This is a genomic window from Mycoplana sp. MJR14 (assembly GCF_029210525.1).
Taxonomy (GTDB): domain Bacteria; phylum Pseudomonadota; class Alphaproteobacteria; order Rhizobiales; family Rhizobiaceae; genus Mycoplana.
In genome coordinates, this window is record NZ_JARGEO010000002.1 from 1 (window position 1) to 111,750 (window position 111,750).

The 111,750-nt window shown below is 66.5% G+C and carries 107 protein-coding genes (1 of these 107 only partly in view); 63 read left to right on the forward strand and 44 right to left on the reverse strand.

All coding sequences use genetic code 11. The annotated features are described in order from the left end of the window. Positions 1-129 precede the first annotated feature (129 nt). Positions 130-1,275, reverse strand: coding sequence for a M10 family metallopeptidase C-terminal domain-containing protein (locus P0086_RS04250; protein WP_275782837.1), 1,146 nt, complete (start codon positions 1,273-1,275; stop codon positions 130-132). 306 nt (positions 1,276-1,581) lie between these two features. On the opposite strand from P0086_RS04250, the gene P0086_RS04255 reads away from it, so the two are divergent. From P0086_RS04255 to P0086_RS04270, 4 genes are all read left to right on the forward strand, one after another. Continuing rightward, positions 1,582-2,082 carry a protein-tyrosine phosphatase family protein gene (locus tag P0086_RS04255; protein WP_275782840.1) on the forward strand — a complete coding sequence of 167 codons (501 nt, stop codon included), beginning with the start codon at positions 1,582-1,584 and terminating at the stop codon, positions 2,080-2,082. 168 nt (positions 2,083-2,250) lie between these two features. Continuing rightward, positions 2,251-3,609: an esterase-like activity of phytase family protein gene (locus P0086_RS04260; RefSeq protein WP_275782843.1), complete on the forward strand. Its 1,359-nt coding sequence runs from the start codon at positions 2,251-2,253 to the stop codon at positions 3,607-3,609. Positions 3,610-3,700: 91 nt separating this feature from the next. Then, positions 3,701-3,946: a BrnT family toxin gene (locus P0086_RS04265; RefSeq protein WP_275782846.1), complete on the forward strand. Its 246-nt coding sequence runs from the start codon at positions 3,701-3,703 to the stop codon at positions 3,944-3,946. Continuing rightward, a complete protein-coding gene (locus tag P0086_RS04270) occupies positions 3,946-4,257 on the forward strand; it encodes a BrnA antitoxin family protein (RefSeq protein WP_112612946.1) in 312 nt (103 codons plus the stop codon). The genes P0086_RS04265 and P0086_RS04270 overlap by 1 nt, the downstream gene beginning before the upstream one ends. 157 nt (positions 4,258-4,414) lie before the next feature. Here the strand turns inward: P0086_RS04270 and ppx are convergent, their stop codons facing one another. The 4 genes from ppx to P0086_RS04290 form a co-directional block, all read right to left on the reverse strand. Further along, positions 4,415-5,935 (reverse strand): exopolyphosphatase, encoded by a 1,521-nt coding sequence (gene ppx / locus P0086_RS04275; protein ID WP_112597631.1) that lies wholly within the window; start codon positions 5,933-5,935, stop codon positions 4,415-4,417. Positions 5,936-5,947: 12 nt separating this feature from the next. Continuing rightward, positions 5,948-8,149, reverse strand: coding sequence for an RNA degradosome polyphosphate kinase (locus P0086_RS04280; RefSeq protein ID WP_275782852.1), 2,202 nt, complete (start codon positions 8,147-8,149; stop codon positions 5,948-5,950). 66 nt (positions 8,150-8,215) lie between these two features. After that, the gene (gene hdaA, locus P0086_RS04285; protein WP_275782854.1) at positions 8,216-8,917 is read right to left on the reverse strand and encodes a DnaA regulatory inactivator HdaA; all 702 of its coding nucleotides are present in this window, start codon (positions 8,915-8,917) and stop codon (positions 8,216-8,218) included. Between the two features lie 12 nt (positions 8,918-8,929). Further along, positions 8,930-10,051, reverse strand: a complete 1,122-nt coding sequence (locus tag P0086_RS04290; RefSeq protein ID WP_275784378.1) for an AI-2E family transporter — start codon at positions 10,049-10,051, stop codon at positions 8,930-8,932. Between the two features lie 332 nt (positions 10,052-10,383). Here P0086_RS04290 and purM point away from each other — a divergent pair, with 332 nt between their 5' ends. Both purM and purN read left to right on the forward strand, forming a co-directional pair. Next, complete coding sequence (gene purM, locus P0086_RS04295) at positions 10,384-11,457, forward strand: phosphoribosylformylglycinamidine cyclo-ligase (RefSeq protein WP_275782858.1); 1,074 nt, start codon at positions 10,384-10,386, stop codon at positions 11,455-11,457. Further along, the gene (gene purN, locus P0086_RS04300) at positions 11,454-12,137 is read left to right on the forward strand and encodes a phosphoribosylglycinamide formyltransferase (RefSeq protein ID WP_275782860.1); all 684 of its coding nucleotides are present in this window, start codon (positions 11,454-11,456) and stop codon (positions 12,135-12,137) included. Before purM ends, purN begins: the two co-directional genes overlap by 4 nt. A gap of 207 nt (positions 12,138-12,344) precedes the next feature. Here the strand turns inward: purN and P0086_RS04305 are convergent, their stop codons facing one another. From P0086_RS04305 to P0086_RS04320, 4 genes are all read right to left on the reverse strand, one after another. Continuing rightward, complete coding sequence (locus P0086_RS04305) at positions 12,345-13,274, reverse strand: cobalamin biosynthesis protein CobT (RefSeq protein ID WP_275782862.1); 930 nt, start codon at positions 13,272-13,274, stop codon at positions 12,345-12,347. Between the two features lie 175 nt (positions 13,275-13,449). After that, positions 13,450-14,250, reverse strand: a complete 801-nt coding sequence (locus P0086_RS04310) for an endonuclease/exonuclease/phosphatase family protein (protein WP_275784380.1) — start codon at positions 14,248-14,250, stop codon at positions 13,450-13,452. After that, positions 14,247-14,864, reverse strand: a complete 618-nt coding sequence (locus P0086_RS04315) for an NUDIX domain-containing protein (protein ID WP_275782864.1) — start codon at positions 14,862-14,864, stop codon at positions 14,247-14,249. Before P0086_RS04315 ends, P0086_RS04310 begins: the two co-directional genes overlap by 4 nt. Next, positions 14,861-16,981 (reverse strand): molybdopterin oxidoreductase family protein, encoded by a 2,121-nt coding sequence (locus P0086_RS04320; RefSeq protein WP_275782866.1) that lies wholly within the window; start codon positions 16,979-16,981, stop codon positions 14,861-14,863. Before P0086_RS04320 ends, P0086_RS04315 begins: the two co-directional genes overlap by 4 nt. A gap of 101 nt (positions 16,982-17,082) precedes the next feature. Here P0086_RS04320 and P0086_RS04325 point away from each other — a divergent pair, with 101 nt between their 5' ends. The 4 genes from P0086_RS04325 (at position 17,083) to P0086_RS04340 (ending at position 19,963) form a co-directional block, all read left to right on the forward strand. Then, positions 17,083-17,946 carry a 23S rRNA (adenine(2030)-N(6))-methyltransferase RlmJ gene (locus tag P0086_RS04325; RefSeq protein WP_275782869.1) on the forward strand — a complete coding sequence of 288 codons (864 nt, stop codon included), beginning with the start codon at positions 17,083-17,085 and terminating at the stop codon, positions 17,944-17,946. 125 nt (positions 17,947-18,071) lie between these two features. Beyond that, positions 18,072-18,527 (forward strand): hypothetical protein, encoded by a 456-nt coding sequence (locus P0086_RS04330; protein WP_148149890.1) that lies wholly within the window; start codon positions 18,072-18,074, stop codon positions 18,525-18,527. A 177-nt stretch (positions 18,528-18,704) separates the two neighbouring features. Then, positions 18,705-19,337 carry a ribonuclease gene (locus tag P0086_RS04335; RefSeq protein WP_275784383.1) on the forward strand — a complete coding sequence of 211 codons (633 nt, stop codon included), beginning with the start codon at positions 18,705-18,707 and terminating at the stop codon, positions 19,335-19,337. 35 nt (positions 19,338-19,372) lie between these two features. Then, positions 19,373-19,963 carry a glutathione S-transferase family protein gene (locus P0086_RS04340; RefSeq protein WP_148189724.1) on the forward strand — a complete coding sequence of 197 codons (591 nt, stop codon included), beginning with the start codon at positions 19,373-19,375 and terminating at the stop codon, positions 19,961-19,963. A gap of 133 nt (positions 19,964-20,096) precedes the next feature. On the opposite strand, the gene P0086_RS04345 is transcribed toward P0086_RS04340, so the two are convergent. Then, positions 20,097-20,738: an outer membrane protein gene (locus tag P0086_RS04345; RefSeq protein WP_112597605.1), complete on the reverse strand. Its 642-nt coding sequence runs from the start codon at positions 20,736-20,738 to the stop codon at positions 20,097-20,099. 363 nt (positions 20,739-21,101) lie between these two features. On the opposite strand from P0086_RS04345, the gene P0086_RS04350 reads away from it, so the two are divergent. Beyond that, positions 21,102-21,866 carry an SDR family oxidoreductase gene (locus P0086_RS04350; RefSeq protein WP_275782877.1) on the forward strand — a complete coding sequence of 255 codons (765 nt, stop codon included), beginning with the start codon at positions 21,102-21,104 and terminating at the stop codon, positions 21,864-21,866. Next, positions 21,863-23,908, forward strand: coding sequence for an excinuclease ABC subunit UvrC (gene uvrC / locus P0086_RS04355; RefSeq protein WP_275782879.1), 2,046 nt, complete (start codon positions 21,863-21,865; stop codon positions 23,906-23,908). The genes P0086_RS04350 and uvrC overlap by 4 nt, the downstream gene beginning before the upstream one ends. Positions 23,909-23,975: 67 nt before the next feature. Here uvrC and P0086_RS04360 read toward each other — a convergent pair whose 3' ends face one another. Beyond that, positions 23,976-26,999 carry an Ig-like domain-containing protein gene (locus P0086_RS04360; protein WP_275782882.1) on the reverse strand — a complete coding sequence of 1,008 codons (3,024 nt, stop codon included), beginning with the start codon at positions 26,997-26,999 and terminating at the stop codon, positions 23,976-23,978. A gap of 388 nt (positions 27,000-27,387) precedes the next feature. On the opposite strand from P0086_RS04360, the gene pgsA reads away from it, so the two are divergent. The 3 genes from pgsA to P0086_RS04375 are packed head-to-tail and all read left to right on the forward strand — an operon-like array spanning position 27,388 to position 28,706. Then, positions 27,388-27,972 (forward strand): CDP-diacylglycerol--glycerol-3-phosphate 3-phosphatidyltransferase, encoded by a 585-nt coding sequence (gene pgsA / locus P0086_RS04365; RefSeq protein WP_112597596.1) that lies wholly within the window; start codon positions 27,388-27,390, stop codon positions 27,970-27,972. Beyond that, a complete protein-coding gene (gene moaD / locus P0086_RS04370; protein WP_275782885.1) occupies positions 27,972-28,226 on the forward strand; it encodes a molybdopterin converting factor subunit 1 in 255 nt (84 codons plus the stop codon). Before pgsA ends, moaD begins: the two co-directional genes overlap by 1 nt. 3 nt (positions 28,227-28,229) lie before the next feature. Beyond that, positions 28,230-28,706, forward strand: coding sequence for a molybdenum cofactor biosynthesis protein MoaE (locus P0086_RS04375; protein WP_148179485.1), 477 nt, complete (start codon positions 28,230-28,232; stop codon positions 28,704-28,706). A 37-nt stretch (positions 28,707-28,743) separates the two neighbouring features. On the opposite strand, the gene P0086_RS04380 is transcribed toward P0086_RS04375, so the two are convergent. Continuing rightward, positions 28,744-29,640 carry a branched-chain amino acid ABC transporter permease gene (locus tag P0086_RS04380; RefSeq protein WP_275782889.1) on the reverse strand — a complete coding sequence of 299 codons (897 nt, stop codon included), beginning with the start codon at positions 29,638-29,640 and terminating at the stop codon, positions 28,744-28,746. Positions 29,641-29,707: 67 nt separating this feature from the next. On the opposite strand from P0086_RS04380, the gene P0086_RS04385 reads away from it, so the two are divergent. After that, entirely contained in the window at positions 29,708-30,262 is a 555-nt protein-coding gene (locus tag P0086_RS04385; protein WP_148179486.1) for a CGNR zinc finger domain-containing protein, read from the forward strand. Beyond that, positions 30,259-30,777 carry a hypothetical protein gene (locus tag P0086_RS04390; RefSeq protein WP_275782892.1) on the forward strand — a complete coding sequence of 173 codons (519 nt, stop codon included), beginning with the start codon at positions 30,259-30,261 and terminating at the stop codon, positions 30,775-30,777. The genes P0086_RS04385 and P0086_RS04390 overlap by 4 nt, the downstream gene beginning before the upstream one ends. Positions 30,778-30,870: 93 nt before the next feature. Here P0086_RS04390 and ndk read toward each other — a convergent pair whose 3' ends face one another. After that, a complete protein-coding gene (gene ndk / locus P0086_RS04395) occupies positions 30,871-31,293 on the reverse strand; it encodes a nucleoside-diphosphate kinase (protein WP_011974973.1) in 423 nt (140 codons plus the stop codon). Between the two features lie 104 nt (positions 31,294-31,397). After that, a complete protein-coding gene (locus tag P0086_RS04400) occupies positions 31,398-32,087 on the reverse strand; it encodes a glutathione S-transferase family protein (protein WP_112607882.1) in 690 nt (229 codons plus the stop codon). 146 nt (positions 32,088-32,233) lie between these two features. Here P0086_RS04400 and P0086_RS04405 point away from each other — a divergent pair, with 146 nt between their 5' ends. The 5 genes from P0086_RS04405 to P0086_RS04425 all read left to right on the forward strand — a co-directional run bounded on the left by P0086_RS04405 (position 32,234) and on the right by P0086_RS04425 (position 37,844). After that, a complete protein-coding gene (locus tag P0086_RS04405) occupies positions 32,234-32,749 on the forward strand; it encodes a DinB family protein (protein WP_275782925.1) in 516 nt (171 codons plus the stop codon). A gap of 134 nt (positions 32,750-32,883) precedes the next feature. Further along, on the forward strand, positions 32,884-33,153 hold the full coding sequence (locus P0086_RS04410) for a hypothetical protein (RefSeq protein WP_112597582.1): 270 nt from the start codon (positions 32,884-32,886) through the stop codon (positions 33,151-33,153). Positions 33,154-33,367: 214 nt separating this feature from the next. Next, positions 33,368-34,435: a GGDEF domain-containing protein gene (locus tag P0086_RS04415; protein WP_148189712.1), complete on the forward strand. Its 1,068-nt coding sequence runs from the start codon at positions 33,368-33,370 to the stop codon at positions 34,433-34,435. Positions 34,436-34,502: 67 nt separating this feature from the next. Then, positions 34,503-36,392: an ABC-F family ATP-binding cassette domain-containing protein gene (locus P0086_RS04420; RefSeq protein WP_112612966.1), complete on the forward strand. Its 1,890-nt coding sequence runs from the start codon at positions 34,503-34,505 to the stop codon at positions 36,390-36,392. A gap of 345 nt (positions 36,393-36,737) precedes the next feature. After that, positions 36,738-37,844: a TRAP transporter substrate-binding protein gene (locus P0086_RS04425; protein WP_112597576.1), complete on the forward strand. Its 1,107-nt coding sequence runs from the start codon at positions 36,738-36,740 to the stop codon at positions 37,842-37,844. A gap of 154 nt (positions 37,845-37,998) precedes the next feature. Here the strand turns inward: P0086_RS04425 and P0086_RS04430 are convergent, their stop codons facing one another. From P0086_RS04430 to P0086_RS04440, 3 genes are all read right to left on the reverse strand, one after another. Further along, complete coding sequence (locus P0086_RS04430) at positions 37,999-38,775, reverse strand: adenylate/guanylate cyclase domain-containing protein (protein WP_275782932.1); 777 nt, start codon at positions 38,773-38,775, stop codon at positions 37,999-38,001. Between the two features lie 181 nt (positions 38,776-38,956). Next, positions 38,957-40,768, reverse strand: a complete 1,812-nt coding sequence (locus P0086_RS04435) for a TRAP transporter large permease subunit (protein WP_275782935.1) — start codon at positions 40,766-40,768, stop codon at positions 38,957-38,959. Then, positions 40,765-41,340 (reverse strand): TRAP transporter small permease subunit, encoded by a 576-nt coding sequence (locus P0086_RS04440; protein WP_275782937.1) that lies wholly within the window; start codon positions 41,338-41,340, stop codon positions 40,765-40,767. Before P0086_RS04440 ends, P0086_RS04435 begins: the two co-directional genes overlap by 4 nt. Before the next feature lie 248 nt (positions 41,341-41,588). Here P0086_RS04440 and P0086_RS04445 point away from each other — a divergent pair, with 248 nt between their 5' ends. Further along, positions 41,589-42,515, forward strand: a complete 927-nt coding sequence (locus P0086_RS04445) for a Gfo/Idh/MocA family oxidoreductase (protein ID WP_275782939.1) — start codon at positions 41,589-41,591, stop codon at positions 42,513-42,515. A 7-nt stretch (positions 42,516-42,522) separates the two neighbouring features. Here the strand turns inward: P0086_RS04445 and P0086_RS04450 are convergent, their stop codons facing one another. Next, on the reverse strand, positions 42,523-43,974 hold the full coding sequence (locus P0086_RS04450; protein ID WP_275782941.1) for a PLP-dependent aminotransferase family protein: 1,452 nt from the start codon (positions 43,972-43,974) through the stop codon (positions 42,523-42,525). A 119-nt stretch (positions 43,975-44,093) separates the two neighbouring features. On the opposite strand from P0086_RS04450, the gene P0086_RS04455 reads away from it, so the two are divergent. Further along, positions 44,094-44,957: a DMT family transporter gene (locus P0086_RS04455; protein ID WP_148149874.1), complete on the forward strand. Its 864-nt coding sequence runs from the start codon at positions 44,094-44,096 to the stop codon at positions 44,955-44,957. 10 nt (positions 44,958-44,967) lie between these two features. On the opposite strand, the gene P0086_RS04460 is transcribed toward P0086_RS04455, so the two are convergent. Together P0086_RS04460 and P0086_RS04465 are read right to left on the reverse strand one after the other, a co-directional pair. Then, positions 44,968-45,417, reverse strand: a complete 450-nt coding sequence (locus P0086_RS04460; RefSeq protein ID WP_275782944.1) for a DNA polymerase III subunit chi — start codon at positions 45,415-45,417, stop codon at positions 44,968-44,970. A 4-nt stretch (positions 45,418-45,421) separates the two neighbouring features. Then, entirely contained in the window at positions 45,422-46,912 is a 1,491-nt protein-coding gene (locus P0086_RS04465) for a leucyl aminopeptidase (protein WP_275782947.1), read from the reverse strand. A 314-nt stretch (positions 46,913-47,226) separates the two neighbouring features. Here P0086_RS04465 and lptF point away from each other — a divergent pair, with 314 nt between their 5' ends. The 7 genes from lptF to P0086_RS04500 all read left to right on the forward strand — a co-directional run bounded on the left by lptF (position 47,227) and on the right by P0086_RS04500 (position 55,678). Then, positions 47,227-48,414, forward strand: coding sequence for an LPS export ABC transporter permease LptF (lptF, locus tag P0086_RS04470; RefSeq protein ID WP_275782949.1), 1,188 nt, complete (start codon positions 47,227-47,229; stop codon positions 48,412-48,414). After that, the gene (gene lptG, locus P0086_RS04475) at positions 48,411-49,490 is read left to right on the forward strand and encodes an LPS export ABC transporter permease LptG (RefSeq protein ID WP_112600584.1); all 1,080 of its coding nucleotides are present in this window, start codon (positions 48,411-48,413) and stop codon (positions 49,488-49,490) included. The genes lptF and lptG overlap by 4 nt, the downstream gene beginning before the upstream one ends. Beyond that, positions 49,490-51,832, forward strand: coding sequence for an LPS-assembly protein LptD (locus P0086_RS04480; protein ID WP_112597555.1), 2,343 nt, complete (start codon positions 49,490-49,492; stop codon positions 51,830-51,832). Before lptG ends, P0086_RS04480 begins: the two co-directional genes overlap by 1 nt. A gap of 241 nt (positions 51,833-52,073) precedes the next feature. After that, the gene (locus tag P0086_RS04485) at positions 52,074-52,994 is read left to right on the forward strand and encodes a peptidylprolyl isomerase (RefSeq protein WP_275784387.1); all 921 of its coding nucleotides are present in this window, start codon (positions 52,074-52,076) and stop codon (positions 52,992-52,994) included. Between the two features lie 72 nt (positions 52,995-53,066). Then, positions 53,067-54,107, forward strand: a complete 1,041-nt coding sequence (gene pdxA / locus P0086_RS04490) for a 4-hydroxythreonine-4-phosphate dehydrogenase PdxA (RefSeq protein WP_275782953.1) — start codon at positions 53,067-53,069, stop codon at positions 54,105-54,107. Continuing rightward, a complete protein-coding gene (rsmA, locus tag P0086_RS04495; protein ID WP_275782956.1) occupies positions 54,107-54,937 on the forward strand; it encodes a 16S rRNA (adenine(1518)-N(6)/adenine(1519)-N(6))-dimethyltransferase RsmA in 831 nt (276 codons plus the stop codon). Before pdxA ends, rsmA begins: the two co-directional genes overlap by 1 nt. 126 nt (positions 54,938-55,063) lie before the next feature. Next, positions 55,064-55,678: an isoprenylcysteine carboxylmethyltransferase family protein gene (locus P0086_RS04500; RefSeq protein WP_275782959.1), complete on the forward strand. Its 615-nt coding sequence runs from the start codon at positions 55,064-55,066 to the stop codon at positions 55,676-55,678. A 24-nt stretch (positions 55,679-55,702) separates the two neighbouring features. On the opposite strand, the gene gmk is transcribed toward P0086_RS04500, so the two are convergent. The 7 genes from gmk to fabD all read right to left on the reverse strand — a co-directional run bounded on the left by gmk (position 55,703) and on the right by fabD (position 62,533). Next, positions 55,703-56,368, reverse strand: coding sequence for a guanylate kinase (gene gmk, locus P0086_RS04505; protein WP_148652445.1), 666 nt, complete (start codon positions 56,366-56,368; stop codon positions 55,703-55,705). A 3-nt stretch (positions 56,369-56,371) separates the two neighbouring features. Further along, a complete protein-coding gene (locus P0086_RS04510) occupies positions 56,372-57,259 on the reverse strand; it encodes a YicC/YloC family endoribonuclease (RefSeq protein ID WP_112597543.1) in 888 nt (295 codons plus the stop codon). A gap of 157 nt (positions 57,260-57,416) precedes the next feature. After that, on the reverse strand, positions 57,417-58,601 hold the full coding sequence (gene mltG, locus P0086_RS04515; protein ID WP_275782967.1) for an endolytic transglycosylase MltG: 1,185 nt from the start codon (positions 58,599-58,601) through the stop codon (positions 57,417-57,419). A 316-nt stretch (positions 58,602-58,917) separates the two neighbouring features. Next, positions 58,918-60,177, reverse strand: coding sequence for a beta-ketoacyl-ACP synthase II (fabF, locus tag P0086_RS04520; RefSeq protein ID WP_112597541.1), 1,260 nt, complete (start codon positions 60,175-60,177; stop codon positions 58,918-58,920). A 103-nt stretch (positions 60,178-60,280) separates the two neighbouring features. After that, on the reverse strand, positions 60,281-60,517 hold the full coding sequence (locus tag P0086_RS04525; RefSeq protein ID WP_097139127.1) for an acyl carrier protein: 237 nt from the start codon (positions 60,515-60,517) through the stop codon (positions 60,281-60,283). A gap of 280 nt (positions 60,518-60,797) precedes the next feature. Beyond that, positions 60,798-61,535 (reverse strand): 3-oxoacyl-[acyl-carrier-protein] reductase, encoded by a 738-nt coding sequence (gene fabG / locus P0086_RS04530; RefSeq protein WP_112597539.1) that lies wholly within the window; start codon positions 61,533-61,535, stop codon positions 60,798-60,800. A 53-nt stretch (positions 61,536-61,588) separates the two neighbouring features. Further along, positions 61,589-62,533 carry an ACP S-malonyltransferase gene (gene fabD / locus P0086_RS04535; protein WP_112597538.1) on the reverse strand — a complete coding sequence of 315 codons (945 nt, stop codon included), beginning with the start codon at positions 62,531-62,533 and terminating at the stop codon, positions 61,589-61,591. A 219-nt stretch (positions 62,534-62,752) separates the two neighbouring features. Here fabD and P0086_RS04540 point away from each other — a divergent pair, with 219 nt between their 5' ends. Together P0086_RS04540 and P0086_RS04545 are read left to right on the forward strand one after the other, a co-directional pair. Next, positions 62,753-64,183, forward strand: coding sequence for a tetratricopeptide repeat protein (locus P0086_RS04540; protein ID WP_275782977.1), 1,431 nt, complete (start codon positions 62,753-62,755; stop codon positions 64,181-64,183). A gap of 229 nt (positions 64,184-64,412) precedes the next feature. After that, a complete protein-coding gene (locus tag P0086_RS04545; RefSeq protein ID WP_275782980.1) occupies positions 64,413-65,456 on the forward strand; it encodes an aldo/keto reductase in 1,044 nt (347 codons plus the stop codon). 50 nt (positions 65,457-65,506) lie between these two features. Here P0086_RS04545 and P0086_RS04550 read toward each other — a convergent pair whose 3' ends face one another. Together P0086_RS04550 and P0086_RS04555 are read right to left on the reverse strand one after the other, a co-directional pair. Beyond that, entirely contained in the window at positions 65,507-67,198 is a 1,692-nt protein-coding gene (locus P0086_RS04550) for a peroxidase family protein (RefSeq protein ID WP_275782983.1), read from the reverse strand. 296 nt (positions 67,199-67,494) lie between these two features. Then, positions 67,495-67,815, reverse strand: a complete 321-nt coding sequence (locus P0086_RS04555) for a hypothetical protein (RefSeq protein WP_275782986.1) — start codon at positions 67,813-67,815, stop codon at positions 67,495-67,497. 365 nt (positions 67,816-68,180) lie between these two features. Here P0086_RS04555 and rpsF point away from each other — a divergent pair, with 365 nt between their 5' ends. From rpsF to ccoS, 17 genes are all read left to right on the forward strand, one after another. Continuing rightward, entirely contained in the window at positions 68,181-68,636 is a 456-nt protein-coding gene (rpsF, locus tag P0086_RS04560) for a 30S ribosomal protein S6 (RefSeq protein WP_112597532.1), read from the forward strand. Positions 68,637-68,660: 24 nt separating this feature from the next. Then, positions 68,661-68,909: a 30S ribosomal protein S18 gene (gene rpsR / locus P0086_RS04565; RefSeq protein WP_097139135.1), complete on the forward strand. Its 249-nt coding sequence runs from the start codon at positions 68,661-68,663 to the stop codon at positions 68,907-68,909. A gap of 217 nt (positions 68,910-69,126) precedes the next feature. Continuing rightward, entirely contained in the window at positions 69,127-70,104 is a 978-nt protein-coding gene (locus tag P0086_RS04570) for a DUF2232 domain-containing protein (protein ID WP_112612978.1), read from the forward strand. A 20-nt stretch (positions 70,105-70,124) separates the two neighbouring features. Next, positions 70,125-70,703, forward strand: a complete 579-nt coding sequence (rplI, locus tag P0086_RS04575) for a 50S ribosomal protein L9 (RefSeq protein ID WP_112597528.1) — start codon at positions 70,125-70,127, stop codon at positions 70,701-70,703. 181 nt (positions 70,704-70,884) lie between these two features. After that, positions 70,885-72,171, forward strand: coding sequence for a cyclopropane-fatty-acyl-phospholipid synthase family protein (locus tag P0086_RS04580; protein ID WP_112607852.1), 1,287 nt, complete (start codon positions 70,885-70,887; stop codon positions 72,169-72,171). Positions 72,172-72,547: 376 nt separating this feature from the next. Continuing rightward, positions 72,548-74,050 (forward strand): replicative DNA helicase, encoded by a 1,503-nt coding sequence (locus P0086_RS04585; RefSeq protein ID WP_275782998.1) that lies wholly within the window; start codon positions 72,548-72,550, stop codon positions 74,048-74,050. A 438-nt stretch (positions 74,051-74,488) separates the two neighbouring features. Beyond that, positions 74,489-74,911, forward strand: a complete 423-nt coding sequence (locus P0086_RS04590) for a PAS domain-containing protein (RefSeq protein ID WP_275783001.1) — start codon at positions 74,489-74,491, stop codon at positions 74,909-74,911. Between the two features lie 14 nt (positions 74,912-74,925). Next, positions 74,926-76,476 (forward strand): sulfite reductase flavoprotein subunit alpha, encoded by a 1,551-nt coding sequence (locus P0086_RS04595; RefSeq protein WP_275783003.1) that lies wholly within the window; start codon positions 74,926-74,928, stop codon positions 76,474-76,476. Between the two features lie 227 nt (positions 76,477-76,703). After that, positions 76,704-77,513: a cysteine hydrolase gene (locus tag P0086_RS04600; protein ID WP_275783006.1), complete on the forward strand. Its 810-nt coding sequence runs from the start codon at positions 76,704-76,706 to the stop codon at positions 77,511-77,513. Positions 77,514-77,788: 275 nt separating this feature from the next. Next, positions 77,789-79,450, forward strand: coding sequence for a cytochrome-c oxidase, cbb3-type subunit I (gene ccoN / locus P0086_RS04605; RefSeq protein ID WP_275783009.1), 1,662 nt, complete (start codon positions 77,789-77,791; stop codon positions 79,448-79,450). Between the two features lie 3 nt (positions 79,451-79,453). Next, positions 79,454-80,188 carry a cytochrome-c oxidase, cbb3-type subunit II gene (gene ccoO / locus P0086_RS04610; RefSeq protein ID WP_275783012.1) on the forward strand — a complete coding sequence of 245 codons (735 nt, stop codon included), beginning with the start codon at positions 79,454-79,456 and terminating at the stop codon, positions 80,186-80,188. Further along, positions 80,185-80,361: a cbb3-type cytochrome c oxidase subunit 3 gene (locus tag P0086_RS04615; protein ID WP_345799299.1), complete on the forward strand. Its 177-nt coding sequence runs from the start codon at positions 80,185-80,187 to the stop codon at positions 80,359-80,361. Before ccoO ends, P0086_RS04615 begins: the two co-directional genes overlap by 4 nt. Further along, complete coding sequence (gene ccoP / locus P0086_RS04620) at positions 80,352-81,227, forward strand: cytochrome-c oxidase, cbb3-type subunit III (RefSeq protein WP_275783015.1); 876 nt, start codon at positions 80,352-80,354, stop codon at positions 81,225-81,227. Before P0086_RS04615 ends, ccoP begins: the two co-directional genes overlap by 10 nt. Continuing rightward, entirely contained in the window at positions 81,224-81,454 is a 231-nt protein-coding gene (locus P0086_RS04625; protein ID WP_275783018.1) for a hypothetical protein, read from the forward strand. The genes ccoP and P0086_RS04625 overlap by 4 nt, the downstream gene beginning before the upstream one ends. A 5-nt stretch (positions 81,455-81,459) precedes the next feature. Next, positions 81,460-82,254, forward strand: a complete 795-nt coding sequence (locus tag P0086_RS04630; protein WP_275783019.1) for a DUF2189 domain-containing protein — start codon at positions 81,460-81,462, stop codon at positions 82,252-82,254. A 21-nt stretch (positions 82,255-82,275) separates the two neighbouring features. Then, positions 82,276-84,504, forward strand: a complete 2,229-nt coding sequence (locus P0086_RS04635) for a heavy metal translocating P-type ATPase (RefSeq protein WP_275783022.1) — start codon at positions 82,276-82,278, stop codon at positions 84,502-84,504. Beyond that, complete coding sequence (gene ccoS / locus P0086_RS04640; RefSeq protein WP_112597508.1) at positions 84,497-84,679, forward strand: cbb3-type cytochrome oxidase assembly protein CcoS; 183 nt, start codon at positions 84,497-84,499, stop codon at positions 84,677-84,679. Before P0086_RS04635 ends, ccoS begins: the two co-directional genes overlap by 8 nt. Positions 84,680-84,779: 100 nt before the next feature. Here the strand turns inward: ccoS and P0086_RS04645 are convergent, their stop codons facing one another. Next, on the reverse strand, positions 84,780-85,523 hold the full coding sequence (locus tag P0086_RS04645) for a DUF1971 domain-containing protein (protein ID WP_275783025.1): 744 nt from the start codon (positions 85,521-85,523) through the stop codon (positions 84,780-84,782). 29 nt (positions 85,524-85,552) lie between these two features. Beyond that, entirely contained in the window at positions 85,553-86,215 is a 663-nt protein-coding gene (locus P0086_RS04650; protein WP_275783028.1) for a hypothetical protein, read from the reverse strand. A 182-nt stretch (positions 86,216-86,397) separates the two neighbouring features. Here P0086_RS04650 and P0086_RS04655 point away from each other — a divergent pair, with 182 nt between their 5' ends. Further along, complete coding sequence (locus P0086_RS04655; protein ID WP_112597502.1) at positions 86,398-86,865, forward strand: Rrf2 family transcriptional regulator; 468 nt, start codon at positions 86,398-86,400, stop codon at positions 86,863-86,865. A 19-nt stretch (positions 86,866-86,884) separates the two neighbouring features. On the opposite strand, the gene P0086_RS04660 is transcribed toward P0086_RS04655, so the two are convergent. Beyond that, positions 86,885-87,490, reverse strand: coding sequence for a hypothetical protein (locus tag P0086_RS04660; RefSeq protein WP_112612989.1), 606 nt, complete (start codon positions 87,488-87,490; stop codon positions 86,885-86,887). A gap of 169 nt (positions 87,491-87,659) precedes the next feature. On the opposite strand from P0086_RS04660, the gene alr reads away from it, so the two are divergent. The 8 genes from alr (at position 87,660) to P0086_RS04700 (ending at position 94,771) form a co-directional block, all read left to right on the forward strand. Further along, on the forward strand, positions 87,660-88,838 hold the full coding sequence (alr, locus tag P0086_RS04665) for an alanine racemase (protein ID WP_275783033.1): 1,179 nt from the start codon (positions 87,660-87,662) through the stop codon (positions 88,836-88,838). A 49-nt stretch (positions 88,839-88,887) separates the two neighbouring features. After that, positions 88,888-89,154, forward strand: a complete 267-nt coding sequence (locus P0086_RS04670; protein WP_112597496.1) for a type II toxin-antitoxin system ParD family antitoxin — start codon at positions 88,888-88,890, stop codon at positions 89,152-89,154. 10 nt (positions 89,155-89,164) lie between these two features. After that, positions 89,165-89,461, forward strand: a complete 297-nt coding sequence (locus tag P0086_RS04675) for a type II toxin-antitoxin system RelE/ParE family toxin (protein ID WP_275784391.1) — start codon at positions 89,165-89,167, stop codon at positions 89,459-89,461. After that, positions 89,461-90,864: a DNA repair protein RadA gene (gene radA / locus P0086_RS04680; protein ID WP_112597494.1), complete on the forward strand. Its 1,404-nt coding sequence runs from the start codon at positions 89,461-89,463 to the stop codon at positions 90,862-90,864. The genes P0086_RS04675 and radA overlap by 1 nt, the downstream gene beginning before the upstream one ends. Positions 90,865-91,040: 176 nt before the next feature. Then, complete coding sequence (locus P0086_RS04685; protein ID WP_112597492.1) at positions 91,041-91,667, forward strand: CvpA family protein; 627 nt, start codon at positions 91,041-91,043, stop codon at positions 91,665-91,667. A gap of 254 nt (positions 91,668-91,921) precedes the next feature. Continuing rightward, positions 91,922-93,418 (forward strand): amidophosphoribosyltransferase, encoded by a 1,497-nt coding sequence (gene purF / locus P0086_RS04690; protein ID WP_112597739.1) that lies wholly within the window; start codon positions 91,922-91,924, stop codon positions 93,416-93,418. Between the two features lie 93 nt (positions 93,419-93,511). Further along, positions 93,512-94,252 carry an SDR family NAD(P)-dependent oxidoreductase gene (locus tag P0086_RS04695; RefSeq protein WP_275784393.1) on the forward strand — a complete coding sequence of 247 codons (741 nt, stop codon included), beginning with the start codon at positions 93,512-93,514 and terminating at the stop codon, positions 94,250-94,252. A gap of 228 nt (positions 94,253-94,480) precedes the next feature. After that, positions 94,481-94,771, forward strand: a complete 291-nt coding sequence (locus tag P0086_RS04700) for a GIY-YIG nuclease family protein (RefSeq protein WP_275783039.1) — start codon at positions 94,481-94,483, stop codon at positions 94,769-94,771. A gap of 249 nt (positions 94,772-95,020) precedes the next feature. Here the strand turns inward: P0086_RS04700 and P0086_RS04705 are convergent, their stop codons facing one another. The 7 genes from P0086_RS04705 to P0086_RS04735 all read right to left on the reverse strand — a co-directional run bounded on the left by P0086_RS04705 (position 95,021) and on the right by P0086_RS04735 (position 101,044). After that, entirely contained in the window at positions 95,021-96,100 is a 1,080-nt protein-coding gene (locus P0086_RS04705; protein ID WP_275783042.1) for an HlyD family secretion protein, read from the reverse strand. A 39-nt stretch (positions 96,101-96,139) separates the two neighbouring features. Beyond that, a complete protein-coding gene (locus tag P0086_RS04710) occupies positions 96,140-97,879 on the reverse strand; it encodes an MFS transporter (protein ID WP_275783045.1) in 1,740 nt (579 codons plus the stop codon). Positions 97,880-97,881: 2 nt separating this feature from the next. After that, positions 97,882-98,331 (reverse strand): MarR family transcriptional regulator, encoded by a 450-nt coding sequence (locus tag P0086_RS04715; RefSeq protein WP_112597484.1) that lies wholly within the window; start codon positions 98,329-98,331, stop codon positions 97,882-97,884. Between the two features lie 194 nt (positions 98,332-98,525). Next, positions 98,526-99,404, reverse strand: coding sequence for a CDP-diacylglycerol--serine O-phosphatidyltransferase (gene pssA / locus P0086_RS04720; protein WP_112597482.1), 879 nt, complete (start codon positions 99,402-99,404; stop codon positions 98,526-98,528). Between the two features lie 88 nt (positions 99,405-99,492). Further along, positions 99,493-100,191, reverse strand: coding sequence for a phosphatidylserine decarboxylase (locus tag P0086_RS04725; RefSeq protein WP_112597480.1), 699 nt, complete (start codon positions 100,189-100,191; stop codon positions 99,493-99,495). A gap of 179 nt (positions 100,192-100,370) precedes the next feature. Continuing rightward, a complete protein-coding gene (locus P0086_RS04730) occupies positions 100,371-100,538 on the reverse strand; it encodes a hypothetical protein (RefSeq protein ID WP_275783051.1) in 168 nt (55 codons plus the stop codon). A gap of 44 nt (positions 100,539-100,582) precedes the next feature. Then, a complete protein-coding gene (locus P0086_RS04735; RefSeq protein ID WP_112597478.1) occupies positions 100,583-101,044 on the reverse strand; it encodes an Lrp/AsnC family transcriptional regulator in 462 nt (153 codons plus the stop codon). 369 nt (positions 101,045-101,413) lie between these two features. On the opposite strand from P0086_RS04735, the gene P0086_RS04740 reads away from it, so the two are divergent. The 3 genes from P0086_RS04740 to P0086_RS04750 all read left to right on the forward strand — a co-directional run bounded on the left by P0086_RS04740 (position 101,414) and on the right by P0086_RS04750 (position 103,726). Continuing rightward, positions 101,414-102,160 carry an aspartate/glutamate racemase family protein gene (locus P0086_RS04740; protein ID WP_275783055.1) on the forward strand — a complete coding sequence of 249 codons (747 nt, stop codon included), beginning with the start codon at positions 101,414-101,416 and terminating at the stop codon, positions 102,158-102,160. A 61-nt stretch (positions 102,161-102,221) separates the two neighbouring features. Continuing rightward, positions 102,222-102,380, forward strand: a complete 159-nt coding sequence (locus tag P0086_RS04745) for a hypothetical protein (protein WP_275783058.1) — start codon at positions 102,222-102,224, stop codon at positions 102,378-102,380. Continuing rightward, on the forward strand, positions 102,377-103,726 hold the full coding sequence (locus P0086_RS04750; RefSeq protein ID WP_275783061.1) for an MATE family efflux transporter: 1,350 nt from the start codon (positions 102,377-102,379) through the stop codon (positions 103,724-103,726). Before P0086_RS04745 ends, P0086_RS04750 begins: the two co-directional genes overlap by 4 nt. 12 nt (positions 103,727-103,738) lie before the next feature. Here the strand turns inward: P0086_RS04750 and P0086_RS04755 are convergent, their stop codons facing one another. Beyond that, positions 103,739-105,631 carry an ABC transporter ATP-binding protein/permease gene (locus tag P0086_RS04755; RefSeq protein ID WP_275783064.1) on the reverse strand — a complete coding sequence of 631 codons (1,893 nt, stop codon included), beginning with the start codon at positions 105,629-105,631 and terminating at the stop codon, positions 103,739-103,741. A gap of 137 nt (positions 105,632-105,768) precedes the next feature. Further along, positions 105,769-107,943 (reverse strand): LysM peptidoglycan-binding domain-containing protein, encoded by a 2,175-nt coding sequence (locus P0086_RS04760; RefSeq protein WP_275783067.1) that lies wholly within the window; start codon positions 107,941-107,943, stop codon positions 105,769-105,771. A 156-nt stretch (positions 107,944-108,099) separates the two neighbouring features. On the opposite strand from P0086_RS04760, the gene P0086_RS04765 reads away from it, so the two are divergent. Beyond that, positions 108,100-108,720 carry a TIGR00730 family Rossman fold protein gene (locus P0086_RS04765; RefSeq protein WP_112597733.1) on the forward strand — a complete coding sequence of 207 codons (621 nt, stop codon included), beginning with the start codon at positions 108,100-108,102 and terminating at the stop codon, positions 108,718-108,720. Between the two features lie 49 nt (positions 108,721-108,769). On the opposite strand, the gene rarD is transcribed toward P0086_RS04765, so the two are convergent. From rarD to cimA, 3 genes are all read right to left on the reverse strand, one after another. Then, a complete protein-coding gene (gene rarD / locus P0086_RS04770; protein WP_112612996.1) occupies positions 108,770-109,708 on the reverse strand; it encodes an EamA family transporter RarD in 939 nt (312 codons plus the stop codon). Positions 109,709-109,829: 121 nt separating this feature from the next. Further along, positions 109,830-110,270, reverse strand: a complete 441-nt coding sequence (locus P0086_RS04775; RefSeq protein WP_275783071.1) for a hypothetical protein — start codon at positions 110,268-110,270, stop codon at positions 109,830-109,832. 35 nt (positions 110,271-110,305) lie between these two features. After that, positions 110,306-111,750 carry the 3' portion of a citramalate synthase gene (gene cimA, locus P0086_RS04780; RefSeq protein ID WP_275783073.1) on the reverse strand. The gene runs 172 nt beyond the window's last position, so the window shows 1,445 of its 1,617 coding nt (coding positions 173-1,617); its start codon lies off the right edge, out of view — the gene reads right to left on this strand; its stop codon occupies positions 110,306-110,308.

Genomic DNA, 111,750 nt, shown 5'->3' on the forward strand with positions numbered 1-111,750 from the left:
GCTGGCGCGCAAACGTGTGCGGCGGTCCTGCGCGACATGCTGCAAGACCAGGACTCTAAGCGCGGGACGCGAACCCGAAGGTTCGCGCCGCGCGTCAAGGGAAGGCGGATCGGCCGCCTCCCCCCGTCGTCACAGAAGGAAATCGCCCGACTTGAGGGTGAGGCTCGCATCGATGGTGATTGTGAAATCGGCAACGCCGTCGCCGTTGACGTCGCCCTGGATGCGGGTGTCGCCCGACTTCACCTCGTAGCGCAGCTCGCCCGCCTTGTCGTGGAAGCCCGCCTTGCCGATGAAGGTGAAGGCCTGGCCGCCCGACGACTTCGTGCTGGCGTCGATGACGGAGAGGTCGATCCGGTCCTTCTCCGATCGGCTGAAGTCGAGGATCTTGTCGCCGTTGGCAGCCGTCCGGCTCTTGAACACGAAGGTGTCGGCGCCCTCGTCCCCTGAAAAGATATTGGCGTCGACGCTGGCAATGAGCTTGTCCTTGCCCGAGCCGCCCATGGCGTTTTCGAAATTGTGGATGTGGAAGTCGCCGCTTCCCGTCTTCACGGCGTACTGGCCGTTCAGGTCGATGGTCAGGGCCTTGGTGAAGGCGGCGAAGACGATGCTGTCGGAATCCTTGCCCGTCGATTCGTCGACACCCTCGCCGCCGTTCAGAACCACCTGCTGGGTCTTGTCGGCCAGCTTCGCGACCTTGATCCAGTCGGCGTCCTTGCCGAGGTTGATATAGTCGGCGCCGCCCTTGCCGAGATAGACCTTGTCCATGCCCTGGGCGGCGGTGACGGTGCCGATCCGGCCGCTGGCCGTCTTCAGGATGTCGTTGCCGCGCCCGAGGCTGATGTCGCCGGCCTCGCCCATGCCCACCACCGAGACCTCGTCGTCGCCGCGGTTCAGGTTGAGCTGGCTGACCCAATAGCCGATCGTGACCTTCTCGATGCCGCCGCCGTAGATGATATCCACTTCGGCGTTCTTCAGCGTGATGACGTTCTCGGCCGAATTGGTCGTCGAAATGTACTGGATGAAAACGCGGTCTGCGTCCGTCGTGCCTGTCGTCGTGTCGTTGATGACCGCCCTGGTGCTTCCGGTAAAGCGCAGGATGCCCGCCGTCCACGCCTCGCCGCTGAAGGTGAGCGTCGCCGTGCGGACCGTGCCGCCGGATGCCGTCACGTCCAGGTAGTCCAGCGACCGGTTGAACCACTGGTAGGTTTCCGTGCCGACGGTGAATTCCGTCGAACCGTTGAGCGTGCTGCTGATATTCGAAGTAATGGTGCCCACGTATATTGCCCCCTACGCGACCTGTTTCAAAAAAACGCCGCCGATGCCTCTCCGGCACGGGCGGACTGTCTGGAATTCGAGGTATAGTTGAACAAGCTTAAATAGAAAATCAAGCAGGACAGCCCGATGACGCGTGTCGGAAGGGCGGATGTCCCACAATATTCCACCTCCCGTCCGGCAGACGCCCTCCGCCCGGCAACGGCCGGCCCGAAATGGCGCAGGTTCCGGCCCCCCGCGGCGGTCACCGGCCGATGGGCGTAGGCGAAGGGGGATGAATTTATCCGGCCCCGGGCATAGAATGCCGCCATGGACACGCTGGAACCCTTCAGGATCGCGACGGTCACGCTTGCGGGCGGCGGACGGATCGGCATCAGCCGCATCCCCGGCCGCAACGACGGCTATGACAGCGACCTGCAGGCGATCTCCGACTGGGGCGCGCATACGGTCGTCTCGATGACCGACCGCAGCGAGATGGTGGCCCGCGGCTGCGAGGACCTCGGGCTCAGGCTCGCGGCCCGCCGCATCGGCTGGTTCCATTTTCCCATCCGCGATTTCGGCGGCCCGACCGGCGGCGGGCTGGTGGAATGGCCGGGCCTTTCTGCACAGCTGCACGAGATCCTCGACGAGGGCGGCGCGGTGCTCGTCCACTGCCATGGCGGCCACGGCCGCGCCGGCATGGTGGCGCTCAGGCTGCTGGTCGAGCGCGGCGAGGCGCCGGAGGCGGCGCTGAAGCGCATCCGCGCGGTCCGGCCGGGTGCTGTGCAGACCGACGCGCAATACCGCTGGGCGGCCTCTGCGGCCGAGTGAAGCGCAGCCCGCAGGCCCGCAAGCCCCTGACGTCACCGGATCCCCTTTCGCGCCCGCCGCGCGCCCCTGCCGCTGTGGACGGTCATGAAAGCTTCAACGAAGCGTCAAGCCGCCTTCATCCGCCGCTCCTATCGGGTTGCACGCAATCCAACCCACGGGGGATGTTTCATGACCAGAACCTTGCTGACCACCGCCGCCCTTTCGCTTCTGATGGCGGGCGCCGCCTTCGCCGAAGAGAAGGCATTCCCGGCCACGCTGAAGGCGCACGCGATCCTGCCGGCCAACACGATCATTGCCGCCCCGGCCGACGCTGCCGACTACCTGAAGACGTCCGGCAAGTTCTCCACCGCCGACCGCAAGCGCGCCGAGGCGCCGGGCAGCGTCATGGGCAAGGACGGCGTGCGCGCGACCGGCCTGGCGCTGCCCTTCGACGGCCAGCCGATGCAGGGCTTTTCTGGCATCAAGGCGATGGCGGACGGCACCTTCTGGTCGCTGTCGGACAACGGCTTCGGCAACAAGCTGAACTCCACCGACGCCATGCTGATGATCCACAACATCCGCCTCGACTGGGACAAGGGCACGCTGGAACCGGTGAAGACCGTCTTCCTCTCCGACCCGGACAGGAAGGCGCCCTTCCCGATCGTCATGGAAGGCTCCGAGGCCCGCTACCTCACCGGCGGCGATTTCGACGTGGAATCGATCCAGCCGGTTTCCGACGGCTTCTGGATCGGCGAGGAATTCGGCCCCTACATCCTGAAGTTCGACCTCGACGGCAGGCTCACCGACGTGATCGCCACGGCCGTCGACGGCAAGCCGGTGACGTCGCCGGACAATCCGACGCTCGCCGTCCAGGCCGACCCGTCGAAGAAGATGCCGGCCTTCAACCTCAAGCGCTCCGGCGGCTACGAGGGGCTGGCGATGTCGAAGGACGGCACGAAGCTCTACGGCCTGCTAGAAGGCCCGATCTGGACCGACAACGAGAGCGTCGAGCAGGCAGACGGCCGGCCGGCGCTGCGCATCATCGAGCTCGACACCGCCTCCAAGGCCTGGACCGGCCGCAGCTGGCTCTATCCGCTGGCCGAAGGCGGCGAGGCGATCGGCGACTTCAACATGCTGGACGAGACGACGGCGCTGGTGATCGAGCGCGACAACGGCGCCGGCACCGCCGACAAGGCCTGCGCCGAACCGAAGGATCCGAAGCCCGACTGCTTCGCCGTCGCCTCGAAGGTCAAGCGCATCTACAAGATCGCGATGACCGACGACAATGTCGGCAAGGCCGTGCGCAAGATCGGCTATATCGACCTGCTCAAGATCGCCGACCCCGACAACAGGAAGCGCCAGGGCGGGGGCGAAGGCTTCTACGACATGCCGTTCGTCACCATCGAGAACGTCGACCGGGTCGACGAGACCCATATCGTCGTCGGCAACGACAACAACCTGCCGTTCTCGGCCGGCCGTTCGCTCGACAAGGCCGACGACAACGAGTTCGTGCTTTTGGAAGTGGGCGCGTTCCTGGAGGCCGAGTGACGATGCAGGGGCCCCCGCATCCGCGGGGGCCTCGTTTTCGTACATACAATAATCCTTGCCTCGAAGGTACGAATTATCGTACATACATTTCATGAAGATCGTGTGGGACGAACCGAAGCGGATTGCCAACCTTGAAAAACACGGCCTCGACTTCGCTGCGCTGTCTTTCGAGTTCTTTCTTGCCTCGGTCGTGATCCCGGCGAAGGATGGCCGGTCCAAGGCGATCGGCCGCCTTCAGGACGGCACCGTTGTCGTGATCTTCGTAACCCTCGGCAGTGAGGCGCTCTCCGTCATTTCGATGCGCCCTGCCCGCAAGGACGAAAGGAGGCTGCTCTGATGGCCAGCAAGCACCGAATACAGAATGATTTTCAGCCTGGACGCGGCTACTCGAAAGAGGACTGGGACGCCGTCTCCGACAATCCCCCTCTGACGGAGGCGGAGATGAAACAGGCGCGGCCCTTCAAGGAAGCCTTCCCCGAAATTGCGGAAAAGATGGAAAAGGCTGTCCGCGGTCGCCCCAAGGCGGAGCAGACGAAGACGCCGGTCACGATCCGGCTCGACCCTGATATTGTCGACCACTACAAAGCCACAGGCAAAGGCTGGCAGAGCCGGATGAACGACGACCTGCGCAAGGCGGCCGGGCTCTAGACTAGCACCCCTGCCGCGCCGAGATCCGGCCGACGCCGCCGTCCGCCTGGAAAAGCTGCGGAGCACACACGGCACCGTGCGCGTGTCCTGTCAAACGTCCTGCCTGTTCGGCGGCCCCTTCGCAGGGCTGAAGCGGATCAGGATGCCGACAGCACCGTCATTCGAGCACGAACGCCAGCTTCAGCCCGGTGAGCCTGCCGAGCTGCTGCAGGCGGCCCTCCAGGCGTTCGCCGGTGAAACCGGCATAGGTCGCGGGGACGACGAATTCGAGATCGAGCTCGGGTGCGTTCGACTTGCGGATCGCCAGGTTGCGCACGACGCCGGGCATGGAGGCGGAGAAGAGGTAGAGGATGCGCAGGAGGCCGCCGAGCAGCTTCGACAGCATCAGCATGCGCGGCGTCGCGATCGCCGCCAGCGGGCTCGAGGCGCCGTCGTCGTAGAGGCCCTCGAAGCGGTAGTAGTTGGCGAGCGCGATATAGGCGCGCCCGGAATGGGTGATGCCGGTGAAGGTGCCGTGGGCGATGATGTTCAGCGCCTGCAGGCCGCGGTAGTCGGGATGGGCGCGCCAGCTGATGTCGGCGAGCAGGCAGGCGGCCTGGCGGTAGCGGGCTTCCTGCTCGGTCTCCTCGATGCCGAACTGCGGCATGAACCGGCCGGTCCAGTCGGCGAGTTCGCGGGCATGCTCGGGCGAGCGCGCGCGCAGGATCGCCAGTTCCTCGGCCGCGGCCAGGAGCGGGTCGCGCTGTTTCTCGGCCTCCGGCAAGAGCGAATAGAGATAGCCCTCACGCACGCCTTGCGAGGAGAACGACACCTTCGCCGGGCGCATCAGGGCGATCGCCTCCTGCATGGCGACGGCCCCATAGGGCAGAAGATTGCGCCGGTTCTTGGAAATGGTGGCGTAGGCCGGATCCTTGGCGTCCTTGGTGGTCACGACGTAGGTGAGGAAGTCCATCGCCTGGTCGTAGGAGATCTCGTAGCCCTGCATCATGTGCAGGGGATAGTTGTTGAGCTCCATGTGCAGCTTGGCGAGCGAGCGCCAGGTGCCGCCGACGGCATAGAAGGTGCGCCCCTGCCCGCGCTTCAGCAGCCCGGCCGTCTTCAGGTGCTTGCGGGCGATGACGCGCGCCTGCGCCACCGAGCCGCCGGAGCTTTCCGACAGGCGGATGCCGCCGAGCGGCAGCGTCAGGCCCGTGCCGATCGTGTCGCCGACCACGTCCACCAGTTCCAGCGAGCCGCCGCCGAGGTCGCCGACGATGCCGTCGGGATCGTGAAAGCCGCTGATGATGCCGAGCGCGGAGAAATAGGCCTCCTCGTCGCCGGAGAGGACGCGCACCTTGTGCTCGAGAATTTTCTCGGCCCGCTCGATGAAGGCGGGTCCGTTCTCGGCCTCGCGGGCAGCGGCCGTCGCCAGCGCATACATCCGCGTCGCCCGCGCCTGGTGCGACAGCGCCTTGAAGCGATGCAGGGCGGCGAGCGCCCGCTCGACGCTGGCATCGTCCATGCGGCCGGTCCTGGCCAGCCCCTTGCCGAGGCCGCACATGACCTTTTCGTTGAAGAGAATGGCAGGCGCGCGGCTCATGCCCTCGTAGATGACGAGGCGGATGGAGTTCGACCCGATATCCACGACCGAGACCGGGGCGATGCCAGGCAGACGCCCCTGCGCTTCAGATTCAACCATGCAGATCCAATTTTACCGTTTGCGCTGGCTCTTCCAGCCGGCGATCGCCTTGGGCGCGCTCGACTTGAGAGCTCCGCCCCGGCCCGACAGGCTGGGGTTCGTCATGAAGTACTGCTGTGCGTTGAACGGCTCGGTTCCCTGCGGCACCTGCATGCGCCGCGACGTCCCGTCCGACAGGATCTCGTAGCTCTGCTGGTTGTCGATCAGATTGCCAAGCATGATCTGCGATAGGACCTGTTCATGCACAGTGCGGTTGGTCAACGGAACCAGCGTTTCGACGCGCCGGTCCAGGTTGCGCGGCATCAGGTCCGCCGAGCCTATATAGACGAGCGCCTTGTCGGAGGGAAGCCCATGGCCGTTGCCGAAGCAGAAGATGCGGGAATGCTCCAAGAAGCGGCCGACGATGGACTTGACGCGGATGTTGTCCGACAGGCCGGGAACCTGGGGACGCAGGCAGCAGATGCCGCGCACCACGAGATCGACCTCCACGCCGGCCTGGCTGGCGCGGTAGAGCGCGTCGATGATCTCCGGGTCGACCAGCGAATTCATCTTCATCCAGATCGCCGCGGGCAGCCCGTTGCCGGCATGCGCGACCTCCTCCTCGATGTGCTGGAGGATGCGCGGGCGCAGCGTGTGGGGCGAGACGGCGATCTCCATGTCGGCCTCGGGCTCGCCGTAGCCGGTGATGAAGTTGAAGATGTTCGCCATGTCGTGGGCGATCGAGGGATTGCAGGTGAAGAAGGACAGGTCGGTGTAGATCTTCGCGGTGACCGGATGGTAGTTGCCGGTGCCGAGGTGGCAGTAGCTGCGCAGCCGGCCCTCCTCGCGGCGGACGACCAGCGACATCTTGGAATGGGTCTTCAGCTCGATGAAGCCGAATACGACCTGCACGCCGGCGCGCTCAAGGTCGCGCGCCCAGCGGATGTTGGCCTCCTCGTCGAAGCGGGCCTTGAGCTCGACGAGGGCCGTGACCGACTTGCCGGCCTCGGCCGCGTCGATCAGCGCGCGCACGATCGGGCTGTCGTTGGAAGTGCGGTACAGCGTCTGCTTTATCGCCACGACCTCAGGATCGCGCGCAGCCTGGAGCAGGAACTGGACCACCACGTCGAAGGATTCGTAAGGATGGTGGACCACCATGTCCTTTTCGCGGATGGCGGCGAAGCAGTCGCCGGCGTGCTCGCGGACGCGTTCGGGAAATCGGGCATTGTAGGGCTCGAACCGAAGATCGTTGCGCGGCGCCTTGGTGATTTCCGATAGCGTGTTGAGCGCGAGCAGGCCCGGCAGCACGGCGACGCGGTTTTCCGGCACGCCGAGCTCGTTGACGACGAACTGGCGCAGCGACGCCGGCATCTCCGAATCGGTCTCGATGCGGATCACCGACCCGCGGCGGCGGCGCTTCAGCGCCGTCTCGAAGAAGCGCACGAGATCCTCGGCCTCTTCCTCGACCTCGATATCGCTGTCGCGGATGATGCGGAACGTGCCCGATCCCTGCACCTCGTAACCGGGGAACAGGCGGTCGATGAACAGGCTGACGGCGTCCTCCAGGGTGATGTAGCGGATCGTCGCGCCGTCGTCGGGCAGGCGGATGAAACGATCCAGCGCCGGCGGCAGGCGCAGGAGCGCCGTCATCGGCTCGCGCTCGCTCTTGCTGATGAGCTGCAGCCCCATCGTGAAGCCGAGATTGGGGATGAAGGGGAAGGGATGGGCCGGATCGATCGACAGCGGCGTCAGCACCGGGAAGATCAGCTGGTCGAACTCCTGGGCCAGCCAGCTGCGGTCATCGCCCTTCAGCGCCGACGGCCGGACGATGACGATGTCCTCCTTGGCGAGGTACTGCTGCAGCACGGCCAGCGAGGCCTGCTGCTCCATCTGCAGATTGTCGATTTCCTTGAGGATATCGTCCAGCTGCTCGGCCGACGTCTTGCCGTCGGGGCTGCGGATGGCGATCCCCTGGCGGACCTGGCCCTCGAGGCCGGCGACGCGCACCATGAAGAACTCGTCGAGATTCGCAGCCGAGATCGACAGGAAGCGGACACGCTCCAGGAGCGGGTGGGCCGTGTTCAGCGTTTCCTCCAGGACGCGCCGATTGAACTGGAGCCACGAGAACTCCCGGTTCACGAAGCGCTCCGGGCTCTTCATCAGCTCCCGGACGGCGGCGGAAAGATCGTCCACCTTCTGTTCGACGTCCTGTGCTTCCGAGGTAACTGCATCCATTTCGACCACCGCCCTGTTGTTTTTGTTTCAGGCTGGTAAAGCAGTTTGACGACGCTTCTGTGACAGTCAATCCCCGGCGTCGGGTGCCTCCCCCTCGGTCATCTGGCCGAGCACCTCCTGGGCGAGCGTGCGGGTGATGCGGCTGCCGCGAGCCAGCGCCAGCCGGTCGAGCCGGTCGACCGCCTTCTGGGCGGCGTCGAGCGAGCGCTCCATCCGGGCGACCATATAGGCGACGAGGCGGTCGTCGACGAAGAGCTGGCGGTCGGCGAAGAGCTTGACGATCACCTGCGACAGAAGCTCGTCGTCGGGCTCGCCGATCTCGACGACGGTCGCAGCCTTCAGCCGCGAGCGCAGGTCCGGCAGCGTCACCGGCCAGGACATCGGCCACAGCCTGGAGGTCATCAACAGCGTGTGGCCGTTCTGGCGGACGTTGTTGATGACGTGGAAGAGCGCGCGGTCGTCGAAGCCGCGGCGGTCGGCGTCCTCGAACAGGACGGGGCCCGTTGCCGCCGCCTCCTCGGCGCCGGAGCCGTCGAGCGCATGGATCTCCGAAGCGCCCGACCGCTCCCGCCAGATCGAGGCCAGATGCGTCTTGCCCGAGCCGACGGGGCCGGCGAGGATCACCACCGGCGACGGCCAGTTCGGCCAGGCGTCGACCACCGAGATCGCCGCGCTCAGCGGGTCCGATACGAGGAGATCGTCCCGCCCGGACGAGGGGACGTGCTGGAACTCCAGCGGCAGCTGTTCGGCAGGTTTCGGCGTTTTCATGCGGGTACTCGGCTACGGCTTGCGTCCGGACGCCGTTTCCTTCTTCCGGGCAACCGGCTTGCGGACGACGGGCGGCGGACTGCCCTGACCGTGATAGAGGTCGCTGTCAAGGTAGCGCCGCAGGCCGAAGCGGACAAGCACGCCGATCGCGGCCGAGGCGGGAACGGCCACCAGCAGCCCGACGAAGCCGAACAGGGCGCCGAAGGCGAACAGCGCGAACATCAGCCAGACCGGATGCAGGCCGACCTGCGAGCCGACCAGCTTCGGCTGCAGGATGTTGCCCTCGATGAACTGGCCGGAGAAGAAGATCGCCAGCACCGCGCCGATCCACAGGTAATCGGGCCAGAACTGGACGATGGCGACGCCGACGGACAGGACCAGCCCGACCATCGAGCCGACATAGGGGATGAAGCTGATCAGACCGGCGAAGAGGCCGATCAGCAGGCCGAAGTTGAGGCCAACGCCGGTGAGGCCGATGCCGTAGTAGAGGCCGAGGATGATGCAGATCGAACCCTGGCCGCGGACGAAGCCGGCGATCGCCGTGTTCATCTCGGTCGCCAGTTCGCGCACAGTTTCGACGTGCTCGCGCGGCACCCAACTGTCGACCTTGGAGATCATGCGGTCCCAGTCGAGCAGCAGGTAGAAGGCGACCACCGGTGTGACGATCAGCAGCGAGGCGATGTCCACCAGCGCCAGGCCGGAGTTCCAGATCTGCTTGAACACCGTGCCGAGGAAGCCGGCGCCCTCGGCCAGCACGCTGCCGAAACCCTGCTTGATCGTGCCCATCTGGCTGGAAATCCAGGGCGGCAGGAGATCGGGATTGAAGCTCGTCACCAGCGACTGCAACTGGGCGATGTAGCCCGGCAGCGTGGCCAAGAGATCGGAGGCCTGGGTCGCCAGCAGCGGGATGACGATCATCAGCGACAGGGCGAAGATGATGACGAAGGCGATCAGGATGACGACCGTCGCCATGGTGCGGCTGAGGCCGAGCCGCTCCAGCCGGTCGGCGACGGGGTCGAGGAAGTAGGCGAGCGCCATGCCGGCCACGAAGGGCAGAAGGATGGAGCTGAACACCATCAGGAACACGACGACGGCGGCGAGCGCCAGCAGCCAGAAGATCACCTGACGCTTCAGCCCTGCCCCGCTGACATGGCCGCCGCCCTTTGCGGGAACGCCGGCGGCATGGCCGGCATCGGCGGGAACGGCCTTGCTCTTCTGCCTCGCGCTTTCGTAAGCCTTCACCGTGCCGTCTTCCCTTGCATCAGACCTGTCGTTGCACTGAGATAGGCCGTTGCGGAGAGCATGGTCAAGGTTGCGGCGGCAAGGAGCGGCGATCGCCGAGGTTTGCGGGCGGCGGCCGGTGACGGCCAAAACCATGAAAAAGACCGGGCGGGCCGGGCATTGCGCTTGCACTTGTCGCCTTGACGTGCCAATCGGGCGCCATTGCCAGAAACGGAGAGCGGACGATGAGCCAGTCTGACAGAAACGGCCTGACCTACAGCGATGCGGGCGTCGACATCGATGCGGGCAACCTCTTGGTCGAGAAGATCAAGCCGGCCGTCCGCTCCACCCGCCGTCCCGGCGCCGACGGCGAGATCGGCGGTTTCGGCGGCCTGTTCGACCTCAAGGCCGCAGGCTTCACCGATCCGGTGCTGGTCGCCGCCAACGACGGCGTCGGCACGAAGCTGAAGATCGCGATCGACGCCGACAGGCACGACACCGTCGGGATCGACCTCGTCGCCATGTGCGTCAACGACCTCGTCGTGCAGGGTGCCGAACCGCTGTTCTTCCTCGATTATTTCGCCACCGGCAAGCTCGATCCCGACCAGGGTGCGGCGATCGTCGGCGGCATCGCCGAGGGCTGCCGCCAGGCCGGCTGCGCGCTGATCGGCGGCGAGACCGCCGAAATGCCCGGCATGTATGCCGGCGGCGACTACGATCTGGCAGGTTTTGCGGTCGGTGCCGCCGAGCGCGGCAAGCTGCTGCCGGCCGGTGACATCGCCGAGGGCGACGTGATCCTCGGGCTTTCCTCTTCCGGCGTCCATTCCAACGGCTATTCGCTGGTGCGCAAGATCGTGGCGCTGTCCGGCCTTGCCTGGGACGCCCCTGCCCCGTTCGCGGAAGGCAAGAGCCTGGCGGAAGCGCTGATGACGCCGACCAGGATCTACGTGAAGCCGCTCCTGAAGGCGATCCGCGAGACCGGTGCGATCAAGGCCTTGGCCCACATCACCGGCGGCGGCTTTCCGGAAAACATTCCGCGCGTGCTGCCCAAGCATCTCGCAGCCGAGATCGACCTCGACGCGGTGAAGGCGCCGGCCGTCTTCTCCTGGCTCTCCAGGACCGGTGGCGTGGCCGCCAACGAGATGTTGCGCACCTTCAACTGCGGCGTCGGCATGATCGCCGTCGTCTCAGCGGAAGACGTCGAGCGGGTCAACGCGGTGCTTGAAGCCGAGGGCGAGAGCGTCTTCACGCTCGGCCGCATGGTCGCCCGCGCCGAGGGCGCGGCCGGCACCAGCTACAAGGGCACGCTCGCCCTATGAATGCAGCGCCCGTCAGCGGAAGCGCTTCGCGCAAGCGCGTCGCAGCCTTCATCTCCGGCAGCGGATCCAACATGGTGAAGCTGGCGGAAGCCTGCGCCGCACCGGACTTCCCGGCAGAGATCGTCGCCGTCTTCTCCGACAAGGCCGACGCCGGCGGGCTCGCCAAGGCGCAGGCGCTCGGCATCCCCACCTTCGTCTTTTCGCGCAAGGACTTCGCCTCCAAGGAAGCGCACGAGGAGGCGATCCTTTCCGAACTCGAACGCCAGCGCCCCGACATCATCTGCCTCGCCGGCTACATGCGGCTGCTCTCCGGCCGCTTCATCGCGCGCCACGAGGGCAGGATCCTCAACATCCACCCCTCGCTGCTGCCGCTGTTCCCGGGCCTCGACACCCACCGCCGCGCCATCGAGGCCGGCATGAAGCTCGCCGGCTGCACCGTCCACTTCGTCACCGAAGGCATGGACGAAGGCCCGCAGATCGTCCAGGCGGCGGTGCCGGTGCTCGCCAGCGACACCCCGGCGGATCTGGCCGCGCGGGTGCTGACGGTGGAGCACAGGGCCTATCCGCTGGCGCTGAGGCTCGTTGCGGAAGGCAAGGTGCGGATGGAGGGGGGACGGGCTGTGGCGGCGGGTGCGGCGGCGGTCGAGAACACGGGCTGGCTGATTTCGTCGGGCCTGTGAGAGGCCGTAGTTGTGAAGGCCCCCCAGTTCGCGGGCCCGCGACGAATGCGCCTCATCCGAAGAAAAATCTCAATATCGCCCCTCGAGCCACTGACGCAATTCAGAGAAATTCACGGCGTTGCGCCGTAAAATGCGAACAACGGCGGCATTTGGCGCAAGGCTGCCCCACATCGAGCTAGTTCAGGATCACCGCAATGGGGGAAGCAGTCACTTGCGGAGCGAGTTTTCCAATGCCGCAATCAGGCTTGATCCGAGATCATCTACCGACGAAATTACTAAGGAGCTTTGGTAGTATGCTGAAGTGTCGAAGCCAATTCCGATTCCGACGAGCTTGACATCTTTCGACGTTTCGATCCGCCGAATAACTTTCCGGAGATGGCGATCCAAAAAACCCGCGTCATTGGCTATCAAAGTCGAGTCGTCGGCAGGCACCCCGTCTGAAAGGACAAGTAGCGTTCTACGTTGTTTGGGCATTGCCATCAGACGGCCGACAGCCCACTCGATTGCCTCACCATCGACATTTTCCTTTGGGAGGTCCGGCCGAAGCATCGGCTTGAAGAGGTTTCCGCCGGTTGAAGCACGGCGGTCGTCGGCGGACCGATAAACTATGTGTAGTAGGTCGCTGAGCCTTCCGGGCAGCGGACGCCTGCCCCTTCGCACCCAAAGTTCGCGAGACTTTCCGCCCTTCCATCGCACGGTCGTAAAGCCGAGCACTTCCGTCTTTACGCCAAGGTGGACGAGAAAGTCTTGCGCAATGTCGCAGGCTGCAGCGACGAGTAGCATGCTCTGCCCTCGCATAGAGCCTGACTGATCAACGAGAATTGAAATCGCTGTGTCGGCCAGTTGTTCTGCGTCGACGGCTATTCGGATACGGTCCGCCGCTTCCAATGCAATCAAATGCGCTTTGGTGCGCCAACCTTGCAGAGCACAGGAAAATGTGGCCCATGCCTCTGCATGGGCATCCTCCTGGTCACGGGGTAAGCGCCCCAGAACACTGTCGAGCTTTTCCGCCTCTATGATGACGTCAAACTCTCGCGTGTAGACGTGATACGGAATTGAGTTCGTCGGTACCGGTGCCCGACTGAAGTAGGATTGGATATGTCGTAAAATCTGAAGCATCGCCTGCTTAGCCGCCACTCAATATCTTGCATTATTATGCAAGCACAACTTGCGCAGCAAGTTCTTCGGTCTGCCGAAATATCAATGCGCAGCTAGCGTCCGGTTTGGGTCGTGAAGGCCCTTCGCGGCTTCGACGGCAGGATCAGGGTTGCGGCACCGCCCTCGCCCACCGACAGGCTGACCGGCGGCCAGATCAAATCTCCAGCAGCAACGGGCAGTGGTCCGACACTTCCGGATCGGTGACGACCGTAAAATTGCGGACTTCGACACGGTCGTTGACCAGCATGTAGTCGGCGTATCGACCGGGCTTCTTGTATGAGGCACTCCGGGTGCTTGTAAAGCCGTTGGCCGTCACCAGTTCCTTCAGCCCCAGGTTCCCGAGGATCTGGAACGTTTCGCTCGACGGCTCGACGTTGAAGTCGCCGCAGACGACGAGGGCGTCGCCAGGCTGGGCGATGCCCCTGACCAGGTCCGCGAAACGATGCGCCTGGGCATTCCGTTCGGGCGTGTCCATCTTGCCGCGCAGATCGCGCAGGCCGTGCATGTGGACAATGCAGACGGGTCGGTTTCTCTCGTAGTCGAAGATGCGGACGGCATGGGCGTTGCGCGATCTCGGATGCACACCATAGCCGTGGGGCGAGAAAGCCCCGTGTACGAACGCCTGCGCCTGCTCGGTGACCGGAAAGGCGCCGGACACGAAGGTCGCGAGCCCCCACCGGGAGGGGACGGACCGATCCCCATCCCACAGCTCGCCCTGGGCGGCCGGGCAGAATATAGCGGCATGCGCCGGCAACGCGGCCGCGGCGTCCCGAAAAAAGTTGGCCCGCTGCGGCAGGACGTGATCGCCATCCCTGTAGGTGAGCCATTCCTTGTCCGCCTGCGGACTGTGGACGACCTCCTGCAGGCACAATACATCCGGCGACACGGCCTTCAGGAAGGTGACGAGCGGCTCATGCAGTCGTCCGCCCCAGCCGTTCAGGCACAGGACTTTCACCTCCTGCCCCCGGCCGGCGGATCGTTTGGCGGTCCCCGCTGCGCCAGCGCCCACTGCACCAGCATGATCGTCTTGCCGTCGCAGATCTCGCCGGTTCCGATCATCCGCGCCGCCTCGTCGAGGGTGAGTTCGACGACCTCGATGTCCTCGTCCTCGTGGTCGGCGCCGCCGCCGTTGCCCTCGCGGACGGAGGCGTCGATCTCGGCTGCGAAGAAATGCACGAGCTCGGTGACGGCGCCGGGGCTCATGAAGGCGCGGAAGAGCGACCTGACCTCGCCGATCCGGTAGCCGGTCTCCTCCATCACCTCGCGGCGGATGGCGTCGGCCGGGTGGTCGCCGTCGAGCAGGCCGGCCGGCGTCTCCAGGAGCCAGCCGGAGTGGCCGTTCTGATAGGCGGGCATGCGGAACTGGCGGACGAGGATGATGGTGTCGCGGTTCGGATCGTGCAGGAGGATGGTGGCGCCGTTGCCGCGGTCGTAGACCTCGCGGTCGAGGCGGACGGTGTGGCCGTCGGAGCCGGTATAGTCGAAGGTGACCTTGCGCAGGTGGTACCAGTTGTCGGACAGCGTCTCGTCGGAGACGACGTCGATCCTCGCTTCCCGGAACTTCGTCATGCGGCCTCTTTCCTGAGCCAGACGCGGTTGTCGTGGACGGCCGCGCCGCCATAGGGGGCGACCGGATCGGCGCCGGTGAGCACGTTGATGCCCTCGCCGTCGAGATGGGCGCCGTTCGGCCAGATGCCCTCGCAGATCAGCACGCCCGGCTTGCCCTCGTCCGTCACCCTGGCATGCAGGCGGATCTCGCCGCGCCGGTTGCCGAGCTTGACGACGTCGCCGTCGGCAACGTCCATCGCCCGCGCATCGTCCGGATGGATCATCACCTCCGGCCGGCCCTCGCGCTCGCGCGACCACTTCATCTCGGTGAAGCTGGAGTTGAGATAGGTGCGGGCCGGCGGCGTGGCGAGGCGGAACGGGTGTTCGGCATCCGCCACCTCGATCACCTCGACATAATCCGGGAATTCCGGTAGCGCCGCATGCGGGCCGAGCAGGCCGATCGAGGCGGGCGGGCGGTTCGGCGCGGGTGTCGCGGTCCATTGCGGGCGGAAACGGAACTTGCCGTCCGGATGACCGAAGCCCTTGGCATAGTGGGCGGTGTCGAAATCCGGCTGGCAATCGATCCACCTGGCTTCCGCGAGCCCGTCATAGTCGATCTCGTAGTGCGGCAGCATGCGGGTGATGTGCTCGCGCTCGCTCAGCCCGAAGCCCGGCATGTTCGACACGCCGAGGCGCCGCGCCAGTTCGTCGATGACGAAGAGATTGGTGCGCACGGTCGCAGGCGGCTCGACGAGCTTGGGGCCGAGCAGGATGTGCTGGTGGCCGCCGGCGCGATAGAGATCGTCGTGCTCGACGAACATGGTGGCCGGCAGGACGATGTCGGCGAGCTTGGCCGTATCGGTCATGAACTGCTCGTGCACGGCCGTGAAGAGGTCGCCGCGCAGGAAGCCCTGCTTCACCAGCCGCTGCTCGGGGGCGATGTTGGCCGGGTTGGTGTTCTGGATCAGCATCGCCGTCACCGGCCCGCGGCCGCGCAGCGCCACCGGATCGCCGGTGAGCACTCGGCCGATCTGCGACTGGTCGAGCTCGCGGATGTCGGGATCGACGAGGTCGAGGCCCATCAGTTCGCGCTTGTCGAGCCGGAAGATGCCGCCGTTGTTGTGGAAGGCGCCGCCGCCCTCATGCTGCCAGGAGCCGAGCACGGTCGCCACCGAGCAGGCGGCGTGCATGGAGACGGAACCGTTGCGGCTGCGGGTGAAGCCGTAGCCGAGGCGGAAGAAGGTGCGCTTCGTCTCGCCGACGAGGCGGGCGAAGGCCTCGATCTCCTCGACCGAAAGCCCGGTGATCGCGGCCGCCCATTCCGGGCCGCGCTTCGCCAGATGCGCCTCGAGGCCGGCGGGGTCGTCGGCGAACCTTTCCATGTAGGCGCGGTCGGCATGGCCGTCGCGGAAGGCGATGTGCATGACGGCGCAGGCGAGCGCGGCGTCGGTGCCGGGGCGCAGCTTCAGCGCCATGTCGGCCTGCTTCATCGTCGGATTGTCGTAGATGTCGATGACGACGAGCTTGGCGCCGCGCTCCTTGCGGGCCCGGATCGCATGGGTCATCACGTTCACCTGGGTCGCGACCGCGTTGGTGCCCCAGATGACGACGCAGTCGGCTTTCGCCATCTCGCGCGGGTCGGGCCCGGTCAGGCTGCCGGTGGCCATGACGTAGCCGGTCCAGGCGGTGTTGGTGCAGATACTGTCGAAGAAGCCGGAATAGCGCTTGGCGTGCCGCAGCCGGTCGATCGAATCGCGCTGCACCTGCCCCATCGTGCCGGCATAGTAGTAGGGCCAGACGGCCTCGCTGCCATGCGCCTGCTCGGCCTTGACGAAGGCATCGGCGATCGCGTCGAGCGCGTCCTCCCAGGCGATCTCCTGCCAGTCGCCGCCGCCCTTCTCGCCCTTGCGCCGCAAAGGCTTCAGCAGCCGCTCGGGGTGGTAGAGCCTGTCGGCATAGCGGGCGACCTTGGCGCAGATGACCCCGGCGGTGTAGCTGTTGTCGGCGCTGCCGCGCACCTTGCCGATGCGGCCGTCGGCGCCGATCTCGATGTCGAGCGCGCAGGCGGAGGGACAGTCATGGGGACAGACCGAATGGCCGATCCGGCTTTTGCCGAGATGAGGGGTCGCAACGTTCATGGCATTTGTATATTGCAGGGCGGAAGCGCCAAGAAGGCATAAAATTCTCCCATCGCAACAATTGATGGGCCCATCACGGAAACGCAGGCTTCGGTATCGGGATGAACTACCGCCACATCTATCATGCAGGCAACTTCGCCGACGTGCTCAAGCATGCGGTGCTGGCGCGGCTCGTCACCTACATGCAGGCCAAGGACAAGGCCTTCCGGGTGCTCGACACCCATGCCGGGCTCGGGCTCTACGACCTCTCCAGCGAGGAGGCGCAGAAGACCGGGGAATGGCGCGACGGCATCGGCCGGCTGCTGGACGGCGACCTGCCGGCGGAGATGGCGCACCTGCTCGCCCCCTATCTCGATACGGTGAAGGCGCTCAACCCGGACGGCGGCGTGCGCCTCTATCCCGGCTCGCCGAAGCTCGCACGCATGCTGTTCCGCCCGCAGGACCGGCTGTCGGCGATGGAGCTGCACCCGGACGACTACGAGAGCCTGCACCGGCTGTTCGACGGCGACTTCCAGAGCCGCGTCACCCATCTCGACGGCTGGCTGGCGCTCGGCGCCCACCTGCCGCCGAAGGAGAAGCGCGGCATCGTGCTCGTCGACCCGCCGTTCGAGATCGAAGGCGAATACGAGCGGCTTGCGGAAGGGCTCGCGAAAGCCTGGCGGCGCTTTCCCGGCGGCGTCTACTGCCTCTGGTATCCGCTGAAGAAGGGCGCGCCGATCACGGCGTTCCACAAGGCGCTGAAGGATCTCGGCGTTCCGAAGATGCTCTGCGCCGAGCTTTCCGTGAAGAGCGACCGCGAGACGACAGGGCTGTCGGGCTCGGGGCTGATCGTCGTCAATCCGCCGTTCACGCTGAAGGACGAGCTCGGCCGGCTGCTGCCGTTCTTGAAGGAACGGCTGCGGCAGGACCGCTTCGCCTCCTCGCGCTGCTTCTGGATCGCCGGCGAGGGCCAAGTCGCCTCTTGACCGAAGGCGCCTGCGGGACGCAATCTCAAAATCCGGCCCATCCCCTGCACCACCGGGGATTCGCGGGCCGGAATGGAACGCGCCCCGGACGCCCGCCGCACCGGAAGGCGCCGCCGGAGGGGAACATGACCGTCACCAGTGCCGCACGCATGGCAGCCATCCTCGCCGTCGCCCTGTCGGCCGTGCCGGCGACCGCCGCCGACTACGAGACGGGGGGTGCAGCCGTCCCCGCCTATGCCGAGGGCGCGCCGGTGGGCGCCTGCGCCGATCCCGGCGTGCTCCGCTTCATCACCAGCCGCTTCGAATACAAGGCGGCGAACTACATCCACCGGGACCTGTCGATCTACGAGATCGGCCGGATGCGGCTCAGCCGCTACGAGCCGTTCAACCAGTACATGTCCTCCGTGCAGCGGGAATATTGCCTCGCCTACGCCACGCTCACCGACGGCAGCCGCCGGCCGCTCGTCTACCTGATCGAGACGCCGTTCGGCTTTGCCGGCATCGGCCGCAGCATCGAGTTCTGCATCCCGGGGCTCGACCCCTGGTATGTCTACGGAGCCGCCTGCGCTTCGCTTCGATAGAGAGCCGTGACCGACCAGACCTCCCCTTCCCGGCGCCGCGCCGCCCGCCTTGCCGCGTTCGCCCTCGCCGCCGCCCTGCCGCTTGCCCTTGCCCTTGCCGGCTGCAGCGACGAGCAGCCGCGCTCCGGCGACGGCAAGGCGTCCGGGCAAGGCGGGGGGCCGGGAGCGACGACGCCACTGCCCTCCGCCGGCGGGCAGCGCCCCGCGTCGTCCCCGGTAAGGCCGGCCTCCGTGCCGATCGGCCACGGCTTCGATTTCTACGTGCTGTCGCTCTCCTGGTCGCCGACCTGGTGCATGGACAACGACTCCTCGGGCGAAGGCGAGCAGTGCCGGACCGGCCGCCGCGCCGGCTTCATCGTTCACGGGCTCTGGCCGCAGTTCGAGCGCGGCCATCCGGAGTTCTGCCGCTCGCGCGAGCCGGACCGGGTTCCCGCCGCGCTCGGCCGAGCCTATCTCGACATCATCCCCTCGATGGGCCTGATCGGCCACCAGTGGCGCAAGCACGGCAGCTGCTCCGGGCTGACGCAGCGCGACTACCTCGCCGTCACCCGCGCCGCCTTCGAGCGCGTCGTGCTGCCGGATGCGGTCGAGGATGCCGACGGCGGCCGCACCGGCCCGGCGGAGATCGAGGCGGCGCTGGTCGCCGCCAATCCGGGGCTTTCCGCGCGCGGCCTGGCCGTGACCTGCGACGGCGGCCGGCTCGAGGAGATCCGCATCTGCCTGACGCCGGATCTGAATTTCCGCGACTGCCCGGAGGTGGACCGCGCCGCCTGCCGGGCCAAGACCATCACCCAGCCGCCGGTCCGCTGAGCCGGACCTTTCGGCACCCAACAGGAGAAAACCCCTTGAAGATCTTCTATTCCTCGGCCTCGCCCTACTCCACGAAGGTGCGCATGGCCGCGCACTATGCCGGGCTCGACGCCGAGCATGTCGCCACCGACACCAATACCGACCCGGCCGAACTGATCGCCGCCAATCCGCTCGGCAAGATCCCGACGCTCGTCACCGACGAGGGGCTGGGGATCTACGACAGCCGCGCGATCATGCATTTCATCGACCGGCAGACCGGCCGCAGCCTCTATCCCCGCTCCTCCGCCAAGCGCACCGAGGCGGACGTGCTGGAGGCGACCGCCGACGGCATCTGCGACAGCCTGCTCGCGATCGTCTACGAGCGCCGCTTCCGCCCGGAGGAGAAGGTGCACCAGCCCTGGATCGACCGGCAGTGGGGGAAGGTCGAGCGCGCCCTCGACCAGCTCGAGAAGACGATGCCACGCCTCGGCAAGAAGCCGCACGGCGGCCACTTCGCGCTGGCCGCCATGCTGCGCTACATCGAGCTGCGCTTTGCCGGCAAATGGCAGAAGGGCCGCCCGAAGCTGAAGCGCTACCTCTCGCGCTTCGAGGCGGTGTTTCCTGACTATGCGAAGTTCAAGGATTGAGAAACACGACAGGAATGGCCTTCCTTCACCGCGCGGACGCGCGGTGAATAGTGAACTCACGACCATGCCATGCAATGCAAAAAGCCGGGCGCTTGCGCACCCGGCTTTTTGTTCATCGTGCTGATCGGGAGGATCAGAACTTCACGCCCATACCGACGCGAACGCTCTGTTCGTCCTGGCCGGCGGAGACCTTGCCGCTGTCCAGGTCGAAGTCCTTGCTGCCGTAGTCGGTGTAGCGGTACTCGACGCGGGCGGTGACGTTGTTGGTGACGAAGGTTTCGGCACCGACGCCGGCCGTCCAGCCGAGCATGGTCTTCTTGTCCGAGGACGTGCTGTCTTCCATCTTGGCGCGCGAGGCGGCGACACCGCCGGTGCCGTAGAGCAGGACCGGGTTCAGGTCGACACCGACGCGGGCGCGCAGCGAGCCGTTGACGCCCTGCTTGGCCTCACGGAAGCGGTTCTCCGAATCGATGCCGGAATAGTTGACGTCGGCTTCCCCACCGTAGACCAGCTGGCCGCTCTGCATGTTGTAGCCGCCGTAGACGCCGCCGCCGAAGCCGTTGGCACCGTTGCCGCTCTGCTTTTCGAAGTTGCCATGCTGCCAGGTCACCGTACCACCGGCATAGCCGCCGGCCCAGTTGCCGCTGGCGACCGGCTCGGAATATTCGGCAGCCGGAGCCTGCGGGATCTGGTCGACTGCGTCGGCCGCGCGGGCGGACTGGAGGGCTGCAATCGACATGGCGGAGGCCATCAGGGTGAGGATCAGGGTACGCATGCGAATTCTCCTTTGCATTCCATGCCGCCGGCAAATTACGCGCCAACTCGGCATCATTAAATCATCGTTCGGATAGCCCGGTTGAGTTGAAATTGAATAAAGATTGAGGATTTGAAAGAGCCGAAATGTGAATTGATTGTGTCACCACCGTGACCAGATTTAGATGTTGCTTTTGCACAACAGGGTCTTTGTTAACCATATTCTAAATTACATGAAATATACTTGGATAACCGCGCCAGATTGCGACGGCTCCACGCATCTGTTAATTGTTTGGAAATGTTTTGCGAGACCCGGTTCAAGGCCCGGCGTTAATCTCTATATCTGTGGCAGGTTAAGCAAAGGCGACGCGACGCGGGCATATCATTGAGAATTCTTCATCGGACAGCGCTGGTGACGGGGGCGGCACAGAGGATCGGCCGCGCGATCGCGGAAGACCTGGCCGCGCATGGCTTCGCCGTCGCGATCCATGCCAATGCGTCGATCGAAAGCGCCCGGCGGATCGCCGCCGAGATCACCGGGAAAGGCGGGCGCGCGGCCGCGCTGGAGTGCGACCTTGCCGACGCGGCAGCCGCGGAACAGTTGGTGGGGCGGGCGGTCGAGGCGCTCGGCCCGCTGGGGGTGATCGTGAACAACGCCTCCCTGTTCAAGCCCGACAACTTGCGCCGGTTCGACAGTGCGCTGTGGGACCGGCATTTCGACGTCCATGTCCGCGCGCCGTCGATCCTCGCCCGCGACTTCGACCGGCAGCTGCCGGCCGGGTCGGGCGGGCTGATCGTCAACATCATCGACCAGCGCGTCTGGAACCCGACGCCGCGCTACTATTCCTACACGCTGTCGAAATCGGCGCTGTGGATGGCGACCCGGACGATGGCGCAGGCGCTCGCGCCGCGCATCCGCGTCAACGCCATCGGCCCCGGGCCGACGCTGCCGAACGAGCGCCAGAGCGAAGAGGATTTCCAGGCCCAGACCGCGGCGCTGCTCCTGCAGTCCGGACCGGGGCTCGACGAATTCGGCCGGACGATCCGTTTTCTGGTCGACACGCCTTCGATTACGGGGCAGATGATCGCCCTTGACGGCGGCCAGCATCTCGCCTGGGAAACGGCGGATGTCGCGGAGATCACGGAATGACCACCGGCCGGCCGGTGCAGGATGGCGGCATCCTGTATGACGAAAACGAACGGGACGACGAGGACGAGGTTGTCGAGACTTCGCCCGCCCCCTCGTCCCTGCCCGCGATCGAGTGGACCGAGACGATCGACCGCAGCGAGGGCCTGCGCGGCACCGAGCTGATCCAGGCCTTCGTCAAGCGGCTGCCGAACAGCCCCGGCGTCTACCGCATGTTCAACGAGGCCGGCGACGTGCTCTATGTCGGCAAGGCCCGCAGCCTGAAGAAGCGCGTCAACAACTACGCGCTGGGCCGCGGCCATTCCAACCGCATCGGCCGGATGATCCGCGAGACGGCGAACATGGAGTTCGTCACCACCCGCACCGAGACCGAAGCGCTGCTCTTGGAAGCCAACCTGATCAAGCGGTTGCGCCCGCGCTTCAACGTGCAGCTTCGCGACGACAAGTCGTTTCCCTATATCCTGGTGACGGCCGATACGCGGGCGCCGGCGATCTTCAAGCATCGCGGCGCGCGCAGCCGCAAGGGCGACTATTTCGGCCCCTTCGCCTCGGCAGGTGCCGTGGGGCGGACAATCAATTCGCTGCAGCGCGCCTTCCTGTTGCGCACCTGCACCGACAGCGTGTTCGAAAGCCGGACGCGGCCCTGCCTGCTCTATCAGATCAAGCGCTGTTCGGCGCCCTGCACGCACGAGATCAGCGATGCCGGCTATGCCGAACTGGTGGCCGAGGCGAAGGACTTCCTCTCCGGCAAGAGCCAGAACGTCAAGGGCCAGATCGCGGCTGCGATGAACGAGGCGGCGGAGGAACTCGATTTCGAGCGCGCCGCGGTCTATCGCGACCGGCTGGCCGCCCTCTCCCATGTCCAGAGCCACCAGGGGATCAACCCGGCCGGCGTCGAGGAGGCGGACGTCTTTGCGATCCACCACGAGGGCGGCATCTCCTGCATCCAGGTGTTCTTCTTCCGCACCGGGCAGAACTGGGGCAATCGCGCCTATTTCCCGAAGGCCGACCCGCAGCTTTCGGCGGCCGAGGTGCTGAACGCCTTCCTCGCACAGTTCTACGACGACAAGCCCTGTCCGCGGCAGATCCTCCTGTCCGAGGAGATCGAGGAGCGCGAGCTGCTGTCGGAGGCGCTCAGCGAAAAATCCTCCCACAAGGTCGCGATCCTGGTGCCGCAGCGGGGCGAGAAGAAGGACCTCGTCGACCACGTGCTGCAGAACGCGCGCGAGGCGCATGGGCGCAAGCTCGCCGAGACCGCCTCGCAGTCGCGGCTGCTGGAGGGTTTTGCCGAGACCTTCAAGCTGGCCACCGTGCCGCGGCGCATCGAGATCTACGACAACTCGCACATCATGGGCACCAACGCGGTCGGCGGCATGGTGGTCGCGGGGCCGGAGGGCTTCGTCAAGGGCCAGTACCGGAAGTTCAACATCAAGTCGACGGAGATCACACCGGGCGACGACTTCGGCATGATGCGGGAAGTGATGACGCGCCGCTTCTCGCGGCTGATCAAGGAAGAGGGCCTGCCGGACCGCAGCGCCGGGGCCAATGCGGAGGCAGGCGCCGATGCGGCCGACCTGCCCTTCCCCGCCTGGCCGGACGTCATCCTGATCGACGGCGGCCAGGGGCAGATGACGGCGGTGCGGGCGATCCTGGAGGAGCTCGGCATCACCGACCACGTGGTCGCCATCGGTGTCGCCAAGGGTGCCGACCGCGAGGCCGGCCGCGAGCGCTTCTTTGCCGCCGGCACGCCGGATTTCTCGCTGCCGCCGCGCGACCCCGTGCTCTACTTCATCCAGCGGCTGCGCGACGAGGCGCACCGCTTCGCCATCGGCTCGCACCGGGCGCGGCGCAAAAAGGAGATGGTGAAGAATCCGCTCGACGAGATCGCCGGCATCGGCCCGACCCGCAAGCGCGCGCTGCTGCAGCACTTCGGCACCGCCAAGGCAGTCTCCCGCGCCGGCATCTCCGACCTGATGGCGGTCGAGGGCATTTCGGAAAGCGTGGCGCGGCTGGTCTACAACCACTTCCACGAGGACGCGCGCTAGGGGCGCAAAGGTAAGCACTCCGGTGAGAACCAACCCACCGGACCTGTCACTGCGTCTTGTCTTCCGCTCAGAGCAGGAAGTCGCCCTTCTGCAGACCGACATGGCCGGAGAGCAGGATGGCGAAGTCCGCCTTGCCGTCCCCATCCGTATCGCCCGAGAGCAGCGTATGGGAGCCCAAGCGGGAATGGCGAAGCTCGCCGGCCTCCTTGCTGAAGCCGTGCGTGCCGATGAAGACGAAGGCGTTGTCGGCCTGGCTCGCCTCGCGGGCGTCGATGCCGCGCAGGTCGATCCGATCGCCGGCGGCACGCGAAAAGTCATGTATGATGTCGCGACCGTAGCTTGAGACCGTGCTGTCCGACGCGTCGCGGAAGACGAACACGTCGCGTCCGGAGCCGCCCCAGAGCTTGTCCGCGCCGGCGCCGCCGGACAGGGTGTCATGGCCCTTTTCGCCGTAGAGAGTGTCGTTGCCTCCGTTTCCGCGCAAGGTGTTGTTGCCCGCGTTCCCGGTCAGGCGGTTGGCCGAGGCATTTCCCGTTCCCCACGCGTTCGCCGCGCCGGTCAGGATCAGCCGCTCGACATTGGCGGCCAGCGTGTGGCTTTGGGCGGAATGGACGGTGTCGGTCCCGTCGCCGGCGTATTCGGTCACCTTGTCGGAGCCGCTGCCCATCAGGTAGACGTCGTTGCCGCCACCGCCATAGAGCCGGTTCGAGCCGCTGCCGCCGTCCAGCGTGTCGCTGCCGTCGGCGCCCGAGAGCGTGTCGTTGCCGGCGCCGCCGTACAACCTGTCGCTGCCCTCGAGCCCCTTCAGGTAGTTGGCGCCGGAATTGCCGGTGATCGTGTTGGAAAGCGTGTTGCCGGTGCCGCTGTAGCCGGCCGAACCCAACAGCGTCAGCTTCTCGACGTTTGCCGTCAGCGTGTGGCTGCAGGCCGCCTGGACGATGTCCGTGCCGCCGTTGGCTCCTTCCGTCACCTTGTCGCTGGAGCAATCGACCACGTAGGTGTCGTTGCCGCCCTCGCCCTTCAGCGCGTCGGTGCCCGTCCCGCCGTCGAGCAGGTCGTCGCCGCCGCTTCCGGCGAGCGTATCGTTGCCGGCGCGGCCGTACATGAAGTCGCCGTAGATGCTGCCGGACAGGCGGTCGCTGCCGCCGGTGCCGGAGAACACGTCCGCCGACACGCCCTTGACGGTCAGGGTGATCGTCGCCGTCGTCGTCCCGCCCTTGCCGTCGGAGACCGTGTAGCTGATGATGACCTTGCGGCTCTCGCCGTCTCCGATGTTCTGGTTGGGACCGGCCATCGGGTTGTAGATCAGCATCTTCTTGGCATCGATCGTCACCGAGCCGAAGCCGGAGACGATCCTGGCGTTGATCATCGCCAGCTTGTCGTCGTCGACGTCGATGGCGGCGTCCTTCACCTCGATGCGGTAGACCTCGTTCTCATAGGTCGTCCCCCGGATCGCCTTGGCGTCGGGGTCGTCGTTGACGGCCTCGACGTTCAGCGTGATCTTGCGCGTGATCGGATCGATGTCCTTGCCGCCGAAGTCGGTGCCGCCGTCGTCGATGACGTTGAAGGACAAGGCGCCGACCGCGGTGCCGTTCAGGTTCGTGGCCGCCTTCCAGACGAGCTTGCCGTCGGCGATCTGCCAGGCCTTGATCACCTGGCCGGCCGCGACCGCGGTCCCGTCGAGGGTGAGCGTGCCGTTGGCCGGGACGGCACCGATGCGGACCGCCTGCATCCCGTCGCCGTTGATGTCGGAGAAGCCGAAGTCGGCCACCTCGAAGACGTAGCTGCCGTCCTCCTTGACGTAGCGCGTGGCGTCCCGCCCCGAGGGCGCATCGTTCACCGGATGAAAGACCTTCTCGTAGAGGTGGACGCCGTCCTCCTCCTCCGCCTGCCAGGTCAGCGCCAGCCCGCCATCGGCAAGGACTGCGATCTTCGGCGCCGTCAGCGGCAGGGCGGACAGGCCCGTGACGTATTCCTCCGCCACCATGCGCGGCGTGCCGTCCGCGTTGAAGGTGCGTAGCGCGATCGCATAGCCGGCCGCGCTCTTCGTGGTCCAGGCGATCGCGAAGCCGCCGCCGGAAAGCGCCGCCACGTAGGGATCGCCCTGGATGCCGTCGATGGCGAGGTTGACCGGGATGTCGCCCGGAACGCGGCTCTTGCCGTCCGGATTGTAGACCTGCATCGCCAGGCCGTCCTCGTCGTGCCAGGTGCCGCCGCTCCACAGGACGACGAAGCCGCCGTCCTTCAGCGCCGTGACGATCGGGCTGCGCTGCTCGCCGGTCGTGTGGATGTTCACGGCGAAATCCGTGCCGGCGCGGGCCGTGCCGTCGGCGTCGTAGATCTGCATGCCGACATCGGCCGTGTCGCCCTGCCGCTCGCCGTCCCAGGCGACGACGAAGCCGCCGTCGGCGAGCGCGGTGACCACCGGATGGTGCTGGATGTCGCCACCGCCGAGCGCAGCAAGGGCGTCCGTCTGCAGCGTTCCCTTGGAATCGTAGATGCGCATGCGCACGGGGCCGTCGGCCTGCCCCTCCTCGGAGGCGCCGTTGTGGACCACGACGAAGCCGCCGCCGGCGAGTGCGGTGATCGCGAACGCGCCGGCCGCAACGTCGATGCGGATGTCGGCGGGATCGGAGCGCAGGGACCCGTCCTTTTCGAAGACCCGGAGCGCCAGCGCCGTCTGCGCGCCGTCGCCGACGCGCCAGGCGGCGACGAGGCCGCCATCGGCCAGCGTCGTCAGCAGCGGCTGCGACTGGATGCCGGCCGTGTCGGCATTCGCCGGCAGGTCGAGGGCGCTGCGCGCCGTGCCGTCGGCATCGAACAGCCGGAAGGCGACCCCGTTGTCATCGGAGGCGGTCGCGCCGCTCCAGGCGACCGCAAAGCCGCCATCGGCGAGCGCGGTCACCCTGGGGGCCAGCTGGTCGCCTCTGGTGTCGGCGACCACCGGGAGTTCGACCGTCGAGCGCAGGCTGCCGTCGGCATTGAACACCCGCATCGTCACGTCGGTCGTACCGTCGGCGGCACCGCCGCTCCAGACGAGCACGAAGCCGCCATCGGCCAGCGTGACGATATCCGACTGATACGGCCCCATTGCCGGGTTGTCGTTTAGCGACAACAAATCTCCACCGATGATCCCCATGTGGAGGACCCACCTTTCCCCAACCCAAGATTTGAATTTTGCAATACCCAACTCGGCGGCCTGCAACTGCAGGTCACCCGAACACGGCTGTGCCGTACGCGATTTCTGTTTCAGAACGAACAAAAAAGAAGTTCTATTCGAAAAAACTGAAAATTTTTATTCACTCTGTGTCGGCGCGGCTACAGCCGGGAGTTCGGCAGCGCACAGTGCGCCCGCCGTCGTCTTTTCTCGGCGGGCATCTGAATATTGCCTTGTTCGCGTAGAAAAGCTCTCGCAAACGGTTGACGGACCTGTCACAAAGACCGCAACTACCCGTAAACATAGCAGAGACTGCGAATCCATGGCCCGCCGCGCTTACAGCATCCCGAACCTCCTCACCTACGGCCGCATCCTCGCCGTTCCTGTCATCGTCCTCTGCTTCTTCGTCGAAGGCCGGCTGCAATCGTCGGATTTCGCCCGCTGGACCGCGCTCGGCCTGTTCGTCGTCGCCTCGATCACCGATTTCCTCGACGGCTATCTCGCCCGCATCTGGAAGCAGACGTCGAACATCGGCCGCATGCTCGACCCGATCGCCGACAAGCTGCTGGTCGCCTCGGTGCTGCTTCTGATGGCGGCCGACGGCACCATCGCCGGCTGGACGATCTGGGCGGCGATCATCATCCTGTGCCGCGAGATCCTCGTCTCGGGCCTGCGCGAATACCTCGCCGAACTGAAGGTCAGCGTGCCGGTGACGCGCATCGCCAAGTGGAAGACGACGATCCAGATGTTCGCGATCGCCTTCCTGCTCGCCGGCCCCGCAGGCGACAAGGTCCTGCCCTACACCACCGAGGTCGGCATCGGCCTGTTGTGGATCGCCGCACTGATCACCATGTACACGGGATACGACTACTTCCGGGCCGGCCTGAAGCATATCGTGGACGAATGATGACCAAGCTTGTCTATTTCGCATGGGTGCGCGAGCGGATCGGACGCGGCGAGGAGGAGATCGATCTTCCCGGCCATGTCCGGACCGCCGGCGACCTGTTGCGGCACCTGAAGACGCTGGGCGAGGAATACGAGATGGCGCTCGAGCACGAGAACGTCATCCGCGTCGCCGTCAACCAGGAGCACGTGGAGCACGACGAGCCGATCGCGGGCGCCCGCGAGATCGCCCTGTTCCCGCCGATGACCGGAGGTTGAGCCATGGCCGGCGGGGCTCATTCGCCCGTGGTCGTGCGGATCCAGCGCAACGATTTCGACGTGGCCGCGGAGACCGCGGCGCTGACCGCCGGACGCACCTCGATCGGCGCGATCGTCACCTTCACCGGCCTCTGCCGCGACGAAAACGGCGCGCTCGCGGCGCTGGAACTCGAACACTATCCCGGCATGGCCGAGGCCGAGATCCGGCGGATCTGCGACGCGGCGGTCGAGCGGTTCGCGCTCCAGGGGATTGCCGCCATCCACCGCTTCGGCAGAATGGCGCCCGGCGAGACGATCGTCCTCGTCATTGCCACAGCGCCGCACCGCCAGGCCGCCTTCGACGGCGCATCCTTCGTCATGGACTACCTCAAGACGTCGGCCCCGTTCTGGAAGAAGGAGCACCGGGCCGACGGCAGCGCGGGCGGATGGGTCGAGGCCAAGGACGCCGACGACCGGGCGCGGGAGAAATGGAAGCGGTAGCGCCTTGGCCGCCGGCAACGCTGTACCGCCCCTCTCCTCACGGTATCCCCCGTTCCCGCCGCAGCACCACCAGCAGCAGCACCAGCGCCGAATAGATGACGAGATCCCGCCAGAGGAAATCGCCATAGGCGTTCCACAGCGTCTCGGCAAAGCCCAGCGCCGCGCCGCCGGCGGCGGAAAGCACCGGGCTCGCATAGCCGCCGATCGCGGCGATGAACAGCACCTTGACCCCGAAGTTCAGGCCGGCGCCGAAATCCATGTTGCCGTAGTAGCCGGCGGCGAGGATGCCGGCGAGGCAGGCGACGAGTGCCGCGAGCGCGAAGGCCTGGAGGAAGACGCGGGCGCTGTCGATGCCGCACAGTTCCGCCGCGTTGCGGTCCTCGCACACCGCCCGCCAGCGCCGGCCCCAGGGCGAGCGCGCCAGGAAGACATGGCCGGCGATCACGATCGCAGCCATCAGGGCGGAATTGATGATCTGGAGAACCGTCAGCGTCACCGGGAAGGCCGGGTCGCCCCAGAGTTCGATCGGCCGGTTCAGCAGCGGCGGCAGCCACAGGCTGCGCGTATCCGAGGCAAGCCGCGCGCCCTCCATGAGCACGAGCACGACGCCGAGCGCCGCGACGACGACGGTGTTGTCGGAGGAGAAGGCGAGCGGCCGCATCACCTGGCGGCCGACGACCAGCCCCACCCCCAGGCCGTAGACCAGCGCCATCACCGCGCCGAAGCCGAGGGCGGCCGGCAGCACCAGCCAGAGCCGGTTCCAGCCGACATCGGCGAACAGGATGAACATCTGGCCGGCGAAGGCGAAGACGGCGCCGTAGCTGATGTCGACCCGGCGCGTCACCGAGAACGCGATCGCATAGCCGAAGGCGAGCATGGCATAGAGCGCTGCGACCGGCACGGCATTGGCGATCTGTTGCAGAAAATAGGCCATCGGACATCTCGCTGGTGACAAGCTCACTATAACTGGTAAAATGACTTTTACCAGTTAGGATAGCGTCATGACCTTCACCTGGACGCCCCATCGCTTCGCCGGCGGCGCGCTTGCGCTCGATGTCGCCAACTCCGTCGTCCTGCGGTTCGACCCGGCGCGCCGGATCGACCGCTATGCCGATCCGGCGGCGATGGACGCCTTTGCCGATGCCGCGAGCCTCCATTGCGCCGAGCGTGAGCAGGCGCAGGCGCTCGTCCCCGTTCCGCCCGTGCGCCGCAGCACCTTCATCGGGCTGCGCGAGGCGATCGACAGCCATTTCCGCGCCGAGGCGACGGGGGAAGGAACGGCAGCACTCCTGGCACGGCTTCTCGATGCGATCGCCGGGACGCTGCGGCTGTCCGGCGCCGATCCGCGCGCCCTCGACACGGCGACGGCGCATTCCGCGCTGCGGCTGGCGGTGATGGCGGAACCGGAGCGGCTGAAGATCTGCCCCAATTGCGGCTGGCTCTTCCTCGACCGGAGCCGCAACCGCTCGCGCGCCTGGTGCGACATGGCGGTCTGCGGCAACCGCAGCAAGGCCAGCCGCCACTACTACCGCCGGAAGGAGGGCATGCGCGCATGAAACGATCGCTTCGAGGGCTTGTCATGATCGCCGCGCTGGCCGCCTCGACGGCACTGGCCGGATGCCAGCGCGAGACCGGCGGCGAGCCGCTGCAACTGACGGGCAAGATCTTCGTCTTCAACTACCGCCTCGCCTACGCCACCTACATGATCACGCTGAACCGGACGGAGCCGCTTCCGGAAGGGGCGACGATCACGGCCGAATTCGAAAACCCGGCCGGCGGCGATCCGCTGGTGCTGCAGCGCAAGCTGTTTGCCGCACAGGAGAAGGTGGTGCTGGAGAGCCCGGACGTGCGTTGCGTGAAGAAGGCCAGGCCCTACCGGGTGTCGATCACCGTCGACGGCCCCGACGGCGCCCGGCTCCAGGCGCTGGAGACGACGGTCGTCTCCGACCTCGACCAGAGCGTGCTGCCCGCCCATGCGCTGGTCGTCGGCCCCGCCTACGACAAGAACCCCGAGATGTTCAAGAACGGCCTGACCGGCGGGCAGTTCGACATGAGGAAATGCCCATCATAGCGCAGTGTCCCGGTGGATACGAAAAACGGGGCCGCGCGGGCCCCGTTTTCGTATTTCGTTCAATTCGTTGAGGCCAGCGCCTCAAGATTTGATTCAGCCGACGATCTCGGTGCCGGAGAACCAGTAGGCGATTTCTTCCGCGGCGGTTTCCGGAGCGTCGGAGCCGTGGACGGAGTTTTCGCCGATCGACAGGGCGTGAACCTTGCGGATGGTGCCCTCTGCGGCGTTGGCCGGGTTGGTGGCGCCCATGACTTCGCGGTTCTTGGCGATGGCGTTCTCGCCTTCCAGCACCTGGACGACCGTCGGGCCGGAGGACATGAACTCGACCAGCTCGCCGAAGAACGGACGGTCCTTGTGGACGGCGTAGAAGCCCTCGGCCTCGCGGCGGCTCATCCAGACGCGCTTGGAGGCGACGACGCGCAGGCCGGCATCCTCGAGCATCTTGGTGATAGCGCCGGTCAGGTTGCGCTTCGTCGCATCCGGCTTGATCATCGAAAAGGTGCGTTCAATCGCCATAATCTCATATCCCTTGGTCTACGGTGAGTGGCGGTTCCTTACCCGCCAATGCGGCGCAAAACAAGGGGGCCCCGGCCCGAGACCGCCGGGAATCGGGCAGAGCGTCAGGCGGCGCGGACGCTGCGGCCGAGCCCGTCATGGAGATCGAGGACGCGCCCGAACCAGAGCGCGACCGGATCGTCGTCCGCAAGCACCTTCGCAGTCGAGGTGACCCGCAGCCACTGCAGCGCGCCGAAGACGATGTAGTCGGCAAAGAGCGGTCCCTCGCCACCGATGAAGGGCTGCGACTTCAGCATCGTGCGCAGCGGCTCCAGCTTGCCGGCGAAGGCGGCGATCTCGTCGTCACGGGCGGCCACGACGGCTTCCAGCGGCTGGCCGAGCCGATCCTCGCGGCTGGTGCGGAAATAACTTTGATCCTCCGGCCCCAGCATGTCGTGGATATCGACCAGCGCGATCCGCATCACCGCCGGATGCAGGGTCGTCTGCGACCAGCCCTCGACGAAGCGGGCCATCGCCCTGCCGCCGTCGCCGCCAAAAAGGGTCGGCCGACCGGGATAGGCCTCGTCCAGATAGAGGGCGATGTCGAAGCTGTCGCGCACGAGCCGCTCGCCGTCGCGCAGCAGCGGCACCGTCCTGGAGAAACCGCCTTCCAGCTTCGGGATCTCCGTGAAACCGACCTTCTCGACCTCGCAGGAAAGCCCCTTGTGCGCCAGAGACAGCATCGTCTTCCAGACATGCGGGGAGAACGGACGGCTGCGGTCTTCGCCGCAGAGCGCGTAGAGCTTCAGGGTCATGGCTGCTTCCTTGCGGATCGGGGAGCGCCATTCGAGACGAGGCGGCGCTGAAGATCAAATCAGAAAAATTCATGCGACCGATCACCGCGGCTTCGATATGTCAGTGCCTGGTTTTGTCCTTCCTCGCAACGCATCCGGAAACAGACATGCTCGATCACTACAGGAATCTCGCCGCCTACAATGCCTGGGCGAACCGCGTCGTCTATGCCGAGGCCGCTTCGCTCTCGCCGCAGGCCTTCCGCGAGAACCGCGGCGCCTATTTCGGCTCGCTGCACGGAACGCTCAACCACCTGCTGGTGGCCGACCGCATCTGGATGAGCCGCTTCACCGGCTCGGGCGACGCGCCGACCCGGCTCGACGCGATCCTGCACGACGACATCGACAGCCTGCGCCAGGCCCGGATCGCCGAGGACCGGCGGATCATCGACTGGCTCGGCTCGATCGACGCGGCGCGCCTCCGCGAAGAGATCACCTACAGCCCGATCTCGAATCCGGTCCCGGTGACGCACCCGCTCAGCATGGGGCTTGCGCACTTCTTCAACCACCAGACCCACCATCGCGGCCAGTGCCATACGATCCTGACAAGCATGGGCAGGCCGAGCCTCTCGCTGGACCTCATCTTCTTCATGCGCAACGAAGGCGCGAGCCTGCCGCGGGTGTGACGCCTGCCCGGGGGCAAGCCTGCCCCCTCCGTCCCTGTTACCGAAGTGACAGGCGTGCTGTGAGCGCGGTGCGATAGTGCCCGGGCCGAAACGCCGAGAGGCGCTTCCCCCACCCGGCACGATGAGGACGTGACATGGCAAGAAAGAGCGAAGAGTGGAGCGCGCTGCTGGGCAGCACGCTGTCGAAGATGGCCTTGGTGCGCGGCACGGACAGTCCGGACGCCTATCTGCCGGACGAGTGCTTCATCGTGATCGACAAGCTGCTTGCCGTGGCTCTGGAAGAGGCGCGCGCGCAAGGCTATGCCGAAGCGGTCCGCGACGCCCAGCAAGCGCAGGCCCGCCGCAAGGACAGCACCATCCGCCAGATGATCCGGGCGCTGCCGGCGGTGCGGCTGTTCGCCTGACCGGCCGCCCGACGCCGGCGCGGCGAGCGTCTGCGTTTCTTTCCCGCTCCACTGTGCCGGCCGCCCCTGGCGGCGCCGGCTGGTGAGCGCGCCATGCGACTGCTGCGGGCGTGGCGCAAGCAACAGGTTCTTAAGGCTTATCAGCTACTGGTTTTAAAGGCCGGCCTTGGGGAAGGACCGGCGCGACCGCACACTGCCCAGACACTGGTGAGCCATGACCGCAAAGGCCAATGCAACGGATACGCTTGCCCGATCGGCGGCGGTGCTCGCGAAGATCGCGCAACTGATGACGCGGCTGGAGATCGCCGCGATCCCGCGCAACTATTCGCTGCTGCACGAGGCGCTGACGGGCAGCAACACCGCACTCGGCCGCGAGATCACCGCGCTCGGCAAGGCGCCGGCGCAGGAGGCGCTGGACGCCATCGGCGTGCGCAACGGCCTGCCGGACCACAATTCGCTCGTGCTCGGCCACAGCGCCACCGACCTGATGCGCACCATCGCCGCGCTGGCGGCGGAGGCGGAGAGCGAGCGCCAGAAGCGCACCAATGCGGTGACGCAGATCAACCATCTGCTCGGGCGACTGAAGGCCGATCCGGTGATGGCCATGACCGATTTCGCCAGCCAGGCCGGCCTGCTCGTCGCCGCCGTCGAGGCGCTGATCGGCAGCGAGAGCGCCCATTGCCAGCGGCTGGACGCGCTGGTGGCGCGGCTGGAGAATGTCGCAGCCGGGGCTGCCGCCAGCGAGACGGCGCTGCTGCACGACCCGATCACCGGGCTTGCCAACCGCACGGCGCTGATGAACCGGCTGGTGGCCACCTACGACGCCGAGGACAGCTCCGGCAGCGCCCTGCTCTTGATGCGGGTCGAGCGGCTGAAGAGCCTGTCCGACAGCCACGCAGCGGGTGCAAGCGAGGAGGCGCTGAAGCAGATCGCCACCATCTTCCGCAAGTCGATCAAGAAGCTCGACTACGTGGCCCGCGTCGGCGGCGACGGCTTCGCCTTCCTGTTCGACAAGGTCGACCACGACAGCGCGGTGCTGATCGCCGAGCGCATCCGCAACCGCATCGAGACGGAGGTCTTCCGCATCTCCGGCCGGGACTATCTGCCCGGCACGCTGTCGCTCACGGTCGGCGCCGCCTTCACCGACGACGCCCAGAACGGCAACGAGCTCTACCGGCAGGCGATGCTGGCGCTCGAGGCCGCCAACGAGAGCGGCACCTGCGTCTATTCGGTGGAACTGACCGAGCTCGCCGGGCGCAACTATCGCCGCGAAATCGCCTGAGGCCTTCGCCGCACGTCCGCCCACGCCTCTTGCGCTGGGGCGGTCGCCCACCCTATAGACGCCGGTCATGATCACGATTTCCGGCCTTTCCGCCCGCATCGCCGGGCGCCTGCTCATCGACAACGCCTCGATCTCGCTGCCCTCCGGCACGAAGGCGGGCCTCGTCGGGCGCAACGGCGCCGGCAAGTCGACGCTGTTCCGCATCATCACCGGCGATCTCGCCGCCGAGGCCGGCGCCGTCTCACTGCCGAAGAACGCCCGCATCGGCCAGGTGGCGCAGGAGGCGCCCGGCACCGACGAGCCGCTGATCGAGATCGTGCTCGCCGCCGACAAGGAGCGCGCCGCCCTGATGGCGGAGGCGGAGACGGCCACCGACCCGCACCGCATCGCCGAGATCCAGACGCGGCTCGCCGACATCGGCGCCCATTCGGCCGAAGCGCGCGCGGCCAGCATCCTCGCCGGGCTCGGCTTCGACCACGAGGCACAGAAGCGTCCGGCGAAGAGCTTCTCCGGCGGCTGGCGGATGCGCGTGGCGCTCGCCGCCGTGCTCTTCTCCGAGCCGGACCTGCTGCTCCTCGACGAGCCGACCAACTATCTCGACCTCGAAGGCACGCTGTGGCTCGAGGATTACGTGCGGCGCTATCCGCACACGGTGCTCATCATCAGCCACGACCGCGACCTGCTGAATACCGCCGTCAACGCGATCGTCCATCTCGACCAGAAGAAGCTGACCTTCTACCGCGGCGGCTACGATCAGTTCGAGCGGCAGAAGGCGGAAGCCGACGAGCTGCAGATGAAGGCGAAGGCCAAGAACGAGGCCGCGCGAAAACACCTGCAGAGCTTCATCGACCGCTTCAAGGCCAAGGCGACCAAGGCGCGCCAGGCACAGAGCCGGGTCAAGGCGCTGGAGCGGATGGGCACCGTCGCCGCGGTGATCGAGGAGCACGTGCAGGGCTTCACCTTCCCCGAGCCGGAAAAGCAGCCCGCCTCGCCGATCGTCTCGATCTCCGGCGGCGCGGTCGGCTACGCGCCGGGCCAGCCGATCCTGAAGCGGATGAACCTTCGGATCGACAACGACGACCGCATCGCGCTGCTCGGCTCGAACGGCAACGGCAAGTCGACCTTCGCCAAGTTCATCTCCGGCAAGCTCGCCGCCGAGAGCGGCGAGGTGAAGACAGCGCCGGGGCTGAAGATCGGCTTCTTCGCCCAGCACCAGCTGGACGACCTGGTGCCGACCCAGAGTGCGGTGGAGCACGTGCGCCGGCTGATGACGGATGCGCCGGAAGCCAAGGTGCGCGCGCGCGTCGCCCAGATGGGCCTGGCGACGGAGAAGATGGACACGCCGGCGAAGGACCTCTCCGGCGGCGAGAAGGCGCGGCTCCTGATGGGCCTTGCCGCCTTCGACGCGCCGAACCTCCTGATCCTCGACGAGCCGACCAACCACCTCGACATCGACAGCCGCCGCGCGCTGATCGAGGCGCTGAACGACTATCAGGGCGCCGTGATCCTGATCTCGCACGACCGTCACCTGATCGAGGCGACCGTCGACCGGCTGTGGCTGGTCAAGGACGGCACGGTCGCGAGCTTCGACGGCGACCTCGAGGAATACCGCACGCTGATCGTCGGCGGGCCGAAGCCGAAGGAGGAGAAGGCGCGCCCCGTCCTCACCGACGACGGCCTGTCGAAGGCGGACCAGCGCAAGGCGAATGCCGACCGCCGCGCCTCGCTGGCGCCCTTGCGGAAAAGGATCAACGAAATCGAGACCCTGACGGCGAAGCTCGAGAAACAGATTCAGGCGCTGGATGCGGAACTCGCCGATCCCCTGCTCTACGAGAAGAGCCCGGCCAAGGCGGCGCAGAAAGCCAAGGAACGCGCGGACGCCGCCGGCAGGCTTGCCGAGGCGGAAGAGCAATGGCTGGAACTGTCGTCGGAATACGAAGACGCGATGGCGGGATAGGTTCCGCCTCGCCCGATCGCTCCTGCCCCGATCTGCCCGAAGGTCGCCCGCATGGCATCGCACCTGCGCACCCGCTCTCCACGTCGAATCGCGCCGGCGCGCGGCACGCCGACGCCATACACGCTGGGCGTGCGCCAGCCCGCAATCGATGTCGGAACGGCGTGGGCACAAGCCGGAAACGCCTAAAAAACATGCAGATAGGCACGCCTTCCGTGATTAGACGAAAGTCGTATCCGCTTGCGGCCGGCTATTTGGCCACCGTGCTTGAATAGGCCCCCCCGACATGGTTAGGTCTCCCTCGGTAACCAAGGGGCTCTGGGAGGCCCCGCCATTGGGAGGATAATCATGGACCGTCGTTCATTCATCAGGAAGGCCGGGATCACCGGCGTCGGCGCTGCTGCCGCAACCGCGCTGGCCGCGCCCGCGATCGCGCAGACCACCCCCAAGATCAATTGGCGCCTCGCCTCGTCGTTCCCCAAGTCGCTGGACACGATCTACGGCGGCGCCGAGGTGATCTCCAAGTACGTCTCCGAAGCGACCGACGGCAACTTCCAGATCCAGGTCTTCGCAGCCGGTGAAATCGTGCCCGGCCTGCAGGCGGCGGACGCCGCGGCCGCCGGCACGGTCGAGGCCTGCCACACGGTCTCCTACTACTACTGGGGCAAGGATCCGGTCTGGGCGCTCGGCGCCGCCGTTCCGTTCGCGCTCAACGCCCGCGGCATGAATGCCTGGCAGTACCACGGCGGCGGCATCGACATGTTCAACGAGTTCCTGGCGACCCAGGGTCTCGTCGGCTTCCCCGGCGGCAATACCGGCGTGCAGATGGGCGGCTGGTTCCGCAAGGAGATCAAGACCGTCGCCGACATGCAGGGCCTGAAGATGCGCATCGGCGGCTTCGCGGGCAAGGTCGTCGAGAAGCTCGGCGTCGTGCCGCAGCAGATCGCCGGCGGCGACATCTACCCCTCGCTGGAAAAGGGCACCATCGACGCTGCGGAGTGGGTCGGCCCCTATGACGACGAGAAGCTCGGCTTCTACAAGGTCGCGCCCTACTACTACTATCCCGGCTGGTGGGAAGGCGGCCCGACGGTCCACGCCATGTTCAACAAGGCGGCCTTCGACGGCCTGCCGAAGAGCTACCAGTCGCTGCTTCGCACCGCCTGCCAGGCGGCCGACGCCAACATGCTGCAGAAGTACGACTGGCTGAACCCGGCGGCGATCAAGCGGCTCGTCGGCAACGGCGCCAAGCTCAGCCCGTTCAGCGCCGAGATCCTCACCGCCTGCTTCGAGAAGGCGAACGAGGTCTATGCCGAGATCGAGGACACCAACCCGACCTTCAAGAAGATCTGGGAGTCGATCAAGGCCTTCCGCGGCGAGTACTATCTCAACGCCCAGATCGCCGAATACAACTACGACACCTTCATGATGATCCAGCAGCGGAACGGCAAGCTCTGAGGCTGATCGACATTGCGGCACGAGGGGAACCCCGGGGCGATGCTCCGGGGTTTTTTGTTGCTTGCGGGCCGCGCCGGCGCAGCGCGCGACGCTCACCTCTCCAGCGAATCAGGGCGGCACGCGCTGCCCAAAGCCGCAGAGACGAAGGGATCCGTCAGGCCCGCCTGGCGAGCACCCGCGCCCGGACGGGCTGATCGAAGCCCTTGAGGGCAAGGAGGCGCTCCCCTGCCCCGGCCGTCCACGCCGGCGAGCGGGCCGCCGTCTCGGCTGAGACGAGGATCTCGCCCGCCGCCGCCTGGGACTCGAGCCGCGCCGCCAGGTTGACCGCGCCGCCGATCGCGGTGAAGTCGCTGCGGAAGCTGGAGAACTCGCCGATCTCGACATCGCCCGTATGGATGCCGACGCCGACGCCCAGCATGTGTGCCGGCAACCCATCCAAACTCGAGCGCAGATCCTCGAACGCGGCCGCACACAGCCGCTGGAGGTCGAGCGCCGCGTTGATCGCGGCGCCAGCATGGTCGGCGGCGGTGATGGGGAAATTGAAGATCGCCATCAGGCCGTCGCCCATCTGCTTGTTGACGATGCCGTCATGCGTCCAGATCGCCTGCGCGCAGCGGTCCTGGAACAGGCTGACGATCGCGCTCAGCCGGATGGCGTCGATCCGCTCGGACAGGGCCGTGAACCCCCTGATGTCGGCGAACAGGATGGTTGCGGGCACGGTGACATGCCGCTGTTTCTTGACATAGCGGAACGAGCGTTCGCAGATCGTGCAGATGTTCGGGTTCATCTTGCTGCGGGTGATGCCGAAGGCGCGGAACGGCAGCGACAGCGGGCCGCGGATCGGGATCGGCACGTGCATCTGGTCCCAGCAGCCCCGGCAGATGCCGGCATGGCCGTGTCTGGCAGACCCCATGGGGCTCGCTGTCGTCATGTCCCGCAACGTCCCGGCTGACGGCCCCGGCGGCCGTCGATCGCCGCAAGCTTCGGCTATTCGGGAGCGTTTGGCAACGCGGGGTCGGCGCCCGTTTTCCGGATGGGCGGCGGCTGCGCCGCGCTCCAAACGCGACGGGCCGGCTTTCGCCGGCCCGCTGCAGGTTTTCCGTGACACCCCGTCAGTTGAACGACGGCGGCTGGCTGAGGTCGTTGGCCGGCGGCGCGGGCTGCGGCTGGGCGCCGGTTCCACCGTTCTGCTGGCCCCCTTCCGGGGCCGCGGGCGGCTGCTCGAGCGGATTGCCGCCCGGAAGCTGCAGGCCGCCGGGCAGGCCGAGGCCGCCGCCGTTGTCCGGCAGGCCGAGACCGCCGCCCTGGCCGCCGAAGCCCGGCACCTCGATCTTGATCGTCGAGGGATCGACCGCCCCGGCATCGCCCTTGTAGTGCATGACCATCTGCGGGAACATGATCGTCAGCGCCACCATGATGATCTGGATGCCGACGAAGGGCACCGCACCCCAGTAGATCTGGCCCGTGGTCACCGGCGCCGTCATCTTGCCCGTCACCTTGTCGAGATAGGGCACGCGGGCGGCCACCGAACGCAGATAGAACAGCGCAAAGCCGAAGGGCGGATGCATGAAGCTCGTCTGCATGTTGATGCCGAGCAGCACGCCGAACCAGATCAGGTCGATGCCGAGCTTGTCGGCGGCCGGCGCCAGCAGCGGCACGATGATGAAGGCGAGCTCGAAGAAATCGAGGAAGAACGCCAGGAAGAAGACCAGCACGTTCACCGTGATCAGGAAGCCCGTCTCGCCGCCCGGCATGGAGACCAGCAGATGCTCCACCCACAGATGGCCGTTCACGCCGTAGAAGGTCAGCGAGAACACGCGGGCGCCGATCAGGATGAACAGGACGAAGGCCGACAGCCTGGTGGTCGAGGCCAGCGCCGAACGGATCACCTCGAGATTGAGGCGCCCCTTCGCCGCCGCCATGATCAGCGCGCCGACGGCGCCCATCGCCCCGCCTTCCGTCGGCGTGGCGATGCCGAGGAAGATGGTGCCGAGCACGAGGAAGATCAGCGCCAGTGGCGGGATCAGCACGATGATCACCTGCTGGGCCAGCCTGGACATGGCGTTGATCTTCAGGTTCCGGTCGAGCAGGGCCACGACATAGATGAAGGCGACGCCGACGGTGGCGCCGAGAATGTCGGCGTTCTCGCCCTGGGTCGGGGAGAGATAGACATGGGCCGCATAGGCGATGCCGGCCGCGACCAGGAGCGCGATCAGGAGTGAGGTCACCCCGGAACCGAGCGAGCGGGCCTCCGGCGGCAGCGCCGGCATGGAATCCCGCTTCAGGAAGGTCATGAGCAGGATATAGCCCATGTACATGCCGGTCAGCACCAGGCCGGGCACCAGCGCGCCGGCATACATGTCGCCGACCGAGCGGCCGAGCTGGTCGGCAAGGACGATCAGGACGAGCGAGGGCGGGATGATCTGAGCGAGCGTGCCGGAGGCGGCGATGACGCCCGAGGCGATGGAGCGGTCATAGCCGTAGCGCAGCATGATCGGCAGCGAGATCAGCCCCATGGCGATGACGGATGCCGCCACCACGCCGGTCGTCGCCGCGAGCAGCGCGCCGACGAAGATGACCGCATAGGCGAGACCGCCGCGGACCGGTCCGAACAGCTGGCCGATCGTGTCGAGCAGATCCTCGGCCATGCCGGACCGCTCGAGCACGATCCCCATGAAGGTGAAGAAGGGGATGGCCAGGAGCGTGTCGTTCGACATCACCCCCCACAGCCGCTCCGGCATGGCGTTCAGAAGCGGCCATGACAGGTTGATGGTCTCCGAGAACGGCGCGAGCTCGACGCCGATGACGAAGAAGAGCAGGCCGTTCGCCGCCAGCGCGAATGCCACCGGATAGCCGAGCAGCAGGAACACGATCAGCGAGGCGAACATGATCGGCGCGAGGTTGTCTGCAATGAGTTCGATCATGCGCCCTTCTCCTCGGCGATGGCGGTGTCGAGCGGCGCATGCGTCGGAACGTAGGGTGTCGGATCCTCCATGTCCCCGCGCATGATGGCGATCTTCTTGATGATTTCCGATACGCCCTGGGCTGCGAGCAGCACGAAGCCGGCCAGCAGGATGCCCTTTGCGGGCCAGAGGATGAGCCCGCCGGCGCTCGACGACATCTCGCCCGAGCGGTAGGACATCGTCACGTAGGGAACGAGGTAGTAGATCATCAAAAGCACGAAGGGCATCAGGAAGAAGCAATGCCCGAACAGATCGATCCAGTGCTGCGTCCTGCGCGAGAACTTGCCGTAGATCACGTCGATGCGGATGTGCTCGTTCTGGCTCAGCGTATAGGCGGCGGCGAGCATGAAGGCGCCGCCGAACAGGTACCACTGCGCCTCGAGCCAGGCGTTCGACGAGACGTTGAACGCCTTTCGCACCACGGCATTGCCGGCGCTGACGAGGACGGCGACGAGGATCAGCCAGGACACCGCCTTGCCGATCCTTTCGGTAATAGTATCAATCATTCGGCTGAGGCCGAGCAGCGCTCCCATCGTGTTCCTCCCCGCTTGGCGTGCTTGTGTGCTATTGTGCCATGCACAGCCAGAGTGCGCATTTCAAGCCCGGTTTCAAGGGCAAAGGCCGGTTTTCCCGGCTGGAGCCGCCGCATTAGACGAAAGGCGAACACGGCGGCGACGGCGCTGCACAACGGTTAGGCAGCGATCGGGAAAAGACGCTCTTGCCGCGGCCGGTCATTCTGATAAAACACGCCGCAATCATCATACAAATCGAGCGAAACACCATGTCCCCGATCCATCTCGCCATCGTCGGCGTCGGCAAGATCGCCCGCGACCAGCACCTGCCTTCGATCGCCAGGAACCCCGACTTCCAGCTCGTCGCCGCGGCCAGCCGCCACGGCACCGTCGACGGCATCGACAATTTCAAGTCGATCGACGAGATGCTGGCAAAGGTCCCCGGGATCGAGGCGGTGTCGCTCTGCATGCCGCCGCAGAACCGCTACGAGGCCGCCCACGCGGCGCTGGTCGCCGGCAAGCACGTCTTCATGGAAAAGCCGCCGGGGGCGACGCTGAGCGAGGTTGCCGACCTGCAGGCACTCGCCGACGCCAAGGGGCTGTCGCTGTTCGCCAGCTGGCATTCGCGCTACGCGCCGGCGGTGGAGGCGGCCAAGGCGTTCCTCGATTCCACCGTCATCCGCTCGATGAAGGTGATCTGGAAGGAAGACGTCCGCCACTGGCATCCGAATCAGGAGTGGATCTGGCAGGCGGGCGGCCTCGGCGTCTTCGATCCCGGCATCAACGCGCTGTCGATCGTCACCCACATCCTGCCGCGGCCGGTGTTCATCACCAAGGCGACGCTGGAATTTCCGGAAAACCGCGACGCGCCGATCGCCGCCGGCATCACCTTCACCGATGCACACGGCCTCGACCTCACCGCCGAATTCGACTGGCGCCAGACCGGCAAGCAGAGCTGGGACATCGTGGCGGCCACGGACGACGGCGAGATGGTTCTCTCCGAAGGCGGCGCGAAGCTCTCGATCGACGGCGTGCTGAAGCAGGAGGAGCCGGAGCAGGAATACCCGATGCTCTACAAGCGCTTCGCCGAGATCATCAAGGCCGGACGGTCGGATGTCGACCTCGCGCCGCTCCGCCACGTCGCCGACGCCTTCATGCTCGGCAAGCGAAAGTTCGTGGACGCGTTCTACGACTGAGACCGCGTCAACTCGTGGCCCGGCCCGGCTCGGCGGATGGAGGACGGCTCGCCTCCATTCGCGGGGTGTTTCTCAGAACGTCCGCCAGCACCTGGTAAATGCGCGGATCGAGCGTGTGGGCGACGTTGAAGCGCATGAAGTCTGCAGCACCGTGCGACACGCTGAACACGTTTCCCGGCGCCAGCACGATGCCCTGCTCGCGCGCCGACTGGGCGACCCGCGCCGCATCCAGCTCCGCCGGCAGCCGGCACCACAGGTTGAAGCCGCCGCGCGGCATCAGCCAGGGTTCCATTCCGAGCCCGTGCAGCCGCTCCGCCACTTCCCGGCGTGCCCGCACCAGCCGCTGCCGCACCTCGTCCATGTGCTTGCGATAGCCGCCGCCGGCCAGGACATGCGCGATCAGCTCGGCTGCGACCGGGCTCGGCCCTCCGAAGTTCGTCGCGACCTGCAGGTCCACCAGCCCCTCGATCCAGTCGGCGCACGCGGCGATATATCCGCAGCGCACCGATGCCGACAGCGTCTTGGAGAAGCTGCCGATCCGGATCACCCGGTCCAGCCCGTCGAGCGTGGCAAGCCGCGTGGACGGCGCCGGCTCGAAATCGGCGAAGATGTCGTCCTCGACGAGGATCAGATCGTGCTGGACGGCGAGGTTCAGCAGGCGATGGGCGCACTGGGGAGACAGCGTCGCGCCGGTCGGGTTGTGGAGCGCCGAATTGGTGATGTAGAGGCGCGGGCGCTCGGCGTTCAACAGGGCCTCGAACATCTCGACATCGGGTCCCGACGGCGTATAGGGCACGCCCACGAGCTTGACCTGGTGCGCGCCGAGCAGGGCGCGGAAATTGAAGTAGCAGGGATCGTCGATCAGCACGGTGTCGCCGGGACGCAGCACGAATCGGCAGACCAGGTCCAGCGCCTGCGTGCCGCTGCCGGCCAGCATCAGGTGGGCCGGCTGTGCGGCGATCCCCTCGTCCGCCAGGCGGTTCAGGAGAATGCGACGCAACGCCAGGGACCCGCGCGTGCTGCCGTAATAGGCGAGCAGGTCGTCCGTGCCGCGCGCCAGCGTCCGCATGGCGCGGCGGAGCGCCTCGTTCGGCATCCAGTCGGCGGGAAGCCAGCCGCATCCGGGCTTCAGCACCGCCGCGTCGGAATCGAGCGATTCCCGCGACACCCAGAACGGGTCGACCGCCCTGACGCGCGGCGCCTGCGTGTCGGCGAGCCGGAGCGGCGGCAGGGCATGGCCGGACACGAAGAAACCCGAGCCTCTTTGGGCGCGGATCAAGCCTTCGGCGGCAAGGCGGTCATAGGCCTCGACCACCGTGGACGGGGAAACGCCCATCGTCGCGGCAAAGCTGCGGACCGATGGCAGGCGGTCGCCCGCCGCAAGGGCGCGGGTGGCGATCCTCGTCCTGATCGCCTCCATGAGATCCAGCGTCCGTTTTCCCGCAACCCGGCGCGACATGACTAGCTCCGATCAATTGTGCTGGTTACTGCATCAATACAGTTTGCGCCAATTGTACTGATCTGTGCCTGTTCCTGCCAGTGCCCCGCGCCTAAAAAGACGCAGGAAAGCGAGGCGACATGAGAACATCCACGGCAGGTTGGGGCAGCGGGCTGATCGGCGTCATCATCTTCAGCGGGTCGCTGCCTGCGACGCGGGTCGCCGTGTCGGATTTCTCGCCGCTCTTCTTGACCTCGGCGCGGGCGGTCATCGCCGCGCTGCTCGGGGCCGCCCTGCTCTTCGTGCTTCGCCAGCCGCGGCCCGCCGCCGGCCATCTCCTGTCGCTCGCGCTCGTCGCCCTTGGCGTCGTCGTCGGCTTTCCGCTGCTGACGGCGCTGGCGCTGCAGCACATCAGCGCCGCCCAGTCGATCGTCTTCGTCGGGCTCCTGCCACTGGCAACGGCGATCTTCGGCGTGCTGCGCGGCGGCGAGCGCCCGCGGCCGGCCTTCTGGCTGTTCTCGGGGATCGGCAGCGCCATGGTCGCCGGCTATGCCGCGACGTCCGGCATTGCCGTCTCCCTGACCGGCGACCTCTTGATGATCGCCGCGATCGTCGTCTGCGGGCTGGGCTATGCGGAAGGGGCGAAGCTGTCGCGAATCCTGGGCGGCTGGCAGGTCATCTCCTGGGCGCTCATCCTGTCGCTGCCGCCGATGGCGGCCATCGCGCTCGCCACGCTGCCGCAGACATGGCAGGGCATCGCCGGCCTGTCCTGGATCGGCCTCGCCTACGTCTCCGTGTTCAGCATGCTGCTCGGCTTCGTCTTCTGGTATCGCGGCCTTGCCGTCGGCGGCATCGCCGGGGTCGGGCAGCTGCAACTGCTGCAACCGTTCTTCGGCCTGCTCCTGGCGGCCGGCCTTCTGGGCGAGCGGGTCAGCGGGATGATGTTCGTCACCACGCTTGCCGTCGTCCTGTGCGTCGCCGGCGCCCGGCGCTACGCGCGCTGACGCGCCTGCCTCACGCTTTCTTCGCCCAGCGGCCGTCGCCGGTCTGCTGCCAGTATGTCAGCTGGTGCCCCTCGCCCTTCAGGCGCTTCCAGTGGCCGCGCGCGGCGTCGAGCTCGGCCTGGTCGTGGCCGTCGAACATGAAGATGACGCGCTCGTAGGCGTCGAGCGGCGGCGGCTCGGCACCGTCGACGAGGAAGCGGACGGTCGCGTCATTGGCATTGCCGGGGCCGATCGTCAGAAGCACCGGCTGGTCGGCGGGGTTCGGCTGCTCGTCGGTGCCGTGCGGGAGGAAGCTCTCCTCCCGGTAGGTCCACAGATGCGTGTCGAGTGCGTCGCGCCGCTCCACCGTCCCCGCCTGGACGACGACCCGCCAGCCGCGTTCGAGGCTCTTGTCGAGCAGCGGCGGCAAGGCGTCCTCCAGTTTCGTTTCGGTCAGGTGGTAGAACAGGATTTCGCTCAAGCGATCAGCTCTCGTACTGCGCCCGCACCAGCTCATCGAGCAGCCGCACACCGAAGCCCGAGCCCCAGGACTGGTTGATATCGTCGGTCGGCGAGCCCATGGCCGTGCCGGCGATATCGATATGCGCCCAGGGGGTGTCCTTGACGAACCGGTGCAGGAACTGGGCGGCCGTGATCGAGCCGGCATAGCGGCCGCCGGTGTTCTTCATGTCGGCGAACTTGCTGTCGATCATCTTGTCGTATTCCTTGCCGAGCGGCAGGCGCCAGACCCGCTCGTTGGTGGCAAGGCCGGCCGCCGTCAGGCGCGCCGCCAGCGTGTCGTCGTTGGAGAACAGGCCCGCGTGATGGCTGCCGAGCGCGACCATGACGGCGCCGGTCAGCGTCGCGAGGTCGATCATGAACTGCGGCTTGAAGCGGTCGTTGCAGTACCAGAGCGCGTCGCAGAGCACGAGCCGGCCCTCGGCGTCGGTGTTGATCACCTCGATCGTCTGGCCGGACATGGAGGTGACGATGTCGCCGGGGCGCTGGGCGTTGCCGTCCGGCATGTTCTCGACGAGGCCGAGGATGCCGACGGCGTTGACCTTCGCCTTGCGGGCGGCGAGCGTGTGCATCAGGCCGATGACGGCGGCCGCCCCGCCCATGTCGCCCTTCATGTCCTCCATGCCGGCGGCCGGCTTGATGGAGATGCCGCCGGTGTCGAAGACCACGCCCTTGCCGACGAAGGCGATCGGACGGTCCTTCGGCTTGCCGCCGTTCCACTGCATGACCGCAAGCCGCGGCGGCCGGGCCGAGCCCTGGGCGACGCCGAGAAGGGCCGCCATGCCGAGCTTCTTCATCTCGCGCTCGGTGAGGATCTCGACCTCGACGCCGAGCTTCTCCAGCGCTTTCGCCTTCTCGGCGAACTCGACGGGGCCGAGCACGTTCGCCGGCTCGTTGACGAGATCGCGGGCCAGAAGGACGCCGCCGGCGATCGCCTCGCTCTCGTCATGGGCCTTCTTCGCAGCGCCGGCAGCCGCCGTCACGATGGTGACCTTCGTCGCCTTCTTGCTGTTGGTCTTCTGGTCGTCGTCGTCCTTCTTCGTCTTGTAGGTCTCGAAGCGGTAGGCGCCCAGCTGCAGGCCGAGGGCGAAATCGGCCGCGGCCTTGCCGCTGATCTCCACACCCGTGGCATCGAGGTAGACCGTCACCGATTCGGCGTCGCGAATCTTCGCTGCCGTCGCTCCGCCCGCCTTCAGCCAGTCATGCGCGGCGATCTTGGCCGGATCGCCGAGCCCGAGCAGGACGATGCGCTCGAACGGCGAACCATGCGGCGCCACGATGTCGAGGTTCTTGAGCGCCTTGCCCTTGAAGCGGCCGACTTCGGCGGCGCGGGCGACGACGCCCGCGGGATCGGCATCGGCCGGCGCGCCGATCGCGTCCAGCGCCTGCAGGACCACCGCCGTCCCGCCCGCCGGCTTCACCGACTTCACAAAATTGACATCGAACTTCTGGGACATGATCCACTCCAAGGGTACGCGCGGGGCCGCTCCGGTCGCCCGGCGGCCCGAATTTTCCGGTTGCGAAAGCTGACTGTCGGCAATTCCTTGTCGCTTTTGCGGCGCTTGGCAAGATGCAGCGGCCGGTTTAAAACCGCACGTGCAGGTTTGTTCGCGGCAAATTTCCATGGCACAGGGGCCGCACCGGTCTGGTGTCGGCCGAATGAGAGCTTATATGCGCTCGGGCGTTCTCCGAATCGGTAGACGCGATCGGCCGCAACCGGGCGACCGGAGACCATGAGACAACAGGAACGGGAACCCGGTTCGGAACAGACATGAAGCTGATTGAACGCTACATCCTGCGTCGCACGTCGCTGATGTTCCTCGGCACGCTGTTGCCGCTGCTCGGCATCGTCTGGACGACGCAGGCGCTGACCAACGTCAATCTCGTGACCGACAGCGGCCAGTCGATGCTGGCGTTCCTGAAGCTCGCCACCCTGATCCTGCCCTCGGTGATCCCGATCATCCTGCCGTTCGCCTATGTCATCGGCGTGGCGCAGACGCTGACGGCGATGAACTCCGATTCGGAGCTGACCGTGCTGAACGCGGCCGGCAGCTCGCGGATGATGATCATCCGCCCGGTCATGTATCTCGGGATCGCGCTCAGCCTGATCTCGTTTGCCGTCGACAACTTCGTCGAGCCCTATTCCCGCGTGGCCGTGCGCCACATGGTGGCCACGGCGCACGCCGACATGCTCTCCTCGGTGATCCAGGAAAACGCCTTCCGCAAGGTCACGGACGGGCTCTACGTCCAGGTCACCCGCCGCAAGGGCGGCGGCGTGCTCGAGGGCCTGTTCGTGGCCGATACCCGCGACCCGAAGGTGGAATACGTCTACTACGCCCGCGAAGGCGCCATCGACGAGAAGACCTCGGCGCTGGTGATGAACGACGGCGAGGTGCACCGCAAGCTGCCGAACGGCGACGTCTCCGTCATCAAGTTCGATTCCTACGCCTTCGACCTCGCCGACCTGACCGAGCGCGCCGGCGAGGCGACCATCCGCGCCAAGGACCGCGACCTCTGGTTCCTGCTGAACCCCGATCCGGAGGACGAGCAGGTCAAGCGCAATCCCGGCGCGTTCCCGGCCGAGCTGCACCGCCGGTGCACCGAGTGGACGCTGCCGATCCTGTTCGGGCTGGTGGCGCTGGTCGCAAGCGTGGATGCCCGTTCCCACCGCGAGGCGCGCGTCCATCCGATGGTCTCGGCGCTGCTCGTCGCACTCGCGATCCGCTGGGCGATCTTCTATGCCGGCAGTGCCGCCGAATCGTCGCGGCTGGCGATCCCCTTCATGTACCTGATCCCGATCGCCGTCGCCGCGCTGGCGATCCGCCAGCTGTCGCGCCACAAGAGCCTGGAACTTCCCGCCTCCTGGCGGACCCGGCTGGTCGACCTGCGCGACAGGCTGACGACGCGCCTGCCCGGCCGGTCCGGCGCGGCGCCCACGAGCAACGGACCGCAGCCATGATCCCGACCCTCGCCCGCTATTTCTTCCGCCGTTACATCGTGACGACGGTCTGGTTCCTGATCGGGATCTTCGCGCTCGTCTTCATCATCGATTTCAGCGAGACCGCCAGCCGCATGGGCGGCCTGCCGAAATACACCGCCTTCAGCGGCCTGGTGATGACGGGGCTGCGCATCCCGATGATCCTGATGCAGACCATTCCCTTCGTCGCGCTCTTTGCCGGCATGGCGGCGCTGATCTCGCTGAACCGGCGCTACGAGCTGGTGGTGACGCGCGCGGCCGGCGTCTCGGTCTGGCAGTTCCTGCGCCCCTTCGCCGTCGGCGCCTTCCTGTTCGGCGTCTTGGCGGTGACGGTGCTGAACCCGATCGCCGCCTGGGGCACGCGCCAGGCGCAGGTGCTGGAAGCCGAATGGGGCTCGAACCGGAAGTCGTCGAACAGCGGTATCCCGTGGATCCGCCAGCGCCACGGCGACGACGATGCGATCATCGGCGCCAAGGCCGTCGAGGACAACGGAACGCGGCTCCTCAACGTCTCGATCATCCATTTCGACAAGGAGGGCCGCATCAGTTTCCGGCAGGACGCCGATTCGGCAATCCTCAAAGATGGTTACTGGGAGCTTAACAACGTGCTGGAGACCCGCAACGGCGAGTTGCCCAGGCGTTCCCCTTCGGCACAACTCGAAACCAATTTGAGACAGGAGTTCGTGCAGGAAAGCCTCGAAAAACCTGATTCCGTTTCGTTTTTCAGCCTGCCCCGGAAGATCGAAGCGGCGAAATCGTTCGGGTTCGCCACCGAGCCGCTCGAAACGCAGCTCCACTCGATGCTTTCGCTGCCGCTCCTCCTGGTTGCAATGACCCTCATCGCCGCCAGCGTATCGTTAAAATTTAGCAGGTTTAATCAATCACGTGCGGTGATTCTGGGTGGTATCCTTTCCGGCTTCATGCTTTATGTCGTCACCGTGCTTGTGAAAGCATTCGGAAGCAGTGGAATAGTCCCACCGTTTGTTGCGGCCTGGCTCCCAGTTGTCGTAGCAATGTCGTTGGGTGCAACGATCCTGCTGCACCAGGAGGACGGCTAGTGGCGGCAGGCAACCGCGAACGTAAGACTTGGATCGCGACCGCGCTTCTGGCCGGTGTCGCCCTGTGCGCGCTTGCGCCGATGGCTTCGCTGCCGGCGCGCGCGCAGTCGCCCAATGTCGACCAGCTCGCACCGAATATTCCGCCGGATGCCAAGCTCATCCTGGCGGCCAACGAACTTGTCTACAATCGGGACGCCGATACGGTGACCGCGCGCGGCGCGGTGCAGATCAACTACGGCGGCTACCAGCTCGTCGCCAAGCAGGTGGTCTACGACCAGACGACCGGCCAGCTGCGCGCGCTCGGCGACATCGAGTTCATCGAGCCGACCGGCAACCGCGTCTATGCGCAGGAACTGACGCTGTCGGACGATTTCGCCAACGGCTTCGCCAATTCGCTGCGAATCGAGACGACGGACCTGACAAAGATCGCAGCCACCAGCGGCGAGCGCGTCAACGGCGAGGAGATGATCCTCAACCACGGCGTCTACACCGCCTGCACGCCCTGCGCGACCAATCCGACCCACCGTTCGCTCTGGCAGATCAAGGCCGAGCGCGTCGTGCAGAACGGGCGCACCCACACCGTTCGCCTCGAGCATGCGCGCTTCGAGATGTTCGGCAAGCCGATCGCCTATTTTCCGATGCTCGAGGTCCCCGACCATACGGTGAAGCGGAAGACGGGCGTGCTGTTTCCGAAGTTCAGCTTCACCCAGAAGCTGGGGCTCGGCGTCGGCGTCCCCTACTATATCGCGATCGCCCCCGACATGGACGCGACGATCACGCCCAACGTCTATACGAGCCAGGGCTTCCTGCTCGAGGGCGAGTTCCGCAAGCAGTTCCACAGCGGGCTCGTGACCCTGCGCGCGGCCGGCATCGACCAGATGCAGCCCGGACGCTTCACCGACGGCACGAGCGACCGCGAGGTCGACGGCCGGGCGATGATCGCCTCCGAGGGCGCGTTCCAGATCAATCCGCGCTGGGCCTTCGGCTGGGACGTGATGACCCAGACCGACAACAACTTCGCCCGCACCTACGACCTGTCGGGCTATGACGACCGCATCATCCGCAACGAGGTCTACCTGACGGGCCTCGGCAAGCGGAATTTCCTCGACCTGCGTGCCTTCTACTTCGACGTCCAGGACGCCGATCCGGACGACGTGGCCGAACGCCAGCAGGCGATCCCGCAGACGCTCGACTACGAATACATCGCCCCGCAGCCGGTGCTCGGCGGGCAGCTGAGCGCGACCGTGAACCTGACCAATGTCGAGCGGGACCGCCTCGACCGCTATCACCTGGGCACGTCCTGGCGCTTCCCCGGCCTCGAAGGCGGCACCTCGCGTCTGACGACGGAGCTGGAGTGGAAGCGGCAGTACGTCGTCCCCGGCGGCCTCGTCGTGACGCCGCTCGTCGCCGCCCGCGGCGACGCCCTTCGCCTCGACATGACCGACCCGGGCTTCCGCTACGACGGCAATTTCGACACCGACGACAGCGCAACCCGCGGCATGCTGACGGCGGGCCTGGAGGCGCGCTACCCGATCCTGATGACGACAGCGGGCAGCAGCCACGTCTTCGAGCCGATCGCCCAGGTCTATGCCCGGCCCGACGAGCAGTTGGCCGGCGAACTGCCGAACGAGGACGCGCAGAGCTTCGTCTTCGACGCGACCAACCTGTTCGAGCGCGACAAGTTCTCCGGCTTCGACCGGATCGAGGGCGGCACCCGCGCCAATGTCGGCTTCCGCTACACGGGCAGCTTCGACAACGGCTACACGATGCGCAGCCTGTTCGGGCAGTCCTACCAGCTGGCCGGCCAGAACTCGTTTGCCACCGACGACCTCGTCCATGCCGGCGCCAATTCCGGCCTGGAAACCGACAGCTCCGACTATGTCGGCATGGCCGGTCTCGATACGCCGCTCGGCTGGGCCTTCTCCTACAGCGCCCGCTGGGACCGCAAGGACCTGTCGGTGCGCCGCACCGATACGCGGGTAGGATTCCAGAACTACCAGCTGCAGGCCGCGATGACCTACACGCGCATCGCAGCCCAGCCGGACTACGGCTTCCCCGACGACAATGACGAAGTCCAGACCATCGGCGCGCTCAAGTTCCGCGACTACTGGTCGGTGTTCGGTTCGCTGACCTACGACATCAACAACAGCAACCTGGCGCGCAGCGGCATCGGCCTCACCTATGACGACCGCGACACGATCTTCTCGATCGTCTACGAGAACACGCGCGACACCGGCTCCACGATCGCGAACGACTGGTCGATCGGTGCCCGCCTCAGCTTCCGCACGCTGGGCGACATCAACGTCGGTGACACGACGCTCGACGGCTTCGACGACTACTGATCGGGCGGGCCGGACGGCCCAGCTTGTCATCGTTTGGCCGCATGTATTATGCAAATGGCCGCAAGCAGGGTGCGACGCGCGGGAATCGCGTCGTTTACGCAGTCTCGCGTAGAGGGAAAATGCGGGAGCGGCGCCGCAACAGCACAGTGCAGCGCTCTCCGGACCGGCAGGCCGGCATTCCTGCGGAATGCGGACGGCAGCCGAGCCACGGAAAGGGATGGGCATGAGGAACATGATGTCGATGATGCGGGCAATGGCTCTTGGCACGGCCATCTTTGCGACCGCCGCAACTGTAGCGCCCCTTGCGACGCCGGCCGTCGCGGCCACCAGCGTCGAGGCCGTCGTGAACGGCTCGGCCATCACCTCGGGCGACGTCGCCCGCAGGGCGGCCTTCCTGAAACTGCAGCGCACCAAGAGCACGCGCGAGATCGCGCGCCAGCAGCTGATCGACGAGACGCTGAAGCGTAGCGAGATCGCCCGGCTGCGGATGTCGGTCAGCACGGCCGACGTCGAAGCCTCCTATGCGCGCTTTGCCGCCAGCAACAAATTGTCGACGGACCAGCTCAACAAGATCCTCGACCAGGCCGGCGTCACCCCCGACCACTTCAAGCAGTACATCGCCGTGCAGATGAGCTGGCCGCGGGTCGTCAATGCCCGCTACGGCAACGCGCCCGGCGGCAAGTCGCTGGTGGAGCGCATGCAGGAGCATGGCGGCCAGAAGCCGTCCACCACCGAATACTTCCTGCAGCAGGTGATCTTCGTCGTGCCGGAGAAGCGCCGCAACGCCATTCTCGGCAAGCGCAAGGCCGAGGCGGAAGCCTCGCGTTCGAAATATCCGGGCTGCGACGACGCCAAGATCTTTGCGGCGACCATGCACGACGTGTCGGTCAAGAACCTCGGCCGCGTGCTCGCGCCGCAGCTGCCGGACGACTGGAAGCCGCTGATCGAGAAGGCGGAAGGCAACACGACGGGCACGCGCGTGACCGAGCGTGGCGTGGAGTATCTCGGCATTTGCAAGAAGCGCGAGGTCAACGACGACATGGCCGCCGAAATGGTCTTCCGCGCCGAGGAGCTCGGCAAGAGCGGCGGCGAGAAGGACGACAGCAACAGCCAGAAGTATCTCGAGGAACTGCGCAGCAAGGCGCAGATCGTCAACCGCTGACCCAGAGGCCGCCGGTGCGCTCCGCCGCACCGGTGCCCGACACGAAACCGTCTTCCACAGAAGCCGCCTTCCATGACCGCTGTGCGCGTTCCCCCGCTGGCCCTGACGATGGGCGACCCCTCCGGAATCGGCCTCGACATTACGCTTGAGCTGTGGCGGTCGCGGCGGACGCTCGATCTGCCGGCCTTCCTGTTCATCGGCGATCCGGATGCGCTTGCCGGGCGCGCGGAAGCTGCCGGCATGAAGGTGCCGGTCGTCGAGGCCACGCCCGAGACCGCAGCAACCGTCTTCGACGACGCCGTTCCCGTGCTGCCGGTCCGCCTTGCCGAACCTGCCGTTGCCGGCGCCCCGTCGTCGCGCAACGCCGGCGCGATCATCGGCGCGATCGAGACCGCGGTGACGCTGACGATGGCTGGGCGATGTGCTGCGGTGGTGACGAACCCGATCGCCAAGGCGGTGCTCTACGAATCCGGCTTCCCCTTCCCCGGCCACACCGAATATCTGGCCGAGCTCGCCGCACGCGCAACCGGGCGGCAGTTGCTGCCGGTCATGCTGCTGGCCGGGCCGAAGCTGCGCAGCGTTCCGGTGACGATCCACATCCCGCTCAAGGATGTTCCCGCGGCGCTGACGACGGACCTCGTCTACGAGACCGCGCGCGTGACCGCACGCGACCTTTCCCGGCGCTTCGGCATCGCCGCACCGCGGCTCGCCGTTGCCGGGCTCAACCCGCATGCCGGCGAAGGCGGCGCGCTGGGGCTGGAGGACGATGCGGTGGTGGCGCCGGCGATCGCGCGCCTGAAGGCCGACGGCATCGACGCCTTCGGGCCGCTGCCGGCCGACACGATGTTCCACGATGCGGTGCGCGCCACCTACGACGTGGCGATCTGCATGTACCACGACCAGGCGCTGATCCCCGCCAAGGCACTCGGCTTCGACGATTCGGTCAACGCCACGCTCGGCCTTCCCTTCATCCGCACCTCGCCCGACCACGGCACGGCGTTTGCGCTGGCGGGAACCGGCAAGGCCAAGCCCGACAGCCTGCTGGCGGCGCTGCGGCTCGCGCACACGCTCGCCCTGCACGAGGGTGCGGCATCGACGCGAGGCGAAGCCTGATGGCGGCCATCGACGGGCTGCCGCCGCTGCGCGAAGTGATCCAGCGCCACGGGCTGGACGCGAAGAAATCGCTCGGCCAGAACTTCCTGCTCGACCTCAACCTGACGCAGAAGATCGCCCGCACCGCCGGGCCGCTGGAGGACTGCACGGTCATCGAGGTCGGTCCGGGACCGGGCGGCCTCACCCGCGCGATCCTGTCGCTCGGGGCTAGGCACGTCATCGCCATCGAGCGCGACGCGCGCGCCCTGCCGGCGCTGCAGGAGATCGCCGACCACTATCCCGGCCGGCTGACGGTGATCGAGGGCGACGCGCTGAAGGTCGACTTCGAGGCGCTCGTGCCGGCGGGCGAGCCGGTCCGCATCATCGCCAACCTGCCCTACAATGTCGGCACGCAACTGCTCATCAACTGGCTGCTGCCGAAGGCCTGGCCGCCGTTTTACCGCTCGCTGACGCTGATGTTCCAGCGCGAGGTGGGCCTTCGCATCGTGGCGCGCGAGGACGACGACCATTACGGCCGCCTCGGCGTGCTGGCCGGCTGGCGGACGCAGGCGCGGCTCGCCTTCGACGTGCCGCCGCAGGCGTTCGTGCCACCGCCGAAGGTCACCTCCTCGGTCGTCCATCTCGAGCCGATCACCGATCCCCTGCCCTGTACCGCCCAGGCGCTCGAGCGCGTCACCCAGGCCGCCTTCGGCCAGCGCCGCAAGATGCTGCGCCAGAGCCTGAAGCCGCTCGGCGGCGAAGCGCTGCTGGCAAAGGCCGGCATCGACCCGCAACGGCGCGCGGAGACGCTGTCGGTGGAGGAGTTCGTCACGCTGGCGAATGCCGTCTGACGCGCGGCAACCGCCCACCGGCGGCGCATCACCCGGCGCCGCCTGGACCAACAGAATTGGTTCCCAATCACAGCAGCACGCTCTAGAATCCGGCCGCCCATTCTTGCAGATCGACCGGGGCGTCAGATGAGCGAAATGACCGCCGCCTTCAACCAGAAGAAACGGATCGCCTGGCTCTGGCTGCTGGCCGTGCTGTTCGTGGCCGCCCTTCTACTGATAAAGCCCTACTGGCATGAGGGGCCGGTGCACGAGGCGATCGAGGATACCGGGCTGATCCTCGTCTTCTTCGCCATCCTCGGGCGACTCTGGAGCATTCTCTACATCGGCGCGCACAAGAACAGGCATCTGGTCGAGATCGGCCCCTATTCGATGACGCGCAATCCGCTCTACCTCTCCTCGCTTCTCGGGATCCTCGGCGTCGGGCTGATGTTCGGCTCGCTCGTCGTGGCGGTCGTCATGACCGCCGCCTTCTATGCGGTGTTCCGCTATACCGTCCGGCGGGAGGCCGAGTTCCTGCTTGCGACCTTCGGCAAGGCCTATGCCGACTATGCGGCGCGCACGCCGCTGTTCATTCCCGACCCGCGCCTCTACCGGAAAGCCAGGACGACCACCTTCTCGCAGAAGGCGCTGACCAGCACCTTCCTCGACAGCCTGCTGCTTCTGGCGCTGTTTCCCGTCATCGAGGGCATCGAGCACCTGCGCGCCAGCGGCCACCTGCCGCACGTCGCCACGCTCTTCTGAGGCGCGCGGCGAGAGAACGGGGCGTCAGAGCACCGGCTTCTCGGTCAGGAGCTTGGTGACGAAATCGAACATGCCGTGGCGGCGGTCGCGGCGCAGGCGCTCGGCCTTGACGATGCTCTGCACCGCGTCGAAGGCGGCATCGAGATCGTCGTTGAGGATGACGTAGTCGTATTCGTGCCAGTGCTCGATCTCGGCGCGCGAATTGGCGAGGCGCGTGGCGATCACCTCCTCGGTGTCCTCGGCGCGGCGGTGCAGGCGCGACTGCAGCTCGGTCATCGACGGCGGCAGGATGAAGATCGAGACGACGTCGGCGGCCATCTTCTCCTGCAGCTGCTGCGCGCCCTGCCAGTCGATGTCGAACAGCATGTCGCGGCCGGCGGCCATCGCCTCCTCGACCGGCTTGCGCGGGGTGCCGTAGAAATTGCCGTGCACCTCGGCCCATTCCAGCAGCGCATCGGAATCGCGCAGCATCTCGAACTCGGCCCGGTCGATGAAATGATAGTGGCGGCCGGCGATCTCGCTCGGGCGGCGCTGGCGCGTGGTCACGCTGATCGACAGGCTGATGCCCGAATCCGCTTCCAAGAGGTTTCGCGCGATCGTCGACTTGCCGGCGCCGGAGGGCGAGGAAATGACCAGCATCAGCCCGCGCCGGGCAATCTGGATCGGTTGCGGCTTCTGCGGCGCGGTCATGGTCTACTCCAAATTCTGTATCTGCTCGCGGAACTGGTCGATGACGACCTTGAGTTCGATGCCGGCCGCGGTGACGGCGGCGGCGTTGGACTTGGAGCAGATGGTATTCACTTCCCGGTTAAATTCCTGTGCAAGGAAGTCCAGCTTTCTGCCGACGGGCTGGTCGGCGGCCAGAAGCTCGCTGGCCGCACGGACGTGCGCCTCCAGCCGGTCGATCTCCTCGCGCAGGTCCGCCTTCGTGGCGAGCAGCACGGCCTCCTGATAGAGCCGGTCGCGGTCGAGGCCGCCATTGCCCTGCATCAGCATCTGGACCTGCAGCGCGAGCCGCGCGGCGATCGCCTCGACGGTGCGGCTTTCATCGGCCTCGATGACGGCCGCCAGCTCGGCGATCCGGCCGACATGGCCGGCGAGGACCTGCTGCAGCGCCCCGCCCTCGCCCTGGCGCATCGCCAGCAGGCGCTCGATGGCGGCATCCAGCCCCGCGGCGATATCGGCATCGCGCCGCACCCGCTCGTCCTCGCTCTCCTCGGCCTCGCGGAAGTCGACGACGCCGCGCACCGACAGCAGCGTGTCGAGTCGCAGCGGCGCAGGGTCGATAATGTCGGAAAGCTGCTCGCGCAGGGCCAGGATCGCCGACAGCGCCGCCTGGTTGACCAACGGCTGCACCTGGGGTTCGGCGATCGACACGGAAAGGCCGATCTGCATGTTGCCGCGGGTGAAGACGGCGGCCGCGTTCTGCCGCACGGTGGGCTCGAAATGCTCGAAGCCCTGCGGCAGGCGGATGCGCAGGTCCAGCCCCTTGCCGTTGACCGAGCGGAGCTCCCAGGCCCAGCGGCAGCGGCCGCTCGTTCCCTCGCTGCGCGCAAACCCGGTCATGGATTGCAAAGGCATGGCGATCTCCGCACGAACTGGATGCAACGCCTGCGGAATCAGTCGCAGCGCTCATGCTTCCTTATAACCCTTTCCAGGATGAAATGCGCGCGATCGCGACGACAACACACAGCCGACGGAAAGCGCGGGGGCGCGGACGGCCGCGCCCCGAAGGCCGTCACTGGCTGGTCGGCTGCCCGGCGTCCTCGGCCTCCTTGGCGGCTTCGGCGGCCTTCTCGGCCTCCAGCTTGCGCCAGCGGCGGACATTGGCATTGTGCTCGTCGAGCGTTTCGGCGAAGGCGTGGCCGCCGGTGCCGTCGGCGACGAAGTAGAGGTCCTTGGTCCGGGAGGGGTTGGCGACCGCCTCCAGCGCCGCGCGACCGGGATTGGCGATCGGCGTCGGCGGCAGGCCCTTGATGATGTAGGTGTTGTAGGGCGTCTGCTTTTCCAGGTCGGACTGCAGGATGGCCCGGTCGGCAGGCTTCCCGTCGCCGCCGAAGATCCCGTAGATGATCGTCGGGTCGGACTGCAGGCGCATGTTCTTCTCGAGGCGGTTGATGAACACGGAGGCGACGCGCGGCCGCTCGTCCGCCCGGCCCGTCTCCTTCTCGACGATCGAGGCGAGCGTCACCAGCTCGGCCTCGGTCGCGATCGGCAGGCCGTCGTCGCGCCGCTCCCAGATCTGCGTCACCAGCGCCTTCTGGGCGGCCAGCATCTGCTGGAGGACGTCGACCCGCTTGGCGCCGCGGGAGAACTTGTAGGTATCGGGCATCAGCGAGCCCTCGGGCGGCAGCTCGGACGGCAGGTCGCCCTCCAGCACCGGATCGTCGGCCAGGCGCTGGAAGACCTGCTTGACCGTCAGGCCCTCGGGAACCGAGACGCTGTAGAGGATGGACTTGCCCGACTTCAGGAGTTCGAGGACATCGTGCATCGAGGCATTGGCGCGGATCTCGTATTCGCCCGCCTTCAGCACCTGGTCCTGCAGGTAGATGCGGCTCATGCCGCGGAAGACCCGACTGTCGGTGATGATGTTGTTGCGCTCAAGGCTGGCGGCGATCTCGTTCAGGCCGGCGCCGCTGCGAACGATGAAGTTGGTGCTGGTCGCCAGGGGACCCGGCTTCTCGTAGCTGTCGAGGGCGTAGTAGAAGATGCCCGCCGCGGCCACCGTCACCAGGACGACGACGGTCATGAGGAAGTTCAGGAAGATGACCAGCTGGCTGCGCGCCTTGCGCGAACGGCGCGGCGGATGCGGCACCTGCTCCGGGCGCAGGGCCTCGTTGGCGGATTTCGGAATGATCGGGCCCTTGTTGGCATTGTCGCCGCGACCGAACGACATGTCGCTGGTTTCGTTGTTATCGCTCACGGACACTCCTCGAATGATCTGGCCATGTTGGTCCGTTCCTCCCTGCCCGCGCCGGCCCCGCGACCTTCGGGCGGGGAAGAATCATGCGCGGATCTTTATTGTAACTGCGCTCCGGTGACCCCACACGAACGCGTGATGCACTAGGGCAGACCAATACGGCAAAAACAGGTACGGAACCCGCCCCGCTGGCGGGATCCGCAGTCGTCGGTGGTGGTGCTTCGGGCGAACCAGGAACCCTCGTCCGCGTCCGGATCTGCCCGGCATCCCTTGACCGAACGGTCCAGGGCTGCGGCCTATTCGCCGGGCGCCGGACGGATCAGGCGTAGCGCCGCAGGACCAGCGAGGCGTTGGTGCCGCCGAAGCCGAACGAATTGGACAGCGCCACGTTGATCTCGCGCTTGCGTGCCTTGTGCGGCACGAGGTCGATGGCAGTCTCGACGTCCGGATTGTCGAGGTTGAGCGTCGGCGGGGCGATATTGTCGCGGATCGCGAGCGCCGAGAAGATGGCCTCGACGGCGCCGGCTGCGCCGAGCAGGTGCCCGATCGCCGACTTCGTGGACGACATCGACATCCTGGCCGCGTGGTTTCCGACCAGCCGCTCGACGGCGCCGAGCTCGATCGTGTCGGCCATCGTCGAGGTGCCGTGGGCGTTGACGTAGTCGAGGTCGGCGGCCGTCAGGCCCGCGCGCTTCAGCGCCATCTGCATGCAGCGATAGGCGCCGTCGCCGTCCTCGGAAGGGGCGGTGATGTGATAGGCGTCGCCGGACAGGCCGTAGCCGACGACCTCGGCATAGATCTTGGCGCCGCGGGCCTTGGCGTGCTCGAGCTCCTCGAGAACGACGATGCCGGCGCCCTCGCCCATGACGAAGCCGTCGCGGTCGCGATCGTAGGGGCGCGAGGCCCGGGTCGGCTCGTCGTTGTACTGCGTCGACAGCGCCTTGCAGGCGGAGAAGCCGGCGAGCGCCATGCGCGAGATCGGTGATTCGGTGCCGCCGGCGACCATGACGTCGGCATCGCCGAGCGCGATCAGGCGGCTCGCGTCACCGATCGCATGCGCGCCGGTCGAACAGGCGGTGACGACGGAATGATTGGGGCCGCGCAGCTTGTGGCGGATCGAAACCTGGCCGGAGGCGAGGTTGATCAGGCGGCCGGGTATGAAGAAGGGCGAGACGCGGCGCGGACCCTTGTCGCGCAGGACGTAGCCGGCTTCGACGATGCCTTCGAGGCCGCCGATGCCCGAGCCGATCAGGACGCCGGTGGCGGTCTGGTCCTCGTCGGTCTTCGGATGCCAGCCGGCATCCGCAAGCGCCATGTCGGCGGCGGCGATGGCGTAGACGATGAAGGGATCGACCTTGCGCTGTTCCTTCGGCTCCAGCCACTGGTCGGCGTTGTAGGTCCCTTCCGTACCGTCGCCGGTCGGAATGTAGCAGGCGATCTTGGCGGGAAGATCCTCGAACTCGAAGCCGCTGACCTGGCGGGCGCCGCTCTCGCCGGCGAGAAGGCGGGACCAGGTCACTTCGGTACCACAGCCCAATGGCGATACCATGCCGGTACCTGTGATAACGACACGTCTCATCGTCGGTGATCCACCCTATGTCTTTTCTTGGACCGAGGCGGCGCGTCCAGGCGCTTGCCGCAAGCGGGGTCGCGGCGGGCCCGCAGGCCCGCCGAAATTTCGATCAGGCCTGGGCCTTCTCGATGAACTTGACGGCGTCGCCGACCGTCAGGATCGAGTCTGCCGCATCGTCGGGGATCTCGACGCCGAATTCTTCTTCGAAGGCCATGACCAGTTCGACGGTGTCGAGCGAGTCCGCGCCGAGATCATCGATGAAGCTCGCGCCTTCGCTGACCTTGTCGGCGTCAACGCCCAGATGATCGATCACAATTTTCTTTACGCGTTCTGCGATATCGCTCATGTCGGAATTCCTCGACCTTTGTTTTCTTCGGCGCCGTTCACGGCACCGGGGCACTCAACCAAGCCCGGAATGAAAGTGATCCCGGGCAATTCTTTTTCAACCGTAGATGCCCCCGGGCGCCTTCGATGAGCGCCGCAAAAAGCCTGCATACCCCGGTCGACTGCTGACAGTCATGGCCCGCTTAACACGGTTTAAGTCTGTCGCAAAGTCCGAAAATCGCCGGGCATCGCACGGTCAACATGCTATTTTCACGCGACAACCCGGTCTTTTCGCCGCCTTGTCAGATCATCGCCATGCCGCCGTTCACGTGCAGGGTCTGGCCGGTCATGTACGCCGCCTCCGACGAGGCGAGATAGACGACCGCAGACGAGACCTCCGCACCGGTGCCCATGCGCTTCATCGGGATCGCTCCCATGATCGCTTCTTTCTGCTTGTCGTTCAGCTTGCCGGTCATCGCGCTTTCGATGAAACCCGGGGCCACGCAGTTGACGGTGACGTTGCGGGTGGCGATCTCCTGGGCCAGCGACTTGGTGAAGCCGATCATGCCCGCCTTGGAGGCGCAGTAGTTCGCCTGGCCGGGATTGCCGGTGACGCCGACGACGGAGGTGATGTTGATGATGCGGCCATAGCGGCGGCGCATCATCGGATGGGTCAGCTCGCGCGTCAGGCGGAAGACGGAGGTGAGGTTCACTTCCAGCACCGCGTCCCAGTCCTCGTCGCTCATGCGCACGAACAGGCCGTCCTTGGTGATGCCGGCGTTGTTGACGAGGATGTCGACGCCGCCGAGCTCGGCCTCGGCCTTCTCGCCGAGCGCCTTGACTTCGGCGCGGTCGGCGAGATTGGCTGGGAAGACGTGCACGCGCTCGCCGAGCGCGTTCGCCAGGGCCTCGAGCTTTTCGACGCGCGTGCCGTGCAGGCCGACGATCGCGCCCTGGGCATGCAGCGACTTGGCGATTTCCTCGCCGATGCCGCCGGACGCGCCGGTTACCAGTGCCTTGCGGCCAGAGAGATCAAACATGGTTGCTGTCCGTTTCCTTGGGCACGGCCCTTGCGGCCGGCCATCCTGGGGTCTCAGCCGCAGAGCGTCTGCAGCAGGTTTTCGATGTCGGTCGCCGTGTTGACGGCGTAGCCGGTGACGGATTTGTCGATGCGACGCGCAAGCCCCGTCAGCACCTTGCCAGAGCCGATCTCATAAAGCGAGGTCACGTCGTTGCCGGCGAACCATTCGACCGTCTCGCGCCAGCGCACCTGGCCGGTGACCTGCTCGACCAGCAGCCGGGCGATTTCTTTGGGATCGGTGACGGGCTGGACGGACACGTTGGCGATGACCGGCACGACCGGCTCGCGGATCGTCACCGCCGCCAGCGCCTCGCGCATCGTCTCGGCGGCCGGCGCCATCAGGGCCGAATGGAAGGGGGCGGAGACCGGCAGCATGATCGCGCGCTTGGCGCCCTTTTCGGTCGCGGTCCGCGCCGCGAGCTCAACGGCGGGCGTCGCCCCGGAGATCACCAGCTGGCCGCCGCCATTGTCGTTGGCGATCTGGCATGAGCCGTGCACCAGCGAGGCGTCGCAGATCGCCTGCACCTCGTCGTGCTCCAGGCCGATGATGGCGGCCATCGCGCCCTCGCCCACCGGGACGGCCGCCTGCATGGCGTCGCCGCGAATGCGCAGCAGCCTGGCGGTGTCGGCAATGGTAAAGGCGCCGGCGGCACAGAGGGCGGAATATTCGCCGAGCGAATGGCCGGCGACGTAGGAGACCGTGTCGCGCAGGATCAGGCCGCGGGCCTCGAGCACGCGGACGATCGCCATCGAGACGGCCATCAGCGCCGGCTGGGCGTTCGACGTCAGGGTGAGCGCGGCCTCCGGGCCCTCGAACATGGTCGCAGACAGCTTCTCCCCAAGGGCGTCGTCGACCTCGGCGAAGACGGCGGCGGCTTCCGCATAGGTCTCCACGAGTTCCTTGCCCATGCCGACAGCCTGGCTGCCCTGGCCCGGAAAGGTGAAAGCGATGGTCATGGGGGTTCTCCCGTCGTTGTTTTCCCCTCCATTCACGGAATGGCGCATCGAGTCAAGATTTGCGCGACCGTCAACAATTTCCCCTATTGCGTGTATAAGGAAATTGATAAATTATAGATTGCAACCAGGAGGGAACCCATGCCCATTCCGCCACGCAAGGCAGTGCCGTCGCCTACCGGTTCCGCTGCGGCATCGGCGGGAACCTCGCATGAAGACATCATGAAAGCCAACCTGCACCAGGTGGAAGTCCTCAGTTTCCGCTTCCTGCTGTTCTGCGCCGCGGTGATCGTCCTCTATTCGTTCTCGGTCGCCCTCGTGACGCCGCCCGCCGCCCAGCAGGTCCAATTCGACGGGGAGTTCGCGCCCGCCTTCGGCACCGCGCGCGGGTTTCTGCTCGGCGTGGGAAGCTATCTGGCGGTGCTGACGGCCGCCGTGGCGGTAGGCGGCCTTCTCGGCTTCCTGTTCGGCATTCCCAGGCTGCTGCAGCGGATGCCGCAGGTCGAGCCCGTCGCCGCCTCACCCTTGTCCATCGGCAACGAGAAGCTGGCCGGACCTGCGTCCGAGACGGGGCAACTTTCCAGATTTGCGGGCAACACGAACCTGGAGGACATCTCCGACTGGCTGACCAAGATCATCGTCGGACTCGGCCTCACCCAGGCACACAACATCTATAAGGCCTTCGTCGACGCACAATCGCAGTTTGCCACCTCCGCGATGGGTGACACGGCAGGCGCCAGCGCGATGTTCGCGGCCATCGTGCTGAGCGGCCTCGTCGCAGGCTTTCTTTTCTTCTATCTGGAAACCCGCACCCGGCTCACCATCCTTCTGGCCTCGGCGGACCACTTCGAGCGCAATCTTTCGCCCGCCCACAAGGCCCTTGCCTACACCGTCCACACCGTCGAGAAGGACGCCCTTCTCGACAAGGTCAGAATTACGCGCGAATCGCCGGATGCCGGTACACCGACGGACATGGACCGGCAGATCGCCAGGGTTCCCTTCAGCGAACTGCGGACGGTCGGCGAGTTCACGGCCTGGGGCGCAGCACAGGAGCGCATCGGCAACGCCGCCGAGGCGGAAAGGGCCTTTCAGGCCGCACTCGCCCTGGATGGGGAGAACCCGAAGATCTACCTCGCCCTGGCATCGGTGCGGCAGCGGCGGGGCGAGAGCGAGCAGGCGGCCAAGCTCCTCACCGACGCCACGGAGAAGTTCTCCGACAATGCCGCGGTCCTCAAGGACACGCTGCTGACGGCGCTCTATGTCCCGCCCCCGACCGGTTACACGACGGCGCTGGCTGCGGCCGACCAGTTGCGGCGGAATTTTCCGGAATCGATGGACGATCCGCAGGTCCAGCTGTGGATCGCGGCAGCGAACGGACAGAAATTCGCCAATCTGAAGGATGGCCCTGAACGGCAAACGGCGAGGACGGCCGCCCTCGAGGCCGTCAGGCGCGTCATCGCGCTTTCGCCCGATCCCGAGAGCCGCGTGCGGATCACCCTGCGCAAGATCTTCAATCCCGCTGCCGAAGGGTCGAACCCGACGGAGAACGACCTCGAAGTGTTCAAGGACGATCCGGCGTTTCAGGAACTGATCAAGCCGAAGCCGCAGGATCCGCAGACACAGGATCCGCAGCCCCAGCATCCGCAGCCCTGAGGACGAAAGCCCACGCCGAAGGCGGGAACCGGGGGCGTTGCGGACGCGCGGCCGGCCGTGGCCCGCGATCGTCGTCACGCCGTCTTGAATTTGCACGCCCAACGATTAACTTCTGCTGCGGCGCAGCCCCGTGCCGCCGGCCTTCCCGCGCCGGCGGCACGGGCGCGCATCCTTCCAATTTCGCCGCGCTGCCTTACGGGCGCGCCGCCCACGCACAGAAACTCCGCTCATGAAATACAATCTTCTCGGCCGGACCGGCATCAAGGTCTCCGAAATCTGCCTCGGCACGATGACCTGGGGCTCGCAGAACAGCGAGGCCGAGGCGCATCTTCAGCTCGACTATGCCCTCGACCGCGGCGTCAACTTCATCGACACCGCCGAACTCTATCCGACCACGCCGCTCTCGCCCGAGACCTACGGCCTGACCGAACGCCACATCGGCTCCTGGCTTTCGGCCCGCGGCAACCGTGACAAGGTGGTACTCGCCTCGAAGGTGGCCGGCCCCGGCCGCAACTATATTCGCGGCGGCAGGCCGATGACGCGGGCAGCGATCCTCGAGGCGATCGAGGGCAGCCTGGAGCGGCTGCGCACCGACTACCTCGACCTCTACCAGTTGCACTGGCCGAACCGCGGCCACTACCATTTCCGCAACGCCTGGACCTACGACCCCTCGCGGCAGGACCGCGCCCGGGTGGCCGAGGAACTGGCCGAGATCCTGCAGACGCTCGGGGAATTGCAGAAGGCCGGCAAGATCCGCGCCGTCGGCCTCTCCAACGAGACCGCATGGGGAACGATGCAGTTCCTCGCCCTGTCGGACAAGCTCGGCCTGCCGCGCATGGCCTCGATCCAGAACGAGTACAACCTGCTCTACCGCAGCTTCGACCTGGACCTTGCCGAGGTTGCGCATCACGAGGATGTCGGGCTCCTGGCCTATTCGCCGCTCGCCGCCGGCCTGCTGACGGGCAAGTACCTCGCCGGCGCGCGTCCGGACGGCTCCCGGCTGACGATCAACGGCGACCTCGGCGGCCGCTACCAGCCGCTGCAGGAGCCGGCCGTTGCGGCCTATGCCGCGCTGGCGCGCGAGCACGGCCTCGACCTCGCGCAGCTTTCGATCGCCTTCTGCCTGACCCGCCCCTTCATGGCCTCCGTCATCATCGGCGCGACGACGATGGAGCAGTTGAAGACCGACATCGCCGCGGCAGGCGTCGCCCTCTCCGAGGACGTGCTCAGCGGCATCGGCCGGATCCACCGGCAGTATCCGGCACCGATCTGAGCCTCTCCCATCCGTGGCCCGGCGGCACCGCCCGGGCCACGGGGATCGCGCTAGCCGGCGGCGGCCACCGCCGCGGCAGCGCCCGCCTGCGCCGCCGGAACCACGACGATCTTGCCGAAGGGCGTGCCGTCGATCGGAAGACGGGACAGCCGGATGATCGCAGGCAGGCCCCATTCGTTGTTGCCTTCCACGTCATTGTCGGCGTCGATCGGCAGTTCGGCCGGATCCTCGCCGAAATCGATCGGCGTGCCGTCCTCTTTCTTTCCGGTCAACAGGGGATCGCGATGCGGCCGCCAGGTCGGCTGCTGGTTCAGCCAGGACAGCGGGTCGCCCTTCAGGATCCCGGCAAAGGTCGCCGCGACGATGATCGAGCCGACCGGGCCGAGCTTGCCGTCCGCCCGCGTTTCGGCCTCCTTCAGCACGTAGTACCACAGCGTCTTCGGCTCGCCTTCCGCGAGCGGAACGGGCGTGAGCCCGAACAGGCGGGCGACGTCCTCTCCGGCCGGCAGCTTCATCCGAACGCCACGGACCAGGTTTCGCGCGGCCAGCACGTTCAGGAGCTTCTTCGGATCGCCGGGGTTCGCCGGATCCTCGTGCAGGTGCAAAAGGGCATTGGCGAGCCTGGTGTCGATCCTGCGGGCACGCTGCGGGAACGGGCCGCGGGACGTCGTCATCTTCAGGAACCAGTCCCACTGCAGCACGCGGACGAGGTCGAACGGCACGCCCCCCTTCAGGCTGGAGCGGCCATGATCGTCGAAGATCGGGAAGAAGACGTTGAAGCCCGCCGGGGGTTTGCGGGAATTGGTCTGGTAGGCGTTGCGCACCATCGAATGGCCGAAGCGATAGGCAGCGACGGAGAACTCGACCGGCATGAAGGGATCCTGCTTCCAGTCGTAGACGTCGTCCCTGTAGCCCATTTCCCAGAGCATCCGGCCGTCGGGCTGGGCTTTTTCCTCCAGCGCCGTCGCGTGGACGACGGAATCGGTGACGCGCCTGACGAAGTCGCTCCAGACGATCCACTGGTAGAGCCAGCGCAGCGTCTTTCGCGCCGCCTCGAACCGCTCGTTGACGGTGGCGCCCGGCATGGCGCGCGTGGCCCGGTCGAAGAGGCGGTTGTGGGCGAGCAGGAAGGCGAGATGGATATGGGCGACGATGATGTTCTCGTCGTTACGGGGATCGCCGATCAGCGCCCGGTTCTCCGAATTGCGCGGCAGGTCGTGAAAGGTGTCGGGCACGTTGGCAAAGCCGTTCGGCGCCCCCTCGAACGTGCCGGGGTTGAACGGGGCGACGAGAAACTTGCCGGTGAAGGCGCCCAGGGCGTCGTGCGCGTAGAGATGCGGCTGGGCGGCCGGGCCCTGGCCGTAAAGACAGTCCAGATCGAGGCGCGGCGTGCGGAAGTTGTGCAGGCGGTTGGGATCGACCTCGGCGGAACTCAGCGGCGTCACGTCCAGCGTCATGTCGTGATCGACGAACTGGCCGAAATAGACATAGCCGGACGGGATGTCCGAATCGAAGGGCTCGACGGCGTTCGGATCGGCGGCCTTCAGAAGATCGGCGATCGACTGTCCGGGAAACTCCACCATGGCCTCGGAAGCGAACTTCAGGAAGTGCTCCTCCAGCTTGTGCTCGGGCACGCCCGGCGGCGACCAGGGGGCGAGGTCGGGAAAGAGGCGGCCGAAACCGCCCTGATAGGATCGCGAGCGCGGCGCGGTGACTTCAAAATTCTTGCTGCCATGGTCCATGTCCAAGCCTCCTCGGTTCGAAGCCATTTCCATCTATTGGTGTTTTTTAACATAGATACAACCATGATGTGCCTGTATGGGCCGGTTGGCAACCGGCCGTGGCATCAGGCAAAAGGCGTAGGATGGAGGCAGGGGGCGCCGGAGGCCGGCGATGAGCGGAACCGTGCCGCGGACACGACAAAGCCCGCCACAGGGGCGGGCTTCGCGCAGTGCGGACCCAAACTTAGACCATGGTCCGCCGTCGGCGGGCGCCAAGAGAGGCTCCCGCCTATTCTATCCGTCATGCGCGCCCTGCGTTACTGGGCGGGCGCGGGGGCCGGCTGGGCCGGCTGAACCGGGGCCGGGTCGGCGGCGCCGTCGGTCGGGGCTGCGGCCGGCGGCGTTGCCGGTGCCGGCTCCTGGGTGCCGATCGAAGAGGTGTTGGCGTTCGGATCCACACCGTCGCCGGTGCCGCTGCCCATGAAGTAGAAGGCGCCTACGGCGACCAGCACGGCGACGATCGCCGCCACGGCCCATCCGCCCGCTCCGCTGCCGCCGGTGCTGGAGGTGACGACCGTGGTCCGGTCCTCCGGCGGTCGGGTTTCATGAAGGGGACGGTTCTCTACAGGATCTTGCATTTGTCCTCGCTCCTCTTTGGTTGCGTCGGGATGGATAACGCACGCTTGCGCATCTGGTTCCCGATCGAGTGCGGGGGCGTGGCCGCACCGTCCTGCCGTCTGGCCTCCGCCCCTTGCGTTCTGCGGAAAAATCCGTATAAGCGCGCTGTTCAATACACCCGGTCTTCTCGGCTGGTGGCTGTACGGAGGGCCGTTTCCTCTAAAGGGAAACGACAGGAACGGTAGCGTTCCGGCCTCCCGTGTCTCCGCTCTCGACCGTATAGATGAAACGCTTTTCTTGCCCGGCCGCACGGCCTCTGAGATCAGTCGTTGAGGCTTGGCGCCGGTTTCCGGGTGTGGATCAAACGCAAGAAAGGCAAAGCCACATGGCTCTCTACGAACATGTATTCCTGGCCCGCCAGGACGTGTCCGCCCAGCAGGTCGACGCGCTCGTCGAACAGTACAAGGGCGTGATCGAATCCTTCGGCGGCAAGGTCGGCCGGGTCGAGAACTGGGGCCTCAAGTCCCTGACCTACCGCATCAAGAAGAACCGCAAGGCGCATTACGCGCTGATGGACATTGACGCTCCGGCCGCCGCCATCCACGAGATGGAACGCCAGATGCGCATCAACGAAGACGTCCTGCGCTACATGACCATCGCCGTCGAAGCCCACGAAGAAGGCCCGTCCGCGATGATGCAGAAGCGCGACCGCGACGACCGCCCGCGCCGTGACGGTGACGACCGCGGCCCGCGCCGCGAGTTCGGCGACCGCGGCCCGCGCCGCGATTTCGGCGACCGCCCGCCCCGCGGCGACCGTCCGCCCCGCGAAGACCGCGCGTAACCGAAGCCGAAGGAGACAACGACAATGGCTGATATTTCTTCCGCTCCGGCACGCCGCCCGTTCCACCGCCGTCGCAAGACCTGCCCGTTCTCCGGCGCCAACGCACCGAAGATCGACTACAAGGACGTGCGCCTGCTCTCGCGCTACATTTCCGAGCGCGGCAAGATCGTTCCGTCCCGCATCACGGCCGTTTCCCAGAAGAAGCAGCGCGAACTCGCCAAGGCGATCAAGCGCGCCCGCTTCCTCGGCCTCCTGCCCTACGTCGTCGCCTGATTGAGGCCGACGCGGCACGCCGGCTCCGGCCGGCCTGCCGACATGCTTTCGGGAAGGCGGACGCCGCCTTCCCTCTCCCTTCCGCGTTGGGCGCGGATCGGAACACCATCGGCAGGAAAGCCAACCGGCTGCCGGCCAAAATCCCATGTTGGGGAGCCGTTCCTGAAGCCATCTGGCGGGACACTCCTCTAACTGTCGAAAACGACAGGACAGCGCTGTGAAGAACCTGGACTGGACCTCGATTGCGACCGGGCTCGTTGCCGGTGTGACCGCCGCTCTGCTTTCGCTGAGCGCGAACGTCCAGTCTGTCCTGTCGATTGTCCTCTTCGCCGCCTCGGCGCTGCCGATCCTCATTGCCGGGCTCGGCTGGGGCAATGCCAGCGCGCTGATCGCGGTGATCGCCGGCGGCTGCGTCGCCGCGGCACTGGCGTCGTCGCATTTCGCGCTCATGATCGTCATCATCACGCTGATCCCGGCCGGCTGGCTCAGCAACCTCGCCAACCTCGCCCGCCCGGCTTCCGAGATCGGCGGCCCGAAGGACGCGCTGGCCTGGTATCCGATGTCGAACATCCTGACGCATCTGGCGATCATGGTGACGCTCGGACTGATCGCGGTCGGCTGGATCGTCGGCTACAGCAGCGCGCTCGCAAGCCAGATGGTCGAGGTGATGATCGCGGTGCTGCAGGAGCAGGAGCCGCTCTACAATCCCGATGCCGCGACTGTCGCCCAGATGAAGGCGATGTTCGGCCTCGGTCTGCCGCTCGTGCAGGGTGCGCTGTGGGTGCTTCTCCTGTTTGCCGCCTTCTACATCGCGTCCGCCATCGTGCGCCTGTCGGGCAAGGGGCTGCGGCCGCGCGAGGACATGCCGATGGCGGTGCGCATGCACCGCAACGCCGTTTTCGTCTTCCTCGGCGGGCTGATCCTGTGCTTCCTCGGTGGACTGCCGGCCATCATCGGCGCGCTGGTCTGCGGCACGTTCGGCGCCGGCTTCGTGCTATCCGGCTTCGCCATCCTGCACTACCGCACGCGCGGCAAGCCCTGGCGGCTGGCAGCCCTCTGGCTCGCCTACGCCTCGGTCATCCTGCTCGCGTTGCCGGTGCTGCTCATCCTCATCCTCGGCCTGACCGACACGCGGCGCACCATCGCGCTGACGCCGGCAGGCCCGAAGACTGAAACGAAATCCAACAACATCTGAATGCAAAGAAAGGTACCAAAATGGAAGTGATCCTCCTCGAACGTATTTCCAAGCTCGGCCAGATGGGCGAGACGGTGAAGGTCCGTGACGGCTTCGCCCGCAACTACCTCCTGCCGCTCGGCAAGGCGCTGCGCGCCAACGAAGCCAACAAGAAGCGCTTCGAAGCCGAGCGCGCCACGCTGGAAGCCCGCAACCTCGAGCGCAAGTCGGAAGCCCAGAAGGTCGCCGACAAGCTCGACGGCAAGTCCTTCGTCATCGTCCGCTCCGCCGGCGAAACCGGCCAGCTCTACGGCTCGGTCGCTGCCCGCGACATCATCGAGGCGCTGGCGAGCGAAGGCTTCAACGTCGGCCGCAACCAGGTCGAGCTGAACACGCCGATCAAGGCGATCGGCCTGCACAAGGTCGTCCTGCACCTGCATGCCGAAGTCGAGATCTCGGTCCAGATCAACGTCGCCCGTTCGGCCGACGAAGCCGAGCGCCAGGCCAAGGGCGAGACCCTGACCTCGGCGGACGCCATCTACGGCGTCGACGAAGACGCGCTGAAGCCGGAAGACTTCTTCGATCCGGAAGCGGACCGCGAAGAGTCCGAAGAGGCCTGAGGCGGCCACGAGCGGCGGCCCGCCGCCGCTCCCAGCTCCCGCGATACGTGCAAAAACCCGGGTTGAAATCCGGGTTTTTTTGTTATCTGTTAGTGTGATCAGACTGGAAAGGCGGTCGGGCCGCTCCCAGGCCGGTTTCCGACCAGACCCGCTCCGCCGCAGCCTGCGATGGAGTCCGCTGATGAAAATCATACTTTCTTCGACGATTTCGCGCCTGGTACGACGCGGCAACCTGAAACTGACATTTCCCGACGGCACAACCATGGAAGCCGGCGATCGCACGGGCAAGCCGGTCCATGTGCGACTGAACAGCAAGCGGGCCCAGTGGGGTCTGGTCTTCGATCCCGGCTTCTACCTCGGCCACTACTACGGTACCGGCGATATCGATCTCGTCGAAGGCGACATGTACGACCTGCTGGAGACCGTCTTCACCGGCAATCCCGATTTCAAGTACTACGACAGCCGCTGGAACCGCTTCCTGGAGCGGATGCGCTATCCCCTGCGCTGGCTGCGGGAGAAGAACAGTGTCCGCCGCTCGCGCGACAACGTGCAGCATCACTACGACCTCACCGGCGCGCTCTACGATCTCTTTCTCGACGAGGACAAGCAGTATTCCTGCGCCTATTTCGAAACACCGGATCAGAGCCTGGACGATGCGCAGCTCGCCAAGAAGAGGCACATCGCCGCGAAGCTGACGATGGGGCGGCCCGGCCTTTCCGTGCTCGACATCGGCAGCGGCTGGGGCGGCATGGCGCTCTATCTCGCCCGCAATCTCGGCGCGCGCGTCACCGGGGTGACGCTCTCGAACGAACAGTTCGCGGTCTCGCGCGAGCGCGCCAGGGAAGCCGGCCTCGACAACGAGGTGCGCTTCCTGCTCGAGGACTATCGAAACGCGCCCGACACTTACGACCGCATCGTCTCGGTGGGTATGTTCGAACATGTCGGGCGGCCGAACTACCTGCGGTTCTTCCGCAAGGCCGCCTCGCTGCTGCGGCGGGACGGGGTCATGCTGCTGCACACGATCGGCAGGACGGATGCGCCCACGACCAACAACCCGTTCATCGAGAAGTACATCTTCCCCGGCGGCTACATCCCGGCACTGTCGGAGGTGATGCGGGCGGTCGAGAAATCGGGGCTGGCGATCACCGACATCGAGATCCTGCGGCTGCATTATGCCGAGACGCTGCGGCACTGGCGCCAGCGCTTCATGGCGCGCCGCGACGAGGCGAAGGCGCTCTACGACGAATGTTTCTGCCGGATCTGGGAATTCTACCTGGCCGCATCCGAAAGCGCCTTCCGCTGGCAGAACCTCGTGGTGTTCCAGTTGCAACTCGCCCATGACCAGACCGCGGTGCCGGTCACGCGCGACTACATCGAGCAGGGCGAAGGCTGTCTGAAGGCCCGCGAGGGCGACGGCAAGGCGCGGGCCGGCGGCGCCCGGAAGTTCCCGCAGGAGGCCACGATCTGAAAGGCGCACCGGCGGCGCGGAAACCGTCGCGCCCGATCGCAGACCCATCGCCCGACCGGGCGATGGCCGCCTTCCCTTGGCCGGGAGCCGGCATGTCCCGCCCTCCGCCGCCGCCCGGTTCCCCTTCCCCACATGACCGATTCTCTGCCGATGGGCGTCAAGGCCGCCGGGGCGAATCCGCGCCTGCAGCCGCCGATTTTTCGCCGCTGTGGGCTTTGCGCACGGGCGTGGCTGTGGATAGGTCGAAGAGCGTGTCCAATCGCGACCCGGCCGATTTCGATGGGCAGCGGGACGCAGTCGACGCTTGACCCTGGCGCGGCGCGGAGTGAAAGCAGGACTCTTCAATGCAGAAATGGATTCGGGAGATTCGGGCCAGATGAACGACGCTGTGCGAAAGCTTGCCAATCCGGGCCGGGACGATCTTGGGGCACACCACCGCGAGGCACCGAGCAACATCGAGGCCGAGCAGGCGCTTCTGGGCGCGATCCTGGTCAACAACGACGCCTACTATCGCGTCTCCGATTTCCTCAAGCCGATCCATTTCCAGGAACCGCTCCACCGCAAGATCTTCGAGCTCGCCGGCGACACGATCCGCATGGGCAAGATCGCCACCACGATCACGCTGAAGACGCATCTGCCGGCCGACGGCCGCGTCGGCGACCTGACGATCCCGCAGTACCTCGCCCGCCTCGCCGCCGAGGCCGTCACCATCATCAATGCCGAGGACTACGGCCGCGCCATCTACGACCTGGCGCTGCGGCGCTCGCTGATCACCATCGGCGAGGACATGGTCAATATCGCCTATGACGCGCCGCTGGACATGCCCCCGCAGAGCCAGATCGAGGATGCGGAGCGCCGGCTGTTCGAACTCGCCGAGACCGGCCGCTACGACGGCGGCTTCCAGTCGTTCAACGATGCCGTGGCGCTGGCGATCGACATGGCAGGCGCGGCCTTCGAGCGCGACGGCTCGCTGTCGGGCATCTCCACCGGCATCCACTCGCTCGACGCCCGCATGGGCGGCCTGCAGCGCTCGGACCTGATCGTGCTCGCCGGCCGTCCCGGCATGGGCAAGACCTCGCTCGCCACCAACATCGCCTACAACATCGCCGCCGCCTACGAGCCGGAGGTGCAGGCCGACGGCTCGTTCAAGGCTAAAAACGGCGGCGTCGTCGGCTTCTACTCGCTGGAAATGTCGTCCGAGCAGCTCGCCACCCGCATCATCTCCGAGCAGACGGAAGTCTCCTCGTCGAAGATCCGCCGCGGCGACATTTCGGAGGCCGACTTCGAAAAGCTCGTCGCCTGCTCGCAGATGATGCAGAAGGTGCCGCTGTTCATCGACCAGACCGGCGGCATCTCGATCGCCCAGCTCTCCGCCCGCGCCCGGCGCCTGAAGCGGCAGCGCGGGCTCGACTGCCTGGTGGTGGACTATATCCAGCTGATGACCGGCTCGGGCAAATCCAGCGACAACCGCGTGCAGGAAATCACCCAGATCACCACCGGCCTGAAGGCGCTCGGCAAGGAGCTGAACGTGCCGATCATCGCGCTCTCCCAGCTTTCCCGCCAGGTGGAAAGCCGCGAGGACAAGCGGCCGCAGCTGTCGGACCTGCGCGAATCGGGCTCGATCGAGCAGGACGCCGACGTGGTGCTGTTCGTGTTCCGCGAGGAATACTACGTCAAGAACCTCGAGCCGCGCGACGAGTTCGACCCGAAATACGAAGAATGGAAGATGCAGTTCGAGAAGGTGAAGGGCACGGCCGACGTGATCATCGCCAAGCAGCGTCACGGCCCGACCGGGACGGTGAAGCTCGCCTTCCAGTCCGAGTTCACCCGCTTCGCCGACCTCGCCGACCCGTCGTTCTCGCAATACGAAGAACACTGACCGGCGAAAGCTCCGGCCGCTGCGCCGCCGGATTGCGCCGCGGATCCACGACGGTGGCCGCTGCCGCTTGACGGCGGCCGCAGCGTTGCGCCCCGGACCTGCATCAAACTGCCCTCGCGGGTCGCGAGGATCGGCCGCGGGAAACCCGATCATCCCGGCTTCCGGCCCGGTCCCGGCGGGGCCGCATGACGGCCCGCCCCGCTCTGTCTCACCTCTCCACGACAAATCTCTCCGGCCTTCCCCCTGCCCGCGGGAAGGGCCGGCTGCGCCTTGCGTCAGGCCTCCCAAAGGTCGGCCGAAGACGGGTCCGGACCGGCCGGCCGCGTCATCCGGTCGCAATAAACATACATTTGATTTACATGTTTAAACCCCACCCCTATAACCACCAGCGAGGAGGAGGACACGCGACCAACCAGCCGTTCGGAAAGGTGCAGAACAATGGAAGACGGACTCAACGCGAAAGTTCTCGAAGCGCTCGACAAGGTCATGGTGATCTCGACCACGGACCTGCAGGGCAACATCACCTACGTCAACGACCTCTTTTGCGAGCTGACCGGCTACAGCCGGGAAGAGCTCATCGGCAAGCCGCACAACATCGTTCGCCACCCGGACGTTCCGAAGAGCGTCTACAAGGACCTGTGGCAGACCATCAAGGAAGGAAAGACCTGGAGCGGCGCCTTTCCGAACGTCGGCAAGGGCGGCGCCCTCTATGTCGTCGACACGACCATCCAGCCGGTGCGCGATCGCGACGGCAAGATCGTCGAGTACATCAGTATCCGGCGTGTGATCAACGATCTCATGGCCGACTTCGAACAACTGGAGTCGTCCAAGGAATACTACGATCAATACTACGGCAACTGAAGTGGCGTTCGATCATGACATCAGACGGAAATCGGCTCGCGATCGCCTTCGGATCGGAGACCGGCAACGCGCGGAGACTGGCCGAACGGCTCGGTCTCGACCCGGCATTCGCCCCCTTTGAGCCTTCGATCACGCCGCTGGGGGAGTTCGACCTGGCGGCCTTCGACCATCGGCATCGGCTGGTGATCATTTCCAGCTCCTTCGGCGACGGCGAGCCCCCCGCAAATGCGGAGGGCTTCCTGGAACGGCTGAAGGACCTGCCCCAGCCCCAGCGCCTCCGCTATGCCATCTTCGGCATCGGCGACGTCGCCTACCCCCATTTCTGCGGCTTCACGAAAGGCCTGGACGCGGCGCTGCGCGACGCCGGCGCCGTCCCCTTTGCCAACCGCGTCGATGCGGACACGGATTTCGACGGCTTCTTCGAGATCTGGCGGTCCGCGTTGCTGTCGGCGCTGAAGGGCGACGAGGCCGCGGCCCTGTCGCTTGCGCTGCAGGTGAAATCATACGGAGAAAACAACACCTTCGACGCGCCTATCATCGAAAGGCAGACGCTCAACGGCACCGCCCCCTTCGCCTGGCACTATCGCTTCGGCATCGAAGGCAGCGGCATCAACTATCGGGCCGGAGACAATCTCTATCTCGTGCCCGAGAACGATCCCGAGCTGCTGTCGCAACTGGCGGAATGGTTTGGCGAGCCCGGCGCCTTCGAGCTGTTTTCAGCGAAGGAACTGAGGAGCATCGGCAAGTCGTTCCTGCGGCAACTGGCGCGGCTTACGGAGAACAACGCCCTCAAGGAGCTCCTGAAGATCGCCAACAAGATCGCGCTGGAGGACTACCTCTATGGCCGTGATCTCCTTGATATCCTGCAGGATTTCGCAACGCCCGGGGCAGTGGCCGCCGCCGAGGTGGCCTCCCACCTGCCGGCAATCCAGCCGCGCGCCTACTCGATCGCCTCGCACGGCAATCCGGACTATATCGACCTGTGCATCCGCAACGTGAGCTACGAGCTTCAGGGCCGCAGGCGTGCGGGCGCGGCGACGGGATACCTGGACAGGACGACCGGCACGGTGCCGATCTTCGTCCGGGCCAATCCGAGGTTCCATCTCTCGTCCGCCTCGGACCATCCGCTCATCCTGGTCGGCACCGGTACCGGCATCGGCCCCTTCATGGGGATGCTCGAACAGGCCGGACGCAGCGCGCGCTCGGCGCACACATGCCTCGTCTTCGGCGACCGCCGCAGCTCGTCCGACTTCCTCTACGAGGACAGGATACGGAACTGGGAGCGTTCGGACGTCGTCGGCAGCCTGATCACCGCATTCTCGCGTGACGGTGCCGAGCCCTACTATGTCCAGCATGCCCTGATGGAAAACGCCGACCACATCTGGCAGCTGCTCGACCAGGGTGCCCATGTCTACGTCTGCGGCAACAAGGCGAACCTCGACCGATCGATCGACGACGTCATCCGCAACATCGCCGCCCGCGCCGGCGGGCTGCCCGAGGACCGGGCCGAGCACTTCGTGCACGAACTGGTGCTGAACGAGCGACTGCACAAGGAACTGTACTGAATGGGCAGAGGTATCGGCCCGGCAGATTGAATGCCGGCACGAAACCATCGCTCGGGATTGTCTCCAGCCATGGAGACAATCCTCCGCTCCGAAATATTGACCTCGGCGAACCCACCGGGGATCCATGTATACCTCGATATATCTTTCCCAGAAGTCGCCTAACGAGCATGCTTGGCGGCATTTCAGGCCTTTTTTCAAAGTCAACACGTAAGAATAGGAGTATATCCATGTGCAGTGACTGCGATTCCGGCAGACGAACATTTCTGGCCACACTCGCCGGTGCCGGCGCGCTGGGCGCGCTGGCGGGCGCGAGCACGAGCAGCGCCGAGGCCGCCGGCCTCGATGCCTACGCCGATCCGGCAAATCCGGCCCTTCCCCCGACGAACATGCAGCTCAATCTCGCGCGGACGGCGCTGGTGGTCATCGACCCGCAGGTCGATTTCATGAGCCCGGCGAGCCCCGCCTGGCCCGTCGTCGGCGAAAGCGTCACCGAGCTGAACACCGTTCCCAACCTCGTGCGCCTGTTCAAGGCCGCCAAGTCGGCCGGGATTCCAGTGGTGATATCGCCCCATTACTACTATCCGCACGACCACCACTGGAAGGTCGAGGGCCCGCTCGAGATCCTGCAGCATCGGCTGGGCATGTTCGATCGGAAGGGCCCGCTGACGCTCGACGGCTTCGCGGGGTCGGGCGCCGAATGGATGCCCGAGTTCAAGGAATACATCGAGGACGGGAAGACGATCGTGTGCTCCCCGCACAAGCTCTACGGGCCGCAGGCGAACGACCTCGTGCTGCAGCTCGGAAAGCAGGGCGTGAACCATATCATCCTCACCGGAATGGCCGCCAACCTGTGCGTCGAATCCCATCTGCGGCATCTTCTGGAACAGGGCTTCGAAGTCGCCGTGGTGCGAGACGCGATCGCGGCGGCAAAATTCCCCGAGGGCGACGGTTACCTGGCGGCGCTGATCAATTTCCGCTTCATCGCAAACGGTCTCTGGACCACCGACGAGACGCTGAAGAAGCTCAGCGCCGCCTAGGCGCAGACAGGGCGGTGGGGCACGGTCCGGTGCCCTGCCCCGGGATCGCTGCGCGCCGTCGCTCTTCGGCTCCTTGGGCGCCGTTCGACACCTCCCGGGTGTGGCGCATTGCCGCTTTGACGATCGCACGCAGGGGTTTTAAAGATATATATAGAATCGATGTTATAGCGGAATGGCTGGCAACCTATACCGTCGTATGACTGGCGACGGATCGGGGCGGCGGCCAGTGTCGGCGGGGGCGCGCACGGCGCCCGATCAGATCGGAAAGTGGGGCGATGCTGTCGAAACTGACAAAGGGCGAGCGCGAGGGGGGCCTGATCATCCTGCTCGCCATGACGGTGATCGGGCTTGTCATCGCGATCGCCGGTCGGGGCGATCCAATCTCCGCCCACGGCTTCCTCATCATGCTGTTCTCGATGGCCGTCGCCGTGCCGGTGATGCGCCATCTCTTCGATCCGGAACCGTCCCGCGACAGGCTCGACAGCTACTACGACGACCCGAGCAAGGTCGGCGTCGTGCTGACCTTCGCCTGGGGCGCGTTCGCGATGTTCGTCGGCGACTGGGTCGCGTGGCTCCTGGTCGAACCCAACCTGACCTTTTCCGGCGCCTGGTCGAGCTTCGGCCGCCTCCGCCCGGTGCATACCACCGGCGTCATCTTCGGCTTCGGCGGCAACGGCCTGATCGCCACCTCCTTCTATGTCATGCAGCGCACCTGCCGGGCGCGCCTGCCCGACCAGCTCAGCCCGTGGTTCGTGCTGATCGGCTACAACCTGTTCTGTCTGCTGGCGGTCAGCGGCTACATGCTCGGCATCACCCAGTCGAAGGAATATGCCGAGCCGGAATGGTATGCCGACCTGTGGCTGGTCGTCGTCTGGGTCGTCTACTTCATCCTGTACCTGCGCACGCTGTCGCGCCGCCAGGAGCCGCACATCTATGTGGCGAACTGGTACTACATGGCCTTCATCGTCGTCGTCGCGATGCTGCACATCGTCAACAACCTCGCCGTCCCCGTCTCCCTCTTCGGCGCCAAGAGCCATTCGCTGTTCGCCGGCGTGCAGGACGCGCTGACCGAGTGGTGGTACGGGCACAACGCGGTGGCCTTCTTCCTGACCTCCGGCTTCCTCGGCATGATGTACTACTATCTCCCCGTGCGCGCGGGCCGGCCGATCTTCTCCTACCGGATGTCGATCATCAGCTTCTGGGGCATCACCTTCATGTACATGTGGGTGGGCTCGCACCACCTGCACTATACGGCGCTGCCGCAATGGGTGCAGACGCTGGGCATGACCTTCTCGCTGGTGCTTTTGGTGCCGTCCTGGGGATCGGCGGCCAACGCGCTGCTGACGCTGAACGGCGCCTGGCACAAGGTTCGCGACGACGCGACCCTGCGCTTCATGATGGTGGCTGCGGTGTTCTACGGCCTGACCACCTTCGAAGGCTCGTTCATGGCGATCCGCTCGGTCAACTCGCTGTCGCACTATACCGACTGGACCGTCGGCCACGTGCATGCCGGCGCGCTCGGCTGGGTGGCGATGATCACCTTCGGCGCGCTCTACGCCTCGATCCCCTGGCTGTGGAAGCGCGAGCGCATGTATTCGCCGGCGCTGGTGGAACTCCACTTCTGGCTCGCGCTCGCCGGCACCGCCGTCTACGTCTTCGCGATGTGGAACTCCGGGATCATCCAGGGGCTGATGTGGCGGACCTACACGGAGAACGGCAACCTCGCCTATACCTTCATCGACTCGCTGGTGGCCATGAAGCCCTACTACATCGCCCGGGCGATCGGCGGTCTTCTCTTCCTGCTCGGCGCGCTTGCCGGCTGCCTCAATCTCTTTCTCACGATCCGGCTCGCGCCAGGGGAAGCGGAAACCGAGCGCGCGGGATCGGGTCCGGCTTACGGCAGGCCGTCAGCCGCAGCGCTGCAGGCCGGGGAGTAGTTCATGTTCAAGCTCCACTACAAGCTCGAACGGCGCGCCATCGGCCTGACGCTCGCGATCATCGCTGCGGCCAGCATCGGCGGCATCGTCGAGATCGCGCCGCTCTTCACCATCGACCAGACGGTGGAAGCCGCACCCGACATGCGCGTCTACACGCCGCTCGAGCTCGCCGGCCGCAACATCTACATGCGCGAGGGCTGCTATGCCTGTCATTCGCAGATGATCCGCACGCTGCGCGACGAGGTCGACCGCTACGGCCCCTACAGCCTCGCGGTCGAATCGAAATACGACCATCCGATGCTCTGGGGCTCCAAGCGCACCGGCCCGGACATCGCCCGCCTCGGCGGCAAGTATTCCGACGAATGGCATGTGCGCCACCTGATCAACCCGCGCGACGTCGTGCCGGTGTCGATCATGCCGGCCTATGGCTGGCTGATGGACAATGCGCTCCGGACGGACGACCTTTCCGGGCAGCTCGCCGCACAACGGGCGGTCGGCGTGCCCTATACCGATGACATGATCGCCAATGCCGGAGCCGACGTCTACGGCCAGGCGAACCCCGACAGCGCGGCGGCTGCCGGTGTGACCTCCCGCTACGGCGAGGCCACGACCGTGCGCCTCTTCGACGGTGACCCGCAGCGCGTCACCGAGATGGACGCCCTCGTCGCCTATCTCCAGATCCTCGGCAAGCTCACGGATGCCGCAAGCCAGGACACCGCAGCGGTGGAAACGCAATGATGACGATCGTCGCCCATGACACACTGGTCTGGTTCGCCAAGACCTTCGGCCTCATCTACCTGGTGGTCCTGTCGATCGTCGTGCTCTGCTACGCGTTCTGGCCGTCCAAGCAGAAGGAATTCGACGACGCCTCCGCCTCGATCCTCAAGAAGGAGGACCGGCCGTGGCAATAGAGGAACGCGATCCGCTGACCGGACACCGGACGACCGGGCACGAATGGAACGGCATCAAGGAACTCAACACGCCGGTTCCGCGCATCGTCTATTTCTTCCTGATCACGACGACGCTCTTCGGCCTCGTCTACTGGGTGTTCATGCCGGCCCTCCCCCTCGGGACGACCTACACCAAGGGTATTCTGGGCTATGACGAGCGCAACGTCGTCCGCCGCGACCTCGCGCGCGCTGCGCAAGACCAGGCGCACTGGCGCAACGTCGTTGCGCAGGCGGACTTCGCCACGATCGCCGCGGACGAGACGGTGATGGGCAACGTGCGCGAAGCCGGCCATGCGCTCTTCGGCCAGAATTGCGCCGTCTGCCACGGCGTCGACGCGAGCGGCAATGCGGGCTTTCCGGGTCTCTCGACCGGGGCGCTGAACTGGGGCGACACGCCGGAGGCGATCGAGGAAACCATCCGCGTCGGCATCAACTCCGCCCATCCGGAATCGCGGAGCGCGCAGATGCCCGCCTTCGGCCGCGACGGCATCCTGCAGCGTGCGGAGATCGAGGCCGTCGCCGCCTATGTCCGCGATCTCGGCAGGAGCGGAGCGGATGGCGCCGCGGCCGACCATCCGGAAGGCGCCGAGGTCTTCGCGGCGAACTGCGCCGCCTGCCACGGCGACGACGCGCGCGGTAATGCGGATGTCGGCGCACCGGACCTTGCGGACGACAAATGGCTCTACGGCGGCGGCCTGCAGACGGTCTACAGCTCCGTCTGGGCCGGGCGCCAGGGGCACATGCCCACCTGGGAAGGCCGGCTCGGGAGCCTGAACATCAAGATCCTCGCCGCCTACCTCGACGATCTGCGGAAGGCCCGGCCATGACTATCCGGCGGAACCGGCTTGCCGGTCGCGCCGGCCTGCTGTTGGCCATCGTCCTCGGCGTGGCTTTGGTCGTCGGGGCCAATGTCCACCTCGTCTATATCGCGGAGACGTCGCAACCGGAGTGCATCGCCCACCGGCGGCTCGGCGAGGCCGGGGAACAGGCCTCCTACGCCGCGGCGCAATCCGGCTGCCGCCCATCCACCCCATCGAAACCCGCCAGCGAGTGACGGCCATGAACGAAGCCCTTCCCGATGTCGTGCCCGCCGAGCCGCGGGAGAAGATCTGGCGGCGGAACCTGCCGGCGACCGCCGCTTTCGGCTGGCTGCGCGCGGGCGCCCGCGACTTCGCGATCGGGCTGCACCAGGGCCTCGCCTACGGCCTTCTGGTCTGCCTCGTCTTGGCCGGCTGCGTCTGGGTCCTGTTCGCCTACGGCGCCGACTACATCCTGCTGCCGGTGCTCGCCGGCTTCATGGTCGTCGGTCCGATCTTCGCCATGGGGCTCTACGAGAAGAGCCGCCGCCTTTCGGCCGGGTTGCCTGTCACCTTCGCCGACATGATCTTCGTGCGCCCCGCCTCCGGCTATCAGGTCGTCTTCACCGGCGCGCTTCTTTGCCTGCTGATGATGGTGTGGCTGCGGGCCGCGGTGATCGTCTACGCGCTGTTCTTCGGACTGCTGCCGTTTCCGGGGCTCGACCATATCGCATCCATGCTCTTCACCACCCCCGTCGGCTGGGCGATGCTCGTGGTGGGAAGTGCTGTCGGCGGGCTGTTCGCCGCCTTCTCCTTCGCGATCGGCGCCATTTCGCTGCCGATGCTTCTGCGCGAGCGCTCGGACGCGCTGACGGCGATGGGCACCAGCATGGCGCTGGTCTGGCACAACCTCGATGTGATGCTGGTCTGGGCCGGCATCGTCATGGGCCTGTTCGTGCTGAGCATCGCGACCGGCTTCGTCGGCCTGATCGTCATCTTCCCGATCCTCGGCCACGGCACCTGGCACTGCTATCGCGCGCTCAGGCCCGCGGCCTGACGGCGGCGCAAGGAGGCGGACATGGCAACGGCATCTCTTTTTTCGCCCACCGGCGCGGATCGCGCCCCCGAAGCGCAGGACGGCGGCGAACTCCTACTGCTCAGCAGGCAATCGGCATCGAGCTTCAGGACCGAGCTCGTCGTCCCCTCGATGCATTGCGGCGGATGCATGCGCAAGGTCGAGACGTCGCTCGCAAATCTGCCGGGCGTCACGAAGGCGCGGGCCAACCTGTCGACGAAGCGGGTCGTCGTGGAGTGGAGCCGGCACGGCAAGCCCCCTGCCCTCACCGAGACCCTGGAGAAGATCGGCTTTCCCGCGCACGTCGCGGAGATCCCCGACAAGGCGCACGACGGAGAGCTGCGGGCCATGCTGCGCGCGCTTGCGGTCGCAGCCTTCGCCTCCAGCAACATCATGCTTCTGTCCTTCGCGGTCTGGTCCGGCGCCGATCCCTGGACCCGGCAGCTCTTCCATCTGATATCCGGCCTGATCGCCCTGCCGACCGTCCTCTATTCCGGCCAGGTGTTCTATCGCTCCGCCTGGTCGGCCCTGAAGCACGGGCGCACCAACATGGACGTGCCGATCTCCATCGGCGTGACGCTCACCTTCGTCCTCAGCGTCTACGAGACCGCGATGTACGGCGCGCATGCCTATTTCGATGCCGCCGTGTCGCTGCTGTTCTTCCTGCTGATCGGGCGCACGCTCGATCACATGATGCGGGCACGGGCACGCAGCGCGGTGGCGGGTATCGCCCGGCTGGCGGCAAGGGGCGCCTATCTCATCGAGCCGGACGGGTGGCACCGCTATGTTCCGCTCGCCGAGGTGCGGCCCGGCATGCGGCTGGCGCTTGCCGCCGGCCAGCGCGTCCCGGTCGATGCGCGGATCGTGGCGGGGCGGTCGGAGATCGACTGCTCGCTGACCAGCGGCGAGAGCATTCCCGTTGCGGCCGATGTCGGACAGGAACTCCAGGCCGGCGTGCTCAACCTCTCCGCCCCGCTCGAGATCGTTGCGCTGCGCGGATCGAACGAATCCTTCCTGGCCGAGATGACCCGCCTGATGGAGACGGCGGAGTCCGGCCGCAGCGGCTACAGGCGGATCGCCGACCGCGCATCCGCGCTCTATGCGCCGGTCGTCCACGTCGCCGCGTTCCTGACCTTTCTCGGCTGGCTGGCCGCAGGGACCGGGCTGCACCATGCGGCGACCACGGCGATCGCCGTTCTGATCGTCACCTGCCCCTGCGCGCTCGGCCTCGCGGTGCCGATGGTCCAGGTCGTCGCCGCCGGCCGGCTGTTCCGCGGCGGCATCCTGATCAAGGACGGCAGCGCCTTCGAACGCCTCGCGGAGATCGATACCGTCGTGTTCGACAAGACCGGTACGCTGACGCGCGGGGAACCGGAGCTGGTGGCCCAGAAAGACGAGAGCGGCGAGACCTGCGCGAAACTGCTGGCGCTTGCGGCCGGGATCGCCCGCCACTCCACCCACCCCTATTCGCGCGCCATCGCGGCCGCCTGCCCCGATGCGGCCGCAGTCCCCGTCGGGCAGATCCGCGAAGTGGCCGGCCATGGCGTCGAGGCGCAGGTCGAAGGGGCGGTCTACCGGCTCGGCCGTCCGGACTGGGCAGCGCCGGTCGATGCCGTGCCGGATGGCGTCAGCGTCGTCCTCGGCCGCGACGGCCGCCTTGTCCGCACATTCCGTTTCGAGGACCGCCTGCGCGGCGGCGCCGAAGCCTGCATTGCCGAACTCAAGGCGCGCGGGCTGCGGGTGGAGATATTGTCGGGCGACCGGCAGGACGCGGTCGCCGAGGTCGCCGGAAGGCTGGGCATCCCCTCAACCGCCGAAGCCACGCCGGCCGGCAAGGTGCAGCGGCTCGAAACGCTGAGGCGCGAAGGCCGGCGGGTGCTGATGGTCGGCGACGGGCTGAACGACGCGGCGGCGCTCGCAGCCGCGCACGTGTCCTTCGCACCGGCCTCCGCCTCCGATATCGGCCGCACAGCCGCCGACCTGATCTTCCTGCACGAGAGCCTGATGGCGATCGCCGACGCCCACCGGATCGCGCGCACGAGTGCCGCGCTCGTCCGCCAGAACTTCCTGCTGTCGATCGCCTACAACCTGCTCGCCGTGCCGATCGCGATCTTCGGCTTGCTGACCCCGCTTCTGGCCTCCGTCGCGATGTCGTCCTCCTCGCTGATCGTCGTTGCCAATGCGCTGCGGTTGGGCCGCGGAAGAACCGGGAGGGGCACGCCGCATGGCTGACGCGATGTTCCTCGTGCCGCTCGCGGTGCTGCTCAGCGCCGCGGCACTCGCCGCATTCATCTGGAACCTCTCCGACGGCCAGTACGAGGACCTTGACGGCGCGGCCGAACGCGTCCTCTACGATGACCGCGACCATCCGGACGGACGACCACGACCGCCGGCCGATCGACCCTGATCCTTCAAAGAGATGTCGTGCGGAGGTCCGAGGCTCGCACGGCGGGATCGCCCTGCCGGCTCCGTTTCGTGGAGCCGGCGCAACCGTGCGGCCGGTGCGATCAGACGGCGCGGGCGGAGATGCGGGGCGGCAGTTCGCCCCTTGCGACCTGGATGCCATATTGAAAGCTGCGGGCGATCATCTGCGCCTTCTCCATGAAAAGGCGGGCATCGGTCTCGACGCACAGTTCCGTGACGGTCAGTTCGAAGAGTTCCAGCCAGCGGACGAAGTGCGCCTCCGTCAGTTGCGTCATCGACACGTGCTTCTGCATCGGGGTTCCCTTGTAGCGGCCCGACATCAGCATCACCGACGACCAGAAATCGTACATCGTCTGCAGATGCCGGTCCCAGTGGTCGCCGATCATCCGGTCGAAGATCTCGCCAAGGAGCGCGTCGCGGCGAATGCGGCCGTAGAACGTGTCGACGACCCTGACGACGGTGGCCTCGTCGAGTTGCCGTTCCTTCAGATAGGCCGCCCGGGTTCCGGATGGCTCCGTGCGGTCGGCCTCCTCGGCCGGCTCGTGTCCCGGGCGGACGACGGGATGATGATCGTAGAATTCCACCAGCATCTGCATGCTGCCCGTGACTTCGACATGATGCGGCTGCTGCGGCAGGATGACGACGGTATCGCCCGACGCCAGCAGAACCGGCACGCCGCTGCCGTCCTCGACCACGTAGCGCAAGCTGCCGGCGATCACCCGCAGAACGCCCCAGACGCCGCTCTTCGTACTGTGCGTGCGGCGCAGCGCTGCGGGCAGCGTCTCCTCGTTGAAGATCATCGTCGTCCTGTAGGGTTTCGACGCCATGGGAATTCCTTTCGGTGTCGGGTAGGATTTCATCGAAAGACGTGACCGGCCGTCAGGATCGTCCGTGCACGGTGGGCGGCCTCAGCGGTGCGGTTCTCGGCCAGGGCGGCGCACACGACCTCCGCAGCCTTTTCGAACAGCTCGTTGACCGACGCCGCCGCATGCAGCGGCAGGCTCGCCAGGCAGGCGTCGAGAAACACGCCGCCGGCCTCGGCGAGATCATCGGCAGAGAGCGCATCGAAATGCGCGAAGAAAACATCGATTAGGTCCTCCTCCATTTCCTGCTGGAGAAGAATGCTTTCGCAGATCCGACCGAATCCCTGCTCGAACTCCAGCCAGCGGTTGCCGACAAGCCTGTTCAGGACCGCGCGCAGCGCCGCATTGCGACGAAGCCGCATCGAGAAATCGATGACCAGCTCCGAGACGGTGCTTTCGTCGAGATAGATGGACGGATCGTGCGGAAGGCAGGGCATGGCGGTCACGTCCCGTGGAGGAGCCGTCGCCGCAGCGGACGCGGAAGCCCGAAATCGCAGGCCGCCGCGCCGGGCCGCTCCCCTGCCCTGCACCGGTCCGGAGCCTTGCGCTTGATCGCCGTTGCTATGAATGGCACTTCCATGATCCAGCCAGCCCGCAAACACGTGGCCGGAGCCATGGAACGGGAAGAATAGTTGTCGAACGTTGATCGCAATCAAATGATGGATTACACATATATCTTAAAACCGAGCCCGGCAAGACAGGGCGTCGACCGGATCGGCGGAAACCGGAGGGAGCGACGTCACGCCGCATGTCGGGGCCGTGGCAGGCCTCTGGGGTGCGTGCCTTCGATACCCGCCCCGCTATCGTCCACCCATCCGCTTCCAGACGGGACATACCGATGAGATTGACGGCCTACACAGACTACGCCCTGCGGATGATGATGTATCTCGGCCTGAACACCCACAGGCTGGCGACGATATCGGAGATTTCCGAGGCCTATGACATCTCGCGCGCCCATCTGATGAAGATCACCCACGAACTGGGGCAGAAGGGCTTCATCGAAACGGTGCGCGGGCGACAGGGCGGGATGCGGCTTGCCCGCGAGGCGAGCGAGATCAGCATCGGCGACATCGTCCGCGCCTGCGAGCCCGACTTCGCCATCGTCCCCTGTCTGGAGCCCGGCGCGCAGATCGTGTGCGTGATCCAGCCGGCCTGCGTGCTGAAGCGCGCCCTCTCGTCCGCGGCGGCCGCCTTTCTCGACGTCCTCGACGGCTATACGCTTGCCGACCTGCTGCGCCCATCGGTGCCGCTGCGCCAGATGCTCGGGATCACGCCCGATCGGCGTCCCCAGGCGTCGCTCTCCTGACCCGGATCAGGACCTGGCGCTACGGCCGCAGCGCGTCGATATCGCACCTCTCCGTCAACAGCGCGACGGCCTTCTGGACCCTCGCCACCTGGGCCTCGTCCATCATCGAGATATCGAGCCGGTCGTGACAGCTGCTGACGGGCGTTTCCGCTTCGTCGGCGAGGGAAATCCGGCTCGTGCACTGGAGGTGGTCGCCCTTCAGCACGAGCTGGCGGGCGGCGGCGTCGCCGGGGCGCAACGGGTTCCTGCCGGCGATCAGGTCGTCGACCGATCCATAGGCGACGGCGCTCTGGATGCGCTTCAAATCCATCATCGTCAACGAAAGCACCGCCCATTCGCCCGGCGACTGGAGGGCCGAGGTGGTGCGCACGCGGCATTCGTTGCCGCTCACCTCCAGCCGGGTCACGAGGCGCGGCGCGGCGGGGTTGTCCAGGTTCGAGCGGTAGATGTCGGTGCGGCCGTCGCGGACGGGCTGCTCGCCGTCGAGATCGAGGCCGAGCAGTGTCGCATAGGCGTCGCGCAGCTCCGGCGACGGGTCCGGCGTCTCCTGCGCGCCGAGGGGCCGGACGAAGGACGCCGCGGTGAGAACCAGCGCCAGCGAGGCGGTGGCGATATGTCTTGGCATGCTCGCTGTTCAACCTCTCGACTTCAAAACTACAGAATTGCCTACACGCAAAGCGGAGGCATACCTGACAAAATCACCCCAGAATTGTCCTTCCGCGCCAAGCTCTAACGGAAATTCACTGAGACGCAATCCTGTTGCTGCCAGAAGCCGGAGACTGTATTGCAGAAAAATGACGAACAACGGTTTTCCCTCCTCCGCTCCGGTCTCGTCGGACGATTTTCCCGGCGAGGAACCGGCACGTGTCACCATCGACCTCGGAGCGCTCGCCGACAACTGGCGACTGATGGCCCGCAAGTCGGGAAAGGCCCGCACGGCCGCCGTGCTCAAGGCGAACGCCTACGGAACCGGGCTCGAGCCGGCCGCGCGCACCCTCTACCAGGCCGGCGCGCGGGACTTCTTCGTCGCCACCCCGCAGGAGGGGGCCGCCCTCCGGCCCGTGGTTCCCGATGGCCGGATCTACGTCCTCTCGGGCATGTGGGCGGGCTCGGAGCGGCTGTTCTTCAGCCACGACCTGGTGCCGGTCATCGCGTCCAGCGAGCAGCTGGCCGTCTTCATGGCGGCGATCGCAGAACACGGTGATCACCCCTGCGTGCTGCAGGTGGACACCGGCATGAACCGCCTCGGGCTCACGGTCGCCGAGGCGACCGCCCTGGCCCACGACCCGGCCCGCCCGGCAAGCTTCTCGCCGGTGCTGATCATGAGCCACCTCGCCTGCGGGGACGAGCCACTGCACCCCATGAACCGGATGCAGCTCGACCGCTTTCGCGCCGCCGCCAACGCCTTCGAGGGGGTCGAGGCCAGCCTGGCGAATTCCGCCGGCGTCTTCCTCGGCGCGGACTTCCACTTCGACATGACCCGCCCGGGCATCGCCGTCTATGGCGGGGCGGCGGTCAACGGCGAGCCGAACCCGATGAAGCCCGTCGTGAAGGCCGAGGCGCGGATCCTGCAGGTGCGCGAGGCGCGGATCGGCGAAAGCGTCGGCTACGGCGCCTCCGCCGTGCTGTCCCGGGACAGCCGGATCGCGGTGGCGGCGATCGGCTATGCGGACGGCTATCTGCGCAGCCTGTCCAGCGCCGGCGTGCCGCTGCGGCAGGCCGTCACCACCGGTGCCAAGGGCTATCTGCACGGCCACCACGTGCCGCTGATCGGCCGCGTCACCATGGACCTGACCCATTTCGACGTGACCGACCTGCCGCCCGGCGCCGTCCATGCCGGCGACTTCATCGAGCTGTTCGGCCCTCATATGCCGATCGACGTCGTCTCGCGTGCCGGCGGCACGATCGACTACGTGCTTCTGACCAACCTCGGCCCGCGCTACCGCCGGGACTACATCGAGGCCAGCCGGTAGGAATTGTTCTTCCCACGTGGTAGGATCGCCGCAAATTTCGGAGGGCGGCATGTCGAACGCAAAGAAATCCATCGTGGTCGGCGACCATTTCGAGCATTTCATCGACGAGCAGATCAGCTCGGGCCGCTACAACAATGCCAGCGAGGTCGTGCGGGCGGGCCTGCGCCTGCTCGAGCGCGACGAACTGCAGCTGGCGGAGTTGCGGCGGCTGATCGAAGAGGGCGACGCCGACATTCGCGCAGGTCGCTTCCACGAATACGATACTGCCGAGAGCCTCCTGGAGGACATCGTCCGCAGGGCGGAGTCCGACCATTAAGCGGCGGCGCATCGCCTATACCACGACGGCGCGCGCCGATCTGCGTGCCATCCATCGGTATATTGCGCAACGGGACTCACCGGCCGCCGATCGGTTCGTTCTCGACATCCATGGGAAGTTGCTCCAGCTTGCCGATCTCGGCCTGACCGGGATCAAGCGGGACGAGATCAGCCCGGGACTGCGTTCCTTTACCTATCGCGAGCGGGCAGTATATTTCCGGCTGACTGATTCCCATCTCCATATCATCCGCATCCTCCACGGCCGGCAGCAGCTGTCGCCGGACGATTTCACCGAAAGCGAGACCTGATGGCCAAGGCCCGGACCCAATTCGTCTGCCAGAACTGCGGCACGGTCCATGCGCGCTGGGTCGGCAAATGCGACGCCTGCGGCGAATGGAACACCGTCGTCGAGGAAGATCCGATGGGCGGCATCGGCGGCGGCCCGGGCAAGACGCCGAAGAAGGGCCGCGTGGTGGCGCTGACGACGCTTTCCGGCGAGATCGAGGAGGCGCCGCGGGTTTCGACCGGCATCGGCGAGCTCGACCGGGTGACCGGCGGCGGCTTCGTGCGCGGCTCGGCCGTGCTCGTCGGCGGCGATCCGGGGATCGGCAAGTCGACGGTGCTGATGCAGGCGGCCGCAGCACTCTCACGCAAAGGCCAGCGCGTCATCTACGTCTCCGGCGAGGAGGCGGTGGCGCAGATCCGGCTGCGCGCCCAGCGCCTGGGTGCCGCCGAGACCGACGTGCTGCTCGCGGCCGAGACCAATGTCGAGGATATCCTGGCCACGCTTGCCGACGGCAAGCGGCCGGATCTCGCCATCATCGATTCGATCCAGACGCTGTGGAGCGACATCGTCGAATCCGCGCCCGGTACGGTCACGCAGGTGCGCACCGGCGCGCAGGCGATGATCCGCTTCGCCAAGCAGACGGGTGCCGCCGTCGTGCTCGTCGGCCACGTGACCAAGGAAGGCCAGATCGCCGGGCCCCGCGTCGTCGAGCACATGGTCGACGCGGTGCTCTATTTCGAGGGCGACCGCGGCCATCACTACCGCATCCTGCGCACGGTCAAGAACCGCTTCGGGCCGACCGACGAGATCGGCGTGTTCGAGATGTCCGACAAGGGCCTGCGCGAGGTCGCCAATCCGTCGGAGCTGTTCCTCGGCGAGCGCAACGCCAAGTCGCCGGGTGCGGCCGTCTTCGCCGGCATGGAGGGCACCCGGCCGGTGCTCGTCGAGGTGCAGGCGCTGGTGGCGCCGACCTCGCTCGGCACGCCGAGGCGTGCCGTCGTCGGCTGGGATTCGGCCAGGCTCTCGATGATCCTCGCCGTACTCGAGGCCCATTGCGGCGTCCGCCTCGGCCAGCACGACGTCTATCTCAACATCGCCGGCGGCTTTCGCATCTCCGAACCCGCCGCGGACCTCGCCGTCGCAGCCGCGCTCGTTTCGTCGCTGGCCGGCCTTGCCCTGCCCGCCGATTGCGTCTATTTCGGCGAAGTCAGCCTCTCGGGCGCCGTCCGGCCGGTCTCGCACACCGCCCAGCGCCTCAAGGAGGCGGAAAAGCTCGGCTTTTCGCAAGCGGTCCTGCCTGCGGGCTCGGCCGAACTGCCCAGGGGCAACGGCGGGCGCTGGCAGGAGATTGACAGCCTGCCGGACCTGGTGGCGCGGATCGCCGGCTCCAAGGGCGCGCTGATGCGCGCCGAGGACGGGGATTGAGGGAACGACGACTGGGCAGGCCGCCGCTTGGCGGGCTGCCGCGAAATTGGCAAAGCTTTGTGGAAACAGTTCGTTGCCGATGAACCGAATTGAGACGCCGCAGACGCGATCGGCTAGAGTGCCGCCACAAACCGCGTCCGGGTCGCAAGACATTCCTGGTCTGGAGTAAGACAAACATGCCCATCACTCTTCTCGACGGCATCGTCATCGGCGTCGCGCTGTTCTCGGCGGTGCTTGCGATGGTGCGCGGTTTCTCGCGCGAGGTCCTGTCAGTCGCCAGCTGGGTGGGCGCCGCCGCCGCCGCCTACTTCCTCTATCCGGTGCTGGTCCCCTACGCCAAGGAATACACGACGAGCGACACGGTGGCGATCATCGGCTCGGCCGGCGTCGTGTTCCTGCTGGCGCTGATCGTCATCTCCTTCATCACCATGCGGATTGCCGACTTCATCATCGACAGCCGCATCGGCGCGCTCGACCGCACGCTCGGCTTCCTGTTCGGTGCGGCCCGCGGCATCCTGATCGTCGTCGTCGCCATGCTGTTCTTCAACTGGCTCGTGCCGGCGCAGCAGCAGCCGTCCTGGGTCGGCAGCGCCAAGTCGAAGCCGCTGCTCGACAACCTCGGCACCAAGCTGATCGCGCTCCTGCCCGAGAACGCCGATACCGAGATCCGCGACCGCCTGCTCGGCCGCCGAGCGCCTGCCGAGGGCACCGACGCCCCGGCAGACGGCACGGACGGAACCACCGGCCAGGCGCCCGCCACCGGCGAGGAGCCGGCGGAAGAGGCACCGGCCACCAACGGATGACGTGCGGATGACAATGCAGGGCTGCCCCGCATTTTCGCGAGGGCAGCCGTAGTGGAAATCTGGTAGAGTGCTTTTCGCTACCACTGAAGCCTTCGGACTTCGGTGGTAAAGTCGTTCAGGCTCCCATATATAGGCGTCGCGGTCGCGCAAGTGAGAGGACCGCGCCCCGGCAGGCCCGGTCCGATGGCCCGATCCTGCCACCGAAGAAACGAAAATCGCGCAACCCCGTACCGTCGATCAAAGGCTTGCAGCACATGACCGAACTTTCCGTTTCCGACCACCGTTCCGATCATGAGGCGGACGATGATACCCTTCATGAGGAATGCGGCGTCTTCGGCATACTCGGGCATCCGGATGCAGCGACGCTGACGGCACTCGGGCTGCACGCGCTGCAGCACCGTGGGCAGGAAGCCGCCGGCATCGTCTCCTTCGACGGGCTGCGCTTCCACTCGGAGCGCCGCATGGGGCTGGTCGGCGACCACTATACCGATCCGGCGACGCTTTCGAAGCTGCCGGGCAACATCTCGATCGGCCACGTGCGCTATTCGACGACCGGCGAAGTGGCGCTGCGCAACGTCCAGCCGCTGTTTGCCGAACTCGAGGTCGGCGGCATCGCGATCGCCCACAACGGCAACTTCACCAACGGGCTGACGCTGCGCCGGCAACTGATCGCCGGCGGCGCCATCTGTCAGTCGACCTCGGACACCGAGGTGGTCCTGCACCTGATCGCCCGATCGCGCTACACCTCGACCGCCGACCGCTTCATCGACGCGATCCGCCAGATGGAGGGCGGCTATTCGATGGTGGCGATGACGCGGACCAAGCTGATCGCCGCCCGCGACCCGACCGGCATCCGTCCGCTGGTGATGGGCGAGCTCGACGGCAAGCCGATCTTCTGCTCGGAGACCTGCGCGCTCGACATCATCGGCGCCAAATACGTCCGCGACGTGGAGAACGGCGAGGTCATCATCTGCGAGGTCCAGCCGGACGGCTCGATGTCGATCGACGCCCGCAAGGCCGGCAACGGCCAGCCCGAGCGGCTGTGCCTGTTCGAATACGTCTATTTCGCCCGGCCCGATTCGGTCGTCGGCGGCCGCAGCGTCTATGTCGCCCGCAAGAACATGGGCATCAACCTCGCCAAGGAGCATCCGGTCGAGGCCGACGTGATCGTGCCGGTGCCGGACGGCGGCACGCCGGCGGCTCTCGGTTATGCGCAGGAGAGCGGCATCCCGTTCGAATACGGCATCATCCGCAACCACTATGTCGGCCGCACCTTCATCGAGCCGACCCAGCAGATCCGCGCCTTCGGCGTGAAGCTGAAGCATTCGGCCAACCGGGCGATGATCGAGGGCAAGCGCGTCGTGCTCGTCGACGATTCGATCGTGCGCGGCACGACCTCGCTGAAGATCGTGCAGATGATTCGCGACGCCGGCGCCAAGGAAGTGCACATCCGCGTCGCCAGCCCGATGATCTTCTATCCGGACTTCTACGGCATCGACACGCCGGACAAGGACAAGCTGCTCGCCAACCAGTATGCCGACGTCGAGGCGATGGCGAAGTACATCGGCGCCGATTCGCTGCAGTTCCTGTCTATCAACGGCCTCTACCGCGCCGTCGGCGGCGAGGACCGCAACGACGCCCGGCCGCAATTCACCGACCACTACTTTACCGGCGATTACCCGACGCGGCTGCTCGACAAGGATGGCGAGACGATGGGTCGCAAGGTCTCGGTGCTCGCCAGCAACGGCTGAGGCCGCCGGACGGTTTCCATTCGCCGGCAAACGCTCTAGAAGGCTGCGGAGACGCGGCCTTCTTTTTTGGCCGCACGGCATGGGAAGACAATGATGGACATCGACCTGAAGGGCAGGATCGCGCTGGTCACCGGCGCCTCGCGCGGCATCGGCTATTTCACCGCGCTCGAGATCGCCAAGCGCGGCGCGCATGTGATCGCCTGCGCGCGCACCGTCGGCGGTCTGGAGGAACTCGACGACGCCATCAACGCGGTCGGCGGAACGGCGACGCTGGTGCCCTTCGACCTTGCCGACATGGCGGCGATCGACAAGCTCGGCGGCTCGATCTACGAGCGCTGGGGCAAGCTCGACATCCTCGTCGCCAATGCCGGCGTGCTCGGCACGATCTCGCCGATCGGCCATGTCGAGGCGAAGGTGTTCGAGAAGGTGATGACGATCAACGTCAACGCCACCTGGCGGCTGATCCGCTCGGTCGAGCCGCTGCTTTTGAAATCCGACGCTGGCCGGGCGCTGATCCTGTCCTCGTCCGCCGCGCACAAGTGCAAGCCCTTCTGGGGCCCCTACTCCGCCTCCAAGGCGGCCGTCGAGGCGCTGGCGCGCACCTGGGCCGGCGAGACGCAGCGCACGCCGCTGCGCATCCTCTCCGTCGACCCCGGCGCCACCCGCACGGCGATGCGGGCGCAGGCCGTCCCCGGGGAAGATCCCGAGACCGTGCCGCACCCTTCCGCCGTCGCCGAGACGCTGATGCCCCTCCTCGGCCCCGGCATGACCGAGACCGGCAAGCTCTTCATCGTCCGCGAAAAGAAGATCGTCGACTATCGCATGCCGGAGTAGGCCACGGGGCCTTGGGCCCTCTCCTTCGAGGCCCACAGACCTCCGCCCACCCGCCATGCAGGACTCGATCCGGAGTCCGGCAGCGCCCTGCCTGCGACGAAAAGATGCTTTATCGCGCGAGGACTTGCGCGGCTGGATGCCGGCTCGGGGGCCGGCATGACGGAGGGTGAGTGACACCAAACGCTACCCACGATTGAATTTTGATATTACCGCGCCCATCATGATGTCATGAAGGGATACGTCTACATCCTCGCCTCACAGCGCAACGGCACGCTCTACACGGGAGTGACGACTAACCTGCCACGTCGGCTCTACGAGCACCAAAACGATCTCACGCCGGAATTCACAACTCGCTACGGCATCAAGACGCTCGTCTGGTTTGAGGAGCACGACCTCGTCACCGATGCCATCGCTCGTGAAAAAGCCATCAAGAACTGGCCGCGGAAATGGAAGCTCGACCGAATAGAGGCCATGAACTCCCACTGGCAGGACATCGCATATTACCTGCACGGGCTGTGATCGCTTCGCGCGTCATCTCTTCCGGTTAGATCCATGCCATGAAGATAGGCCCGCATCCTCCCGTTCCCCGTCATGCCGGACTTGATCCGGCATCCAGCCACGCCGCGTCGGCGGCGTGAGAAAATGCTTTATCGCACAAAGACTTGCGCGTGCCGAATGCCGGATCGTCTCCGACATGACGGGTGGTCAAAGCATCCGGCATGCGGATCAGATCACATGGCCGGTGCCCGGCTCCGGCGTCCATGGATTTCAGCCGTTCGTCTGCGCGGCGGTCTGAACGGCGGCCGTCCCGCCTCCGTCCACCACCGTGCTGACCACCACCGACAGGCCGGGCGTCAGGCGGCTTGCCGCCTCCTGCCCCGGATCGACCGCAATGCGGACCGGCACGCGCTGGGCGACCTTGGTGAAGTTGCCGGTGGCGTTGTCGGGCTTGATGACGCTGAACTCGGAGCCCGCGGCAGGCGAAAAGCGCTCGACATGGCCGCGCAGCTGCAGGTGATCGAGGGCATCGACGGTGAAGGTGACGGCCTGGCCCGGCCGGATGCGGCTCAACTGGGTTTCCTTGAAATTGGCGATGATCCAGGTGCCGTTCGGCACGACGGCCATCAGCTGCGTCCCGGCCGCCACGTACTGGCCGAGCTTGACGCCGACCTCGCCGACGGTGCCGTCCTGCGGGGCGGTGATGGCGGTGTTGGCGAGGTCGATCTCGGCGAGCTGGACGGCCGCCTCGGCGCCGTCGACGTCCGCCTTCAGCTTGTCGCGGTTGACGACGATCGACTGCAGGTCCTGGCGCGAGACTTCCAGTTCCGCCCTGGCCTGGTCGACGGCGGCCTGCGCCTGGTCGAGCGTGGCCCTGCCCTGCTCCCGCTCGCTCTCCGCCACGAGGCCCTTTGTGGCGAGGTTCTCGACGCGGCTCCAGTTCTCGTTGGCGCGACGCAGCGCGAAGCTGGCGCTGTCGACGGCCGCCTCGCTGGCGCCGATCTTGGCCTTGGCCGAGTTCTCCTGCTGGATCGAATTGGCCAATGCCGCCTCCTGGGCGGCGAGCGTCGCCTTGGCCTGTTCCACCTTCTGGGCGAAGATGCGGTCGTCGAGCCTGGCCAGCAGCTGGCCTGCCTTGACGTGCTCGAAGTCCTTGACGGGAACGTCGACGATATAGCCGGAGAGCTGCGGGCTGATCAGGGTGACGGAGCCGCGGACATAGGCATTGTCGGTGACCTGCACCGCACTCTGAAAGGGTGGCAGGTCCCAGGCGTAGAGGACGAGGGTGACGCCGGCGATGCCGATCGCAATGGCGGCGGCGGAGGCGAGGCTTTTGATGATCTTCTTCATGGTCGTTACTCGAGTGTGGTTCCGGAGGCGCGCCGGCCGTCAGGCCGCAACGGCGTCCCGCATGCGGAACCGGATGGCGTTGAAGGCGAGGTGCAGCACCAGGCCGATGGCGGCGAGGAGCGAAAGCGCGGCGATCGCGAGGAATACGTCGTTATAGGCCAGCACATTGGCCTCGCGGGTGATCCGCTGGGCGAGCAGGCTGGTGCCCTCGGCATTGAGGAGCGCCCTGTCGGTCAGCGTATGGCCGTAGGTCGAGGACATTTGGCTCACGCGGTTGGAGACGAGCGGATCGGTCAGCGTGATCGACTGTGCCAGAACGTTGGAATGAAACTTCTCCCGCAGCGTGATCATCGTCCCGAACACGGCCGAGCCGAGCTGGCCGCCGATGTTCTGCGTCGCGAGGAACACGAGGATGAAGGTCAGGAAGTGGTTCGGGCCGCGTTTGAAGGCCTCCGCGATCCCCTGGGCCATGGCCGGCGGCAGGAACATGGCGGAGGCGAGTGCCATCAACGCCTGGCTGATGTAGATGTCGTGCGGGCGGGTCAGGTTGGTGGCATAGCTGTCCATCCAGGCGCCGGCAGCGATCAGCATGAGACAGACGAGGTGGATATAGGGCTCGCGGCCGGGGCGATTGACCAGGGCACAGACCGTGCCGCCGATCACGGCGGCAATCGCAATCACGGTGTAGAGCCCGGTCAGTTGGTCGCTCTGCAGGCCGAGGACAAGGAAGAAATTGGTGGCGGACGCGGTCTGTTCCGTCAGAAGCAGCCTGAACAGCAGCAGCACGGCGGTGAAATGCAGCATGGCGGGGCTGAGCAACCAGCGGACGTCGATGAAGGGGCGCGCGCGGTTCAGGTCGATCACGATCGCGAGCGTCAGGCAGACGATGGACAGCACCAGCAGTTCGCCGAGCCAGGGGGCCTCGAACCACCAGTAGAGGCGACCGGTCGACAGCACGATCGCCATCGCGCCGAGCCCGACCGCCATCAGCGGATAGCTGACGAAGTCCAGCCGCTCGATCGCCCTGATCAGCGGCGGCGAGGTCAGCGGCAGCAGGTAGATCGCACAGAGGCTGGCCATGGCGAGGCCGAGTTCGAAGAGGTAGAGCCCGTGCACCCCGCCGATCTCGAACAGCGTCGGAAACATGATGCGGGTGAGCGAGGGCATGAGGGCGATCAGCGTCAGTGCTGCGGGGATGCCGTGGCGCAGTTTCCGCTCCGGCGGCAGCTTCTCGATCATGTAGAGGAAGCCGAGGCTCGACAGGGGTGCCGCGGCGACGCCGGCAAAGAAGCGCACGGCGATCGCAGCGTCGAGGTCGGTGACGAACAGGTGCAGGATGCAGACCAGCGTGAAAACCAGGATGCCGCATTCGGCAAATCGGCGCAGGCCGTACTGGTTGCGCACCTTCACCAGCGCCATCGACAGGCTGACGTTCGGCGCCAGATAGGCCGCAATCAGCCAGGCGGCCTCGTTCTGGGTGGCGCTGAAGGCGCCCTGCAACTGCGGCAGGTTGCCGGCGATCATGTTCATGCCGAAGCCCTGCGTCAAAAGCAGCAGCGCCGAGGTCGCGAAGTAGGCGTAGGACGGGAGGCCCGCTGCAGGACTTGCCGCGGGGCCTGCTTGCGGCGCAGGCGATGGCCCGGCGCCCGCGGCGTGACCGGGCCGGTCGGCCGGGCCGGCCGCGCGCTGTGGCGGATCGTCGTTGGCGGCGATCGGAACGGCGCCGGTGGCTTTGCCGATAGCGTGGATCTCCCCGTCGCTGATGATGGCGGTGCGCATTGCTACACGCCTTCCCGGCAGGAGGTCGTGGCGGCGCAGGAAATCTGCTGCAATACGCGCACGGCGGTGGCGATGTCCTTGTCGCTGATCTCGGCCAGGAGGTCGCGGCGCAGGTCCTGGGCCAGCGCCACCATCTCATCGGCGGCCTTCTCGCCTTCCGGCGTCAGGACGATCTGCTTGGCGCGGCGGTCGCCTTCGACATGGCGCCGCTCGATGAAGCCCTGCTTCTCCATGCCGTCGAGCAGGCGCACCAGCGTCGGCGTCTCGATGTCGAGTTCTTCGGCGAGTTCGCGCTGGTTGAGCCGCGGCGTCCGGCGCAGGATCAGCAGCGTCCGCGCACGCGACAGCGTCACCCCCCTCGCCCGCACCCGGGCATCGAAGAGCGCCCGCATCTTCCTGCCCGCGCGGGACAGCTCTTCCAGGACAACGTCTCTCGGGTTCGTCGGTAACATTTCTTAGCCCAACTATAATTAGCACGCTAGTAATTACCGAGTTAAGTATCATCGAATGACGACGCGCGCAAGTCGGCCATACTTGCGTTTACGCAAGGCTGAGGCGCCGCGAGCGCATGCCGACCTGTCGCTGGCGCGCCGATGCGCGCCCGCCAGTGGCAGTCGATATCGATGTCAGGACTGGATAGGCGAAACTAGCGGCCGTCGCGCGGTTCGGGCTCGGGCTCGTCCTCTTCCTCGCCGGGGAAGTGGTTTTCCACGGCCGTGTCGGCCGCCGGCCAGCCGCCATACTTGCGGTACCAGGCGCGGGCGCCGAAGGGCAGCGAGGCGAGATAGATGGCGACCGTCACCACCATGGTTTCCCAGGTGAAGCTCATCAGGGTCGCGACATAGATGACGACGACCAGCATCACCGGCAGGACGAAATCCCGGCGGATGCGGCTGCCTTCCGACTTGCCCGACCAGACGGGCACGCGGCTGACGAGGAGGAAGGCGATCAGCACCGTATAGGCGGAAGCGACCAGGGCGAAGGGGCGACTGGGGGCAAGGCCGAGGAAGCCGACATAGACCGGCAGCAGCACCAGCATGGCGCCGGCCGGCGCCGGCACACCGACGAAATATTCCGACTGCCAGGAGGCCTTGGTCTCGCGTTCCGACATGACGTTGAAGCGGGCGAGCCGCAGGCCGGCGGCGATGGCGAAGATCAGCGCGGCGATCCAGCCGACCGATCGCGCCTGGTCGAGGATGAACACGTAGAGCACCAGCGCCGGCGCGACGCCGAAATTGACGATGTCGGCCAGCGAATCCATCTGCACGCCGAATTTCGACGTGGCCTTCAGCAGCCGGGCGACCCGGCCGTCGATGCCGTCAAGGAAGGCGGCCAGCAGCACCATGCCGACGGCGAGCTCGTAGCGGTTCTCGAAGGCAAGGCGAATGCCGGTCAATCCGGCGCAGATCGCCAGGATCGTGATCATGTTCGGAATGATGACCCGAAGCGGGATCTGCCGCAGGCGCGGCCCGCGCGCTTCGTCGTTCGGACCGTTCGGCTCGTAGGGGTGAAACGGCGTCTTCATCTCGGCTCGCTTTGCTTGCAGGACAGGGCGCACGCAATCTCGTCTCGACGGATCAACGAACCCGAAATCGTGCGCCCCCCGTCTTCTTTCAACCCCGGCGTCCCAGGACCGGTCCCTTCGCCGTCCCGAATTCGGCCAGCACCGTTTCGCCGGCGATCGCCGTCTGTCCGACGGCGACGCGCGCCTCGGCGCCGGCCGGCAGGAACACGTCGAGGCGCGAACCGAAGCGGATCAGGCCGAAGCGCTCGCCGGCCTCGAGGTGATCGAAGGTCGAGGTCCAGCAGACGATGCGGCGGGCGACGAGGCCGGCGATCTGGACGACGCCGATCTCGCCATGGGCGGTATCGATGACGAGGCCGTTGCGCTCGTTCTCCTGGCTCGCCTTGTCGAGCTCGGCATTGAGGAAGCGCCCGGCCCGATAGGCGATGCGGCGGACGCTGCCGCGCATCGGCGACCGGTTCACATGGCAGTTGAAGACGTTCATGAACACGGAGATGCGCAGCATCGGCTCGGAGCCGAGCTCGAGCTCGAGCGGCGGCGTCACCATGGCGATCGCCGAGACGCGGCCGTCAGCCGGGCTGATGACCAGGTCGGGATCCTGCGGGGTGACGCGCTCGGGATCGCGGAAGAAATAGGCGCACCAGGCGGTCAGCACGAAGCCCAGCCACATCAGCGGCTCCCACAGGTAGCCGAGGATGACGGACACCACGAAGAAGATGGCAACGAACTTCCACCCGTCGCGGTGGACGGGAACCAGCGTGTTGCGCACCGTATCGACCAGACTCATGCCATCTCTCCGTTTCAAGTGCCCTGCAACTAGCGCGAAACCGCGGCCGGGGCAATGTGGGAGGCATGATGCGGCCGGGCAATCGCCGATGGCGCGCCCCGTCCGGCCTGCCGGCCGTCGCCGCCGCAAGGGGGCGAGAACCCGTTGCGCCCGTGCCCCTGCCGGGCCGGCCGCAGCGTTCAGGTGCAGCCCTTCTCGCACAGGGTTTTCGAGTCCAAGGGCGACGGCCGGTCGAGCCCCGGATCGGGCAGGCGATCGTTCTGCGCGGCGAGATCCTGTTCCATCGCGCCGGAATGGAGGGCGATGCCAAAAGCGGCCAGTCCGGATCCCGGAATGCCGATGCGCATCAGATGTTTCCTGTCTTCTCTTAATGTGAAGCGATCTGCCTGCGCTACATGTATTTGGTCGGCAGCGCGGTGGTGAATTTCATCTCCTCCATGGCGATGGACGAGGAAAGGTCGGAGAACTCCAGCCTGTTGATGAGGTTCTGGTAGACCTGATCGTAGACCTCGATGTCGGGAACAACGATCCGCAGCAGGTAGTCGGTCTCGCCGGTCAGCCTGTAGGCCTCCACGATCTCCGGAATGTCGCGGATCTCCTTGCGGAAGGCATCCAGCCAGACGGAGTTGTGGCGGGGCACCTTGATGGCGATGAAGATCGTCATGCCCACATTCGCCATGCGCCGGTCCACGAGCGCCACGCGATTGCGGATCAGCCCCATGTCCTCCATGCGCTTGATCCGGCGCCAGCAGGGCGTGTGCGACAGGCCGACCTCGTTGGCGATGTCGACGACGGACTTGTTGGCGTCCTGCTGGAGGATATCGATGATCTTTCGGTCGATCTGGTCGAACATGCAGTCTCCGTTCATTGCGCCCGACCCGGGGCCTGCAAAGCGTTTTCTCAATCGGGCACGGTTCGTGACCAATTCATTCTTCTCTTGCGCCGGATCCTCGGCGAATTTCCGCGCCGAACACCGCAAGGCCGGATCGGCCGTCTCCCTTATTGGATCAAGAAAACGACCATGCTGTAAAGCATCAAACGAAGAGGCAGTAGAGTGAGAATTCACAGGTTGGCGAATTTCTGCAAATTCATCCTAGCAAATCGGCAAATTGCCAGGATGAGATTGACGAATTTCGGGGTCTATAGCGGAAAAACGCAATTTCACCGCACCCGCCCTGCCCTATCCTTTCTCCCATCAGCAATACACGGACGGAAGAAACGCATGAAAAGGATCGGGCTGCTCGGCGGCATGAGCTGGGAAAGCACGGCGGTCTACTATCGCCGCGTCAACGAACAGGTACGCGACAGGCTCGGCGGCCTGAATTCGGCCGATGTGGTTTTGCGGTCCGTCAACTTCGACCGTATCGTGACGCTCCAGAAGGCCGGGGCGTGGAACGAGGCGGCCGACGCGCTCGGCCAGGTCGCAAGGGAATTGGAGGACGCAGGCGCGGACATGATCCTGATCTGCACCAACACGATGCATCTGCTCGCCAACGAGGTTCAGGCGAGCGTCGGCGTGCCGCTGGTCCATATCGCCGACGTGACCGGCGAGGCGGTGGCCGCCGCCGGTTGCCGGCGCCCGCTGCTGCTCGCCACGCGCTACACGATGGAGCAGGCGTTCTATCGCCAGCGCCTGAAGCAGGCCTTCGACATCGATGCGCTGATTCCGGATGCCGCCGACCGGCAGGCCGTGCACGACATCATCTTTTCCGAACTGTGCTGCGGCATCGTCAAGGAGAGTTCGAAGGAGCGCTACATCCAGGTCGTCGAGGCGGGCAAGGCGGCAGGCGCCGACAGCGTCATCCTCGGATGCACCGAGATCGGCCTGCTCGTCGGCCCGGACGACTTCGACATCCCGACCTTCGATTCGACGCTGCTGCATGCGGATGCGGCCGTCGAGCTTTCCCTGTCGAGCACGATGACGGGGACAAGGGCCACGACCAGCGGACAAGCCGCCGATCTGCACTAGCGTGGCAGGCAGCGGGAACGTAACCTGACCCGGCACGACAGCCACGCGGAAGGATGATGGAGTGCGCGAGCAGACCCCCGTCGACGTCATCGACAGCGTGCTCCGGCCCGGCGCAGGGTCCGGGCTCGAGGCCCTGTGCGACACGCGCGAGACGCTGAAGGCTCCGACCCGGTCGGGCTTTCGCGCGGCCGAGGCAACGCCGGAGCAGAGGACCGCGTGAGCGCCTCGATCTCCAGTCCGGCCGGCGCTGCCAGACCGTTCACGGTCTCGCATGGCGACGTGCTGCGCATCGCCATCCCGATGATGGTCGCCTATCTGTCGACGCCGCTGGTCAGCCTCGTGGCCACCGGCGTGATCGGCCAGTTGCAGGATGCGGCGCTCGTCGGCGGCGTCGCGCTCGCCGCCGTCATCTTCGACGTGATCTTCGTCTCCTTCAACTTCCTGCGGGGCGCCACCACCGGCTTCACCGCCCAGGCGATCGGCGCCGCCGACCGCCGTTCCGAGCAGCGGATGCTGCTCGGCGGGCTCGTCATCGCGCTGGTCTCGGGCCTCCTGATCCTTCTGCTGCACGGGCCGATCGGCGCGCTCGGCCTGGCGCTGCTCGGCGCCGAGGGCGAGGTCGCCACGGCGGCGGGGGAGTATTTCTTCTGGCGCGTCTGGTCCGCCCCGTTCGTGCTCGTCAACTTCGTCATCTTCGGCTGGATCATCGGCCGCGGCGAAGCGCTGACGGCGATGCTGCTGCAGACGCTGCTGAACGGCCTCAACATCGCCCTCAGCCTCTACTGGGTGCTCGAACTGGACTGGGGGCTTGCGGGCGTTGCCGGTGCCTCGCTCGTCGCCGAAGCGGTGACGACGCTCGCCGGCATCGTCCTCGTCGCGGCCCGGACGGACCGGCATGCCTGGAGCCGGCCGGACCTTGCGACACTGAAGCGGATGTTCTCGGTCAACGGCGACATGATGATCCGCTCGCTGTCGCTTTTGATCGGGCTTTCCTTCTTCACCCGGCAGAGCGGCGTGCTCGGCATCGAGGTGCTGGCGGCCAACACCATCCTGCTGCGCTTCTATTTCTTCGGGGTCGCCTTCCTGGACGGCGTCGCGACGGCGGCCGAACAGATGGCCGGGCGGGCGATCGGGGCGCGCTACCGGCCGGCCTTCAACCGGATGCTGTCGCTGACGACGCTGTGGGGCTTCGTCTTTGCCGGCCTCGTCGCGGTCTCGTTCCTGCTGCTCGGCGGCTGGGTGATCGAGATGACCGCGCCCTCGCCCGCGATCGTGGCCCTCGCCGGCGACTACCTGCCCTATGTCGTGGTGCTGCCGCTCGTCGGCCTCGTCGCCTTCAAGATGGACGGCATCTATATCGGCGCCACCTGGTCGCGGCAGATGCGCAACCTGATGCTCGCCTCGCTGGTCATCTACTTCGCCGCCTGGGCGGTGCTGCAGCCGCTGCTCGGCAATACCGGGCTGTGGCTGGCGCTGCTCACCTTCCAGGGTGCCCGCAGCGTCGCCTTCCGCTGGATGCTGCCGACGCTGGCCGACCGGACCTTCGCGGGCGCGGCGCGGCCATAGCGGCCGTCCGCCTCACTCGCCCGCCGCCGGCTGGCGCACCACGATGCCCAGTTCGTCGGCCTCGCGGACCTGCTTGAGGTGTTCCTCCGCCTCGGTGGCCTCGCGCTGGCGGTTCCACATCGAGGCATAGAGACCGCCGTGGCGCAAGAGGTGCGCATGGGTGCCGCGCTCGGCGATCCGGCCGTCCTTCAGGACGATGATCTCGTCGGCGCCGACCACGGTGGAAAGCCTGTGGGCGATCACCAGCGTGGTGCGGTTCTTCGACACCAGGTCGAGGGCCGCCTGAATCTCCTGCTCGGTGCGGCTGTCGAGCGCCGAGGTGGCCTCGTCGAGGATCAGGATCGGCGGGCTTTTCAGGATCGTCCGCGCGATCGCCACGCGCTGCTTCTCGCCGCCCGAAAGCTTCAGGCCGCGCTCGCCGACCATCGCCTTGAAGCCGCCCGGCAGATGCTCGATGAAGCCCGAGATCTGGGCGATGTCGGCTGCCGCCCGCACCTCCTCGTCGCTCGCCGACGGCCGGCCGTAGCGGATGTTGTAGGCGATCGTGTCGTTGAACAGCACGGTGTCCTGCGGCACCATGCCGATCGCCTGGCGCAACGATTTCTGCGTCACCGCGCGCACGTCCTGGCCGTCGATGGTGATCTCGCCCTGCTGCACGTCGTAGAAGCGATAGAGCAGCCGCGACAGCGTCGACTTGCCGGCGCCCGAGGGGCCGACGACGGCGACGGTCTTGCCGGCCGGGACCTCGAAGGAGACGCCCTTCAGGATCGGGCGGGCCGGATCATAGGCGAAATGGACGTCGCGGAAGGCGATCGCGCCGGTGCCGATTGCGAGCGGGGTCGCATCCGGCCTGTCCTCCACCTCGGCCTCCACCTCCAGGAGATCGAACATCTGCTCTATGTCGGTCAGCCCCTGGCGGATTTCGCGATAGACGAAGCCGATGAAGTTGAGCGGGATCGACAGCTGGATCAGCATGGCATTGACGAAGACGAAGTCGCCGATCGTCTGTTCGCCGCGCTGGACGGCGAGCGCCGACATCACCATCATGATCGCGGTGCCTATGCCGAAGATCAGCGCCTGGCCGAAGTTCAGCCAGCCGAGCGAGGTCCAGACCTGCGTCGCCGCGCGCTCGTAGCGCTCCATGGACTGATCGAAGCGCCTCGCCTCCATCTCCTCGTTGCCGAAGTACTTCACCGTCTCGAAATTCAGCAGCGAATCGATCGCCTTGGTGTTTGCCTCGGTGTCGCTGTCGTTCATCGAGCGGCGGATGGCGATGCGCCAGTCGCTGGCGCGCACGGTGAACCAGATGTAGAGCGCCACCGTGACGGCGGTGACGGCGAGGTAGCTGAAGCCGTAGCCGGCCCAGAAGACGATCGCCGTCAGCAGGAACTCGATGATCGTCGGGACCGAGTTGAGGATGGTGAAGCGGACGATCGTCTCGATGCCCTTGGTGCCGCGCTCGATCACGCGCGACAGGCCGCCGGTGCGCCGCTCCAGATGGAAGCGCAGCGACAGCCGGTGGAGGTGGACGAAGGTACGGTAGGCGAGCTGGCGCACCGCGTACTGGCCAACGCTGGCAAACAACGAATCCCGCAGCTGGTTCAGCCCGGCCTGAAGGATGCGGGCGAGATTGTAGGCGATCACCAGCATGACCGCGCCGAGCAGGAAGGACGGCAGCAGGTCGACCGCGTCCATCCGGCCGTTCAGCGCGTCCGTCGCCCATTTGAAGAAATAGGGAACGAGCAACAGGACGATCTTGGAGGCGAGCAGGAACAGCGTCGCCCATACCACCCGCATCTTCAGGTCCGGCCGATCGGAAGGCCACATGTAGGGCCAGAGATTGACGATGGTTCCGAAAGGATTGCTGCTGTCGGCAGAAACCGTCTTCTTCGTTGTGGCCGCCACGCGCGCCTCCGGCTGCCGGCCGGCGCCGGCTCATGCGTTCAAGAAAAAATGCGGCGCCCCGAGGACGCCGCATGATGTGAGATAGGATGGATCGCCGTCAGAAACAATGTGCCGGCGCGGGAAAAGCCCCCGCCGCCTCACTTGCCCCTGACGTGCTTGCGGTGGATCTCCTCCGCCTCGGCCTCCGGCATCGCCTCGTTCGGCACGCCGAAGACCTGGCCGGGCCGGATCCGGTCCGGATTGTTGATCTGGTCCTCGTTGGCGAGATAGATCGTCGTGTAGCGCACGCCCTGGCCGTAGACGCGCCGGGCGATCTGCCACAGCGTGTCGCCGCGGCGGATGATCACCGAGTTCTTGCTCTGCTGCAGCGGCTCCTGCTCGACCGTCTGCGGCTGCGCCGCCGAGGCCTGCGCGCCGCTTCCGGCCGGCTGGGCATCGCTGGCAACGGGTGCGCCGCCGCCCGACGAGTTGCCGGACGCGGCAGCCGGATCGCTGCCTGCGGTCGCGACCTGTGCCTGCGACAGCAACGCCTCCGGCGCCGCCTTCAGCGCGGCGACCACGCCCGCATAGCTTTCGCCCGTCGCACCCGCCGGCACGCCGGACAGGGCGGCCGCGGTGCTGCGCGCCCAGACCTTCAGCTGGTCGACGACCGCCAGGCGCATGGCGTCCGTGCCGGTCGGGGCGGTATAGGCGATGATCTCGTCCAGCGTCTGCTGCAGGCTGGCGCGCGCCGTCCCGATCTCGTCCGGCAGGGCGTTGCGCCCGGCGGCGAAGAGATCCGCGAAGTTACGGCCGAGGTCCAGCGCACGCGTCTCGAGCGCGGCGATGTCGACGGCCGGGGCAGCCGCCACGAGCGGTGCGTTGCCGGTCGTCGCCGGCGTCAGCGCATCCTTCACCGCAGCCGAAATCTCGCCGACGGCCTGGCCGACGCTTGCGGCATCCTTCGGCAGCGCCTTCAGCTTGGCGAGCGCATCGGCTGCGACGGCGCCGGTCTTCGCCGCGATCGGCTCACCGGCGCTGCCCGGCGGCGCCTTGTACTGGGCCAGCGACTGCAGCGCGATCTCGGTTGCCGAGCGCGCCGCCGCCAGTTCCTCGGCGCTCGGCTGACGTCCCCCGTCATAGAGGCTGCCGAGCAGGCCGACGGCCTTGTTGGCCTCGGCGCGCAGCATGTCGAAGGTGCCGTTGTCGATCAGGCCGAGGGAGGGCGCACCGTTCCCGGCCGCGGGTTCCTGGGCCACGACCGCCACCTGCTCGCCCTCCGGCCGGTCGAACGGCACGGAGGCGCGCAGCTCGACGGTAGCCGCATCGGCGCTCATCACGTCGGCGCGGATCGTGTGGCGGCCGACGGCAAGCGGCATCACGCCGTCGACGACATAGCGTCCGTCCGGATCGGCCTTCATCTCGCCGAGCAGCTTGTCATTTGCGTAGATGCGCACCAGCGCGCCCGGATTGGTGCTGCCGGCGACGAACATGCGGTCGCCCTCCAGCTCGACGGCGGAAATGCGCACGTTCGGGCCGGTCCCGGCTGCCGCCGGCGCGGTCTCGCCCGTCGAAGCCGCAGCGCCCGCCTGCGGCGCGACCGCGGCGGTCTCCGCGGTGCCCGCGGCAGATGGCTGCGCGGCGGACGGAGCAGTGCCCTGTCCGACCTCCGAATTCGTGTTGGCACCGGCCTGAGAACCGGAAGCCGTCTCGGGCACCGTGATCAGCCGGCTCGCGGCCCCGGGCTTCGAGACCATCGCCAGCAGCTCCCCGCCCTTGTCCTTCGGGATCGAGACGGTCGCGACCTCTTCGGAGGTCTTGGCCGAACCGCCCTCGCCGAGGATGCGCAGGGTGAGCTCGTGATCGCCGACGGCGAGCGGCTGGTCGAACACGGCGGCGAACTCGCCGGACGGGTTGACGGCGGTGGTCGCGACCACCGTCTCGCCGTTCAGGATCTGCAGCGTCTTGTTGGGCTCGGCCCTGCCGGCGACGACGGTGGAACCGTCGGGCTCGACGCGCAGGACGTCGAAGGACGGGGCCTGCCACGCCGCGGCGTCGCCTTCGGGCGCACCTTGCGCCGCCGTTCCGCTGCCGCCTGCGGCCGCGCCGTCGGCAGCCGGGGCTTCCGTGCGCGCCGTCTTGCCGCCGGCCGAACCGGCCTCGGGCGCCGGTGCTGCCGAGGTGCCCGCAGCCGCCGGCGCGTCCTGCTGCGCCGCCTGCTGCGTGGCCTCGGTGGCCTTGTCCTTGTCGATGTTCGGAAGGACGAAGAACACCATCAGCGCCGTAGCCGCTGCCAGCACGCCCAACGCGATCAGGCCGGTCTTGTATTTCATGTCCTGAATTCTCCCAGCAGCACCCGCCGTTACCCTTGAATTGCTAGCGATTTCCAAGGGTTTCCACAAGCTTGCGCAACCCTTGCTCAAGGTTTGGTCCGGCCTTTTTCGTCATTTTTCTTGACCAAGGCCCGCATCGGATGGCTCAATCGCGTCATGAACGACGAAACCATGCCCATCCGGTCCATCTGCGTCTATTGCGGCTCCCAGCCGGGACGCGATTCCTCATACATCAATGCCGGCCGCGCGCTCGGCAGATCGATTGCGTCGAATCACCTGCGGCTCGTCTATGGCGGCGGCACAAAGGGCATCATGGGTGCCGTGGCGAGCGGGGTCCTGTCCGCCGGCGGCCGCGTTACCGGCATTATACCGCAATTCCTGATGGACATGGAGGCCACGCGCCACTCGCTCGGCCAGCTCTCCGAACTGATCGTCACGGTCGACATGCACGAGCGCAAGCACAAGATGTTCGAGCGCGCCGACGCCTTCGTGGCGCTGCCGGGCGGCATCGGCACGCTGGAGGAGATCGTCGAGATCATGACCTGGGCGCAACTCGGCCGCCATCGCAAGCCGATCGTCTTCGCCAATGTCGGCGGCTTCTGGGACCCGATGCTGAAGCTCATCCGCCACATGGCCGATGCCGGCTTCGTCCATGCCGCCCATCTGGTCCAGCCGCTCGTCATCGACGAGGCCGATCAGATCGTGCCCGCCCTGATCGAACACTGGGCCGGGGCCATCGACCGCGAGGGCGAGGCCGGCATCATCGCCAGGCTCTGAAGCACCTTGAGGTCGGCGCGTCGCACCGACCGTCCCGGAACACGCTGCCCTATTCCGCCGGCTTCAGGCTTTCCATGCGCTGCGCGCGGGCGGAGGTCAGCATCGATCCCGAATAGATGAACAGCGCCAGCCAGATCAGCCCGAAGGCCAGCATCTGCGCATGGCCGAAGGGCTCGTGGAAGAAGAAGACGGCAATGATGAAGATCATCGTCGGCGCGATGTACTGCATGATGCCGATGGTCGAGAGCTTCAAGAGCTTGGCGCCGTTGGCGTAGATCATCAGCGGCACGGCTGTGACGACGCCGCAGGCGAGCAGCCACAGGACGTCCGCCGTGCCGGTGTCGCCGAAATGGCCGCGGCCGGTCGTCTCCAGGTAGATGATGTAGCCGATCGAGGGGACGCTGAGCAGCAGCACCTCCAGGAAGAAGCCCTGGTTCGGCCCGACCGGCAGCGTCTTGCGGAAGAAGGCATAGAAGCCCCAGCTGACGCACAGCGCCAAGGACACCCAGGGCAGCCCGCCGGCCTCGAGCGCCAGCACCAGCACGGCGGCGGCGGCGAGCACGATCGCGACGATCTGCGCCCGCGTCAGCTTCTCCCGCAAGAGCACGGCGCCGAGGAAGATCGAGAACAGCGGGTTGATATAGTAGCCGAGCGCCGTCTCGATCGCCCGGCCCGCGCCGATCGCCCAGACGTAGATGCCCCAGTTGATGGTGATCAGCACGGCCGTCAGCGCCGCCATGGCGAGCATGCGCGGCGAGCGCAGCGCGACGCGGATATCGGCGGTGCGGCCGAGGATGACGAGAACGAGGCCGGCGAGCGGCACCGACCAGAGGATCCGGTGCGCCACCACCTCGGAGGCCGGGATATGCGCGACCGCCTTCATGAAGAAGGGCAGGAAACCCCAGAGCACATAGGCCGTCAGCGCGAAGAGAAAGCCTTGCAGGGAATCGCCGTTCGTCGCTGCGGGAGCGTTCTTTACTTCGGCCATGGCGCTGGTTCCTGTTCGTTGCCGGTGACGGGCGCGAAAACGGCTCCGCACCCCACCCCTTATCCCGCGTTCCTACTGCAACGGCCGCGAATGCACCAATTCATTTCGGTGAAGAAAAGGATCAGCCGCGCTGACGCTGACCGTCCCTGTCGAGGCGCGCGGCGAGCGACCACTGGAGCAGGCCGCAGAGCCCGCCGGCGGCAGCCCCGATCGCGGCATAGGCCGGCTCCAGCCCGGGTGCGGTGAAATAGTCGTCGAGCGTGGCGAACAGGCCGAACAGGAGGCCGGTGACGAGGCCGTTGCAGGCGAGCACGAGGATCGCGCGCGCGATGCGGCCGAGCCTTCGGCCGGCGGAGAGCTCGGCCAGCCATGCCGTCATCGCGCCCGGAACCAGTATGATCGCCAGCATCAGCAGCGCCAGCCCGTCATCGGGGTCGAGGCGCAGCGGCTTGCCGTAGAGAATGTCCTCGACCGGGGCCGAGACCCTGGCTGTGGCCACGAACAGCAGTGCCGCAAGCCCGGTCGCGACCAGCACCAGCAGCAGTTTCATCACGATGCGCATGGCTGTCGCCCCTCGTCCTTGCCCGTCGCTGCCGCTCATTCGGCCGCGACCCGGCCCGCTTCGCCGCGGTTCTTCAGGAGCTTGTAGACGATGCTGTCCATCAGCGCCTGGAACGAGGCGTCGATGATGTTGTCCGACACCCCGACCGTCCACCAGCGCGCGCCCGTCGCATCGGTCGATTCGATCAGCACGCGGGTGATCGCCTCGGTGCCGCCGTTGAGGATGCGGACCTTGTAGTCGGCAAGCTCGAGGTCGGCGATCTCCGACTGGTACTTGCCGAGGTCCTTGCGCAGCGCCAGGTCGAGCGCGTTGACCGGGCCGTGGCCTTCGGCGACCGACATCATCGTCTCGCCGTCGACCACCACCTTGACCACCGCCTCGGACACCGTCTTCAGGTTGCCGTTGGCGTCGTAGCGGCGCTCGACCATGACGCGGAAACTGTCGACATGGAAGAAGCTGGGGATCGAGCCGAGCGTGCGACAGGCGAGCAGCGCGAAGCTCGCATCCGCGCCCTCGTAGGCGTAGCCGGTCGCCTCGCGCTCCTTGACGATCTCGATCAGCCGGTCGAGCTTCGGATCGTCCTTGGCGACGACGATGCCGCGCAGCTTCAGGGCATTGATGAAATTGGCCTTGCCGCCCTGGTCGGAGACCATGACCTTGCGCAGGTTGCCGACGGTTTCCGGCGGCACGTGCTCGTAGGTGCGCGGGTCCTTCAGGAGCGCGGAGGCGTGGATGCCGGCCTTGGTCGCGAAGGCGGATGCGCCGACATAGGGCATCTGGTGATCGGGCGAGCGGTTCAGGAGTTCGTCGAAGCGGTGCGACAGCCGGGTCAGACCCTCGAGCCGCTCGCGGTCGATCGAGACCGTAAAGCGGGTGTTGTAGGCGTCCTTGAGCACCAGCGTCGGGATGATGGCGACGAGGTTGGCATTGCCGCAGCGCTCGCCGATGCCGTTCAGCGTGCCCTGGATCTGGCGCACGCCGGCCTCGACGGCGGCGAGCGAATTGGCGACCGCCTGGCCGGTGTCGTTGTGGGCATGGATGCCGAGGTTTGCGCCCGGGATGCCGGCTGCGATCACGGCCTGGACGATGTCGCGGATCTCCGGCGGCTGCGTGCCGCCGTTGGTATCGCACAGCACCACCCAGCGCGCGCCGGCGTCATAGGCGGTCTTGGCGCAGGCAAGCGCATATTCCGGATTGTTCTTGTAGCCGTCGAAGAAGTGCTCGCAATCGACCATCGCCTCCTTGCCGGCGGCGACGACGGCCTTCACCGAGGCGGAAATCGATTCGAGGTTCTCCTCGTTGCTGCAGCCGAGCGCCACGCGGACGTGATAGTCCCAGCTCTTGGCGACGAGACAGACCGCATCGCTCGACGCCTCGATCAGCGCGGCGAGGCCCGGATCGTTCGACGCCGACACGCCGGCGCGCTTGGTCATGCCGAAGGCGACGAAGCGGGCGCTCTGCGTCTGCCTGCGGGAAAAGA

Excerpts from the sequence above, each read along its gene's own strand:
- hdaA (WP_275782854.1), bottom strand. The coding sequence starts at position 8,917 with ATGAAAACGCCGAAACCTGCCGAACAGCTGCCGCTGGAGTTCCAGCAC.
- P0086_RS04635 (WP_275783022.1), top strand. The coding sequence starts at position 82,276 with ATGGCAACGGCATCTCTTTTTTCGCCCACCGGCGCGGATCGCGCCCCC.
- P0086_RS04455 (WP_148149874.1), top strand. The coding sequence starts at position 44,094 with ATGAGAACATCCACGGCAGGTTGGGGCAGCGGGCTGATCGGCGTCATC.
- alr (WP_275783033.1), top strand. The coding sequence starts at position 87,660 with ATGACGAACAACGGTTTTCCCTCCTCCGCTCCGGTCTCGTCGGACGAT.
- P0086_RS04465 (WP_275782947.1), bottom strand. The coding sequence starts at position 46,912 with ATGTCCCAGAAGTTCGATGTCAATTTTGTGAAGTCGGTGAAGCCGGCG.
- rarD (WP_112612996.1), bottom strand. The coding sequence starts at position 109,708 with ATGGCCGAAGTAAAGAACGCTCCCGCAGCGACGAACGGCGATTCCCTG.
- P0086_RS04325 (WP_275782869.1), top strand. The coding sequence starts at position 17,083 with ATGAACTACCGCCACATCTATCATGCAGGCAACTTCGCCGACGTGCTC.
- P0086_RS04670 (WP_112597496.1), top strand. The coding sequence starts at position 88,888 with ATGTCGAACGCAAAGAAATCCATCGTGGTCGGCGACCATTTCGAGCAT.
- P0086_RS04700 (WP_275783039.1), top strand. The coding sequence starts at position 94,481 with ATGAAGGGATACGTCTACATCCTCGCCTCACAGCGCAACGGCACGCTC.
- P0086_RS04330 (WP_148149890.1), top strand. The coding sequence starts at position 18,072 with ATGACCGTCACCAGTGCCGCACGCATGGCAGCCATCCTCGCCGTCGCC.
- fabF (WP_112597541.1), bottom strand. The coding sequence starts at position 60,177 with ATGAGACGTGTCGTTATCACAGGTACCGGCATGGTATCGCCATTGGGC.
- P0086_RS04360 (WP_275782882.1), bottom strand. The coding sequence starts at position 26,999 with ATGGGGCCGTATCAGTCGGATATCGTCACGCTGGCCGATGGCGGCTTC.
- P0086_RS04510 (WP_112597543.1), bottom strand. The coding sequence starts at position 57,259 with ATGCCTTTGCAATCCATGACCGGGTTTGCGCGCAGCGAGGGAACGAGC.
- P0086_RS04500 (WP_275782959.1), top strand. The coding sequence starts at position 55,064 with ATGAGCGAAATGACCGCCGCCTTCAACCAGAAGAAACGGATCGCCTGG.
- radA (WP_112597494.1), top strand. The coding sequence starts at position 89,461 with ATGGCCAAGGCCCGGACCCAATTCGTCTGCCAGAACTGCGGCACGGTC.
- P0086_RS04485 (WP_275784387.1), top strand. The coding sequence starts at position 52,074 with ATGATGCGGGCAATGGCTCTTGGCACGGCCATCTTTGCGACCGCCGCA.
- lptG (WP_112600584.1), top strand. The coding sequence starts at position 48,411 with ATGATCCCGACCCTCGCCCGCTATTTCTTCCGCCGTTACATCGTGACG.
- pdxA (WP_275782953.1), top strand. The coding sequence starts at position 53,067 with ATGACCGCTGTGCGCGTTCCCCCGCTGGCCCTGACGATGGGCGACCCC.
- P0086_RS04540 (WP_275782977.1), top strand. The coding sequence starts at position 62,753 with ATGAAAGCCAACCTGCACCAGGTGGAAGTCCTCAGTTTCCGCTTCCTG.
- P0086_RS04715 (WP_112597484.1), bottom strand. The coding sequence starts at position 98,331 with ATGTTACCGACGAACCCGAGAGACGTTGTCCTGGAAGAGCTGTCCCGC.
- P0086_RS04425 (WP_112597576.1), top strand. The coding sequence starts at position 36,738 with ATGGACCGTCGTTCATTCATCAGGAAGGCCGGGATCACCGGCGTCGGC.
- P0086_RS04525 (WP_097139127.1), bottom strand. The coding sequence starts at position 60,517 with ATGAGCGATATCGCAGAACGCGTAAAGAAAATTGTGATCGATCATCTG.
- P0086_RS04765 (WP_112597733.1), top strand. The coding sequence starts at position 108,100 with ATGAACGACGAAACCATGCCCATCCGGTCCATCTGCGTCTATTGCGGC.
- purF (WP_112597739.1), top strand. The coding sequence starts at position 91,922 with ATGACCGAACTTTCCGTTTCCGACCACCGTTCCGATCATGAGGCGGAC.
- P0086_RS04695 (WP_275784393.1), top strand. The coding sequence starts at position 93,512 with ATGGACATCGACCTGAAGGGCAGGATCGCGCTGGTCACCGGCGCCTCG.
- P0086_RS04380 (WP_275782889.1), bottom strand. The coding sequence starts at position 29,640 with ATGGCCTATTTTCTGCAACAGATCGCCAATGCCGTGCCGGTCGCAGCG.
- P0086_RS04435 (WP_275782935.1), bottom strand. The coding sequence starts at position 40,768 with ATGATCGAACTCATTGCAGACAACCTCGCGCCGATCATGTTCGCCTCG.
- P0086_RS04400 (WP_112607882.1), bottom strand. The coding sequence starts at position 32,087 with ATGACCCTGAAGCTCTACGCGCTCTGCGGCGAAGACCGCAGCCGTCCG.
- P0086_RS04625 (WP_275783018.1), top strand. The coding sequence starts at position 81,224 with ATGACTATCCGGCGGAACCGGCTTGCCGGTCGCGCCGGCCTGCTGTTG.
- gmk (WP_148652445.1), bottom strand. The coding sequence starts at position 56,368 with ATGACCGCGCCGCAGAAGCCGCAACCGATCCAGATTGCCCGGCGCGGG.
- P0086_RS04585 (WP_275782998.1), top strand. The coding sequence starts at position 72,548 with ATGAACGACGCTGTGCGAAAGCTTGCCAATCCGGGCCGGGACGATCTT.
- P0086_RS04710 (WP_275783045.1), bottom strand. The coding sequence starts at position 97,879 with ATGCGCACCGCCATCATCAGCGACGGGGAGATCCACGCTATCGGCAAA.
- ccoO (WP_275783012.1), top strand. The coding sequence starts at position 79,454 with ATGTTCAAGCTCCACTACAAGCTCGAACGGCGCGCCATCGGCCTGACG.
- ndk (WP_011974973.1), bottom strand. The coding sequence starts at position 31,293 with ATGGCGATTGAACGCACCTTTTCGATGATCAAGCCGGATGCGACGAAG.
- P0086_RS04725 (WP_112597480.1), bottom strand. The coding sequence starts at position 100,191 with ATGAGTCTGGTCGATACGGTGCGCAACACGCTGGTTCCCGTCCACCGC.
- uvrC (WP_275782879.1), top strand. The coding sequence starts at position 21,863 with ATGACCACCGGCCGGCCGGTGCAGGATGGCGGCATCCTGTATGACGAA.
- P0086_RS04320 (WP_275782866.1), bottom strand. The coding sequence starts at position 16,981 with ATGAACGTTGCGACCCCTCATCTCGGCAAAAGCCGGATCGGCCATTCG.
- P0086_RS04615 (WP_345799299.1), top strand. The coding sequence starts at position 80,185 with ATGATGACGATCGTCGCCCATGACACACTGGTCTGGTTCGCCAAGACC.
- P0086_RS04415 (WP_148189712.1), top strand. The coding sequence starts at position 33,368 with ATGACCGCAAAGGCCAATGCAACGGATACGCTTGCCCGATCGGCGGCG.
- P0086_RS04740 (WP_275783055.1), top strand. The coding sequence starts at position 101,414 with ATGAAAAGGATCGGGCTGCTCGGCGGCATGAGCTGGGAAAGCACGGCG.
- P0086_RS04555 (WP_275782986.1), bottom strand. The coding sequence starts at position 67,815 with ATGCAAGATCCTGTAGAGAACCGTCCCCTTCATGAAACCCGACCGCCG.
- P0086_RS04410 (WP_112597582.1), top strand. The coding sequence starts at position 32,884 with ATGGCAAGAAAGAGCGAAGAGTGGAGCGCGCTGCTGGGCAGCACGCTG.
- P0086_RS04685 (WP_112597492.1), top strand. The coding sequence starts at position 91,041 with ATGCCCATCACTCTTCTCGACGGCATCGTCATCGGCGTCGCGCTGTTC.
- P0086_RS04420 (WP_112612966.1), top strand. The coding sequence starts at position 34,503 with ATGATCACGATTTCCGGCCTTTCCGCCCGCATCGCCGGGCGCCTGCTC.
- P0086_RS04645 (WP_275783025.1), bottom strand. The coding sequence starts at position 85,523 with ATGGCGTCGAAACCCTACAGGACGACGATGATCTTCAACGAGGAGACG.
- P0086_RS04265 (WP_275782846.1), top strand. The coding sequence starts at position 3,701 with ATGAAGATCGTGTGGGACGAACCGAAGCGGATTGCCAACCTTGAAAAA.
- moaD (WP_275782885.1), top strand. The coding sequence starts at position 27,972 with ATGACCAAGCTTGTCTATTTCGCATGGGTGCGCGAGCGGATCGGACGC.
- P0086_RS04760 (WP_275783067.1), bottom strand. The coding sequence starts at position 107,943 with ATGAAATACAAGACCGGCCTGATCGCGTTGGGCGTGCTGGCAGCGGCT.
- pssA (WP_112597482.1), bottom strand. The coding sequence starts at position 99,404 with ATGAAGACGCCGTTTCACCCCTACGAGCCGAACGGTCCGAACGACGAA.
- fabD (WP_112597538.1), bottom strand. The coding sequence starts at position 62,533 with ATGACCATCGCTTTCACCTTTCCGGGCCAGGGCAGCCAGGCTGTCGGC.
- P0086_RS04630 (WP_275783019.1), top strand. The coding sequence starts at position 81,460 with ATGAACGAAGCCCTTCCCGATGTCGTGCCCGCCGAGCCGCGGGAGAAG.
- rplI (WP_112597528.1), top strand. The coding sequence starts at position 70,125 with ATGGAAGTGATCCTCCTCGAACGTATTTCCAAGCTCGGCCAGATGGGC.
- rsmA (WP_275782956.1), top strand. The coding sequence starts at position 54,107 with ATGGCGGCCATCGACGGGCTGCCGCCGCTGCGCGAAGTGATCCAGCGC.
- rpsR (WP_097139135.1), top strand. The coding sequence starts at position 68,661 with ATGGCTGATATTTCTTCCGCTCCGGCACGCCGCCCGTTCCACCGCCGT.
- P0086_RS04545 (WP_275782980.1), top strand. The coding sequence starts at position 64,413 with ATGAAATACAATCTTCTCGGCCGGACCGGCATCAAGGTCTCCGAAATC.
- P0086_RS04655 (WP_112597502.1), top strand. The coding sequence starts at position 86,398 with ATGAGATTGACGGCCTACACAGACTACGCCCTGCGGATGATGATGTAT.
- P0086_RS04270 (WP_112612946.1), top strand. The coding sequence starts at position 3,946 with ATGGCCAGCAAGCACCGAATACAGAATGATTTTCAGCCTGGACGCGGC.
- P0086_RS04730 (WP_275783051.1), bottom strand. The coding sequence starts at position 100,538 with ATGCGCATCGGCATTCCGGGATCCGGACTGGCCGCTTTTGGCATCGCC.
- P0086_RS04735 (WP_112597478.1), bottom strand. The coding sequence starts at position 101,044 with ATGTTCGACCAGATCGACCGAAAGATCATCGATATCCTCCAGCAGGAC.
- P0086_RS04660 (WP_112612989.1), bottom strand. The coding sequence starts at position 87,490 with ATGCCAAGACATATCGCCACCGCCTCGCTGGCGCTGGTTCTCACCGCG.
- ccoS (WP_112597508.1), top strand. The coding sequence starts at position 84,497 with ATGGCTGACGCGATGTTCCTCGTGCCGCTCGCGGTGCTGCTCAGCGCC.
- P0086_RS04705 (WP_275783042.1), bottom strand. The coding sequence starts at position 96,100 with ATGAAGAAGATCATCAAAAGCCTCGCCTCCGCCGCCGCCATTGCGATC.
- ppx (WP_112597631.1), bottom strand. The coding sequence starts at position 5,935 with ATGGTTGAATCTGAAGCGCAGGGGCGTCTGCCTGGCATCGCCCCGGTC.
- P0086_RS04280 (WP_275782852.1), bottom strand. The coding sequence starts at position 8,149 with ATGGATGCAGTTACCTCGGAAGCACAGGACGTCGAACAGAAGGTGGAC.
- P0086_RS04445 (WP_275782939.1), top strand. The coding sequence starts at position 41,589 with ATGTCCCCGATCCATCTCGCCATCGTCGGCGTCGGCAAGATCGCCCGC.
- P0086_RS04315 (WP_275782864.1), bottom strand. The coding sequence starts at position 14,864 with ATGACGAAGTTCCGGGAAGCGAGGATCGACGTCGTCTCCGACGAGACG.
- P0086_RS04440 (WP_275782937.1), bottom strand. The coding sequence starts at position 41,340 with ATGGGAGCGCTGCTCGGCCTCAGCCGAATGATTGATACTATTACCGAA.
- P0086_RS04260 (WP_275782843.1), top strand. The coding sequence starts at position 2,251 with ATGACCAGAACCTTGCTGACCACCGCCGCCCTTTCGCTTCTGATGGCG.
- lptF (WP_275782949.1), top strand. The coding sequence starts at position 47,227 with ATGAAGCTGATTGAACGCTACATCCTGCGTCGCACGTCGCTGATGTTC.
- ccoN (WP_275783009.1), top strand. The coding sequence starts at position 77,789 with ATGCTGTCGAAACTGACAAAGGGCGAGCGCGAGGGGGGCCTGATCATC.
- P0086_RS04385 (WP_148179486.1), top strand. The coding sequence starts at position 29,708 with ATGACCTTCACCTGGACGCCCCATCGCTTCGCCGGCGGCGCGCTTGCG.
- P0086_RS04550 (WP_275782983.1), bottom strand. The coding sequence starts at position 67,198 with ATGGACCATGGCAGCAAGAATTTTGAAGTCACCGCGCCGCGCTCGCGA.
- P0086_RS04390 (WP_275782892.1), top strand. The coding sequence starts at position 30,259 with ATGAAACGATCGCTTCGAGGGCTTGTCATGATCGCCGCGCTGGCCGCC.
- P0086_RS04775 (WP_275783071.1), bottom strand. The coding sequence starts at position 110,270 with ATGCGCATCGTGATGAAACTGCTGCTGGTGCTGGTCGCGACCGGGCTT.
- P0086_RS04580 (WP_112607852.1), top strand. The coding sequence starts at position 70,885 with ATGAAAATCATACTTTCTTCGACGATTTCGCGCCTGGTACGACGCGGC.
- P0086_RS04595 (WP_275783003.1), top strand. The coding sequence starts at position 74,926 with ATGACATCAGACGGAAATCGGCTCGCGATCGCCTTCGGATCGGAGACC.
- P0086_RS04430 (WP_275782932.1), bottom strand. The coding sequence starts at position 38,775 with ATGACGACAGCGAGCCCCATGGGGTCTGCCAGACACGGCCATGCCGGC.
- P0086_RS04405 (WP_275782925.1), top strand. The coding sequence starts at position 32,234 with ATGCTCGATCACTACAGGAATCTCGCCGCCTACAATGCCTGGGCGAAC.
- fabG (WP_112597539.1), bottom strand. The coding sequence starts at position 61,535 with ATGTTTGATCTCTCTGGCCGCAAGGCACTGGTAACCGGCGCGTCCGGC.
- P0086_RS04450 (WP_275782941.1), bottom strand. The coding sequence starts at position 43,974 with ATGTCGCGCCGGGTTGCGGGAAAACGGACGCTGGATCTCATGGAGGCG.
- purN (WP_275782860.1), top strand. The coding sequence starts at position 11,454 with ATGAATGCAGCGCCCGTCAGCGGAAGCGCTTCGCGCAAGCGCGTCGCA.
- P0086_RS04255 (WP_275782840.1), top strand. The coding sequence starts at position 1,582 with ATGGACACGCTGGAACCCTTCAGGATCGCGACGGTCACGCTTGCGGGC.
- P0086_RS04600 (WP_275783006.1), top strand. The coding sequence starts at position 76,704 with ATGTGCAGTGACTGCGATTCCGGCAGACGAACATTTCTGGCCACACTC.
- P0086_RS04345 (WP_112597605.1), bottom strand. The coding sequence starts at position 20,738 with ATGCGTACCCTGATCCTCACCCTGATGGCCTCCGCCATGTCGATTGCA.
- P0086_RS04375 (WP_148179485.1), top strand. The coding sequence starts at position 28,230 with ATGGCCGGCGGGGCTCATTCGCCCGTGGTCGTGCGGATCCAGCGCAAC.
- rpsF (WP_112597532.1), top strand. The coding sequence starts at position 68,181 with ATGGCTCTCTACGAACATGTATTCCTGGCCCGCCAGGACGTGTCCGCC.
- pgsA (WP_112597596.1), top strand. The coding sequence starts at position 27,388 with ATGGCCCGCCGCGCTTACAGCATCCCGAACCTCCTCACCTACGGCCGC.
- P0086_RS04590 (WP_275783001.1), top strand. The coding sequence starts at position 74,489 with ATGGAAGACGGACTCAACGCGAAAGTTCTCGAAGCGCTCGACAAGGTC.
- purM (WP_275782858.1), top strand. The coding sequence starts at position 10,384 with ATGAGCCAGTCTGACAGAAACGGCCTGACCTACAGCGATGCGGGCGTC.